At 40.3% G+C, this 115,343-nt stretch carries 94 protein-coding genes and 1 pseudogene (1 of these 95 cut by a window edge); 21 read left to right on the top strand and 74 right to left on the bottom strand.

The genetic code is table 11. The features are described 5' to 3' along the window. The 6 genes from thiE to LC454_RS01610 all read left to right on the top strand — a co-directional run. On the top strand, positions 1-134 hold the 3' end of the coding sequence (thiE, locus tag LC454_RS01635) for a thiamine phosphate synthase (RefSeq protein ID WP_223578524.1). Its footprint begins 499 nt before the window's first position; 134 of the gene's 633 nt are visible here — the last part of the coding sequence; its start codon lies off the left edge, out of view; the stop codon is at positions 132-134. Continuing rightward, positions 131-973: a bifunctional hydroxymethylpyrimidine kinase/phosphomethylpyrimidine kinase gene (gene thiD, locus LC454_RS01630; protein WP_223578521.1), complete on the top strand. Its 843-nt coding sequence runs from the start codon at positions 131-133 to the stop codon at positions 971-973. Before thiE ends, thiD begins: the two co-directional genes overlap by 4 nt. Further along, positions 957-1,610 (top strand): thiaminase II, encoded by a 654-nt coding sequence (gene tenA, locus LC454_RS01625; RefSeq protein ID WP_223578519.1) that lies wholly within the window; start codon positions 957-959, stop codon positions 1,608-1,610. Before thiD ends, tenA begins: the two co-directional genes overlap by 17 nt. A gap of 225 nt (positions 1,611-1,835) precedes the next feature. Next, positions 1,836-2,579 (top strand): GIN domain-containing protein, encoded by a 744-nt coding sequence (locus LC454_RS01620; protein WP_223578517.1) that lies wholly within the window; start codon positions 1,836-1,838, stop codon positions 2,577-2,579. A 235-nt stretch (positions 2,580-2,814) separates the two neighbouring features. After that, positions 2,815-3,345 (top strand): DUF1572 family protein, encoded by a 531-nt coding sequence (locus tag LC454_RS01615; protein ID WP_223578515.1) that lies wholly within the window; start codon positions 2,815-2,817, stop codon positions 3,343-3,345. A 292-nt stretch (positions 3,346-3,637) separates the two neighbouring features. After that, complete coding sequence (locus LC454_RS01610; RefSeq protein WP_108632377.1) at positions 3,638-4,525, top strand: helix-turn-helix domain-containing protein; 888 nt, start codon at positions 3,638-3,640, stop codon at positions 4,523-4,525. Here the strand turns inward: LC454_RS01610 and LC454_RS01605 are convergent. From LC454_RS01605 to LC454_RS01510, 20 genes and pseudogenes are all read right to left on the bottom strand, one after another. Then, positions 4,522-5,286 (bottom strand): DUF2490 domain-containing protein, encoded by a 765-nt coding sequence (locus LC454_RS01605; protein ID WP_223578513.1) that lies wholly within the window; start codon positions 5,284-5,286, stop codon positions 4,522-4,524. The genes LC454_RS01610 and LC454_RS01605 overlap by 4 nt on opposite strands. Before the next feature lie 61 nt (positions 5,287-5,347). Further along, positions 5,348-6,238 (bottom strand): urea transporter, encoded by an 891-nt coding sequence (locus LC454_RS01600; protein ID WP_223578511.1) that lies wholly within the window; start codon positions 6,236-6,238, stop codon positions 5,348-5,350. Positions 6,239-6,281: 43 nt separating this feature from the next. Further along, entirely contained in the window at positions 6,282-7,073 is a 792-nt protein-coding gene (locus tag LC454_RS01595; RefSeq protein ID WP_165306253.1) for an urease accessory protein UreD, read from the bottom strand. 2 nt (positions 7,074-7,075) lie between these two features. After that, complete coding sequence (gene ureG, locus LC454_RS01590; protein WP_077435600.1) at positions 7,076-7,714, bottom strand: urease accessory protein UreG; 639 nt, start codon at positions 7,712-7,714, stop codon at positions 7,076-7,078. Positions 7,715-7,725: 11 nt separating this feature from the next. Continuing rightward, positions 7,726-8,415, bottom strand: coding sequence for an urease accessory protein UreF (locus LC454_RS01585; protein ID WP_223578509.1), 690 nt, complete (start codon positions 8,413-8,415; stop codon positions 7,726-7,728). 13 nt (positions 8,416-8,428) lie between these two features. Further along, a complete protein-coding gene (locus LC454_RS01580; protein WP_223578494.1) occupies positions 8,429-8,974 on the bottom strand; it encodes an urease accessory protein UreE in 546 nt (181 codons plus the stop codon). A 9-nt stretch (positions 8,975-8,983) separates the two neighbouring features. After that, positions 8,984-9,568 (bottom strand): hypothetical protein, encoded by a 585-nt coding sequence (locus tag LC454_RS01575; protein WP_223578492.1) that lies wholly within the window; start codon positions 9,566-9,568, stop codon positions 8,984-8,986. A 156-nt stretch (positions 9,569-9,724) separates the two neighbouring features. Next, complete coding sequence (gene ureC, locus LC454_RS01570) at positions 9,725-11,446, bottom strand: urease subunit alpha (protein ID WP_104382734.1); 1,722 nt, start codon at positions 11,444-11,446, stop codon at positions 9,725-9,727. A gap of 65 nt (positions 11,447-11,511) precedes the next feature. After that, positions 11,512-11,817 (bottom strand): annotated as a pseudogene (ureB, locus tag LC454_RS01565) (urease subunit beta); the annotation flags it as partial. Between the two features lie 18 nt (positions 11,818-11,835). Further along, the gene (gene ureA / locus LC454_RS01560) at positions 11,836-12,138 is read right to left on the bottom strand and encodes an urease subunit gamma (RefSeq protein ID WP_223578488.1); all 303 of its coding nucleotides are present in this window, start codon (positions 12,136-12,138) and stop codon (positions 11,836-11,838) included. Positions 12,139-12,297: 159 nt separating this feature from the next. Beyond that, positions 12,298-12,708: a hypothetical protein gene (locus tag LC454_RS01555; protein ID WP_223578486.1), complete on the bottom strand. Its 411-nt coding sequence runs from the start codon at positions 12,706-12,708 to the stop codon at positions 12,298-12,300. Positions 12,709-12,822: 114 nt separating this feature from the next. Beyond that, a complete protein-coding gene (locus LC454_RS01550) occupies positions 12,823-15,261 on the bottom strand; it encodes a TonB-dependent receptor (RefSeq protein WP_223578484.1) in 2,439 nt (812 codons plus the stop codon). Positions 15,262-15,556: 295 nt separating this feature from the next. Next, positions 15,557-16,195, bottom strand: coding sequence for a GNAT family N-acetyltransferase (locus tag LC454_RS01545; protein ID WP_223578482.1), 639 nt, complete (start codon positions 16,193-16,195; stop codon positions 15,557-15,559). A 12-nt stretch (positions 16,196-16,207) separates the two neighbouring features. Next, entirely contained in the window at positions 16,208-17,035 is an 828-nt protein-coding gene (locus LC454_RS01540) for an ABC transporter ATP-binding protein (protein WP_223578480.1), read from the bottom strand. Next, positions 17,032-18,048, bottom strand: coding sequence for a FecCD family ABC transporter permease (locus tag LC454_RS01535; RefSeq protein ID WP_223578478.1), 1,017 nt, complete (start codon positions 18,046-18,048; stop codon positions 17,032-17,034). Before LC454_RS01535 ends, LC454_RS01540 begins: the two co-directional genes overlap by 4 nt. Continuing rightward, on the bottom strand, positions 18,045-19,046 hold the full coding sequence (locus tag LC454_RS01530) for an ABC transporter substrate-binding protein (RefSeq protein ID WP_223578476.1): 1,002 nt from the start codon (positions 19,044-19,046) through the stop codon (positions 18,045-18,047). The genes LC454_RS01535 and LC454_RS01530 overlap by 4 nt, the downstream gene beginning before the upstream one ends. Then, positions 19,036-19,515 carry a hypothetical protein gene (locus LC454_RS01525; protein WP_223578474.1) on the bottom strand — a complete coding sequence of 160 codons (480 nt, stop codon included), beginning with the start codon at positions 19,513-19,515 and terminating at the stop codon, positions 19,036-19,038. The genes LC454_RS01530 and LC454_RS01525 overlap by 11 nt, the downstream gene beginning before the upstream one ends. An 82-nt stretch (positions 19,516-19,597) precedes the next feature. Continuing rightward, the gene (hypB, locus tag LC454_RS01520; RefSeq protein WP_120258501.1) at positions 19,598-20,326 is read right to left on the bottom strand and encodes a hydrogenase nickel incorporation protein HypB; all 729 of its coding nucleotides are present in this window, start codon (positions 20,324-20,326) and stop codon (positions 19,598-19,600) included. A 13-nt stretch (positions 20,327-20,339) separates the two neighbouring features. Beyond that, positions 20,340-20,684, bottom strand: a complete 345-nt coding sequence (locus LC454_RS01515; protein ID WP_223578472.1) for a hydrogenase maturation nickel metallochaperone HypA — start codon at positions 20,682-20,684, stop codon at positions 20,340-20,342. An 88-nt stretch (positions 20,685-20,772) separates the two neighbouring features. Further along, positions 20,773-21,171 (bottom strand): hypothetical protein, encoded by a 399-nt coding sequence (locus LC454_RS01510; RefSeq protein ID WP_223578470.1) that lies wholly within the window; start codon positions 21,169-21,171, stop codon positions 20,773-20,775. A gap of 204 nt (positions 21,172-21,375) precedes the next feature. Between LC454_RS01510 and LC454_RS01505 the strand changes: the two genes are divergently transcribed. After that, complete coding sequence (locus tag LC454_RS01505) at positions 21,376-22,116, top strand: YqjF family protein (protein ID WP_223578468.1); 741 nt, start codon at positions 21,376-21,378, stop codon at positions 22,114-22,116. 226 nt (positions 22,117-22,342) lie between these two features. On the opposite strand, the gene katG is transcribed toward LC454_RS01505, so the two are convergent. Continuing rightward, on the bottom strand, positions 22,343-24,622 hold the full coding sequence (gene katG, locus LC454_RS01500) for a catalase/peroxidase HPI (RefSeq protein ID WP_223578466.1): 2,280 nt from the start codon (positions 24,620-24,622) through the stop codon (positions 22,343-22,345). Between the two features lie 268 nt (positions 24,623-24,890). Between katG and LC454_RS01495 the strand changes: the two genes are divergently transcribed. After that, positions 24,891-25,472: a DUF4126 domain-containing protein gene (locus LC454_RS01495; RefSeq protein WP_223578464.1), complete on the top strand. Its 582-nt coding sequence runs from the start codon at positions 24,891-24,893 to the stop codon at positions 25,470-25,472. A gap of 75 nt (positions 25,473-25,547) precedes the next feature. Here LC454_RS01495 and LC454_RS01490 read toward each other — a convergent pair whose 3' ends face one another. The 8 genes from LC454_RS01490 to LC454_RS01455 all read right to left on the bottom strand — a co-directional run bounded on the left by LC454_RS01490 (position 25,548) and on the right by LC454_RS01455 (position 32,992). Next, entirely contained in the window at positions 25,548-26,000 is a 453-nt protein-coding gene (locus tag LC454_RS01490) for an Hsp20/alpha crystallin family protein (RefSeq protein ID WP_121125958.1), read from the bottom strand. A 107-nt stretch (positions 26,001-26,107) separates the two neighbouring features. Continuing rightward, positions 26,108-26,401, bottom strand: a complete 294-nt coding sequence (locus LC454_RS01485; RefSeq protein WP_223578462.1) for a hypothetical protein — start codon at positions 26,399-26,401, stop codon at positions 26,108-26,110. A 253-nt stretch (positions 26,402-26,654) separates the two neighbouring features. Then, positions 26,655-26,993, bottom strand: coding sequence for a hypothetical protein (locus LC454_RS01480; protein ID WP_223578460.1), 339 nt, complete (start codon positions 26,991-26,993; stop codon positions 26,655-26,657). Positions 26,994-27,003: 10 nt separating this feature from the next. Then, positions 27,004-27,561, bottom strand: a complete 558-nt coding sequence (locus LC454_RS01475) for an RNA polymerase sigma factor (protein ID WP_223578458.1) — start codon at positions 27,559-27,561, stop codon at positions 27,004-27,006. 193 nt (positions 27,562-27,754) lie between these two features. Beyond that, positions 27,755-28,744 (bottom strand): FAD:protein FMN transferase, encoded by a 990-nt coding sequence (locus LC454_RS01470; RefSeq protein ID WP_223578456.1) that lies wholly within the window; start codon positions 28,742-28,744, stop codon positions 27,755-27,757. 41 nt (positions 28,745-28,785) lie between these two features. Then, complete coding sequence (locus LC454_RS01465) at positions 28,786-30,984, bottom strand: PepSY domain-containing protein (protein ID WP_223578448.1); 2,199 nt, start codon at positions 30,982-30,984, stop codon at positions 28,786-28,788. 6 nt (positions 30,985-30,990) lie between these two features. Further along, positions 30,991-31,476 (bottom strand): DUF2271 domain-containing protein, encoded by a 486-nt coding sequence (locus tag LC454_RS01460; RefSeq protein ID WP_223578446.1) that lies wholly within the window; start codon positions 31,474-31,476, stop codon positions 30,991-30,993. Positions 31,477-31,480: 4 nt separating this feature from the next. After that, positions 31,481-32,992, bottom strand: coding sequence for an ankyrin repeat domain-containing protein (locus tag LC454_RS01455; RefSeq protein WP_223578444.1), 1,512 nt, complete (start codon positions 32,990-32,992; stop codon positions 31,481-31,483). 309 nt (positions 32,993-33,301) lie between these two features. Here LC454_RS01455 and LC454_RS01450 point away from each other — a divergent pair, with 309 nt between their 5' ends. Further along, the gene (locus LC454_RS01450; protein WP_223578441.1) at positions 33,302-34,249 is read left to right on the top strand and encodes an alpha/beta fold hydrolase; all 948 of its coding nucleotides are present in this window, start codon (positions 33,302-33,304) and stop codon (positions 34,247-34,249) included. 185 nt (positions 34,250-34,434) lie between these two features. Here LC454_RS01450 and LC454_RS01445 read toward each other — a convergent pair whose 3' ends face one another. The 4 genes from LC454_RS01445 to LC454_RS01430 form a co-directional block, all read right to left on the bottom strand. Then, positions 34,435-35,526, bottom strand: coding sequence for a family 43 glycosylhydrolase (locus tag LC454_RS01445; protein WP_223578439.1), 1,092 nt, complete (start codon positions 35,524-35,526; stop codon positions 34,435-34,437). A 102-nt stretch (positions 35,527-35,628) separates the two neighbouring features. Beyond that, positions 35,629-37,473 (bottom strand): glycoside hydrolase family 2 protein, encoded by a 1,845-nt coding sequence (locus LC454_RS01440; protein ID WP_223578437.1) that lies wholly within the window; start codon positions 37,471-37,473, stop codon positions 35,629-35,631. Between the two features lie 29 nt (positions 37,474-37,502). Further along, on the bottom strand, positions 37,503-39,548 hold the full coding sequence (locus LC454_RS01435; RefSeq protein ID WP_223578435.1) for a beta-L-arabinofuranosidase domain-containing protein: 2,046 nt from the start codon (positions 39,546-39,548) through the stop codon (positions 37,503-37,505). A 158-nt stretch (positions 39,549-39,706) separates the two neighbouring features. Further along, positions 39,707-40,870, bottom strand: a complete 1,164-nt coding sequence (locus tag LC454_RS01430) for an aldose epimerase family protein (RefSeq protein WP_223578433.1) — start codon at positions 40,868-40,870, stop codon at positions 39,707-39,709. 171 nt (positions 40,871-41,041) lie between these two features. Between LC454_RS01430 and LC454_RS01425 the strand changes: the two genes are divergently transcribed. Beyond that, positions 41,042-44,197, top strand: coding sequence for a two-component regulator propeller domain-containing protein (locus LC454_RS01425; protein WP_223578432.1), 3,156 nt, complete (start codon positions 41,042-41,044; stop codon positions 44,195-44,197). A 2-nt stretch (positions 44,198-44,199) separates the two neighbouring features. Continuing rightward, a complete protein-coding gene (locus tag LC454_RS01420; protein ID WP_223578429.1) occupies positions 44,200-44,967 on the top strand; it encodes a response regulator in 768 nt (255 codons plus the stop codon). 305 nt (positions 44,968-45,272) lie between these two features. Here LC454_RS01420 and LC454_RS01415 read toward each other — a convergent pair whose 3' ends face one another. The 5 genes from LC454_RS01415 to LC454_RS01395 form a co-directional block, all read right to left on the bottom strand. Further along, complete coding sequence (locus LC454_RS01415; RefSeq protein WP_223578427.1) at positions 45,273-47,450, bottom strand: hypothetical protein; 2,178 nt, start codon at positions 47,448-47,450, stop codon at positions 45,273-45,275. A gap of 176 nt (positions 47,451-47,626) precedes the next feature. After that, complete coding sequence (locus LC454_RS01410) at positions 47,627-48,439, bottom strand: DUF3823 domain-containing protein (RefSeq protein WP_223578425.1); 813 nt, start codon at positions 48,437-48,439, stop codon at positions 47,627-47,629. A gap of 125 nt (positions 48,440-48,564) precedes the next feature. After that, entirely contained in the window at positions 48,565-50,625 is a 2,061-nt protein-coding gene (locus tag LC454_RS01405; RefSeq protein ID WP_223578423.1) for a RagB/SusD family nutrient uptake outer membrane protein, read from the bottom strand. Positions 50,626-50,646: 21 nt separating this feature from the next. Further along, entirely contained in the window at positions 50,647-53,826 is a 3,180-nt protein-coding gene (locus LC454_RS01400) for a SusC/RagA family TonB-linked outer membrane protein (protein WP_223578421.1), read from the bottom strand. Between the two features lie 126 nt (positions 53,827-53,952). Beyond that, positions 53,953-55,410 carry a glycoside hydrolase family 76 protein gene (locus LC454_RS01395; protein ID WP_223578419.1) on the bottom strand — a complete coding sequence of 486 codons (1,458 nt, stop codon included), beginning with the start codon at positions 55,408-55,410 and terminating at the stop codon, positions 53,953-53,955. Between the two features lie 391 nt (positions 55,411-55,801). On the opposite strand from LC454_RS01395, the gene LC454_RS01390 reads away from it, so the two are divergent. Further along, positions 55,802-58,288: a kelch repeat-containing protein gene (locus tag LC454_RS01390; protein ID WP_223578417.1), complete on the top strand. Its 2,487-nt coding sequence runs from the start codon at positions 55,802-55,804 to the stop codon at positions 58,286-58,288. Positions 58,289-58,345: 57 nt separating this feature from the next. Here LC454_RS01390 and LC454_RS01385 read toward each other — a convergent pair whose 3' ends face one another. From LC454_RS01385 to LC454_RS01355, 7 genes are all read right to left on the bottom strand, one after another. Then, positions 58,346-59,095: a YoaK family protein gene (locus tag LC454_RS01385; RefSeq protein WP_120258523.1), complete on the bottom strand. Its 750-nt coding sequence runs from the start codon at positions 59,093-59,095 to the stop codon at positions 58,346-58,348. Next, positions 59,079-59,579 (bottom strand): hypothetical protein, encoded by a 501-nt coding sequence (locus LC454_RS01380; RefSeq protein ID WP_223578415.1) that lies wholly within the window; start codon positions 59,577-59,579, stop codon positions 59,079-59,081. The genes LC454_RS01385 and LC454_RS01380 overlap by 17 nt, the downstream gene beginning before the upstream one ends. Continuing rightward, positions 59,566-60,084 carry a hypothetical protein gene (locus tag LC454_RS01375; protein WP_223578412.1) on the bottom strand — a complete coding sequence of 173 codons (519 nt, stop codon included), beginning with the start codon at positions 60,082-60,084 and terminating at the stop codon, positions 59,566-59,568. Before LC454_RS01375 ends, LC454_RS01380 begins: the two co-directional genes overlap by 14 nt. A gap of 129 nt (positions 60,085-60,213) precedes the next feature. Next, positions 60,214-61,572 carry a sensor histidine kinase gene (locus LC454_RS01370; RefSeq protein WP_120258530.1) on the bottom strand — a complete coding sequence of 453 codons (1,359 nt, stop codon included), beginning with the start codon at positions 61,570-61,572 and terminating at the stop codon, positions 60,214-60,216. A 28-nt stretch (positions 61,573-61,600) separates the two neighbouring features. Further along, positions 61,601-62,317 (bottom strand): response regulator transcription factor, encoded by a 717-nt coding sequence (locus LC454_RS01365; protein WP_223578411.1) that lies wholly within the window; start codon positions 62,315-62,317, stop codon positions 61,601-61,603. Between the two features lie 231 nt (positions 62,318-62,548). Further along, positions 62,549-63,373, bottom strand: a complete 825-nt coding sequence (locus tag LC454_RS01360) for a siderophore-interacting protein (protein ID WP_223578409.1) — start codon at positions 63,371-63,373, stop codon at positions 62,549-62,551. Between the two features lie 78 nt (positions 63,374-63,451). Next, complete coding sequence (locus tag LC454_RS01355; protein WP_223578407.1) at positions 63,452-64,441, bottom strand: helix-turn-helix transcriptional regulator; 990 nt, start codon at positions 64,439-64,441, stop codon at positions 63,452-63,454. Positions 64,442-64,586: 145 nt separating this feature from the next. Here LC454_RS01355 and LC454_RS01350 point away from each other — a divergent pair, with 145 nt between their 5' ends. Continuing rightward, entirely contained in the window at positions 64,587-64,904 is a 318-nt protein-coding gene (locus tag LC454_RS01350; RefSeq protein WP_223578405.1) for a hypothetical protein, read from the top strand. Between the two features lie 95 nt (positions 64,905-64,999). On the opposite strand, the gene LC454_RS01345 is transcribed toward LC454_RS01350, so the two are convergent. The 10 genes from LC454_RS01345 to LC454_RS01300 all read right to left on the bottom strand — a co-directional run bounded on the left by LC454_RS01345 (position 65,000) and on the right by LC454_RS01300 (position 81,812). Continuing rightward, entirely contained in the window at positions 65,000-65,836 is an 837-nt protein-coding gene (locus LC454_RS01345) for a glycine betaine ABC transporter substrate-binding protein (RefSeq protein WP_223578403.1), read from the bottom strand. Positions 65,837-65,840: 4 nt separating this feature from the next. Beyond that, positions 65,841-66,665: an ABC transporter permease gene (locus LC454_RS01340; RefSeq protein ID WP_223578401.1), complete on the bottom strand. Its 825-nt coding sequence runs from the start codon at positions 66,663-66,665 to the stop codon at positions 65,841-65,843. A gap of 2 nt (positions 66,666-66,667) precedes the next feature. Next, positions 66,668-67,909, bottom strand: a complete 1,242-nt coding sequence (locus tag LC454_RS01335) for a glycine betaine/L-proline ABC transporter ATP-binding protein (RefSeq protein ID WP_223578400.1) — start codon at positions 67,907-67,909, stop codon at positions 66,668-66,670. A gap of 441 nt (positions 67,910-68,350) precedes the next feature. Then, the gene (locus tag LC454_RS01330; protein WP_223578398.1) at positions 68,351-69,481 is read right to left on the bottom strand and encodes a cytochrome-c peroxidase; all 1,131 of its coding nucleotides are present in this window, start codon (positions 69,479-69,481) and stop codon (positions 68,351-68,353) included. Between the two features lie 37 nt (positions 69,482-69,518). Further along, complete coding sequence (locus LC454_RS01325; protein ID WP_223578396.1) at positions 69,519-71,069, bottom strand: DUF6850 family outer membrane beta-barrel protein; 1,551 nt, start codon at positions 71,067-71,069, stop codon at positions 69,519-69,521. A 7-nt stretch (positions 71,070-71,076) separates the two neighbouring features. Beyond that, on the bottom strand, positions 71,077-72,441 hold the full coding sequence (locus tag LC454_RS01320; RefSeq protein WP_223578394.1) for a DUF4876 domain-containing protein: 1,365 nt from the start codon (positions 72,439-72,441) through the stop codon (positions 71,077-71,079). A 15-nt stretch (positions 72,442-72,456) separates the two neighbouring features. Then, positions 72,457-75,168, bottom strand: coding sequence for a carboxypeptidase-like regulatory domain-containing protein (locus LC454_RS01315; protein WP_223578392.1), 2,712 nt, complete (start codon positions 75,166-75,168; stop codon positions 72,457-72,459). A gap of 383 nt (positions 75,169-75,551) precedes the next feature. After that, complete coding sequence (locus LC454_RS01310; protein WP_223578390.1) at positions 75,552-76,730, bottom strand: FN3 domain-containing metallophosphoesterase family protein; 1,179 nt, start codon at positions 76,728-76,730, stop codon at positions 75,552-75,554. Positions 76,731-76,798: 68 nt separating this feature from the next. Continuing rightward, entirely contained in the window at positions 76,799-78,541 is a 1,743-nt protein-coding gene (locus LC454_RS01305; RefSeq protein ID WP_223578388.1) for a RagB/SusD family nutrient uptake outer membrane protein, read from the bottom strand. 4 nt (positions 78,542-78,545) lie between these two features. Continuing rightward, positions 78,546-81,812 (bottom strand): SusC/RagA family TonB-linked outer membrane protein, encoded by a 3,267-nt coding sequence (locus tag LC454_RS01300; RefSeq protein WP_223578386.1) that lies wholly within the window; start codon positions 81,810-81,812, stop codon positions 78,546-78,548. Positions 81,813-82,325: 513 nt separating this feature from the next. Between LC454_RS01300 and LC454_RS01295 the strand changes: the two genes are divergently transcribed. After that, a complete protein-coding gene (locus tag LC454_RS01295) occupies positions 82,326-82,706 on the top strand; it encodes a TlpA family protein disulfide reductase (RefSeq protein WP_223578384.1) in 381 nt (126 codons plus the stop codon). A 51-nt stretch (positions 82,707-82,757) separates the two neighbouring features. On the opposite strand, the gene LC454_RS01290 is transcribed toward LC454_RS01295, so the two are convergent. Further along, on the bottom strand, positions 82,758-83,645 hold the full coding sequence (locus tag LC454_RS01290; protein ID WP_223578376.1) for an SPL family radical SAM protein: 888 nt from the start codon (positions 83,643-83,645) through the stop codon (positions 82,758-82,760). 15 nt (positions 83,646-83,660) lie between these two features. Next, entirely contained in the window at positions 83,661-84,074 is a 414-nt protein-coding gene (locus LC454_RS01285; RefSeq protein WP_223578374.1) for a GNAT family N-acetyltransferase, read from the bottom strand. A 299-nt stretch (positions 84,075-84,373) separates the two neighbouring features. On the opposite strand from LC454_RS01285, the gene LC454_RS01280 reads away from it, so the two are divergent. Together LC454_RS01280 and LC454_RS01275 are read left to right on the top strand one after the other, a co-directional pair. Next, positions 84,374-85,210, top strand: coding sequence for a cold-shock protein (locus LC454_RS01280; protein WP_223578372.1), 837 nt, complete (start codon positions 84,374-84,376; stop codon positions 85,208-85,210). Between the two features lie 217 nt (positions 85,211-85,427). Further along, a complete protein-coding gene (locus tag LC454_RS01275) occupies positions 85,428-85,898 on the top strand; it encodes a hypothetical protein (protein ID WP_223578371.1) in 471 nt (156 codons plus the stop codon). A 26-nt stretch (positions 85,899-85,924) separates the two neighbouring features. Here the strand turns inward: LC454_RS01275 and LC454_RS01270 are convergent, their stop codons facing one another. From LC454_RS01270 to LC454_RS01260, 3 genes are all read right to left on the bottom strand, one after another. Next, positions 85,925-87,691: an alpha-L-fucosidase gene (locus LC454_RS01270; RefSeq protein WP_223578369.1), complete on the bottom strand. Its 1,767-nt coding sequence runs from the start codon at positions 87,689-87,691 to the stop codon at positions 85,925-85,927. Positions 87,692-87,724: 33 nt separating this feature from the next. Further along, positions 87,725-89,008: a Gfo/Idh/MocA family protein gene (locus LC454_RS01265; protein WP_223578367.1), complete on the bottom strand. Its 1,284-nt coding sequence runs from the start codon at positions 89,006-89,008 to the stop codon at positions 87,725-87,727. Between the two features lie 155 nt (positions 89,009-89,163). After that, positions 89,164-90,858 carry an FAD-binding dehydrogenase gene (locus tag LC454_RS01260; RefSeq protein ID WP_223578365.1) on the bottom strand — a complete coding sequence of 565 codons (1,695 nt, stop codon included), beginning with the start codon at positions 90,856-90,858 and terminating at the stop codon, positions 89,164-89,166. A 298-nt stretch (positions 90,859-91,156) separates the two neighbouring features. Between LC454_RS01260 and LC454_RS01255 the strand changes: the two genes are divergently transcribed. Beyond that, positions 91,157-92,140 carry an aldo/keto reductase gene (locus tag LC454_RS01255; RefSeq protein WP_223578356.1) on the top strand — a complete coding sequence of 328 codons (984 nt, stop codon included), beginning with the start codon at positions 91,157-91,159 and terminating at the stop codon, positions 92,138-92,140. A 196-nt stretch (positions 92,141-92,336) separates the two neighbouring features. Here the strand turns inward: LC454_RS01255 and LC454_RS01250 are convergent, their stop codons facing one another. From LC454_RS01250 to LC454_RS01240, 3 genes are read right to left on the bottom strand one after another with little or no spacing between them, the layout of a single operon-like run. Next, complete coding sequence (locus LC454_RS01250) at positions 92,337-93,320, bottom strand: Gfo/Idh/MocA family protein (protein ID WP_223578354.1); 984 nt, start codon at positions 93,318-93,320, stop codon at positions 92,337-92,339. Positions 93,321-93,360: 40 nt separating this feature from the next. Continuing rightward, positions 93,361-93,843, bottom strand: coding sequence for a YdeI/OmpD-associated family protein (locus tag LC454_RS01245; protein ID WP_223578352.1), 483 nt, complete (start codon positions 93,841-93,843; stop codon positions 93,361-93,363). A gap of 30 nt (positions 93,844-93,873) precedes the next feature. Next, on the bottom strand, positions 93,874-94,833 hold the full coding sequence (locus LC454_RS01240; RefSeq protein WP_223578350.1) for an aldo/keto reductase: 960 nt from the start codon (positions 94,831-94,833) through the stop codon (positions 93,874-93,876). Positions 94,834-95,068: 235 nt separating this feature from the next. Here LC454_RS01240 and LC454_RS01235 point away from each other — a divergent pair, with 235 nt between their 5' ends. From LC454_RS01235 to LC454_RS01225, 3 genes are all read left to right on the top strand, one after another. Further along, a complete protein-coding gene (locus tag LC454_RS01235; RefSeq protein ID WP_223578348.1) occupies positions 95,069-96,109 on the top strand; it encodes a sensor histidine kinase in 1,041 nt (346 codons plus the stop codon). Continuing rightward, on the top strand, positions 96,099-96,824 hold the full coding sequence (locus LC454_RS01230) for a LytR/AlgR family response regulator transcription factor (RefSeq protein ID WP_223578339.1): 726 nt from the start codon (positions 96,099-96,101) through the stop codon (positions 96,822-96,824). Before LC454_RS01235 ends, LC454_RS01230 begins: the two co-directional genes overlap by 11 nt. Before the next feature lie 125 nt (positions 96,825-96,949). Then, positions 96,950-99,475 carry a TonB-dependent receptor domain-containing protein gene (locus LC454_RS01225; protein WP_223578337.1) on the top strand — a complete coding sequence of 842 codons (2,526 nt, stop codon included), beginning with the start codon at positions 96,950-96,952 and terminating at the stop codon, positions 99,473-99,475. Between the two features lie 91 nt (positions 99,476-99,566). On the opposite strand, the gene LC454_RS01220 is transcribed toward LC454_RS01225, so the two are convergent. The 10 genes from LC454_RS01220 to LC454_RS01175 form a co-directional block, all read right to left on the bottom strand. Next, entirely contained in the window at positions 99,567-100,277 is a 711-nt protein-coding gene (locus LC454_RS01220) for an HAD hydrolase-like protein (protein WP_223578335.1), read from the bottom strand. A gap of 101 nt (positions 100,278-100,378) precedes the next feature. Next, the gene (locus LC454_RS01215; RefSeq protein WP_223578333.1) at positions 100,379-100,828 is read right to left on the bottom strand and encodes a hypothetical protein; all 450 of its coding nucleotides are present in this window, start codon (positions 100,826-100,828) and stop codon (positions 100,379-100,381) included. A gap of 54 nt (positions 100,829-100,882) precedes the next feature. Then, the gene (locus LC454_RS01210) at positions 100,883-101,449 is read right to left on the bottom strand and encodes a Crp/Fnr family transcriptional regulator (protein WP_223578331.1); all 567 of its coding nucleotides are present in this window, start codon (positions 101,447-101,449) and stop codon (positions 100,883-100,885) included. Positions 101,450-101,628: 179 nt separating this feature from the next. Continuing rightward, positions 101,629-103,215 carry a glycoside hydrolase family 16 protein gene (locus LC454_RS01205; RefSeq protein ID WP_223578329.1) on the bottom strand — a complete coding sequence of 529 codons (1,587 nt, stop codon included), beginning with the start codon at positions 103,213-103,215 and terminating at the stop codon, positions 101,629-101,631. Positions 103,216-103,775: 560 nt separating this feature from the next. After that, a complete protein-coding gene (locus LC454_RS01200) occupies positions 103,776-105,299 on the bottom strand; it encodes a hypothetical protein (protein ID WP_223578327.1) in 1,524 nt (507 codons plus the stop codon). 60 nt (positions 105,300-105,359) lie between these two features. Beyond that, entirely contained in the window at positions 105,360-106,988 is a 1,629-nt protein-coding gene (locus LC454_RS01195; RefSeq protein ID WP_223578325.1) for a RagB/SusD family nutrient uptake outer membrane protein, read from the bottom strand. Positions 106,989-107,000: 12 nt separating this feature from the next. Beyond that, a complete protein-coding gene (locus LC454_RS01190) occupies positions 107,001-110,336 on the bottom strand; it encodes a SusC/RagA family TonB-linked outer membrane protein (protein WP_223578323.1) in 3,336 nt (1,111 codons plus the stop codon). 109 nt (positions 110,337-110,445) lie between these two features. Further along, complete coding sequence (locus LC454_RS01185; protein WP_223578321.1) at positions 110,446-111,501, bottom strand: FecR family protein; 1,056 nt, start codon at positions 111,499-111,501, stop codon at positions 110,446-110,448. A 60-nt stretch (positions 111,502-111,561) separates the two neighbouring features. Then, positions 111,562-112,110: a sigma-70 family RNA polymerase sigma factor gene (locus tag LC454_RS01180; protein ID WP_223578319.1), complete on the bottom strand. Its 549-nt coding sequence runs from the start codon at positions 112,108-112,110 to the stop codon at positions 111,562-111,564. Positions 112,111-112,338: 228 nt separating this feature from the next. Then, the gene (locus LC454_RS01175; protein WP_223578316.1) at positions 112,339-113,538 is read right to left on the bottom strand and encodes a transglutaminase-like domain-containing protein; all 1,200 of its coding nucleotides are present in this window, start codon (positions 113,536-113,538) and stop codon (positions 112,339-112,341) included. Between the two features lie 115 nt (positions 113,539-113,653). Here LC454_RS01175 and LC454_RS01170 point away from each other — a divergent pair, with 115 nt between their 5' ends. Further along, a complete protein-coding gene (locus LC454_RS01170; protein ID WP_223578314.1) occupies positions 113,654-114,022 on the top strand; it encodes a hypothetical protein in 369 nt (122 codons plus the stop codon). Positions 114,023-114,091: 69 nt separating this feature from the next. Here LC454_RS01170 and LC454_RS01165 read toward each other — a convergent pair whose 3' ends face one another. Further along, positions 114,092-115,090, bottom strand: coding sequence for a hypothetical protein (locus LC454_RS01165; RefSeq protein WP_223578312.1), 999 nt, complete (start codon positions 115,088-115,090; stop codon positions 114,092-114,094). Between the last annotated feature and the right edge of the window lie 253 nt (positions 115,091-115,343).

Here is a 115,343-nt window from a genome sequence, read left to right as displayed (position 1 = left end):
TCGGAGGCATGAACCTAGACACCAGCGCAAGTGCCTGGCTGTCTGGCGCAGATTCCATTGCGGTCGTATCGGCAATTTGCCAAAGTAAAAACCCAAGGGCGCATAGCGCTCAATTAAAGGAATTATTAACATGACCATAACGAAAAAATATACAGTGCCCACTGTACTGAGCATAGCGGGGTTTGATGGCAGTGGCGGAGCTGGTATCCAAGCCGATACGAAAACTATATCAGCCCTTGGATGTTATGCCATGAATGTCTTAACGGCATTACCAGTGCAAAACACGCAAGGGGTGCGGAATATTTACGAGATACCGACCCAAGCAGTACGTGAGCAACTGGATGCGATCTTCGATGATATTTATCCGGATGCGATCAAAATCGGGATGGTTCACACGATTGAACTTGTCGAACTGATCAGCAGCTATTTGAAAGATTACCGTGGAACAATCGTATTTGATCCCGTGATGGTGTCGACAAGTGGTCACAAATTGATCCATGATGACACAATACAGGCATGTATGGACTTGCTTTTTCCACAAGCGACGATTATCACTCCCAACCTGGATGAAGTCAGTGTACTTGTCGGAAGAACCATAGCTGAGGTCCAAGAAATGGAAAAAGCAGGTATTGAACTTCTTGAAAAAGGATGTCAGTCAGTCCTTATTAAAGGCGGACACCTCCAGACAAGCGAGCTCACCTCCCTCCTCTTTCAGCAACATGCATCACCATTGGTATTTAAATCACAAAAAATTGACAGCAAAAATACACATGGATCCGGCTGCTCTCTTTCTTCAGCAATAGCGAGCCAGTTAGCGCAGCAATTCCCCCTTGCTGAGGCTGTCGCTGCCGCTTTAGATTATGTCTACGAGGCAATTAAGGGAAGCAAAGACCTCGTTATTGGCAAAGGAAATGGGCCACTTAATCATTTCCACAACCCTTCTAAACTTATTTTTCATGAAATGGAGCGATAAAGCCTGGGATGCTATAAGACCAATTTATGCTGATATCTTAGCAATGCCTTTTATTTCCGAACTGAGCAATGGCAGTCTACCGCTGGACAAATTTCAATTCTATATGCGCCAGGATGCTTACTATCTGGAGGAATTTGGACGTGTTTTAGCTTTTATCGGTGCAAAGAGTGCCAACAATCAACAAGCTCTGGATTATTTTGAATTTGGACGCAATGCGCTTATCGTCGAAAAAGCGCTCCATGAAAACTATTTTAAAGAATTTGGTCTGGATCCGGAAGACGATAACAAGATAGAACCCGTTTGCCACCATTACGTGCATTTTTTAAAAAGTGTAGCCGCCTTTGAACCTATTGAAGTCGCTATGGCTGCAACTTTACCCTGCTTTTGGATTTATAAAGAAGTTGGCGACCACATCGTTTCGATCGCCAGTGGCGACCAAAATCCCTATTCCAAATGGATCGATACCTATAGTGGTGAGGACTTCGCCGAGGGAGTGAACAAAGCCAAAAAATACGTCGATCAAATTTCTGAACAAACTACTGCAACAAATCGGGAGAAAATGCGACAAGTATTTATAACAGCTTCCCGATTGGAATATCATTTCTGGCAGGCAGCTTACGAAAAGAGAATGTGGTAACCACAAAAACAACAGTTAAATTGTTCGATAGCGAACACCAGTTGTTCAAAAATGGGCAATAGAAAAAAAAGTCCAAAAGCAAAAAGAACTACTTATCAACGATTTACATGGTTTTTAAATTTTGGCACCACTATTATATATGTAAGGAAGGAAATGAGGCTGTTTTTCGAAATTAAAATAAAAATTATAATAGCATAAAATTAAAAACTACTAATAGACAAACCCATGAAAAGAATTTTAACCATCGCCTTTATTTCATTTTTATACGTAGTTCAAGCGCAAGAACGTGAAACCCGTAAGATTTCCGCTCCGGATGGCATTTCGGCAGCTACTTCGCTACGTGTTGACTACGTTCATTCTAATCGCAATGAAGTTGTTGTTGAAGCGGACAATGCGGAGCATCTGTCGCTAATAGAAACAAATGTAAAAAATGGCATATTACATGTGCAATATAAACGAAACTCACAGATCAGAAATGCGAGAAACAACCGTGTAACGGTATATTCGAATAAAATTCCGACAAGTTTTTCTGCCTCTTCGAGTGGATCAATCTACAGCAACGAAACGATAAAAGCCAGCAAAATAGCGGTAAATGTTTCTTCGTCCGCCCGTATTTCACTTAAAAAATTAATTGCCGATGATATTTCACTTTCGACAAGTTCCTCGAGCAGGTTAACGGCTGATGTAAGTGCAAAGAATCTAACGGTGAATTCAACAAGTTCGTCAAGACAGGAAATTGCTGGAAGTGCGACGAATTTGAATTTAAGTACCAACTCTTCCGCATCAGTGGACATGGCTGCCTTTACAACAAGCAATGCAGAGGTCAATGCCAGCACATCGGCCGGTGTTACCTTAAGTGTTAAGGATAATCTGCACGGTAAAGTTTCTACTTCGGCAAAGATCTCCTTAAAAAATCAGCCACGAAATGTCCAGGTTGACAAATCGACAAGTGGCCGAGTCGTTATGTAATTTTAGTTTAGGTCTTTAAAAAAGACTGTTTATTTATGTTTAATGTTTAGTTAGCTAAAGGTGGCGCCCTCCCCAGTGCCACCTTTTTTTACTTCTCCGTCCTCCCCTCATCGGGTCAGAAAATGGACTAGACTCCCCCTTCAACAGCCTGTTATCAGGAGCAAATTCACCGGATATCATCTGATATTTTCGTATCTTGTGCTAAGAAACACAAGCACACATAACACACAATCCAATGGATAATTTTTTAGCAAGTAGCCTCAAGCAATTTCGGGAATTCAAATCTTTGGGAGACAAGACCTTCGCTCAATTGAGTGATGAACAATTGTTCTGGCAATTCAACCCCTCTAGCAACAGTATTGCCCTCATTGTGAAACACCTCCATGGGAACATGCTTTCGCGTTGGACAGACTTTCTACATTCGGATGGTGAAAAAGAGGGTAGAGACCGCGATATGGAATTCGAAAATACCGAGATGAGCAGAGCGCAACTGATCGCACTGTGGAACGAAGGTTGGGATTGTTTATTTCAAGCACTTGAATCTTTAAATGAGCGAGACCTGACGAAAACAATCTTTATCCGGGGAGAGGGACATACCGTATTGGCAGCCATCCACCGCCAACTTGCACACTACCCCTATCACGTCGGCCAGATCGTTTACATTGGAAAAATGTGCCAGGATGAGCAATGGACTTCACTATCCATTCCAAAAGGAAAATCTGCAGATTTTAACCAGGAAAAATTTGGCCAAAGCAAAAAAGTATAACGGCTTATAGCTATCTACTAACGCTGTCCAATCGACAATTGGGCAGCATTTTCACCTAAATTTTTCAATTGCAATCGGATACTACAAATCCGTTTAAAACGTTACATGGAAGGAACTGTTTTAGGTGTTCTTTAGCAAAGAATTGATTATATTTGTGTGATCTACCGTTACTAATTCCTTTACGATTCAATCCCATGGGAATTAGCTTGTTTAGGGTTGCAAAACAAATAGCAAGTGCATGGGGCTCATTGATCTACTTGAGCGTAGACAGGTAATTTATAATTATTTAAAGATGAAAAATTCGATTAAGATCATCAACAATTACGAATATAAAAAGTTATTCTTACCTGATGTTTCTGAACATAATCTATTTAATGAAAGTAAAATCCAGGTTTATCGAATTGAAAATTATCTCCGGAGCATCTTAATGCCGGTCATTCCCTATCGTACTACATTCAATTTTCTAATTTTCGTAACGAAAGGTTCCCTGACACAACATCTGGAATCAGCCTCCTATACGCTGACTGAACATCAGGTCATCAATATCAAGCAAGGGAATATCACCGCAACACTGGCCATATCAGACGATGTTGAAGGTTTTTTTGTGGTGTATGAAAACGAAATTGTTACTGATATCGAACTTGGAATCAATGACATCAAATTTTTTAATTCTCATCCATTTACTACGCTAAAGCCACATGTTGCCAATTGGATTCAGCAAATGCTGATTCTTTTGGAGGAAGAGCTTTTTACTGAAGGTCGCGTGATGGAGGTATGTATCTCGATGATGCAGTGTATCTTATTGAAGGTCATAAAATCGGATATTGAAACCAAGGCACCGATGAGCAGGCAACTTGATATTGCATTTCGCTTTCGGGAATATGTCCAAAAGTTCCATATTGACCATAAAAATGTATTGTTTTACGCCAATCTATTGCATATCTCGGAGAACTACCTGAACAAATGTGTGAAGGAGGCAACCAATAAGCCACCCAAGCAATGGATTACTGAAATCAGCATCTTGCATAGCCAGATCCTCTTGCAGGACGCTACGAGAGATATTGCGGGGATAGCTTTTGAATTGAAGTTCCAATCGCCCTCCTATTTCACCAGGCTATTTAAAAAAATCACCGGGTATTCACCCAGTGATTATCGAAAACATAAGTTTATGGCAGACTAATGTTTATGGTAAGGCAGGTTCCAAATGAGGTCAACCGCCAGATAATGCACACCAAAATCCACTTGATCATAGCCCTTGATCAGATCATTCATGTAGCCTACATCCAGTCGTAAAGGCGTCTTTGGGATATCTGTCATATAGTAAAAACCCAAACGTGTTTCCTTGTAACCAAAGCTCGACCAAGCATCCGGTTCGTTCAGTTTACTGATCGCAAAAAGACCTTCGGCACTCAATGCCAGTTCCTGCTTATTTTTATCGGAGATTTTAAAATTCAACTGCGACTTCAGCCGGGTTCTAAACTGAAAATTCTCTTCCGCTTTGTGAAAGTCTGCGGTAAAAAATTTCCGGAACTCCTGTCGTAGTGTATTTTTCCATTTCCAGCGCTCAGCGAGCTTAAAAGTATAAGCATAACGTCCATACAATCGGAATTCCTGTTCAACTCCTTCATTGTGGTAGGGTGCTTTTTCATCATATACATTTTGACGTCTGTAGCTCAGTGCATAGCTATATTGCTGATTTGGTGCAAATTTGTGGTAGACCTCATGATTCAACACCCAGATAGCCTGCTTATGAAAAGGATTGGAGTCGTCAGGTGTACTTTTGGTTCCCAGGCCGATATAGGTCAGTGCTTCCTTTGTTCCGGAACTGTCTAACTCGCGTCGTAGGCCCAACACCGACCAGGAGGCCGTTTTGGCTTTACCAAGCCCCGGTGGACTTACCTGCCCATATACGGTGTTTACATGAATTCCTAATAAGAGCATTATTGGGAATAGATTTATTAAACGAAATTTCAACATCAGATAAAATTTTAGTAAAAAAAGACTAAGATGTCTCCGCTGTCGCAGAAAATTTAGCCACCAACCAATTGTCCAGTCGTTTGACAGGCTCCATTGCCCACATCGCGACCACAAAAGGAAACGTTAGCGTCGTCCAACCATTGTGGATCAGGAAATGGTCAAAATAGGTTGCTATAATAACCGCAATGAGTACATAAATACCATCTCTGACGCGTTGCCCGCTCAAAGCAATCCCACATAAAACTGCGTTGAAGCTAAAGATCCCATTATTGGTCATATCGGTTGATTCATGTCCATGATGCGATATGTAAACGCTAATAATTACAGCTGCAGAAGCATATAACGCTGCGATTGGTTTACTGATAAAAACACCAATGAAAAAGATCAGTCCCGCAACTAAGCTACCCTGAAAAATAACCTGACCAAAGGCATGTCCTTCAATAAGGAAATCGTCCATTTCCTCAATATCTACAAAGTGCTCTGGAACGGTCCGTAAAGCCAATTCTGGAATACTCAATACATATAGCGCAATCCAGGTGATCATGATAAATGGAAACGTAAATACAGGAATATTTTTCTTGAGCGCCAAGCCCATTAAAATCGTGGTCAGTGCAGAACCGATGATCAAGGCAGCCCATACCCAGATATTAGCCTGAAAATAAAAGACCAACGCAATCCCATATAATGTGGCATTAAATCCAAAGAGCCCATCATTAATATGGTCCTCGTCAAACTTCATCAATTTCGCTGTTATTACCCCGACAAGATTCGCCAGTATCCCAGCAAATCCCATGAGTGCGGAATCATAAATAATAGCCCCAATAAACAAGACGCCAGTCCAGATGTTACCCTGTAACATAATCTGTCCAAATCCCTTAAAAACAGCTTTAACAAAAGCCAGGATGTTATTTTTCATTAGAATAATTTGTTATTTAAAAATTGTATTCAGTCCCCGTTATTTAATTCAGGAATAATTTTTCCCATAAAGCACTTTGCATCTCTTTAAAAAGAAGGTAAAGTTGCTCAGCACCATACCCCAGCACACGCACCATAAAACCATCGTGTTGCAAAGCACTGATACCAAAGGCAACATCCTTGGTTTCCCCATATTTCTCATAGAATGCTTCGATCCATTCATCTGGACTTAACCCGGCACTATTCAGATAGATCAGCGTCCCTTGGTGTGTATATCCTTCCAGAATGCCCAATCCCTGAATGGGCATACGGTCGGGTTGTAACAGCACATTATCTTTTACAACCAGTCGACCATTCACATAACATTCCGTCAGGTTCTGAAAATGATTGTATTGAAATTCCTCCCCCGACATTTTCCTTCCACAGGTCACAATTTCGCTCAGTAGTAGATGGCAATTGGAGGCAAGATGGATAATGTTGTGACTCAAAAAATGAGAGGAATGTTGAGGTACTACGGGGTGAGGAACATAGGAAAACACCGAATCTTCGCCCAAAGTCACCTGCATTGTCTGCGAAGAATGCCCCTTCATATGAAACAGACGCTGATAAGCCTGCGTCTGTAACTGCAACTTTGCTCCTGGCGCAATATCAATTTTGATCTGATGATCATCACCATCCAACAATCCCGGTGAGGAACTCATGATCATCAAATAAGCCGCATTGTCTTTTTGATATTGACCGACAGGGACAATGCGAAAAGGTTGAGTGACATAAGCATCCTTCATAAAGGATTTCCCTTCACGATGTGCTATTTTGACGGCTAAAGAACAAATCATAATTAACGAAGTAAATTAGGTTCTTCAATATCTTGAAGCAATGCATATTTCTTGATCCAGCCCACAATCTCTTCCAGACCATCGCCAGTTTTCAAATTGGAGAACAAAAATGGAGCACCTTTGCGCATCATACGGGCATCATGTTCCATGACCTCCAAGCTCGCGCCCACATAAGGCGCCAAGTCTTTCTTGTTGATCAATAACAGATCCGAACGTGTAATCGCAGGACCACCTTTACGTGGCATTTTTTCACCCTCAGCGACATCAATTACGAAAATGGTGATATCTGCCAGATCTGGGCTATAGGTTGAAGTGAGGTTGTCCCCCCCACTTTCGATCAAAATAAGTTCCAGATCGGGAAAACGGCTAGCCAGTTCGTCTACAGCTTCCAGATTCATACTCGCATCTTCACGTATCGCGGTATGTGGACAACCTCCTGTTTCAACACCGATAATACGTTCGCGGGGTAATAAGCTATTTTTCGCCATATACTCCGCATCTTCTTTGGTGTAGATATCATTTGTAATAACTGCCAGATCTAACTCATTTGCCAGACGTCTGCTCAATCTTTCCAATAACGCTGTTTTGCCGGAACCCACAGGACCGCCGACACCGATCTTAACATATTTTCTATTTTCCATTGTATTTGATTTTAAGAGATATAAACCCTAGAATATAATCGTTCGTGTTGCATGCAGCGGATATCAAATCCGATATTGCACAGCCCCACTAAATTTCGTTCAACTGCTAAAGTCTCGTGACAGAGCCCAAGTATATCATCGTGCAGGTCAAAAAGAACATCCTGACCATCGAGCTGTCCGAGCGGCACGAGTTTCACGGCATTCGTCACCATGGTGATGGCCGCATTGTAATAAAAGCCATGTAATGCTTCTTCCAAAGGAATTTCCAATATCGAAGCTAACATACCATACATCAAGCAATAGTGGCTATCCACTTCCTTTTTCTGAATCAATTTGCCCCAGGCAACAACAAAATCCTGCTGTTGATAACGGCTAAATATTTTGTAAATGCGTACGCCTAGTTTTTTACTGGCTTCCCGGATCTCTTTTGGACTCTTCAATGCTGTACACTCCTGATCCAAAGCGATCAATGCATTTAAATCCGCCGATGAGGTAGCCTCGTAGGCCAATTTCATCAAGGCAGCATCGTTATACTTTAAATTGTACCATAAATTATGGCGCACATATTTGTCAGTAGTTGCTTTATCACAGACTAAGCCTTGCTGCACATAGGTTTCCAGTCCATTTGAATGGGTAAATCCACCGATCGGTAGAGTCGGATCTGCGAGATGGAGCAACTTACCCAGAAAAGTATTTTTCATTGACATAAATTATTTATTCATTATTTGTTGATGCGACCGTCGGCGCTGTACCAGTATCCTCTTGCTCTTTAATGAACAGGGGAATATTTTTTGTCGAAAATTTCAACTTTTGATGATGCTTCGAGTCTACGTTTGCATGCAGTGGATTCAGCAGCTGATGGATACAGCATATAGGGTCAAATCCATTTTTGGTCAACCACTCGTACATGGAGTGTTCGTAAGGCATCAGCAATTCATTTGCCTCTACGAATAGAGGCAAATGTTTGTTTCCGATTTCACTGCTGACAAAAGCAATCTGAAGGAAATCAATTGCCATCACTTTGATAACTTCACAGGGTCTGATGGTAACCACAACTATTTTTTCTTCATCTTCATACAAGATATCGCCGTCCTGCAAGCAGGAAGTATTGCCCAATAATTTTACCGCGATATCCATCCCCTCCGCTGTACGAAGACGTTGAATACGTTTGGTGGATTCATACCATTCAATCGACAGCAGATCATGACGCTTATAGGTCTGCTCGCGATTGATATTCCTTGTGATTTCTGTGATAATCATTTTCGTTCTTTAAAAAAATAGATTTTTTGACAATCCCAATCCCACAGTTGAGCCATTGATTCCTGTAATCACTTCGTGATCATTTGGAATAACAGCATCCTTGCCATGCTTCTTCTTGTAAGAGAGCTCCGCGACTTTTGCTTTCAAAGCCCAGCCTTTTCCAAGGTCAATACCCACCAACGGATACACTCTGAACAGGAAACCATTGTAGCTTCCATCCACCATGCCTCCGGATGCATTAACAACATGCTGATCGCCCCAGATGTAATGTGCTTCCACTTGACCGATCAACATAAAATGTTCTCCTAACGGCCAGGTGTTGCTGTAGAATGGACCAACTTCATGGGAATGATCCGTAAAGTCAAGCGCTTTCGTATAGGCGTTGTTGAACCCATAATTTATCCCCACATTCATGTTGTCATTAAAAAAATAGCCTACGCCCACTGGTGCTGCACTAAATTGGTGTCCAGCGGTGGTTTCATGGTAATTGAGCGAACCATACAGCATGATTCCTCCTTTTTGAGCAGAAGCCGATTGTATCGAAAAGCATGCTATTGCCAGACAACATCCCAAAAATATTTTTAAATTTTTCATTGATATATCGTTGTTTTTAAGGGCAATAAAACGATCATGAGCCTTACTTTGCCCATTGATCATCAGCGCTACTTTTGGCTCATGATCGTTTTATTAATGTGTTTTTCATTTATAATGGCCTGATGCAAGATCAAGCCCTGGTAGTCTCCATTCAGATTAAAACAAGAAATACAACTGTCCTAAAGAAACGGTATCAATCGGCTGTGAACGCAAAATTTCTCCATCCAGACTTACTTCATAGTTCTCCGGATTAACGATAATTTCGGGTGTAGCGTCGTTGTGGATCATATCTTTTTTGGAGATATTTCTACAGTTTTCTACAGGAAGTAAGCCTTTTGCTAAGCCATATTCCTCTTTAATGCCGTTTTCGAATGAAATTTTGGAAACAAAGTTGAAACAGGTGTTATGAACAGCTTTTCCCAATCCGCCGAACATTGTACGTAAGATAATCGGTTGTGGTGTAGGAATGGATGCATTGGCATCCCCCATTTTGGACGCGATGATCATACCACCTTTGATAATCATTTCCGGTTTAGCACCAAACAAAGCTGGGCGCCAGATAACCATATCTGCGATTTTACCCGGTTCGATAGAACCTACGTATTTTGAGATACCATGTGCAATTGCGGGGTTGATTGTATATTTTGCGACATAACGACGTGCACGGAAGTTATCGTTGTTTTTCCCTTCGTCTTCAGGTAGCGGACCCACTTGTTTTCTCATTTTGTCTGCTGTCTGCCAGGTACGTGTGATAACCTCACCTACACGACCCATTGCCTGCGAATCCGAACTCATGATGCTGAAAACACCACGATCTTGCAATACATCCTCAGCAGCGATCGTCTCCGGACGGATACGTGAATCGGCAAAAGCTACATCCTCAGGAATTTCTTTACTCAGGTGATGACAAACCATCAACATATCCAAATGCTCATCAATCGTATTTTTTGTAAATGGGCGTGTCGGATTTGTGGAAGCTGGTAATACATTTGGATACATCGCCGATTTGATGATATCTGGAGCGTGACCGCCACCGGCGCCTTCCGTATGGAAGGTGTGGATTACACGACCGTTGATCGCCTGAATGGTATCTTCTAAGAAACCCGCTTCATTTAATGTATCGGTGTGAATGGCAACCTGCACATCGTATTTATCAGCTACCGTTAATGCTCTATCAATTGTTGCGGGTGTTGCTCCCCAGTCTTCGTGAATTTTAACCCCCAATGCTCCGGCTTCAATCTGCTCAACAATGGGTTGTTCAGTCCCCACATTTCCTTTTCCAAAGAAGCCAAAGTTCATCGGTAGATCTTCCACCGCTTGCATCATACGACGGATATTCCATTTTCCTGGCGTTACGGTGGTTGCGTTTGTTCCGTCCGCTGGACCGGTACCACCGCCGATCATGGTGGTAATACCACTATATAAGGCTGTTTCGACCTGCGTAGGACTGATATAGTGAATATGGGTATCTATACCACCCGGTGTTAGGATATAGCCAGATCCGCCATGCACTTCGGTAGAAGCACCAATAATCATATTTGGCGTAATGTTATCCATTGTGTCCGGATTTCCAGCACGGCCGACACCGACAATCTTACCATCCTTGATACCGATATCACCTTTCACAATTCCCCAGTGGTCAATCACGATAGCATCTGTGATCACCATGTCCAAGGTACCTTCATCACGTGTGTGAACCGAAGATTGACACATACCGTCACGTACGGTCTTACCACCACCAAATTTTGCTTCATCGCCATAATAAGCGTAGTCCTTTTCAACTTCGATAATGATATCGGTATCGCCTAAACGGATTTTATCGCCACTTGTCGGACCAAAGATGGCACTATAATTTACTTTGCTAACTTTTAAACTCATGATACTTTGTTTTTAAAGCCTTGTTCTTTCACTTTTTTCATTGCATTTTCTTTCGCGACTTCGGTTTCGGTATCACCGTTTACCAAGTCGTTGTGCCCGTAGATCCTTCTGGCACCTGCATAGGGAACCAATTCTACATCTTTGGATTCCCCCGGCTCAAAACGCACCGCTGTACTTGCGATAATATTCAATCGCTTGCCAAAAGCTTTTGCACGGTCAAATTCCATCATCTTGTTCACTTCAAAGAAGTGAAAATGTGAACCTACCTGAATTGGTCTGTCTCCTGTGTTTGTTACGGTAATTGTCGTAACTTCTCTACCTTCATTACAGATGACATGGCCATCTGCTATAAAAAATTCTCCTGGAATCATAAATTCTATTTTTAACAATTATCGAATCGGATTATGAACGGTCACCAATTTGGTACCATCCGGAAAAGTCGCCTCAATCTGCACGTCGTGAATCATTTCGGGCACACCTTCCATGACATCTTCACGTGTCAATAATGTCGCGCCATACTGCATTAAATCAGCCACAGTACGGCCATCACGTGCGGCTTCCAGAAGCTCACTGCTGATGAATGCAATAGACTCCGGATAATTTAGTTTAAGTCCTCTAGCTCTACGTTTTTTCGCTAGTTCACCGGCAAGATGAAGCAATAGCTTCTCTGTCTCTCTAGGTAATAAATGCATATAAAATATTATTTAAATTGTTGTTATTTCAGTCGAAAACAAGTCAGTACATGCCCTGACGACTTTAAAAAATCGTTCAAAAAACCTGATAGACGATGCCCATAGCAAATGCTTACGGCATAGCGTTTCAGTTCTCAGCGTTGTAAGAAAAGGAAAGGATTATCCCTGAAATGGGATCTTTAAACTTTGGAAAAGAATGTATTTTGGTGGTAGGACCAATCGATCCATGTAAGGTGTTCTGTTATTCCGCATGTTGAGACATACAGGATAGCAAAATATAAAAAGACAAATATACAATACGGTCCAACCGAGGAGCTTACTCCATTCATCTTTTAAGTCGACCTGTTCACTGACATCATAAAGGTCATGATCGTGTACAGCGGCAACTACATTTTCCCGTTCGGATTGATCGACACTTTTGTCAATTTGTTTATGAGTGCTGGACACACCGAGAGAGGTACCCGAGGAATTATGAATTTTAAGCTGTTCAGAAATAGTCATTCCTTTCAGGAGCAGGACGCTCAAAAGAAAAACTAAAAAAACTAAACTATGCCTAATCATTGTATTCACAATCCTATTATTTGTTGTTCAAATTTACAACCAAAGCAGGCCACTTCACTAGTACAAATCTTGAATTAAATAGTCTAAATTTGTCGAAAAACCTGCTTTGATTGCTTTTTTTAATTAAAATGAATAACCAATTGAAACCATAACGTTTCTTGGTGCCCCTGCGAAGGCACGTGTATAGTCAAATCCCCCTAAAAAATAGTATTTATCAAATACATTGTTTAGGTTAAGCGCCATTTTCATGGCACCGATATGATAATAAGCGGCAGCATTAACTGTCGTATAAGAAGGCCATTGTCCCCAAAGGGCATTTCCTTCACTATCCTTTCCAATATTATTGTCCATGCGTTTGCTATCAACATAATAAACACCAGTACCAAAGCCAAGTCCTTTTAAGGAAGTATTGGAGAATACATATTTTAACCAAGCGCTTGCCATATTTTTAGGTGCTCCCGGTAGCGCCTGCCCGACTTCAGAAGCAACAGAAGAGGCCTTCACTTCGGTATGGTTAAAAGTATAATTTCCCATCACCTGGAATTCTTTGGTCAGCTGCCCGCGGACATCCAGTTCCACTCCCCGTGACAATGCTTTTCCAGATTGTCTATACTCCGGCAATCCCGAGTCATTGATTGTTCCTGTTGCAATAAGCATATTTCTACGCTCGATCTGAAACAAGGAAAGATCCATTTGCAGCTGATCCTTAAAAAAGCCCATTTTCAGCCCTGTTTCAATTTGAAAACTGCGTTCAGCTTCAAAAGCTTTGTCCGCACCATAGTCTTTATAGTTCTGGATAAAATTAGCGCCTACTGGTACAAAACCCTGCGAATAGCTTGCGAAGTAATTAATCTGCTTGTTGATTCCATAAGTCAAACCGAAACGGGGCAACAAGGCATTTTGTGTAGCATGAAAGCGATTCTGTCCATCAATAGTTTCCGAAGAATAATGTTCATGCCTCAACCCCACAATTAATTTCAGACGATCCGCAATGCTGATCTGATCCTGTATGTATTTACCGGTCGTTTTATAGGGACTCAAAAAAGGATATGCGACCTGTGTACGCCAGACGTAGTTGGTCAGATCATGCGTTGTATAGGTCGGGTTGTTCAGGTCAAAAGTCAATGGCACCACTTTGCCATCCACAGTTTGCTGTCTGGCTTCCCGTAACTGATTTTCTTTATCACCACGATACTGTGCAAAGTCGATACCCGCAACGATATGGTGGTCAATTTTATCCCCTAGCAGATCCCATTTGACATATCCAACGACGTTGTCGGTATAATCACGGCCATGACGGTCAAAGAAACGCATATTCATGATGGTGTTATGTGGGGCATCCGCAAAAGTATTTAGCGTCCGGTGTTCGTTGACATCTTCCTGATAGATGGATTTCATATAGCTCAGGTTCAGGCTCACATTTTCTTCCAGCCTTTGCGCCAATCGTCCACTAAATGAAAAAGTCTTGGAATTATAGAAATCAGAAGGCTGACTTAAAGTAAACGAACGTGGCAGGGCATAAAAGTTATTCTCCTTTATCCCCATTCCCCGATCCAGATAACCGTTGAATTGATTGTATACCACATCGATGTCCACGGTTGTCCCTGCAGCGGGCTTAAATGTAAATGAAGGTGCCAGCATCATCCGTTTTTGACGATTCACATCGCGAAAGGTTTTGGTATCTTCATAGCCTGCATTAAAGCGATAGAGAATTCGTTTTGCACTATCCAATGGACCACCCAGATCTACTGTGGTGCGCATCGTTTCAAAACTTCCGGCAGCAAAACTGATATGACCTTTAAAATCTTCCAAAGGCTTTTTCGTCGTCATATTGATGGTACCACCGGGTACAATGTCGCCAAATAGAGAAGCTCCAGGGCCTTTCAGCACCTCAAGGTTTTCGAGATTGATTGTTAGTGGGGAATTATAATAACTATTGCCGTAACCATAGCCCGAACGTAGACCGTTCACCAAACGGACTCCAGTTTCATAACCACTTTTAAAACCACGGATCACCACATCATCATAAGATGAAGCCTCAGTGACGCCTGCCAGGTCCTGCACCAGTGCTCCTGTTGTAAATGCTTGCTTATCTTCAATAAATTCCTTACTCAGTACAGCCACAGATTGTGGTAAGTCTTTCAGCTTTCCAGCGAACTTACCGCCCAACTCCATGTTGTTTGTCAAATAGGAATTATTACGACGGCCGGTAACCAATACCTCATCCAAGGTTCGCTCCCCCTCTTCCATCATGAGTCGAATTCCTTTTTTCGGATTCCAAGTAGTCTCATTAATAAGAATAAGCTGTGATTTATAACCGATCGCTTCGGCACGCAATTGTACCGGAAAGGTTGTCGCTGTAGTAAAAGCAAATTCGCCATTCGCGGTAGTACTTATCTTTTGTCCTTGGTTTTCAAGCATCAAAGTCACTCCTGGAATTGGATTTCCGCTTTCGTCCTGTATCTTCCCAAAAATCATAAAGCTCTTTTGGGCGTAAACAGCCACCGGTGTGACGGCACTTGCCAATAATGCGAAAGCGAGTGCTTTCATTGTGTTTTTCATCTGTATAAATTGTTTTTTCAATTGTGATGAAGCTATCAGATTTATTCATCGAGTGTATGTTTTATGCGGCAGTCATGAGCTCGCTTTGCTCGGTCTGAATAAATCATGATGGTTTCATCCGTATTTTTTCATTAGTCAGATGGCACATACCCTGTTTAAAACCCACCTACGAAGATCTTATTGAAATAAGATTCTAAACAGGGACAGTTCCTCTGGAATTATTTTTTATCTTTTATTGCTGATTTATTTTATTTCTTGCATTCAGCATGAATTCAGTTCACAAAACTGAATAGCCTTATTTTGACAATTCCAGTTCCGCTAAACATTTCCGTTTACCAGGCTGCCCCAGCAGTAGCTCCATGTGAATTGTCGGAAAGCCCAATTCATCGCAGCATTCTTTGAGATAGAAGCCTTGTTTTAACCAGAATTCATGGGCTCCCTCCAAAAAAGGATGGGTGTGTAAGTAAAGTCTTTCGACCGCTTTCTCCTTGGCCACCTTTGTCAATTGGCGGAAAAGTGCTGTTCCAAGTCCAGAACGACGGTAATCGGGGTCGACAAAGAGACGCGCGACCTCCACAGTCTTCCGGGCGTCTAAATCCAGATGCGGAAAACGATAGTCATAAGCGAGCATACCGATCACACCGACCAGTTTTCCGCTGTTGTCCCTTGCCTGTAGAAATGTTCCAGCTTGTTCATCCAGATACAGCTGTTTAAAGTCCAGCAAATCTCTGGGAATCTTTTGCGGGTCAAGCATGGGAAACAGCTGTTTCCGAAATTCAATAACATAAGGTAACACCGTTTCCAGATCCTGAACAGTGGCTGTACTTATCGCAATATTTCTGATTGAATCTGTCTTTTGCATACCTATTTTATTCATACTATTTCGTTTTTTGCGTCCATTGCCGCCACTAGGATCTGTACCTTGTTCGCACATTGTTTACAGCCTTTATAGCTTATTATTTACGCCTTCCAGTTCAAGGGATTTTATCGGAGCCCAGTCATGTGCATGAAGCATGGGTGCAAACATCCATTTCCCTTGGTTTTCCAAACTGATCAATGGCAACTCATAGGTCTGTTCCAATACTTTCCGAACCTGCTCTCTGTTCATCCCCTGTAGATCCACCAGTGTATTGTCCCGCATCAAATAAAAGTGGTCGCCAAAAAGATAGGCCATATTGGGGTCGTGCATAACACAGAGCACAGTTGTACCCTCCTTGACCAGTTCTTTAGCGGTCTGCAAAACGGCAATCTGATAGTTCAGGTCAAGATGGTTTGTCGGTTCATCCAAAAGCAACAGATCAGGCTGTTGCACCAATACCCGACAAAGCAAGACCAGCTGCCGCTCCCCTCCTGACAGGGATGTATATGATTTATGCTTTAAATGTGCGAGATTAAATTTCTCCAGGATTGTATCCACAGCCTCAAAATCTTCACGGCGCGGTGAAAAGTTGGAGAATGATGCACGTCCTGTTAAAATAACATCCGCCACCTTAAAAGGGAAAGTTGTCTGATGAAACTGGTTTAAGAACCCCAGTTTAAGCGCATTTGATTTGCCAACCTTCCAGTTTCTACGTTCCGTTTCACCGATCAATACCGATCCCTGATAGTGTTTCTCCAATCCGGCAATAACATTGAACAGGGTCGACTTACCGCTACCGTTCCGGCCCAGAATAACCGAAAGCTTTCCCTCCGGAAAGGACACATTGACGTCCCGCAAAATAGTATCCTTACCATAGGCAAAGGATAGGTTTTTGATATGGATGGATTTGCTCATGAGTTCCAGTTAATTTCGTTCCGGCGCATCAGGTAGATAAAGAGTGGAGCGCCAATAATCATTGTAAATACCCCTATCGGAATTTCGAAAGGCATGACTGCACGTGAAAAATCGTCAATCAATAACAAGAATGTCCCCCCGATACTGATATTCGCCCAGACGACAATATTATTGTTGGGACCAAAAATCATGCGGCTGATATGTGGAACAATGAGTCCAAATAAGCTAATCACGCCTACTGCAGCAACAGCTGATGCGGTGATCATGGTCGCAACCCCGATCATCACCAATTTCAGGAGTTTTGGATTCACCCCCACAGCAATTGCTTCCTGATCTCCCAATGCCAACAAATTCAATTTCCAACGCAATAAGATCAATATGATCAATCCGATCACTATCGGTAAAAAGGCGTTCTGCACTTTTGACCAGGAGGCAGTATGGAGATTTCCCATCGTCCACTGCACAATAGCCTGTAATTTATAAGGATCACTGATATATTGTAACAGGGTAAGCATCGCCGTAAATACCCCTGAAATAACCATTCCTGCCAAAACCATCCCAATGATGGATGTTTTTAAACCGGCATTGGATACAAAGTAAGTCAAGGCCACAGCACAGACACCAAAAAGAAATGCCGAAACATTGACGGACAAAAGTGGAAACAGCATGGCTAAGGCGGCACCGAAAGCAGCACCGGAAGATATCCCCAACGTGAATGGGTCTACTATAGGGTTTCGAAAAATCGCTTGTAAGGTCCCTCCAGATGAGGCAAGAGCGGCACCGACCATAAAGGTCAATAAAATCCGCGGCAAACGTACTTGCCACAAAATGGTATCCATGCTGCCCATCAATACCGTCGTATCATTTCCTTTATAAAGCCCTAATTCCAATCCGATACGCTGGCAGAGTTCGATAAAACCAATATGCTGACTTGAGCCGATCAATAATGAAAGCAGGAGCAGCACTAATGGCAATATCGCCAGCAATAAAAGCTTTTTTAATTGAAGTATCATTGCAGAAGCCCCGTTTTACCGTATAATTTTTCAAAAGCCATTGTCATATCCTGATCGAGCTGCTCCTTGGTATAACTCGGAAAACACCAATGCCGCACCTGTTTGGCAAAGAGCATAAATTTCACGGTATGTGGATCAAAAGGAAAGGACGGTGACATCACAAATACCTGTTTATTTTTTACGGCGGGCAGTGCGGCCAACTCTTTCAAATTGTAAACATCAGAACTTTTGGAATTCCATAGAATCATGAGATCGGGATTCCACTTATAGATCGTTTCAGCCCCTACATTTGGCGCTTCCATTTCTAAGGGACAGGCATTTGCCGCCCCAGATAGGCGGATGGCCATGTCAATGAGACTACCTCTTCCCGAGGTCGAAAGTACACGTCCTTTTGACCAGGCATAATAGACCTTCTTTTGCGGTTGATCGAGCGGAGCTGCCATCTTTTTGACCTCATCGCCGACAAATTTCACAATTTCCTCAGCCCGTGCTTTCTTGTCCAAAAGCGTTCCCATTCCGATCAATTCGTTAAAGATACTGGTTTCATCTTTCGATGAAAAAGTGAAGACGGGAATACCCAAATTTTCGAGCTGTGTGATATTATCCTGATCGGTATTGAATGTCAGAACAAGATCCGGGTTCAGGCTTACGATGCTTTCTACATTGTTGGCCTGACCGCCAAAAGTTGGTGTGGCGATACTTTTCTGAACGATACGTGGGTCTAATTTCGATAAAAAAGCGTAGGTATCTTCCATTTGATAGACTTGCTCAGGAATGCCGACCAATCGGTCACTGGCCTGTAGCATATAAACCTCATCCACCAGAGAGGGATACAGGACAACAACACGTTGGGCCGGTCGCTCCAATGTGATTTCCTTGCCGCGGCTATCCATGGCCTTCACACCATTTTTACTTGCATTGGACTGTTGGTTTTGGCATGCTTGTAAGCATACAAGCAAAACAAGTGGCAACAGCACTATATATATTCTAATTTTCATGCTTTCTGCTATTCTTTAGCTGCTGGCGAATCCGATTTTCTGAAAGCAATATCGCTTTCTCCAATTGGACAGACGCACCATATTTCGCCGCAATTTGCTCATATAGCCGACCATCATACGGCAAATGGAGAGACTGGAACAGATCGGCCTGGAATATCGGTAAATGCCTATTACCGACGAAATAACCAAAATCTGCCAGTTGGGCAAAATCCGAGGGGTTAAACCTGATCGCCAAGGTCGACTTAACAGCGACGATTGCCTGAAATTCCCCATTGTGATACAGGGCGTCTCCATGATGCCACTCCTGCCCCTGCTCCAATTGCATCAGGATCGTCTTGCCAGACAAGGTATTTCTGGTCAAACGACGTTTATTTATTTCAAACCATTCGATGTATACCCGATCTACCTGATCAATGCTGGCTTGCGACCGGCGCACAATGGTATCTATCGTTATCGGCAATCTATTCATTGTTAAGTAGTGTATGTCTTTCAAACTTTGCGCTGTGATCAAACATCATTCTATCTGATGGTTGATCACCTTCGCGCATTTACTATTTCGCTGCAGCGACTTTCTGTTGTTCTTTTTTCAGTTGGACTTTCTCTTTTAACCAGTCACACCAGCTATCAAGGCCATCTCCATTCAAGGTACTGATCGTAATCACTTCCAGGTTTGGATTGACTTCACGTGCATCTTTTGTCACGGCATCTACAGAGAAAGGCACATAAGGTAACAAGTCTGCTTTTGAAACAAGCATCAATTCGCTGGTCAAAAACATACGTGGGTATTTTTTTGGTTTATCATCACCTTCTGTTGTCGCCAATAAAGTGACCCGATAGTCTTCTCCAAGATCAAAAGCCGAAGGGCAAAGTAAGTTTCCGACATTTTCGATAAATAACAAATCAATGCCTTCGATATCGATGTGATCCAGTGCCTGCAGAATCATTTGTGCTTCGATATGGCACATACCGCCGGTAACGATCTGCAACGCATTGATTCCAACATCACGCATACGGATCGCATCACGTTCCGTTTCAGGATCTCCCACTAATACAGCAATGTTTAGATCTTTTGAAAGACGCTTTCCAGTCTCTTGCATCAACGTTGTTTTACCAGAACCCGGAGAAGAACATACATTAATCACACATACATCTTTCAGTCTGTCGCGGATACTTTTGGCGACAAAATCATTTGCCTTTAATAAATGTAGGGTGGTATTTTCACATTGAACCGAACCGACACGGTTACCTAAGCTTTTAGGATTTTGAGTATTGTCTGACATGATAAATGATTTTTTAATCGTGTTTAAAAATTACTTTGGAAATATAGAGTTCATTTCCTTGAACAATTGTACTCGAAGGCTGTCCACAGTCGCAGACAAATCGGTGAAAATGAACAGGAAAATTCTTCTGACAGTACTCACAATAGGCGATAATATCATTTACCACAACCTCCATTTCCATATCCCGATAATGGGTATTTTCGGTGATAAATGCATCAAAAGCATTTTGGATCAGCACAGGCTGCACATTGGACAATAGTCCGGCTGTCACCTGAATTTTCTGGATATCATCTACTCTGGTCTCGTAATGCGAGGTCAAGGTATCGAAGATATCCTTTACTATACTTAGCTCGTGCATTGGTATATTTTAAGAAATCAATAAAATAAATTAGAAAAGAAATACGATTTTTCGTTCGATTTCCGTTAAGCATAAAAGCTCAAAAACGCTAAAATGGGATTTTTATTTGCTCAAAAAGCAGGAACCGTGCTATGGGAATCGGTTCAATATCCAAAATATGCAGATAACGGTAGTCGTTCTGCAATGCTGAAGGCTGTAATTCGTGCCAGAGCAAATCGACGATAACTACCCAGCGGTCTGTTAACCAATCCAGATTATTCTCGACGTCCAATTCGGCGATAGATTGCACCGATGGATATAAAGGATCTAAATCTGGATTGTCTATTTTTAGCAGGGCGGAAAGTGGAAAATCAGCTTTATTTGGTTCAGTTTTTAGAGAAGATTGCTCGTCGTGAAAACTATCACTTTTCGGTACAATACTGTTTGCATTTAAACTTTTAAATGAAACAAACAGAACTGTAATTAGAAAAATAAAGTGCTTCCACATAGCTGTAAACTAACAAAGTAACAAGTTTCCCTTTGAAAACAACACAAAGTTACTACTGATCAAACAACAAAAAGTAGCACAAATCTTGAATTTTATTTCACAAAATAGGAAAAGCCCAAAGAAAATTCCATAATTCTTCATATATTAAATTAAAATTTGGTTAAAGCGAGATTAAAATGATCTTAGAGGCATAAATTGACGATTTTGGCACAAAAAATTAAAACAATTTTAAGAGACTATAATCATCGTCCATGGCCTCTACCAAACAGCCCCTGGCGATACTATCAGGAATGGCTTGATTTACTCTTTTTACATTTTCAAGTCGATTATGATCTACTCCGGCCATTAGTTCCTGCCGAATTGCAAATCGATCAGCATGAAGGTAGCTGTTATGTATCTTTGGTTGCTTTCAAGATGCAAAATATCCGTCCCAGATATTTACCTGCGTTTCCGCCCATCTCGGACTTTTATGAGATCAATGTACGCACCTATATCGATCAGAATGGTAAAAAGGGTGTTTATTTTATCCATATTGAAGCCAGTAAATACTTATCCGCATTAGTCGCAAAAAAGTTGTCGGGTCTGCCTTACGAAGAGTCCACCATGATGCGGGATGCACAAGGGTATCACAATCTCAATCAAGAAAGGGGCTTTAGCTTGAAAACAATATTTGAGGTGACCGATGAGTTCAAAATAAAATCCAGCCTTGATACCTGGCTTACAGAACGCTATTGCCTTTACTTGGACAAATCCGATGGAATCTATTGTTTCGACATTCATCATCCGGAATGGCCCTTGTTTTCAGTGCAGCTGCAAGAATGCCAGTTGAACTATACAACGGGGGATATTCATCTCCATAACGAAAATATTGCGCTTATGCACTACTCTCCAGGTGTACAAGTGCTGGCCTGGAACGCTGTAATGATCAAGCTCCACCAACGATAACAATAACACCTACATTCACGTTTTCTGAGCCGAATTAATCTGCCGAAATGCAAAATCCCAAGAGAGATTTACATTTCCTATCAAAAGATGTGTTTTCTTTCACATCAAATACCGAATAAAAAAGGGCTTGCATTTATTAAAAAGTACAAGCCCTCCTATTATTATTGGTTTTTAAGCTTCCATTTCTGTTTTTTAAACTTACTTTATGGAGCAAAGACCATACCGACTACCGATGGAGATCAAAACGATCTAATTCCATCACCTTATTCCAGGCAGCGACAAAATCCTTAGCGAATTTTTCTTTCGCATCAGCACTACCATAGACTTCAGCAACAGCTCTTAATTCAGCGTTAGAACCAAATACCAGATCCACGCGTCCAGCAACCCATTTCTTTGCGCCCGTTTTACGATCTGTTCCTTCAAAGAGTTCCCGATCTTGTGAAATTGCTGTCCAAGCTGTCCCCATATCCAATAGGTTCACAAAAAAATCATTGGTCAACTGTCCAGGGCGTTCCGTCAACACACCTGTCTGAGAGCCATCAAAATTAGCTTGTAATACACGCATACCACCGACCAAAACGGTCAATTCCGGAACAGATAAAGTCAGTAATTGTGCTTTATCAATCAATAATGATTCTGTGGAGACTGTGTAGGAACCTTTCCGATAGTTTCTAAAGCCATCAGCAATAGGTTCTAAATATCCCATTGATTCTACATCAGTCTGTTCTTGAGAAGCATCCATACGTCCAGGATTAAACGGAACCTTCAGCGCCTGTCCGCCAGCTCTTGCCCCCTGTTCGATTGCTGCTGCACCGGCAAGGACAATTAAATCAGCCAACGATACTTTTTTACCACCTTGTTGTTTACCATTAAAATCCTGTTGGATCTGCTCCAGCACAGTTAGCACTTTTTGCAATTGCGTCGGGTTATTAACCTGCCAATAACGTTGTGGCGCCAAACGAATGCGGGCTCCATTTGCTCCACCACGCATATCCGACCCTCGGAATGTAGAAGCCGAAGCCCATGCAGTAGTCACCAACTCCGAGATACTAAGACCTGAAGCCAAAATAGCAGATTTTAAGCCTTCAACATCGTGTTCATCCACCAATACATGATCTACGGCTGGAATAGGGTCTTGCCATAACAATTCTTCGCTCGGGACTTCAGCTCCAAGATAACGTTCACGTGGTCCTAGATCACGGTGCGTCAATTTAAACCAGGCGCGTGAGAAAGCATCTGCGAAAGCATCCTGATCTTCATAGAATTTACGGGAAATCTTTTCGTAAACAGGATCAAAACGCAAGGACAGATCCGTTGTCAACATCGTAGGTCTACGTTTTTTATTTGGGTCAAAAGGATCGGGAACACTTGAATCAGCTCCTTTTGCCACCCATTGATGCGCACCTGCGGGACTTTTTGTAAGTTCCCATTCATTTTCAAAAAGATTTTTAAAAAAGAGGTTCGTCCATTCGGTCGGTTTTTGAGTCCAGATAACTTCCAGACCGCTGGTAATGGCATCAGTACCTACCCCCGTACCGTAACTGCTTCTCCATCCGAGCCCTTGTTGTTCAATCCCTGCAGCTTCGGGCTCCTTACCAACATTATCGGCTGGTCCGGCACCATGTGTTTTTCCAAAAGTGTGTCCTCCTGCGATTAGCGCAACAGTTTCCTCATCATCCATCGCCATACGACCAAAAGTATCCCTAATATCCTTTGCCGCTGCAATAGGATCCGGATTTCCATCAGGTCCTTCCGGGTTCACATAGATTAATCCCATCTGTACAGCTGCCAAAGGTTTTTCGAGATTGCGTGAATGTTCTTTACCATCAGCATTATCATCCGCTGATAAAACACCATGCGATTCAACCACACCTTCAGAACCATGTGCATACCGTACATCACCACCTAACCAAGTTTTTTCTGATCCCCAGTATACATCCAATTCCGGTTCAAAAGCATCCACACGTCCTCCTGAAAAGCCAAAAGTTTTAAATCCCATTGATTCCAGTGCCACATTTCCCGTTAGGATCAATAAATCTGCCCACGAAATATTCTTACCATATTTTTGTTTGATCGGCCACAACAGTCGACGTGCCTTATCCAAGCTCACATTGTCAGGCCAACTATTTAAAGGTGCAAAACGCTGCTGTCCAGAACCTGCACCACCGCGACCATCACTTACACGATAGGTTCCTGCACTATGCCAAGCCATCCGAATAAATAAGGGACCATAATGTCCAAAATCTGCCGGCCACCAATCCTGTGAATCTGTCATCAATACATGTAAATCTCTCTTAACGGCTTCCAGATCCAATTGTTTGAAAGCTTCAGCATAATCAAAACCTTCATCCATTGGATTTGATTTCGTCGCATGCTGTCTCAAAAGATCCACACGAAGTCTATTTGGCCACCAATCTTGATTTTGGGTTCCCCCTCCCGCAACGGCGTTGCGCATAGTTCCATTATGAAATGGGCATTTGCTAATGTCTTTTTCGTTGTTGTCCATATGAAAAGAAAGTTTATTTATATAATACCTTAAATGATCAAATTGTTTGACTTTTACTTTCATAAAATTAAACAAATACACGATCGGCTACTCATCGAATGATTCGATACAATATAATCAAAATCTATAAATATAACTAAACATTATAAAAACAAACAGTTACAACGAACAGGAGACGCTATTTGTCCCGACCGTTCACAACAATTTTAAAAACAAAAAACACTCTTTTTTTATTCTACTAATAGATAGAACTAAGCATCCATTTATTATGGGGGAATTATCCACATATCTGGTCAGTGCATTTATTGGTATTAGTCTGGCTGCGGCAACAGGTTTCCGAATTTTTATGCCTCTGTTTTTGCTCAGCTTGGGCTGTCGTCTGGAATTATTTCAGGTGGGTAATGAATGGGCTTGGGCAGGTTCCAACTTGGTACTGATCACCACAAGCATCGCGATGGTTATCGAAGTTGCCGCTTACTACATACCCGTTGTTGACAATATTCTGGATACCATTTCCATTCCTTTGGCAACGATTGCGGGAACATTACTATTTGCGGTACAGTTTACAGATATTTCTCCGTTTTTCCGCTGGTCAGCGGCCATTATCGCCGGAGGGGGAACTGCGGCGACGATCAGTACAGTACTGGCTGGTACAAGAGCCGCTTCTTCCATCGGTACTGCGGGTCTTGGCAATTTTATTATTTCGACCATGGAGACCATTGGTTCCTCCGTCTTAACCATTCTAGCCATATTCGTTCCTTTTATGGCTGTTTTGGTCGTTTTCGCCTTATTCTATTTCTTCGGGAAATTTGGAAAAAAACAATTGCAAAAGAAGCTCAAAAAAACATAAAAAAGAAAAGCCCTCCCCTTAACATTGAAACTATGGGGAGGGCGCGAACTATAACCACACTGCAATCCGTCAAACCTAGTCTATGATAACTTCTTGTGGTCTTTTTACCTTGTCAAGGTCCTTGGGAAGAATGACGGTTAGTACACCATCTTCGAAACTGGCATGTACGTTATCTGTAAGCACTTGTTCATTTAATTGAAATTCACGCTCAAATGCAGTGCCCAAATGCTCCTTATAGATATAAGCTGTCGCATCGTTTGTATTTTCTGTACAGGAAATCGTTAAGATTCCTTCATTTATACTCACCTGAAATTGCTCTTTCTTTCGGCCGGCAGCAAATACCTGCACTTCGTAGAACTCAGAATTTTCAGAAATATTTACAGGAACAAATTGCTGTCCCTCCCCGCGCTGTCCAGCTTCGCCTTCAAAAAAATGCTGTTGAAATTTTTCAAAACGGTCTTTGAAATGTTGACCGCAAAATCTATTTTGATTTGAATATCTGCTGGAATAATGATCTCTTTTAAACATGTCTTTATTTTTTTAGTAATGAATATTGTGTATTGCGCAATGAGCAGTCCAAGGAACTTCACTATTGCCGCTATTTATGTTATTTGGTTTCCTACCAAGTCCTGATATTAATATACCGGAACAATTGTCGCATTCTTAGCCCGTTGTTGTTTGTGTAAAGGAACGATTGCACTATTCGTCCTCGACGCACTGTACATTTCGGGGTGGATCGGAGCCTTGTCCATTTTAAATGAACGCATTTCTCTCCTACGCATTTTGGCCATTGCAAAGCTTCCTATTCCGAATAAGATCGTTGCAACCAACAACAGCTTAAAGATCGCTCCCATAATCAAGCTGGCTAAACCCACTATTACCGTCAATGCGATCAAGCGGGGTAATATAAATCGAATTTTATTTTTCATTTTTTCTTTAATTTAATTGTTCTTTAAACCCAAAATCTGTCAATCCACTTATCGGTAACCCTATTCGTTATCCGATATACTTCTTTCGTTGTCAATTTCTCAACCCGTATAATTGTTGCATATCGTTAGTAACAGATCATCGCGGCCTGTCATTACCTTTACAGTGTTTCTTCAGCTTTTGACATAAAAAAAGGCGCCTTTATAGAAGAAGACGCCTGTATCAGGTTTTTACTTTAAAAAATTTACTTTTTTTTCAGAATCCACATCGTCCATTGAAACGACGTTTCCATTCCTCACGCAAACGCTCCCTTTCCTCTTCTGAAAGATCTTCATGGCGGCCCATATCGGGGGGAAAATTTTTACGGAACCCGCCCCTTCCCGGCTTACCAAATCCACGTCCAAATAGAATCCGTGATAGCACAAACAGGCCAAACGCCTGCCAATACGTGATTGCCTTCAAATTGAAAATATCACACATCAATGTATTCCACAGATATTGCAACAAGGCTACCAGCAAGAAAACTCCAATGATAATGGCAACAAACACAAAAGCAAATTTACCTTTTCCTTGTCTTCTCATTCTTCTATTCATAGCTTTATTTTTAAAATTTTAATTCTTCATACAAGTTCCGCAAACGTAAACGCAGATGTTTTACAGCATAGCCCTTTCTGCTTATTATCGTTTTCAGATTTTCATTTTCCATGTCGGCAATCTCCTGCAAGGTTTTATCTTCAATTTCATTGAGCATAAAAACCCGACGTTGTTTTTCGGGCAATTCTTCGAGGGCTTTCATCAATTCATCCCAAAAAATGTCTTTGAATAATTTAAGTTCAGGATTGTTCGAATCATCGGCCAGCAGAAACTGACGTATCGGAAAGGCCGTATCCACTTCCTCTCCATCCGCCATTAATTCATCAAGTGACTCATCTTTCTTCTTTCGATAACTATCCGTAATCTTGTTTCGCGTTACAGCATACAACCATGCTCCAGCATTTTCCAGTTCGTCCATATTGGTCAAACGACTGAATTGATACCAGACCTCCTGCAAGATATCCTCGGCATCTTCCGTTTTTTTGACCTTTCCTTTTACAAAACGCAGCAATTGACTCCCATAAGTCTTGACGATGTCTGTAAATGATCTGGAGTTTTTTTCTGCCATATGATTTTGGTATCCAATGTCCATAATTACATAGACGAACCAACAAAGCTTTTACTCTAAATTATTTTCAGCTGTGATGCAGTTATCTGATTTATTCATCGACTGTATGTTTTAAGCGGCATTCATGAGTTCAATCGTTCGGTTCACTCGGTGTAAAGAAATCATGATGGTTACATGAACTACAGGTTGTTGTTTAATAGGATGACTTGTATTTATCCCGGACAACCTTTCCTTTGTCTGTAATAAAGATAAAACGATAATTTGGAAAATTACTGATTAATTTCTTTCCTTCTTTTTCACCCAGCACCATAATGGAAGTACTTAGTGCATTGGCTATTTCTGCCGACGGTCCATAGATTGTTACCGAAGTAAGCCCGGTAGCTGGATATCCAGTAATGGGATTAATAATATGGGAATAACGTTTTCCATTGATTTCGGCATATTTTTCATAGCTTCCCGAGGTAGCCACCGCCATTTCATTCAAGCGAAGAACCTGGACCATCTGATGTGATTTGAAGGGGTTATTCACCCCAATCTTCCAGGGTTCACCATTTGGTTGGCTACCCCAGGTAGATAGATCCCCGGAAGCATTGACGATCCCGGCAGTGATTCCACGGGCTTTCATGATCTCCCTTCCCCGATCCGCGGCATAGCCCTTCCCGATCGAGCCAAAACCAATTTTCATGCCCGGAAGTTCCAAGAAAATAGTCGAGGCAGCACTATCCAAAACAATATGTTTATAGCCAACTTTGGCAACCGAATTTCTGATCGCATCCTCAGAAGGCATTGTATCCATACTGCCATCAAACTTCCATATTTTATCTAAAGCGACAATGCTAATATCAAAGGCTCCTTGTGAATTCCGGCTGTATTGAATTGCCCTTTTGGTCAGGTCAAATACTTCGCGGTCAACTTTAACAGGTTTAATCCCTGAATTGCGGTTGACCTCCGAAATCTGCGTATATGGACGCCACTCCGAAATTAGGTTTTCGATACGTTCAATCTCTGCAATGACTTCGACAATATGCTGGTTGGCCTGTACGCTATCCTGATCAACTAGCGTGATCTCAAAAACAGAGCCCATAAGGGTTACCTGTTTTTTAAGCGTTACCTGTGAAAAACCGTTAGCGACGGTTATCAACCAAAATATTGAAATCAGTAGATACTGCTTATAATAATTCATTACCCATTGTCAAAATAAATGATAGCATAAGATTGTCGTGTTTAATAACAATCTGTCAGGATCTGACCATTTTCTTTGTAGATGCTGATCGATTTACCTGTACTTACCAGCAGTATCTCGTTTAAAGTTGCTTCGACATCCTGTTGCATTCGGAGTGAACCACACAATAAGATACAGCCCTGCTGTTCGAGCAATTCAACAAAGTACGTACCATCCTGACGGATCAAATCCATCACATACTGCCCCTGCTGTTCCCGTGAAAAAGCAAGCTGTACATCGTTCAGTTGTCCCAATTTTTTTTGTTCATCGGTAAATTCCAAATATTGTGCCGTCATCTCATTGTTCTTACGGAAGCCTGCATAGAGTTTGACAGGTATTTTATGCTGATTTTCTGCAATCATACCCAAAAATGGTGCAATACCGGTTCCATTTGCAATCAACGCCACAGCAGGTGCTGTCTTGGGAAAATGAAAGCTTGGGTTGTCCATGACACGGGCTTCCAGAACCTGATCCGCTTTTAGTTGGTATAAAAATCCCGAGCCAAAACCATCAGGAAATAGCTTGACGACCAATTGAACCATTCCATCCTTGCATCCAATGGAATAGAAACGTTCCCGTTGATCCTGCGCCGGATAGATGGCCAACAAATCTCCTGACTGTACTTTCATTTTTCCAAGTGGCTTCAATAAAAGTATAAAGGTACTGTTGCTCTCCGAAACAGTTGATCTGGCAATCACTTTAAATTTCTTCAACCCAACAACTTTGGAGCTGTATATCGCTGGAGCAGAAGCTAATGCAATATTGGTATGTTCACTCCAATGATGTACCCATGAAATCAGTTCATCAACACTTTTGTCATTGACCGTATGTGGGTCTATCAGTCGGGAGGCCCATGCTTGCTCACTGAGCAACTTGTCTATCGCATACGCATAAGCACAGAAATCAGGGTATGCTTTCGATCCAAAACCGAGAACAGAGAAATTAATCGATTGTTGTTGTGGATAGGCCAATAGCTTTTTCTCAAACTGAGTCGCATTGGAAGGCGCTGTTCCTAGACCGTAGGTGGACGTAAACAGCAAAAGATGTTTTGCTTTTGGAAAATACTGATAGTGATTCATGCCAAGCAAAAGTGATTTTTTGCCATCAGCCAACAGCTGTTTGTGAATCTGATTGGCAAAAAACAAGGTACTCCCATTTTCAGTACCTACCAGAATAATGATTTCAGCATCGGCCGCCTTATACTTATTCTTGATCTTTGTTCGCGTACGTTTGAAGGTAATGACAAAACCTGTATAAATAAAAAACACAATATTCAATGATGCAAGCCCCAAAATTATGGCCCATATCATATTGGTTTTACCGGTGTGAAGATCGAGCGAAAATTGTTCTGCAAGTGCAGTAAAGGGATACTTGACTTCTTTATGTACAGCACCGTTCAATTGATTTACGGTCAACTCCCGATCTTTCAGTTTGAGAACATAATATTCGTCAGGATCTCCTTCCATAAAAGGAAACTCTACCTTCACGACATCGTTAAGCTTCGTTTTTTTGAAGATCGGAAAATCGGCTATCGCCAGTTCCTCGGTCTCATTTTCCTTCACCGGATATTCAACCGTTTGGTTTGTCTTCTTTAACAGTTCGATTCGGACCATAAATAAATAGGTCCCCGTCAAAGCCAAAATTAAAATGGGTATCAGAAGCAACCGCCCTGAAACAACATGAAAATATTGTGCGAAGAAATCCCGATTGATCTTGGCAAAGAAATGTCGAACGCCCTGTTGACGTTTGATAATCAACACCAAACCTGAGATTGTAATCAAAAATAGTAGAAAAGAAGCGATGCCAATAATGATTCGGCCTGTTACCTTTAAGAATAGGGAACGATGCAGGGCCGTAGTCCATTGAACAAACTGTGTTTTGTTCTTTTGCGCACCTAGATATTTACCGGTTTGCGGATCAATATATCCTTTTAAAGTATTTCCGTCAGTATCTATGGCGTCAATGCTCACAAATTGATTGTGGTCAACCGAAATTTCAATAATTTCAGGATAAACCTTTCGCAGACCAGTAATGGTCTGCGAAAGATCCAAAGAATCTATATTTTCTATTCGATAGGGTGGTATTTTTTCGTTGACGGCGTCAATGGCTAAAATTACTCCCGTGACCGATAATAATAGTAAAAAAACAGAAGAAACAAGAGCTAAGGCTAAATGTGCATACCTCCAGACAGATACCAACATTTTTTCTTATTGTACTTTATTTAATTTGACAAGCTTAATGTATCCCTTACCATTTGCTTTTTCAGTAATAGCCTCTTTCGTTAATGGGATTTCTACATCTGAAGTATGATATTTCTGTTCTTCGACAGCGGATTCAAAGCGAAGTTTATACCCTTTGTTGAATTTAGACTCATCTATTTCCAAGGTACGCATCGCACGGTCACCTCCACCAACAGAAGCACCAGTCACTGCACTCAGCTTTTCTTTGGTTTTAGCCTGAAATTTATACCATTCTTTCAATGTGTTATACCATTGTTTATCTGGCCCCAATACGGCAAGTGTTTTTTCGTATGCTCCCTTCGGGTTTATGAGTGAAATAACAACATAAGCTCCCTCCCCTTGATAAGCGTTCATTTGAATCATACATTTATACTTACCCGTTTGGGCAAATGTGCTGGCAGAAACTGCAGAAAACAAAAGTGTGATTAGCGCGATCTTAATTATAGTATTCATCTTATTATTTTAAAAAGTCCAACTGTACATTTCCTTTTGACAAAAAGTCATTTTCTTTGGCCAAATCGTATGCGGTTTCATCAAATTCGGTTTTCAGTTCTTTTTTTGCTCCCAAAGCGACCAGTGTTTTCAATAATGAATCGTCTTTGGCAATCAAAGCTGCTTTATGTAGTGCAGTTGTTCCTTCTTTATCCTGTGCATTGATGTCTACCCCCAATTCGCTTGCTTTCTGGATCAAGTTTGAATTTTCCTTGGCTACAGCCAAGTGATAGAGTGTACTACCATTTTTCTGTGGTGCTACGACATCCAATCCTCCTGCTTTAAGCACACCTAATTTTTCTTTAAAATCATCTACCTGAGGGCTATTGGATTGCGCAGCCTGTTGTGGGCGTCCACCCTGCGGAGCTTCTTTGAAAGAATTAAACCAATAAACAGCTAAGTTGTTACCATCCTTGTCCAATAATTTGGTATCGGCACCATTTTTAATCAAGAGCGCTGCGACCTCAGCTGTACCATTACCCACCGCCTTGGTCAATGCAGATTCACCTTTCTCATTCACAGCATTCACATTCTTTGCTTTGGAAAGTAGCAGTTCCACTAATTTTGCGTCTTTGCCATTCGCCGCAACCATAAGCGCTGTATTGCCTTCGTTATCCGCTTTTGCAACATCAACTCCCTTATTTAAAAAGTAATTGATCACCGCCATATCTGGGCGGCGTACAAGCGCATGCAATAAAGTCGCACCGTCTTTATTGATGGCCTTAGGATCTAATTTCAGTTTCTCTACCAAATAGGTATAGGTCTCCAGTCCATTTGATGCTTGTCTGGATCCCTGTGTAGCAAAAAACAACGCATTGTTTGTCGGTTTTACACCACGGGCGATAAACTTTTCGACCAATGGCATGTTACCTAATTTCGCTGCATAATCCGTAACGACACGGCCGTATTCATCTTTATCTTGTATAGAAAGTCCCTTCTTGATAAAGTAATCTGTCAATGCAAGATCTTTATCAGCAGAAGCCGCCAGCATCATTAACGTGGCTCCGCCTTCATATTTTTGTTTTGGGTCTACTCCAGCTTTAAATAAAGCATCATAAACAGCGGTATTGGTATTTCCTGTCGACGCAGCGTAGGCAACGATCGGGTAGCCATGGCTATCTTGGTAGTTCACATCGGAACCTTTTGCAATTAGATAATCCACCAACTCAGTATTACCACTTGAAGCCGCCCAATGCAGATAGCTCCGGCTATGGTGTGTTTTCTTCGTTACACTGTTCCCTTCTTGTTCAATCATGAATTTGACAACATCTGTCGGAGCTCCATTTAGGATTGCCATCGTTACGGGATCAAAAGATGCCGAATTAGGTTGTGAAGGGCTATTTCCTTTTGTAATTTCCTCCTTAACTGTAGCCAAAGTAGGTTTACCTTTCCAAAACTCACCATTCATCAATGAGTTTGTTTGTGCTTGGGCATAAGATGCCGCTAAAAGTAAAGCTGCTAAAAGTGTCTTTTTCATTAGAACGTATTTTTTATTGATAATGAAGTCATCATGAACAATCGCTATTCCCGCTAGCTGTTTGTGAATATCGTATGGCTCTTGCTAACCTCAGCTGAATACAAATATTAAACCGAAGAACTAATCGCTTATTTAAATTAATTCTAAATTACTGCAAATCTAAAAAATATTCTGATACTAAAAAATTAATACGGGCTAAATTTGCTCATTATACACCTCTTTGGGATTTTTTTATCCAAACCCGACAAGCCCAGCTTGCAAATCCAACAAAATTATCTTAGTTTACACAAACACTAAGGAAGCGACATAATGAATACGGTATCGTCCAATCTTTTTCCAATAAGTTCTTTTGAAGGTAAACCAAGCCATAAACTCTTCTACAGTATATTTGAACCTGTGAACCAAAAGGTATTAGCGACAATATTGATTGTTCATGGCATGCAGGAACATAGTGGCCGGTATCAAATGCTTGCCAATCATCTGGCTGACCGTGGTTTTGCTGTACTAAGCTATGATCAGTTGGGGCATGGGAAGACGGCCGTTAATACAGATGGATTAGGGTATTTTCAACAATCCGATCCAGCGGAACAATTGGTACAGGATGCGTTAACAATGAGCTCTGTCTTGCAACAAGGCTATCCCAATCAACCGCATTTTATCTTGGGGCATTCAATGGGATCTTTTGTTACCCGCTGTGCTTTACAACAAGCAGGAGATCGTTTTAAAGGGGCAATAATCGTTGGGACGGGCGCGCGACAAAAGGGATCCACCGCTTTTCGTATGCTGTTGGCTGTTCTCAACTCCTTTGCACCTAAAAAACGAAGCCGATTGATTAACAGCATATTTGATCAGCGTAATAATGCCGGATTTAAAAATGAACCCAATCAAAATAATAGCAATTGGCTGAGTGTCAACAAAGCGAATCGCATTGCTTTTATCGAAGATCCTTTATGTGGTGGTTTATTTACGAACAATGGCTTTTATACCGTATTGAGTTTATCGCTACGCGCGACAGATAAAGAACTGACAAAACGCATTCCGAAAGGTTTACCCCTATTATTTATTAGTGGACAGGATGACCCTATTGGTGATTTCGGAAAGGGAGTGGAACAAACCGCCACCCAATTAAGTCTGCAGGGACAGACCGATATTACTGTGAAACTGTACGAAGGCATGCGTCACGAAATACTCAACGAAGATTGCAGGGAAGAAGTCTTTCAGTTCATTGATCAATGGCTGGACCAGCATTTAAGCTAATCGTCTACGGAAGCATCTGCGAATAGGTTTATCGACATATAATAACAGTAAGTACGAAAAAAATAGTCAGGTTAACAATACACTTGCATTTGATTCAGCAGCCATATTTTCTCGTGAAAACTGCAATAGGGATGAAGTATTTGCCCAATTACGGTTATAAGGTTAATCAACTATTACTTTAAGATCTATTTAAATATCGGAGCCTTTTTCGCGATGACACTGCTTGTCTCGCCTTCAATCATCGGCCAATCTTCTTTCCAAATTACCTGATCCAATAATAGCATGCGGCGATTACCACCTGTAGAAACGCGTGGCCTTTTAGGATCCATAGCGTGATAAAGTAACCAGTCATTGCCCTGATCATCGGTTATAATCCGGGAGGTATGCCCTGTCCCGACAAATTTATCATTCCCTTTCAGCAATAAGGTTCCGCTTCCCCTTTGGGTTAGATCACGTCCCTCCCGATCCAAATAAGGTCCCATCATTTTTTTTGACCGGCCAACGAGTACGTGGTAACTACTTTTTTCACCTTCGCAACAGGATCCCTTTGAACCGATAAAGTAATAATAGTCTTTTCTTTTATGGATCACCACTGCTTCAAAATCACCAGCCGCAACTTTAAATTTCTTATTCAAATCTGGTACTTGCGTTCCTTCTTTATCCAGAGGTACTCCATAAGTTCCTTGTGTACTGGCATCGCTAAAACTTCCCCAGAAGAGGTAGTTATGGTTCTTTTCCCTAAAAAAATAGGGATCTATCGAATTAGGCACATCGATTGATTTACTATCGAACAGTTTGCCCCGATCTACAAATGGCCCTTCGGGTTTGTCCGCTACAGCTACTCCAATACCTGGATTAGGATCACCCCAGGTGGAGTACGCATAGTACATCACATATTTTCCGTTCAATAATACCACATCAGGGGCCCAAATCCCACCTTCTGATTTCCAGTTTGGTTTGGCCGAAAATGCTGTCCCGATCCAGGTCCAATGCGCCAAATCTTTTGATTGCAAAATAGAAACTAGACGCTGCCCTTTGCCATCACTCCAGTTGTCCGCCGTTCCATAAGCATAAAATAATTTATTCTGCGGATTGCGTACTACTGTAGGATCCGCAAGTATCGGTTCAAAAACAGGATTTATATAGGTCGTCTTCTTTACGAATGCCCTTGTGGTCTGTACAGTTTGTGCACCTGAACCTGAAGAACTTCTGCAAGAGTTCAACAGGCACAGGCACAAAACTCCACTCCAATATTTTAGCAACATTGACTGTAACATGCTATTATTTTTATTTTATCCCGATATGTCCACACATTGTATCCGAAAAATTATTTCTATCCTACTACAATCTCCATTGATAGAGTACAAACATTGACTGACTTACTTCGTTGGCGCTTGATATAAGGCCTGATGGGCAGTATTTAATTCCGCTTCAGGCATTTTTACCACCTTACGATCGTAGGTCATTAAACCATTGGTTTCCACCTCCACATCTGTCGTCTGTGTATAAACAGCTGCCGACAATCCCATTGGAATTAGTCGTGTCAGATCACGGATCAGTTGCTTATATCGTTCGAGAAGTTCGGTTTTATTTTTAAAGCTCTGGTAGCCCCAGTTATCCTTTTGCTGCCAGGAATGACCATCTATGGGCAGCCCCAGTCCACCAAATTCGCCCAGTGCCAGCACCTGGTTTGCACCAAATAATTTTGGATCCGGCATCGCTGCATCCGGGTAATTGTGTATATCCAGTATATGACCTGTTTCCATAAAATTACCACCACTGGCACTGTTTACCAATCGGGAAGGGTCATTGGCCATTGTCCATTCGGTAATCTCCTTTGTCTTAAACTGGCCCCAAGCTTCGTTAAAAGGTACCCAGATCACAATGCTCGGGTAATTGTGTAGTACGTCCATGATGGTCTTCCATTCTTTTCTGTAGTATCCTTCAGACTCCTGCGAACGCACTTTATCCCGATTTCCACCTGATATTTTTCCAGGTTGCATATCCCAATGATTTCCCCCCAGGTCACCACTTGGCATATCCTGCCACACAAGCATACCGATGCTATCACAATAGCGATACCAGCGTGCGGGTTCAACTTTAATATGCTTACGGATCATATTAAAACCCATTTCTTTTGTCTTGATCACATCAAATTTTAAAGCTTCATCCGTAGGAGCCGTATGCAAGCCATCGGGCCACCAGCCCTGATCAAGTGGTCCGTATTGAAAGGTAAACTTGTTGTTCAACAGCATGCGTTGTATCCCATTTTCGTCCTTTTCCATTGAAATCTTACGCATGGCAAAATAGCTTTTTGCTTGATCAATGACTTTACCCTTGCGAAGTAACTGAATTTCCAGATCATATAGTTTTGGATTACTCGGTGACCAGGCTTCCAAATTTGGGACAGAAAGATCAAAGGCCGTATTTGGTTGCCCCACTTGCTCTTTAATAACTTGTGTTCCATTTAATGCGCGAACTTTGATCTGATCACCCGCTTGACTACCTGCTACTGTGGCCTGAAAGGCAAGTACACCTTCATCTAATCTTGGTGTCTGTTTTGTTTTCACAATGTAAGACTGTGGTACACTTTCTAACCATACCGTTTGCCATATCCCTGTAACCGGTGTATACCAGATACCATTGGGACGGTTAACCTGTTTACCGCGCGGCTGTGGTCCATCATCGGTAGGATCCCATACACGAAGAGCAATTTCCTGCTTGGCTCCTTTTTTGAGATAAGAGGTCACATCCATCGTAAAAGGATCGAAACCACCTTCATGTCTTCCGACCAATTGATTATTTACATATACATCACATTGCCAGTCCACCGCGCCAAAATGGAGCAATACATTGTTTTTATTGACAGACTTGTCCAAAGTAACCGTATTCGTATACCACAAGGCTTTATCCTTGCCAACTTCCTTACCTACCCCAGAAAGTGCCGATTCTATAGCATAAGGAACCAAAATACTTCCATCCCACTGCTGTGGAATTTCTTTTGTATTTACTGGGGTAATGGCATATTTCCATAAGCCGTTTAAATTTTGCCAGTTATTGGTTCTCACCAGTTGCGGTCTTGGGTATTCTGGATGAGGCTTCTGTGCTGTTACTTTTTCACCCCAAGGCGTCAGAATGCGTGAACCAACAGGTTTCCATTCCTGCGCAAAATTCAGTTGAGCAGCCATCATCAGACTGGCAAAAAATAAGGTTTTCTTCATCATAAAAATCGTTATGTCATTTATATCTTTAATTACTTTACTGTTGGAAACGCCGCAATACGTAAACGGGCTGCCCCCATTGGAATCAATTCTACTTCCTGTACCGCAGCTTGACTCGCTACAGGGCTCAATGGCAATACCCCTGTCAATCCATTTTCATCTATTTTCCAACCATCAACTTTTTTTGCTTTGACCATAATGGAAATCGGTACTGCGTCCGCTTCGAATGGGAAGGCATCTTTTGGCCAAGCCCGCTTAACCACCTTCAATTGATCCGGTGCTGTTAACTGATTTTGAACAAGACCATAATTCCAATCACTTGCCGGTAGGATCTCATAGGAGGGCCATTTGGTCGGATCAGCGGTTTCCTGCCATTTTGAATCGCCAATAGCAGAAGCTTTACTATCCTTTTGTACATAATTCTCTTTAATCTTCAAGGCATAGGTCAATGGTCCCCGTTGAATACTCACGGCGTTTTTATTTGCCGTCCAGGTATTCAACTCGATGGACATTGGTAACAAAAGTTCAACCTGATCTCCATCTTTCCATTTTCTATCGATCCGGATATACTTCGCGCCCGATTCTAAGTTCTGTGTCTTTCCATTAATTTTGACCTGTGCCTGTTTTGCCCAAGCCGGAATCCGCAAGTAAAATGGGAAATCAATTGTCTTTCCATTTGTTCCGATGACAAAGCGAATAGCTTCTTCAAATGGATAATTAGAGCTTTGTTGAATTCGGATCTTTTGATTATTTCCGACCTTAACATCCGCATTGGATGCTGCATATAATACCGCGGCAACACCATTATCGTTTGTTGCCATATAGAGATGCTCTGCGTAATACGGCCATCCCTGACTATGGTTGTGCTGGCAACAACGTGAACTAAAGGGATTCATCATCAAAAATGGACCATTGTTATCAATGCCCGGGGCATGATTATGGCTATCGCTAATACTCATATTGGGGCTGGTGATATAACGTAGTGCCTTAAAATCTGCTGTTACAGCTGCGGGATATGTATTGAAGGCCACATCTTCAGCATGATCAGCCCAAAAAGGATCTCCTGTTATCCCTAGCAGGATCTCATTGGAAGCCATTTGTTCAACCATACCACAGGTTTCGACGCCCTGCCGTGGATCGGTATATCCTGGGCGGGCATTTTCATCAGCACCAAACATGCCTCCCGGCACCTGGCCGAATACCTGCCTGACAAAGTGAAAATTAGCGTAGGTCGCCTTCAGGTCGTCGCTTGATTGGCTCTTAAGATAGTAGGTAGCCGGTTCCCTGAAACACTGTGCTATATTGACATTGTGCCAATTGGGTAAATCATTCTTTTGTCGCCAATTTGCTGTATTGCGATGGATTTTATCGGCCAAATCCATAAGCCATTCATTCCCTTGCGTCCTATTATAAAGCCAATAGACTGACAATAAATTGTCTCCACCACGACTGTTCTCCCAATAATCTTTTAGAAAAAAACTATCAGGTAAACTTGCCTGCCACTTAAAATAATTGGTCATTAAGGTCAGAACACGTGGATCAGCGCTATATTCGTAATAGGACTGCAAGCACCAAAGCATAATCATATTGCCCCATAAATCCGGTTTATTATTGCGCAGCATCAGGGGGCCAAAGTATCCATCCGGCCGTTGACTTTTAATCGCTGCTTCCAACCATATTTTTGATTCCGCTATTATTTTAGGATCTTTCAGAATATAGCCCAGATTTGCATAACCTTTCAACCAATAGGGAACTTCCTCCCATCCGTAGTCTCCTTTTCCATCCGAACTCAACCAGGCGTTGTTTTTTTTGGATAACCATGCGCTAATCTCACCCAAATGTCCCGTAAGGCCATTTTTCTGTAATTCCAAATATTTCCCCAACCAACCTTGAGGAACAATGCTACCTACAGGCAGTTTCAGCAGCGCATTCTGTTTTAATGGTAAACGGTTATTAATATAGTTTAAATTCTTCCCTTCAACCGGTAGCTGATCAACAGCGATTACGGCATTGTTTTGCGCTGAACTTAGAAAACAAATTCCAATTAAATAAGATAATAGGCCTATTTTTTTTGTCATTATTGGCTTGATTAGTTTTATAACTGATTACCCAAAATTAAGTTTTAATCAATGAGTTGGATGATTGATTTTTCTCAAAACACTGCCTATTTGTATCAAAAGAAGAAAGCACATCTCTATCGAGATGTACTTCCAAAACCAATCATTATTAATATGTATTATTTTACCGAAAAACGATACAGGGATTTCGTTTGATAGACTTCTCCAGGACTTACAACTGTCGTTGGGAACTTGGGTTGATTTGGTGCATCTGGAAAATGCTGTGGTTCGAGACAGAAAGCTGTTCGGAATGAATCCTTTTTCCCGTTTTTTAACTGCACTTGCTCATTCATAAAATTGCCGCTATAGAATTGGATCCCCGGTTCATTCGTCAAGATATCCATAACAATACCGGATTTATCACCTACAACATGTGCGGCTTTATACCATTCACCCTCTTTGTCTTTGTTCAATACAAAATTATGGTCATAACCTTTCCCATAACTGAGTTGCTGATCATTGGTATTAATATCTTTTCCGATAGTCTTGGGCGCAGTAAAATCGAAAGGAGTTCCTTTCACCGCTATCAATTGGCCAGTAGGTATCAATGTACTGTCAACGGGCGTATATTGATTGGCAAACAATTGAAGTTGATGGTCCAGTATTGTACCACTCCCCTCACCATTCAGATTAAAATAAGCGTGATTTGTTAAGTTAATAACTGTTTTTTTATCGGTCTCGGCACGGTAAGCGATCATCAATTCATTGTTGTCATTCAGCGAATAGGTAACTTCCATCTGAATATTACCCGGAAACCCTTCCTGTCCATCCGGCAATGTATAGGCGAAAGTAAGGGATGACTGATCGGCCTTCTTTAAGATCCAATGCGCAAAATGTACGCCCTTAAAACCGCCATGCAATGTATTCGGCCCATTATTCACCGCCAATGTATAGCCCTTATCATCCAATTTAAATTTCCCTTTTGCGATCCGATTGCCAAAAGGCCCTACAATTGTTCCAAAAAATGGTTCTTTGGGGTTATTGTAATCACTGCCCTTCGCGAATCCCAAAACCACATCACACAATTTCCCCTTGTTATCGGGCACCCAAAGGCCTACCAGGCGTGCGCCATAATTTGTAAAATAGGCCTGTACACCATTCTTATTGGTTAATTCGTATAAATAGACTTTTTTCGTATCAATCGTTGTGCTAAATGATGAAGTGTCCATCAAGGCTGCGACAGTGTCGTTTGGGGTGGTTTTTGAACTATTCGTTTGCTGACAAGACAAGCAACAATAGCTAAGTATACCAGAAATACCCAGCAACATCAATTTTCCTTTCATTTGTTATGATTTAATAGTTTATAATCTTTATTGAATGACAAATGTGTTGTTTTCTATATTTTTTATAATTTTATTGGTTACAATACAAATACTAAAATCCTAATTTTTTTTATTTTTCTGGGATTAAATTGTTTCAATTTTGAGCTATTTTGTATCAATAACCAAATGATCATGATCAACCTAAAGCCGGTCCGTTTTCTATCTCTGTTGTTGCTGTTTCCTTTTCTGATCCAGGCACAACCTTATTACTTCAACCATTATCAGATTAATGAGGGGCTTTCAAACAATGCAGTGATCTGTAGTATGCAAGATAGCTATGGGTTTCTCTGGTTTGGCACGAAGGATGGCTTAAACCGCTTTGATGGAAATAGTTTCAAACATTTTGATGCCTCGGCTTCTGACAAGAATAGTCTAGGAGGCAATAATATCATCTCCTTGAAAGAGGATTTCAAAAAAAGAATCTGGATTGGTACCGATCAGGGGATCTATTGTTACAATCCCATCGACGAACAGTTTAAGTTATTAAGCAAACAGTTTGAGCATGCAGATGTACCCGTTATCATTACGGACCAAAGAAAAAGGATCTGGTTTATATCCAATGGGATGCTCTACTACCACAATCTGATCAACAATGAAATCAAACAGATTACCACATCTGATCTTTATATTACCGCTGTAAGCTGCACAAAAAATGGGACCATCTTCTATGGTACTCCAGAGGGTAAAATATTCCAGATCAATAGTTCGGATAAGCCCTCACTCCTATTGGATTTTCAGGTAAAATATGGTTCAAAAGATTGGTTCAGCATAGAAAAAATCACGGAGAACCGTAAGGGGGAACTCATGATCGGCACCTCTAAATCTGGCGTTTATGTTTACGATTTTAAGGAAAAAACTTTAAAATCTATGCTAGGTCCAGACCAACTCAAGCAATTTCTTTATGTCCGGGATATCCTCCAACCGAATGATACTGAATATTGGTTTGCGACCGAATCAGGGTTATTTATTTATCAAATTGCTGACCAGAGCTTTATCAATATTCAAAAAGAACAGGAAAATCCATGGGGTATTTCCGACAACGCTGTTTACAATATCCTGCAGGACAAAGATCAAGGAATCTGGATCGGTACTTACTTCGGTGGAGTCAACTACTATCACAAGAACAATAGTATTATCGAAAAGTTTTTACCTCAGGACAAACCCGGTAGCTTAAAAGGTTCTGTCGTACGTATCATTACCAAAGACCCGAAAGGCAAGGTCTGGATCGGAACTGAAAATGGTGGTTTATCCAGGCTAGATCCGAGGTCAGGACAGATTCAAAATTTCTCTGATAAAAAGGGAAATCTGGCGAACAATAATATTCATGGAATCCTCCCCTTTGACAATAAATTATTGGTCGGGACTTTCGTCAATGGCTTAGATATTTTCGATCCGATACAAGAAAAAGTTGTTTACCATATCGATCGAAATAGTTTCCCGAATCCCGAGTTACAGAGTAATTTTCTCTTTTACCTGTATAAAACTACGAAGGGAGAAATTTTAGCAGCTTCCACCCGAGGTTTGTATCGTTTTGATTTCGCCAATAAATCCTTTCATTTGATACGCAACGTTCCGGAATATATGTTTTATACGACCGTGCTTGAAGATAAACAGGGAAATATCTGGTTGGGTACCTGGCGAGATGGCTTATATTGTTATAATCCCAATAACGGAGATCTCAAGCATTATACGCATCAAAAGGACAATCCGAGTTCTCTTCCCAACAACCGTATCAATAGTTTATTTGAAGATTCTAAAAAACAGATCTGGATTGCCACAGAAGGTGGTATGGCGAAAAAAATTCCCACAGGTGAAGGTTTTGAAAAGATTGGTATAAAAGAAGGAATGCCCAGTAATGTGATCTTGGCCATTCTCGAAGACCAGCAAAACAATCTTTGGGTAAGCACTTCCAAAGGGCTCGTACGTTATCATTTATCGAATGGAAAAAAAAGGATTTTCAACCTGGAATCTGGCCTACCTTCCATTCAGTTTAATTACAATTCTGCATTTGACGATGGCTATGGTCATTTTTACTTTGGCACTATCAATGGTTTGATCCGTTTCGATCCAAAAAAACTCAATCAGATCAATTACAATACCCGGATCCCGATCTATGTCACCAACCTTTACATCAATAACAAAGCAATCAATCAGTATACAGACCGACATATCCTTTCGAAATCCATTTTATTTACGGATAAGATTCAATTGAAACATGATGAATCATCCTTTAGTCTCGATGTGGCGGCACTTCATTATCAGGCCCCCCATTCTATTCATTACAGCTATAAGATGGAAGGTCTTGATAACAATTGGGTTGATATCACCGGCAATCAACGGGTGTATTTCACTAAACTCGCACCGGGAAGTTATGTTTTTACCGTCAAAGCTGAAGATCCCAATGGAAATATCATCCCCACTGCTGCAAATCTTAAAATTGTTATTCTGCCACCTATTTGGGCAAGCATACCAGCCTATATCTGCTATGCGCTCATTCTCATTGGCCTGATTATATTTATTATTTATCATTTTAATGAAAAGATAAAACAACGTAACCGCCAACATTTGCTGACGGTGCAGAATCTTCGGGAACAGGAGCTCTATCGGGCGAAAATCAATTTTTATACGGATGTAGTCCATGAGATACGTACACCATTAACATTGATTAAGGCGCCTTTGGAAAAACTCATGGACAAAGTCGAACACAATCCGGTAACAGATAAGCTGCTTTTGACCATGCAGAACAATACGGAAAAACTAATTGCACTCAGTAATGAGTTACTGGATTTTAGACAGGTCGAAACCGAGGGTTTTAAATTACATTTTGAGCTGGCAAATATTAGCCAGACGGTGCAAAAAATCAGCAACGATTTTGGTGTCACTATCCAAGCGCAAGGGAAGAGTATGCAGGTTTTCATCAGGCCTGACATCATTGGTTCGGTTGCGATAGATGCTTTTGAAAAGATCTGTTATAACTTGTTCAATAATGCCCTAAAATACTCATCAAAGGTCATTGAAGTGAATTTAGAGCTGGATAAACAGAAAAATATTGCTATATTGACGGTGAAAAACGACGGTGCATTAATTCCTTCGGAGGAAAGGGAAAGAATTTTCGAACCATTCAATCGCTTAAAACAAAACAAGAACATTCCAGGCAGTGGTTTAGGCCTGGCGTTAACCAGATCCCTGGTTTTAAAACATCAGGGCAGTTTAGTGTATGATGTTGAAAATTTTCAATGGAATGTATTCCGCTTAACTTTACCACTAAACCACAACTCAAACCAATAATTATGAATGCAAAAGCCAATTTATTAGTGGTAGATGACCATGCTGAATTACTTGAATTTATTGCAGATGACCTCAATGAGGATTACCATATCACCACAAGTACAAATGGAAATGAGGCCTTGGATCTACTTGAATCTGAATACTTTGATTTGATCATCAGCGACGTGATGATGCCCGAAATGGATGGCTATGAACTCTGCCAAAAAATTAAAGAAAACATCGCTTACGCACATATTCCTGTTATTCTATTAACAGCAAAAAACAGTATAGAATCAAAGATTCAAGGCCTGGAATATGGTGCTGATGCATATATCGAAAAACCTTTTTCGCCCGCATTTTTACGGGCACAAATTGCCAGCTTGCTAAAAAACAGGATTAAAGTCAAGGAATTTTTCATCAAGAATCCGATGTCTCAAATCCAGCAAATCGGACAGAACCAAAACGATCAGGATTTCCTGCTCAGGATAGAGGAAATCATTATGCAACATTTGGATGACCCGCAATTTAATGTCGATAGAATGGCGGATATACTCTGCATGAGTAGACCAACACTGTATCGAAAAATCAATATGGTGTCGAGCCTCTCTCCAAATGAACTAATCAATCTGACCAGGCTTCGGAAAGCGGCGGAACTGCTTAGTTTACGACAATATAAAGTCTACGAAATTTCCAATTTATTAGGCTATAGCTCGGCAACACATTTTTCCCGAAATTTCCAAAAACAATTTGGACTCAGCCCGACGGAATTCCAGGAATCGCAATCGAAGTAATATTCTTTTCGGATGGTAGCTTCGGTTAGAATCGCGATTTCCATTAAAGATGTACTCATCTTCGAACTGAAAATTTAACCGCGGATCATTGTAGCTATCTGATTGAAACGATCGCAAAGAACCTGACTTGAAACAGCTTCATACTGGTATTCTGAATTCAGTTATCCACAAAAAAACCAGATTCGAGAGAATCTGGTTTTTTGCTATCTGATACGGCAACTAAGGCTTATTTCGTCCCAAGTTTGATATTTTATATGGCCAGCACACGCTCTTTCATCATACTAAAATTCAAGCGATCTAACATGCTACCATTTGATATCCACGTATACACCCTCGGGGCTATTTTCAAATTCCAGCAGATAGGTTTTTGTTTTCGTATCCCAATTTGCTTCTGCAAAAACTTCCTTTTTATCCACGACAAGGCTCTTTGGTTTGGCGGGTAATAATATCCGTGAAATGTTTGTGGTATTGATCGGGCTTTTAGCCGTAAATGAGTATTGATGGCCCGTCGATTTTTCATCGTAAATACGACTTGCCGATGCCAATACCTGCGGCTTTTGTTTATTTACAACATGATCTATATTGACAAACAGGCACTGTTCATTAGGTTGGATATTTTTGGAGGTAACAATTGGTAGAGTCGGATCAAAAAGATCGATTAAATTCCCCTTAACCTGATAAGGCTGATTGCTCACACTCTCATCCAATACAGCGATCAGGTCATAGATACCCCTTGTCAATGTAAAATAGTTTTTAAATTGAAGTTTCCCAGATTTACTCCTTGCATCGTAAAGACTTTTAGTCAGGTCCAACAGTTTGTGACTGTTGTTCGGCTTGACAACAAATTCTTTGGGATCTGAACGCAAAACATAGAAAGTACCTTTTCCGTAGCTATATTGCCCCTCCTTAGCCATTCCGTCCCGCAAGCCCATTTTTTCAAATAAATGATCTGATGGTCTTTGATATTGGTTGCCATTTGTATTCCACCATTCCTGGACGGATTGAAAGGGATCGAGATCCGTCGCACAATATATAAGTACGCCCCCATTTTTTACCCAGTCCGCAAGATATTGATGGGCCTCGGGAGCCAAGGGCTTCATGTTGGAATACGACATCAACAGCACCTTTGTCTCAGCTAAGGCATTCTTGACCGCTAAATTCTCCAAGTGAACTGTTTTAACTGGAACACCACGTTTTAAGAAAGGAAGAGCGAGTCCGTAAAAATTGGCCAATTGTGGATCGTCGTATCCGGCATGTGTCGGAAAACGTTGAAACATCAGTGAATTTGCCAACAGAATGCTGATCCCTGTCGATCCGGACACTTTACTGGTCGTTTTGGACATGCTATTCAGGCTATTGATCATCACCTGCATCTGGGTCGAATAATGCCGTGGTATTTTTTCCTTTTGGTCACTCTTGGCGCTTGTTTTATACAATCCTTCATAGATTCGTTCGGGCCAGGGCATGACTTCATAATCGGCAATATTCGGATATAAAAGTTGCGCGGTAAAAGTCGCTTGATAATTTTTCTTGTAATCTGCCCAGTCACGAGGCCAATCTTCGATCGGGTCCGTCAGAAAAAACATCTTTCTTCCGGTCGGTGCAGTCATGGATTCCATTGCGCCGTACTCTAAAAATGCCGTTTCGAAAACACGTTCTTTCACCACACCATTAAAATAATTGGGTTCACGTGAAGTCCCCGTCCATACCTGTGCGATATACCCATCAACACAGGGTAGCGAGGCCAAGCTTGCCTCAGGACTGACAATCATCCATTGTGAATAATTGATCAACGAGTGTGTGGGCACATAACATTTTACATCCATCCCTTTGGTTTTCCCATAGGCTTTGGCGTAAGTAAAGACTTCATTCAGTGCATTGAGGTACAAAGCGTACTTTAATTTATTGGATAAGTAGGTATTCTCAGGCGATTCGTGCTGTGGGCGCCAATCAAAACCGTAATACTTTTTCCATTCCTTCTTAAATGATTCGCTATAACCTGCCCTTGCCCAGAATTCGGGTTCCTCCATAAAAATGGCATCAATCCCCGCATCAATAACACGTTTGACATGCATCTCCTTGATGTATTTCAAATAATTTTCAGTCGGGACAATATAAGGCACCATGTGACCATGCCAGATGGTATCACCTTTTACATCAACTTGTCCCTCATCCAGGTGCATTTTCCCATCCCATTTTCCCGTAAAATAATCCTGATACTCCCCCCAGGCAATACCCGTCATAAAATGCGTAATATATCCCCTATCACGCCAGGATTTTACCCGTTCTTCAAATGGAATTTTTCGGGATTTGTCGGAAGGATTTCCCCCGGTTCCATATATCATGACAGCATCTGCACGGTTGTCAATTGTCGGACGCCATTCTCGGGAGCTCTGAAAGGTCGTCTTTACAGGATCTCCTTTTTGGGCGGTCGCTGTGAACGTTGCTAACAACAATAAAGCGAGTATATTCGTTTTTATCATAATCTATTGTTTATTTTTCACCTAGAAATAATTATTGATTGAGCATCTGTAATTGTTATTTTAAATAAGCGGGTTGGTTCCCTTTATAATTTGCTCAAATGGAACCGCCCTTATTTAAGATTCATTTTCATCCATGAGACCTTAAACAGGACGGTTCAACATGTGTATTGATTCTCTTATGGGATATCTACTCGTTTGGCTTCATTGTAGTTCCACCTACGATTGCCCGTTCCACGCGGAGTATCATAGTTGATACGGGAGGCTGCACGAACAAAGACCGTACGTCCTTTCGGAATTTCGCCAGTAGACACTATATCAATAACCTGCCCTAACTTTGTCTTGAAGCTGTCGCCATTGTATTCGATTTTACTCGACCAGCGTTCATCTCGTGCACGATATCCAACCGTGGCGGAATAGCTAACAAAGAGCTGTATATCTGTAACATTTAAAAAATCTGGATTGTAATTTCCTAGTGGCTCGATCTTATCACGAAAAAACTGCTCAGTTACAGCACGGGTGATCTTGACTTTCGCTTTTATCTTTCCATTTTCAACAACTGGATCGCCAACCCATTCCACTTTAAGAAAGGGGTGAACTTCCATTTTTATTTCATGTGAACCATTCAGCTCCATATTTTTGCTATCGTCTGACAGTACCTTACCGTCTCCGTCTGTGCGTACCAAAGGGATAAATGGACCATCAACGGTGATATTATAATTTCCCTTAAACAGTTTAGTATTTTGAAATGTTCCGTTAGGCATGCAATAGAAGTCAGGATTGTGTTCCACATTATCTCCCCAACTAAGCTCGGTCAATCGAACGCGGATGCCTTCACTACCCTGATCGGTCAATACCGGTGCACCCGTTTGTGCGTCGACGACTATGCCCTTCAATTCCACGGCGGGGGCCTCGTAGTTATCTGCCTCAAAAAGACTACACGAACTCAACATACATAGTATACCCAGTGCGCTTAAAATGCTATTTTTCATTTTTTATACGTTTAGTGGTGGCTTGGACTTTTAGAATTTAGTTCCACCAGTTATTGCTTTATTAAATTTCACTCCTTCCCGACAAGTTGTGCTGGAACATGAACATGCTCAGCACAATTTCTTGTCTATCGATTAGGCTGTTGATCTATTTTTGGACTTTTAGCCACCTCGTCACCTGGTATTTCAAAATAATAGTCTACAGGTGTGTACCGAAACGTTTTGGTACTTACCCATTGAAACCGTGCATCAAAGAAATATTTCCCTGTTGCTGTGGAAAAAAAAGGATACAATCCTCTGAACCTAAAATTCTCGTTGTTACTGTATAGATTTTTATCCTTTTGTGTTCCCCAGAAACCGTCCCGACCTTCAAAATGCAGCACGCGCCAGCGACGTAAATCCCATTTCGCCTTATGTTCAAATGCTAGTTCTTTGCGACGTTCTCTTCGAACAATATCTCGGCCTGTATTATCTCCTGAAATCGTGCCTGCTAAAAGATCTGCTCCCGCACGAGTACGAATTTCATTGACCGCAGTCGTCGCTGTTTGCAGCAGGTCACTTCCATCTGCCGGACTAGCGCCCAACATTTTGAGTTCAACGGCTGCTTCGGCGGCATTCAATAATACCTCAGCGTAACGCATCAAAATAAAAGGTTGGTCAGATTTTCCTTCTCCAACTTCTTTTGCTGGATTTGTATTGAGCCATTTACGTACATAAAAGCCTGTTAAGGTTGCTTCACCATTATCAAAGAATGGTCCTTCGTTGCCAGCGGCATTCATTTTTTGTCCATTGTAATCCACTGTTTGTTGTCCGCTACCATCTCTTGGGCTCAGATATAAGGTTTTTGGTGATCCTGTGTAGACACCCAACTGTTGATAGCGCGTGTCAGCTGTTGCATAGGAATAATCTGTAAACAGAGGCTTTACAGGAGTTTGACCAGTATAAACCCCTGCTCGTATATCCATTTTTCTTTGCTTGAATATATCATCCGGAAAAATAACATAGGCACGTAATCGAGGCTCCGCATTTTTAAAGAAATCCATTGGTTTGTCGTACAGCTCATATTCCCCTTCCCTGTTGCTTTGTCCAGTGGTCACTTTGACTGTTCCATCGGGATACTTGTCAAATCCATCAAACAATTCCATAAAATCTACTGTAGGACAGGTACCTGCCGAAAGTGGAGATCTAACTGTGAAAGGCGAGCTAAAGGCATCAAAACTATGTGTTAACGTTGGATAGACATATTCTTTGACATAGATATTTTCAGGACTACTGAGGTCACTAAACATATCCACCATATTTTGATATTGTGCCTCCTTATCGTTCGCTGCCCATTTCTTTTTATAAAGTGAATAGCCCCCTGCAGTCATCACCTGACGTGCAGCCGAATAAGCTTCTGCAAAATACTTCTGTGATGCTGCCTTTGCGGTGCTGGCATCAAATCCGATGACGCGGACACCAGTTTTACGGCCTAGTCCTGTCAGTCGACCAGAAACCGTTTCGTTGTACTTGGCCACACTACCCGCATAGAGCATCGCCTCTGATTTAAAAGAAAGCGCAACATATTTATTGGAATAGCCAGATTTAGGGCCTTTTGGAAGCATTAATTTGATTGCTTCATCATAATCTTTCAAGATCTGGTTCCAGGTATCTTCTTCACTCGAACGGGGTATCTCCAAGTTCTCCAATGTATTCGGGTATTGTAGTTCCTTGGTCACCAAAGGAATTCCCCCAAAACGTCTAGCCATCGCATAAAATACGGTCGCCCGGACATAATATCCTTCTCCCAAGTAATGATTATAAAGTTCTTCTGAGAATTTGTCCCGGTAATTGGGCAAGGTTTCAATCAGATGGTTTGCATCACGGAGCAATTCAAATGCTCTTCCCCAATAAGCGGTCCTTTCACCGGTAAAAGAGGTGCTGATACCATCCCGGGTCACAGCCTCACCGGTTCCTTCAATGCCTATGGCTGCCAACCAGCCATTGAATTCAATCCCCCATTGTGCCATGTATTTGAAATCTTCAAAAGGCATTAAGCTGTACATCCTGGCCATATAAATATCCATACCAGCTGGTGTATTCAATAGGTCTTGATCCGTTACAATATTTTTAGGTGTAATATCTAGATCAGCGCAACCTGTAAGTCCGATTGAGCTAACTAGTGATAGTATAATGAGTATTTTTTTCATTGCAATATTTTTTAGTGAATGCTAAAAAGTAAGTGATAAACCCAGTGAATAAGTCTTGTTCAATGGATACATACGACCTAGGTTATCATCAGGATGCTCAGGGTCTACAAATCGTACACCTGTAATCGTGAATAAATTATAGGCATTGGCATAAACTCGGAGACGCATGGATGACGAAGGTTTTAAATTTGAAAAGGTATAGCCCAATTCGATACTTTTTAAGCGTAAATAGGATGTACTCACCCGATTGAATTCAGAATTTGATTTCGGGTATCTACCTGTAAAACCATAGTAGCCTTTCACCCATTCTGTCGCCGGATCGTAGGGATCAGCGGAAGGATTTACAGGATGCCAGCGATCAAGATACTGCTCCAACGTTCCGCCACCATTCGATCCCCAGATCGCATAAAGTGGTTCTTTGTACTCCATAGAGCCCAAAGCCGATCCCTGAAACAATATATTCATATCGAAATTCTTGTAAGCTGTTTCGAGATTCATGCTATAGTTAAGCCACGGAGTCTGGTCGAATGCAAAAGGATGTTCGTCCTGACCGTTAATTTCGCCATCTCCATTCCAGTCTAGGTATTTATAGTCTCCAGGTAAGACATCACGTTCCTTATAAATCGGGTAAGTCCAAATATCTTCCCAATTCTCAAATCTTCCAGCCGATTCATAACCAAATTGAATCCCTTGATATCTATTGTTGAAGTTGTCATTGCGCCAACGGTCATACGAGTTTTTATAGGGGCCATTTTGGACGGCGGTCAGGTACTTATTTCTGGTCACAGTCGCTATTGCTCGAACATTGTATGAGAAATCGTTGATTTTATTGCGATGCTTCAGTTCCAATTCTAATCCCATATGGCGATCGCTATTGGCATTTTCCATCGGAGCCGTTGCACCGATCACGGTTGGAAATTCACTCGTGCGACGTTGAAATAGCCCCGATCGTGTGCGTTCAAAATAGTCCAATGTAAAACCAAACAGCCCATTCCATCCCTCGAAATCTAACCCAACATTGAATGTTTTTGCTTTATACCAAGTAATTGATTCGTTGGCGATAGCCTTCCGACTTACGCCCGTGATATATTTATCACCAAAAATATATCCTGGTGCATATTGATTATTGTAGCCATTTTCAGCATTTCCGCTCGTCGCAGGATAAACATACCCGGGTACCCAACCAAAATCCCAAGAAGAGGATAAGTCATCCCCTAGCACGCCATAGCTACCCCGGAATTTTAGTTGATTGACAAAGGAAAGCGCGTCAATAGATTTGAAAAATGGTTCTTCGGATATCCGCCATCCCAAAGAAGCCGAGGGGAAAAATCCCCATTGATGTCCTTTGGCAAAACGGGAGGATCCGTCGTATCTAAATTGGAATTCGGCAATATATCTACCCGCAAAATCATAATTAACCCGTCCAAACAGGGCCGACTTTGCTTCATTATAATAATCACTGATACCACCATACATGGAGGTCATTTGACCATCTTCTACACCTGCGAGCAATTGGTCGGAACCAAAAGCAAGATTTTTCAGTCCATAGAAGTTATCGCCATCGTTCTTTTGTGATTCCCATCCCACAAGTCCCGATACTTTATGCTGATCACCAAACGTACGATCGTAATTCAATATCAATTGACCTAAGACCTGTTGTTTATCAAAAAACTCCCGTTTCATTTGATTTGGGCTACTCAAGTTATAGAGTTTCTGATCATATTTATTGGTCGTTTTATTCAAAGCATATTGATAATATTCCTTTCTGAACATGGAATTGTTATCTGCACGATAATCATAACCAATCAATGCCTTTGCGGAAAACCCTTGAAGAATCGGAGATAAATTACTCAGGTCATAATTCAATGCAGCTGAGGACTGAAAGGTTTTCTTTTTGAATTTGCGATAACCAGAAATATCCGCATCCATCATCGCCACGGTATTTTGCTCCAAATCTAGACCTTCATAATTTAACAAGGTATTTTCGGGATCTGCATACGCGGCAAACAACATGCCCTGTTTCCAATAGTTTCGAATAATGTCAACCGAACTTGTGTAGGGACTATTTTGTTGATCGGCCATCCCACTGATGTTCAAATCCAATTTCAATCCCTTGGCCAGTTCTGCGGAGATATTCGAACGCAAATTGTATTTATTGTAGTTGAGATCGCCTGATTTAAAGAAGCCTTGTTGATAGGAATAGCCACCACCAATATAGTACTGCACTTTATTGCTTCCACCTGAAAAACTAATATCATGTTGTGTCTGTGGTGCATATTTTGAAAAGATTAATGAAGTCCAATCCGACGAGCGTCTTGTTCCATTTCTAAAATCCTCAAAGTCTTTTTCGGTATACACTGGACTTCCACCATTGATGTTGTTCATGGATTTCTCATTGTAGATCGTCATTGCACTGATCGCATCGGCCAATACAGGCATGCCAGAAGGCTTTTGAAAAGTATAGGAGCCATTATAACTGACTGCGGTCTTCCCTTCTTTTCCCTTTTTTGTCGTGACCAACACGACACCATTTGCAGACCGCACCCCATAAATAGCCGCGGATGCATCTTTTAGAACCGAAACCTCTTCAATATCGCTCGGGTTTAGGCGCTGAAAATCTTCGCTTGTACGTGGCACCCCATCAATCACAACTAATGGAGCTCCGAGACCACGGATATCGAAATTGGCACTATATGCTCCCGGTTCGGCGCTTTTCTGCCATACGCGAACACCGGGGATACGTCCCGCCAACATATTTTGTGGGTTTTCATTCTTCGTCTGCCTCATTTCCGTCCCCTTCACGGAAGCAATAGCGCCAGTCAGCGATTGCTTCCGCTGGGTACCGTAACCGACAACAACAACTGTTTCCAACTGTGTGTCATCGTTTTCAAGGACAACATTAATTGTAGTTTTCCCATCTGTAATCTCTTCCTTCGCACTAAAACCTAGCGATTTAAATAAAAGCTTCTTTCCTTCCGGAACTACGATTGTATAACTACCATCTGCGTTGGTAGTGGTTTCCACACGTGTACCCGCATTCTGAACAGAAACCGTTACCCCAGCGATAGGCTTATTATTACTATCAAGCACTTTTCCGCTGACATTTTTCTGCTGCGCCCAACTCATGGACGGAATACCCAGCGCCATCAGCACAAGCAGTGTGCTAAGTCGCCGCCTTGATTTCCCTAAATCCTTTTTCATATTTATAATTTGGTTTTAAATAGTGATTAAGCTATCTGATGTATTTTTTAGGCTCACAAGCCTGGTTTTATTGGTATTCGTTTTTAGTATCACAATTGTTTACGTCGATCTTTTTACTTCATCTTGCTATTTTTCGATTTGGTATTGGGACAACATTGCATACTGTGCCGCATAAGTGAACATGAACATTCCCTCCAGGTTATTTTTGTCTTTGTCTATATGCCATCCACCAAGAAGATCTGGTGGCAATAAACCGGAACGTAAAAAATGAGCATATCCATAGTCCAAATTCTGCTGGAAGGAGTCCATATAACGTCCAGCTTTGTCGAAGACAGGAGAAATCTGAAAAAATCCCCTTAATAATACGCCGTTAAACCAATTGTTGAACCCATCGGAAGCATAAGTATAATGCGCTGGCACCTGTGAACCTAGTTTGGCAAAGTATTGAAAACTGGCATCGCTCAGCTTCTTTCCATCCTCCAAATAGACCTTAGATCGGGTCGCACGGTACAGATCAGCGGCGCCAGAAATCATGGTTCCACTGTTATAGGAAAATGAGGTTCCAACAGCTTTCCTTAATTGGGTATTTTTGCGATACTTTATACCATCGACGATTTCGTAGATAATACTGCAATCGGGATAGCAGTCTCCCATCATATCATCGTAAACACCTTTACTGTTCAATAAATGATCTTTTTGCCAAGCATAAATCCTTTTAGCAAAATCCAAATAAAAACCAGCTTTTCGCAGCATTTTAGAACGACGCGACTGCCTATCTCCGGCATCGATATAGTTGTATGTGATCTGATCGTTCTTTTTCTTATAGATTTCATGTAGCCACACCAATGGACTGATTATGGGTGCATTGCTACAGGCATGTTTGGTCACGTAGCCCGGTCCCCAGGAAATTCCACCATTTTCATTACCTTTATCATCTAGGGTGCAGTCCCACCCATCCAATACATAGGTAGTTAGGTATTCCGCCTCCTTTAAATAGCGCTCTTTTCCTGTTAGGTGATAGGCTTCAATCAGTTCCCGAATTAGCCACATTTGATCATCATAGACATTTAATACCCCAGTTACATTTGCTGCACCCTTTGCCTTTGCACGATCCACAGCATAAACCGTCCAGTCTTTGCTCTGTGTAAAAGAAATAAGATTAAATGTTCCTAAATAATAAGCGGCATTTTCGTGAAGCTGGACCAATAAATCCGCGTAACGCTTGTAATGTTTGTCAAATAGGTTATGATTTCCTCTTTCCTTTTGAGCTTTAAGTCCATGTAAGATTGCATTGACAGCCTCTATCGAAGCCGAGTACATCCACACACTTGCCTTTTCCTCCGAGCGCACCTTTGTATCGGGATTATAGAAACGATGCATAGACTTTCCGTCTGCGGAGAAATAAACTTCCATTGACCGGTCCAAGAGCGCCATCGCACGTACTAGGTTTTGATCCTGGCGAGCCTGATCGCTTTTGATATTGTCAACGGAAAAAGAAATTTGAGTTTCAGCTTGAACTTGCTGCACCATCAGCATGGATACGGAAGCAACAAAAATAAATTGCAGCTTTTTAAAGACTTTCATAAGTAAGATTCCGATTTATAATTAGTTCGAATTTCTACCGAAAATATCGGCAGGAATTCTAACGCAAGGTAAAGTCGGTTGATTAATTTTTGGGTTAAAATTGGGTTAAAATGCAAAAATAAAACGATAACCCTCTATTTTATTTCCCTACCTACCATCATTTGAGAGGCCAATACAAACAGCAATTGTAACACAGCTTTTATTTTATTGAGCGCATTTTTTTGCATACTTTTAAGTCCTGTAAGATATTGATAAGGGATATACTAACCGTTACTATATTTCATAAAAAGCCGGCAGCGGACAAATTATTGTGAATAGGTCTTTGTCGATAACTATTGGTTTAAGTTTTTTTGATTGCGCTATGCGACCCTGTATATTATATATTATTTTTTTGCTTTTAATTCCCCGACTTTCCCAATCCCAGGGTCTCAAATTTAGAGGTGGACATGAGCCTATAGACAAACGCAGCTCCTACGAGTTATTTGACAAAAGGGCAATTTCGTTTGAACAGGAGTTTACGCTAAAATTTCAACTATCCATTTATTCATCAAATTCTTTGGGCAATATTTTCCGTGTTAAGAATAAAGACAATAACACGGTTTACAATTTGTTTTATGATGAGGAGGCCGGTAATTGTATTTTCCGTCTGAACGAAGAAGGTAAAAGCAGTCTAATCATCGCAAAAATAAATCAGCAACAATTATTCAAGGAGGAATGGATCACGATTCAGTTGACTTTTGACCTGCAAAAGCAATTATTTAAGCTTCAGATACAAAATCAGATTTTTCAATCATCAAAAGTGAAATTGCCATCTCAGTATAGTCCTCAAGTGATTTTTGGAAAAAGTGACTATCTGATCGATGTTCCGGCCATGTCTATCAAAAATGTGCAGATTGGAAATACAGCTAAAAGCTATCTATTCCCATTAAAAGAAAGCACAGGTACTGTCGTACATGATGAAAATGGGATTGCTTATGGCTCCGCTACAAACCCAACCTGGCTCATTGTGGATTCTTACAAATGGAAAAATCTCTTTGCAAGCGGTTCCTTTTCACAAGCTGGTTCCAACTACAATCAACGAACCAAAGAGATTTATTATTTCAATCAGGATTCTATAACCATATACAACATAAAGACCAATCAGACAAAAAAACGGGTCTTTCAGAAACCATGTCCCGTAAAATTGGTTTTAGCAAACAATTTTATAGACGCTACGACAAATAAACTGTATGTCTATGAACTTTTCTATACCCAGCCCTATCAAGGCCCTACGGTAGCCAGCCTTGATCTGGAAACTTTCGAATGGAAGGTCGAAAGTGAAGACCTAATGAAGAAAGAATTAAATCATCATGGTTCTTTTTATGATGAACAACAGCGACAATTCTACATTTTCGGTGGCTATGGAAACATGGCCTATAGCGGGCAATTTGACCGATATGATTTAGATTCCGGCAAATGGCAAACTGTTGACGGATGGACAGGCGATAAAATTTTCCCACGCTATTTTCTTTCGGCTGGCCAAGGGAGCAATAATCGAATCGCTTATATCTTTGGGGGTATGGGGAATGAATCCGGCGAGCATATTGTGGGCCGAAAATACCTCTATGATTTCTATCAGATAAATTTGGACACCAAAGAAATTACAAAAAAATGGGATGTCCTTTGGAAGGATAAGCATATCGTACCCGCTCGTGGTTTGGTGTTCCCCGATAGCAACCACTTTTACGCCTTATGTTATCCAGAATATCTGACGAAGTCCAATATCCAATTGTATCGCTTTTCTATCAAAGATGGAAGTTTTGATATCCTAGGGGACTCTGTTCCGATCTATTCAGACAAAATAAGTACACATGCCCAGCTTTATTATGATCAACAATTGGGTAGGCTTTTGGTACTGGTCCAAGAATCAAAAGATGATATACAGTCAACATTAAAAGTCTATTCGTTGAATATGACGCCAATAACCCCCAACGAATTAAATGGCTTTTCCTCATCTGGATCCAACCGCAAGGTATTCTTACTATTGTTGTTATCTACGGCCTGTGGAGTTGGCCTCTTTTTCCTTTGGCAACGAGGCCGACAAAAGCGAAAAATAGCAAACGTAACTAAAAATACAGTCCTCCAGGTTCCGCCAATAGCAGATACTGGAATCATACAAACAATTCAAAAAGACGAGTTTGTACGGGCAAATGCAATATTTCTATTTGGTGAGTTCCGTGCTTTTGACCGCAACAAACGTGATATCTCCTATTTGTTCAGTACAAAGCTGAAACAGGCTTTTTGTCTTATCCTGTCTAACAGCACTGGCATTAGTTCACCATATTTCAGTCAGATCATGTGGCCCGACAAATCAGAAGATAAGGTAAAGAACTCAAGAGGAGTCACGATCAATCATTTACGAAAAGTGCTAAATGAGTTTGCAGGAATTGAACTTGTATACAAGCAGGGAAGATTCCTTATTGAACAGCGCGCTGAGTTTTATTGTGATTACGTAGATTACATCCAATTGCTGGCAAACCCTTCGGCTGCTTACGAAAGTAGATTAATTCAGATCATTCAAAGGGGAAAATTCTTACAGGGGTTGGATATGCCTGTGTTTGATACATTGAAGACCGAGGTTGAACAAAATTTATTACCCATTTTACTGGCAGAACTTCATAAAGCTGACATTGCTCATCTGCATAAAAAAAGCATTGAGATCGCGCATACGATATTCTTATTGGATCCGCTAAATGAACAAGCATTATTTTCCGAAATGAAAGCGATGTTTGCTTTAAATCAGCACAATGAAGCCCGCATTAAATTTCAACAGTTTTGTCTCAACTATAGACAGCTGATGAACGAGGACTTCCCCTACAACCTGGATAAAATGATATAAATAAGCCCCACCATACGCTGCTGTATGGTGGGGCTTATATAATTATCGTCAAGAGATTTAGGCAACCAATTCCTCGCGATGACGTTTTACAAATTGTTTTTTAAGCAGATATAGTTTATAATGATCATATAAACCTATGATAAGCAAAACAAAACAAACCACATAAAATGTTTTATTAGACAAGTAATTAAAAGAGATTCCACTGAGTAGTCCTCCCATTACATAACTTGTGACAATGGTCAGTAACAGATGAAACTTATCCACCAAATCTTTATTGCTTCTATTGGCTTCTTTGGTGAACATGGATATTAGTATCGCTAGATCGGTTGTTAATCCGGTCAAATGTGTTGTTTTCACAACAGAATTGGATATACTCGCAGTAAGTCCATTTTGCAGGCCCATCGCAAATAACAAGGCTCCAACCAATATTTCGGTTTCCTTAAGTGAATCTTCGTAGAAAACATCGAGATATATCCCGACAAACAAAATACTTAATATCTCCAGCACCAAGGGTATCGAATGAGTCAAGTATGCGCTAAACTTTCCCTTACCATGGATGATAATCAGATTGGAAAACATGCTTCCAATTAAAAACAACAGTATCCAAAACAAAACGACAGCACCTTGATACCAATTTCCTTTCGCAATCTCCTGTGCAAAAACGGCATAATATCCTGTTACATTAGATGTAAAGGAAAAAAATACAATAACTGAAGCGACGTTGACCATACCGGCAGAAAATGCAGTTAGTCCTCCCAGTTTTATATTATCTTGAATTGTCCTATGATTGCTATATTTTCTTAGCATATTTTTCCTTTCCTCCTTTTTTCAGCACGATACGTGCTATTCCCTTGGTCTGCATATCCAGATTGAGATGCAGGACCAGCTGATTTTTGTTCAGTTTCTGTATGACAAAACTTTCCACGAGTTCGTTATTTTTTCGTAGCTCAAGGATATGTCCCCTTCCTTTCAAAAACCAGTTATACTGCTTATCCTTGTGGTGGGCCACAAAATTCTTTTGGCCCATTTTTTCAAAATGCCATAGGCCATCCTGTAATGGCGGCAAATGAGCGATGGCGGCATCTTTGATCCCTTCATGGATAATCGCCTGCTTTTTGAAGGTTGGCGATTTCTCCACCTTTTCAAAGTACCAGCCCTGTTCTTCCCACTCTCCTTCTAAAAGTCGTTCAGGGTTTTCATAAAGCATGACCATCGCTGATGCCCCAAAAAGCAACAATGCCAAAAAGACAAAGTTGAATCTTGCAAGTATTTTTCTTTTAATAGTTAACATCCCATTGTTTGTTAAAAAATAAATCCGCTAAGACATTTCCTCCTGTTTTGTGCGTTGCCGGTTTTTCAACAATGGCTACATGCCTACGCTTACTTTCGTTGAGGTCCAACAAAGCCTGTCCAACATCAAAGAAATGTCTTGTTCTTTTTTCAAATTGATAATCTGTTGGAATCTTGACCTCGTCAATTCTAGCTCCACTCAGATAATGATGTAAATAATTGGGATTATCGGTACCGATAATATCTGCATAGATATTCAGTTTACGATTTTCGTATCGGTGGCAAATCATTTGGCAAGCTTTCAAAAAATCCTCTGACTGAAGGTCGTGGAGTTGATCCTCTAGTGTGATTCCCAATAGTTCGCTGATTGAGGTGCTACTTTTATTTCCGTAAACCAAAATAACATCAAGCTGCTCAGCCTTCGACTGCTCAATACTATGGATTACAAAAAAAAGTGAATCGATTGTAAAATCACTTGGAATCAATATTCGTGTCGCTTTTGCCATACCCAATTATTTTTTAACAAAGTTAATGGGAGCACATGGCAACGGAATGAAGCTAGAATTAGCTTTTCATTAGAATTTTAAAAGACTTATTAAAATCAGATTAAAAATAATAAGGAAATTAAAATGGGATTAAAACCGAATGTAAGTTGGCAATTCAATCTCTACAGTCGTGCCTTCCCCAACGACGGAATTGACCTTTAATGTCCCACCGTGGAGCTTTATTATATTTCTTGCTAAGGGCAGGCCAATGCCGTATCCATCTATTCCATTGGTATTGGATGCTCGAAAATAAGGATCATAAATATATCCCAATTCTTTTGACGGGATCCCGATACCTTTATCTTTTATCAGGATAAACACTTTATTGTTTAATGCGCCCAAGGCGATATAAGCAGTCCTATTGGAAGAGTACTTACAGGCATTGCTAATGATATTGGATAATGCTAGCTGGAGTAAAATGGCATTTCCATTGACTTTGAGTCGCATACTGTCATCGGGTAGCAAGCTAAAATCTGTTGTAATTTTAAATTTATCATTAATAGCTTTAACGGTCAGTTCAGCATCCATAACAATCTGGTCTATACGAACAGGATTAAATGTTGTCGAATTGCTCACAAAACCAGTTCGTGCCAACATCAAAAGCGCCTTGGTTTTCTTTTCTAAATGCTCCGCAGATTCAATAATTTTACATAAGGTGCGTTGGTATTCTTCTACTGTTCTTTCTTTGGACAGCGCTAAGTCAGCCTGCCCTATAATCGAGGTCAGGGGTGTATTCAATTCGTGTGAAGCATTGCTGATAAAATTTTTCTGGGTTTCAAAAGAGGTTTCCAAACGTGTCAGCATGCTGTTAAATGTAAACGCAAGATCATGGAGTTCCCCTTTATATTTTTCTTCATCCAGGCGCTTGTCCAGATTTTCAGAGCCAATCTGTTGGACTTCCTTCATCATGGTCAGGATAGGTTTTAGAAATGAACGTTTCATGAAGACAGAAACCACCAAAATAAAAAGAATACCCAAAATCAGACTAATAATAAGTAGATTACGCAGATAGGCCAGGTGATGCGTATAGAAGTAATTTTCCGCTGATGCACCGACGATATAATGCTTATTGTTTTTTGAAAAGTACTTTGTCGAATAGAATTGATGCCCTGCTTTAAAATTTGATGTTCCGGTCTTGTTGATTTTATCCCACAATTCAGAATAGAATCCCTGGCTTTGAACAATTTTTCCATTCTTATCAAATTCAACCAAAAATTCATGCTGATTGTTCAGACTTTCTATAAAGTCCAGGCTCCATTGATCTGTTTGCGAAGCGGATTTACTATTGAGGAACTTTTCTGCTGCAATATTTCTTCGCAGATCCAGACGCTTATAAAAATCGGTGAAAGCAAAGTTTGTGATAGAGTAAAAGATAAAGCCAACGAAACAGCTGACATATATGACTAATATTGCTATGAGGTAGATGAGTTTCCTATTGTAATTATTCATTTTAACCTATTCAGTATTCTTAATCTATTCAGTCTTCGACTTTTAACACATAGCCCATTCCGATAACGGTATGAATGGCCTTCTTGCTCGTTACCTTCTCAATCTTCTTTCGCAGGTAATTAACATATACATCAACGACATTTGATCCGATATCAAAATTAATTCCCCATATTTTATCCAACAACTCACTGCGCTCAAATACTTTCTTGGGGTTTTGGATAAATAATAAAAGTAAACGATACTCTGTACTGGTCAGGTTAAGTTCTTGACCTTCACAATAGGCAACTTTCTTATAATCATCAATCGTTAGAAATCCATAACTGAATGTATCTTTTGGAGGCTGTGCTTCGCGTTGGGTCGCCTGAACAATGGATTGCTGTCTACGGATCAATGAACGTATTCGGGCTTTAAGTTCGATTAACTTAAATGGTTTAGAAAGATAGTCATCAGCGCCATTATCAAGACCAAGGACAACGTTTTCAGGGGTTCCGAGTGCCGTAAGCATCATAACAGGCAGATCGGTATAGCCCCAATGCCTAATCTGTTTGCAAATATCAAGTCCATTGGTGCCAGGCAAAAGAATATCCAAAAGAACAAGTGCTACATCTTGTTTGGCTAATAGTGGCTCAAGCCCTTCGGCACGCCCCAGATGAATGACTTTATAACCTTCTTCGCCCAATCCCTGTATGATCAAATCCGCAACGTCTTGCTCATCTTCAACCAGAATAATTTTTTGCTCCTCCATATGCATCATAATGTATCTTTCCCGTTATCGCTCATCGCCAAACCATAAAAATACTGTTTTGATCCTACAGACACAAATCTCTTGCCTAAGATATACTCGGAGGTTACAATAGATACGTCAAAAAAATGATTCTTTTCACCTTTATCTCATGATAAACAGAAGTAAAAAATTGAAAAAACTAGATCATATAAAGCAATGAGGCGATAGCAGTGGTCTCGTGGTTTGTCTTATTTATGAATTGACCTCCTCATTCTCGTTGTGTCGTTCACCGTCAGATTTATCTTCTGAAACACCGCTTTTCCAATAAGAATAGGCATAGAGTTCCTCCCTCTTCCATCCAAGATCCTTGCGCAAGTAATTGCGTATCTCCCGAACGGTAGAATACTCTGCAGCAATATAAACAAAGCGATCCGTCTGAGGAAGAGACTTTATCTTCACCAGATCCGCCAGCAGACTACCTTCCTGTGGAGTATCATTATGCAACCAGATAAATTCTATATTCGCTTTTGTATATAATTTTTGTACATCCTCCCGGCCATGCACCTCGATGATACAGGTTCCTTTTGCTGATACCGGTAAATTTTCCAATATTGCACCTAAAACCGGAAGTGCCGTTGCATCCCCCGCTAATAGATAGTTCTCTGTCAGTGGAAATAGTTCTGTCTTACCAGCTCTCATAAGGACACCCAATACATCTCCCGGCTTTGATCCTATTGCCCAGGCAGATGCGGGGCCTTCATCCCCATGCGCAACGAAATCTATCCAAATTTCGTTACGTCGAAGATCTATCCCCCGATGCGTATATGTACGCACCGTTGGCCGAATATTGTCGTCCATGGTTTTCCATTGCCCTTTTTCAAAATCAAATTCCGGAAAATAGACTTTATTCAATCCCATAGGGGGAATCAGAATCTTATTGTTAACACCGATGGTTGTGTCCGCGATTTCTGGGACAGCTTCTCCTGTCAGATAAATCCGGATGTAATGTGGGGTCACATATTCTTTTCGACTAACAGTCAATTCCGCTTGTATAATTTTCGCTTCAGCTCTACCCATGGTTTTATAAAATTTAAGGATAAATGATCTATCAATTTTTTAATAGCTATTTTTAGCCCGCATTGTAGGTCGGGTAAACTATCTGTGTGTCTTTTTTAATTTACTTGGTGGAAAACCAAATTTCCGTCTAAAAGCATCTGAAAAATGACGCTGATTTTTATACCCAATGGCATCAGAGACTTCACCAATGGTCATGTTTTTGTCTAAAATGAGCTTTTTGGCATGTTCCATTTTTGCATCATTCCAAAAACCAAAAACTGTCGTACCAAACAACTCCTTAAACCCCTTCTTTAATGTAAACTCATTTGTCCCGACCAGATGGGCCAGGTTGACAAGCGTATTGTTTGAATCCATATTATCCAGTAAAAATTCTCGGACCGCATAGATTTTATCAACATCAGGCTTTCTGAGGGTCGTGTTGGAGATGCTGTTGTCGGCTAACTGCTCCAACTGAAGCAGCAATAACTCCATGATCTTGGCTTCGAGAAATATTTTTTTAAACACACCCTTACGTTCACAATTTATGATACTATCAATAAGAGCATGCATTTCATGGGTAATTCTTCTATTAATATCTGTCAATAAGCCAGATTTCCCCTTTTCAATAATATTTCTGAAGTCATTAAATAAGATGGAATTATCGGGTAGAAATTTCTTAAAAAAATCTGGAGACAAATTTATCTCACATAATTGGAATTCTTCACGTTCCCATTGCATATGGCCACAGATCGAATTGCCGTAGAGGATATTGTGCTGACAAGTTTCAAAATCTATGGCAGCGGCTAATGTCTCCCCAGCTGCCCGACTTCTACCCTTTAATGCAAAATGCATTTCAACCGTCTCAAAGTCACTTTCAAAACGAAACAGTATCCGTTCATACAGATTTGCATGACCAAAGCCAATATGAATTCCATCAAAAAAGATCTCTTTGTAATAGCCATCGCCAAATGGAGCGTCCAGCTGTGTGACGCATTCTTGAATACCGGCATCCATTGAAAAGAAAGTCTGTGGATAGTTTCTTTCCAACAATAAACTAGCCGAATCAATATCATAAAGTTTTAATCCCATTCCATATTTCTTTAAGTTTCAACTATTCCTTTTCACGGACTTTTTACTCCTCATTACATACCCAACAATGGCACTATACCTATTATCTTTGGCTAAATTACAATTTATTTAGAATGATTCTTAATTATCTAATACAAATAAGCACATGGAAAAGAAAAAAATTGAAACTAAGCTGTCATTAATTCAGGATATAGACAGCCAGCTGCTCCCTGATAGCATTTATAATAATATCAAAATGGGCAATCCCCTAGCTAGTAAGTTGGACGTAATTCTTGCAGCAGAGAAAGCCATGGTACTGGACTTTGCCTGGGAGTTTCCGAATGGTCTGGACACTTTTGTCGATGATGAATGCTACCCACTTTCGGCCGATCAAAAGCAACGTATCAATTTGGCCCGCATATTTTTAAAAAATGTACGAAATACGACATCTGAGCCTAATATTTCGAGTTCTGATGTATTTTAATGATCTATCTGCTAGGAGTAGAAAAGGATGATAAGCAAAATTTAACCCCATTTGACTCTTCAAATGGGGTTAAGCAAAGCATGTAAACTTAGGGTCTATTCGGAGATTTTTAACAGAGAACGGTGCACTGTCAACCAATTTTTGGCTGTAGCTGCTTTATCTCGCGTTCCTTCCATTTGTGCCAAGAGATCTGCCATTGTTGCATCATCAAAATGGATCTGTGAAAAGAGGCTTGCCAATTCTGGTTGATCCTTGCTAAAGTCTCTGCGTGCAAAGATTTTAATCTCTTCAGCGCTACCCAATGTTTTTTTGGGATCATTTAAAAATTTCAATTTCATCTTAGCAAACATCCAATGGGGCTGCCAACCCGCCACGACAATCCATCTATGGTCTTTAATTGCATTCTGCAGCTCAGTAATCATCGCTACCGTGGAAGAATTTATGTGTTTATAATTCAGGTTATAGTCTTTGATAACCTGATCCACAGCCCTTGTGATCCCCGCACCCTTTTCGATCCCAATAATTCTATTATTGAACTGCGCTTGGTGCGCTTTCAATTGCCCAATATCATCAATGGATACATAATCCGGTACAACAAGACCATTGCGGGCGGAAGCATAACTGGTACCAATTTCCTGTAGATTTGGGAACTTCGCTATCTTAGCGCCATGTGTTAATGGCAACCAGACATCCATATACAGATCTGTATCGCCATTATTCATAGAAGCCAATATCATATCTGGGGTAGCACGTTGTATCACAACATGGTAACCTTTCTCCTCCATGATGGCTTTGGCAATATAGGTCATTGCGACACCCTCTGCCCAACCGTCAACCATACCGATATGAATGATATTCTTATTGCTGCTACTGTTACAAGCCGAAAACAAAAATACCAGTATCCAGATTCCTATTAACTTAATTTTCATCATTATCTTATTTCTTGTTTACAAAACCTTGTGTTATCCGGTCTAGTATAATTGCCAAAATCACGACAGACAGACCACTTTCAAATCCAAGGCCAATATCCAGGTTGTTTATTCCTTCGAGAACCCTTTCACCTAAGCCACCGGCAGCAATCATCCCAGCGATAACAACCATTGACAACGATAACAATATGGTTTGATTGATGCCCGCAAGAATTGTTTTGGTCGCCAAAGGTAACTCCACTTTAAATAAAATCTGTCGATTGGTTGCTCCAAATGAACGGGCAGCCTCAACAATATCCTTTGATACCCCATCAATACCCAGGGTGGTCAAGCGAACTGCTGGGGGCATGGCAAAAATGATGGTAGCAAAGGCACCGGGTACTTTTCCGATACTAAAAAACAATACTGCTGGTATCAAATAGACAAAAGCAGGCATCGTCTGCATTAAATCCAATAAAGGCCGGATGATCTTTGCTGCAAATTTATTTTTGGCCGCCCATATCCCAAGCGGCACCGAAATAAGTAATGCGGTCACCGTCGCGACCAGCACCAAAGCCAATGTTTCCATTGTTTCCGTCCAAAATCCCATCAGATAGATCAATGTCAATCCCAGAAATGTGGTCAGTGCAACGCCTTTACCAGATTTCCACCAGGCCAATGCTGTAAAAAGTGCGATCATCACGAAAAACGGAGTCGCGATCAATAACCATTCAAGACCAAGAATAGAGGTGTTTCCTGTATTTTTGATCAGGTCAAAAAATGGTTTCAGATTGTCTGTCAACCAATTGACAGCTATGGCTATATATTGTCCTATGTCGATTACTTTATTCATATCTATTGATTATTTGCTTGCTCTTTTAATTCTATGATTTCCTCTTCGTTGTATTTGGTCGCCTCAATGATTAATGAAGTCTGGGTTACGATCCCCAATAAACGGTTGTGTTCATTGACCACAGCGATGGGCGATCGCACTTCTGAAATCAGAGGTAACATTTCCTCCACAGTTACTTCTTTTGATACGGTGGGAACATTTGCGTGAATGATGGCCTCGACGGTCGCTTCTTTACGTTTGGCTGACTGGATCACTTCATTGATATGGACAAAACCAAAAAAATGATCATGCACGTCCACTACAGGTAATATATCTATACCAGAAGCGCGCATTTTGCGCAGAGCACCTTCGGGACCGTCTTTTTTGAATCGTACAACTGTTGGTTTTTCAAACATCAGGGAGCCTGCGGTAATAATTGCTTTCCGATCCACTTTTTCGACAAAAGCTTTTACATAATCACTTGCAGGGTTTGTCAGGATATCCTCTGCGGTACCAATCTGTTCAATTACCCCGTCCTTCATAATGACGATACGATCGCCCAATTTGATGGCTTCGTCAAGATCATGTGTAATAAAGACAATTGTTTTCTGTAGCGTGTCCTGCAGTTCAAGCAGCTGATCTTGCATTTCGGCTTTGATCAGAGGGTCCAGTGCTGAAAACGCTTCATCCATCAGTAACACTTCGGGATCATTGGCCAAAGCTCGAGCCAATCCAACACGTTGCTGCATCCCGCCGGAAAGTTGAGCCGGTAGCTGCTGTTCAAAGCCATTCAATCCAACAATATCAAGAGCCTTTTGGGCTTTTGCCTCACGTGATTCTTTGTCCTCACCTCTTATTTCCAGTCCAAATGCAGCATTACTCAGCACAGTATGGTGTGGCAGCAAGCCGAATTTTTGAAAGACCATACTCATTTCGGTCCTGCGCACTTCCAAAAGCTCTTTATTATTTTTCCCGGTAATATCTTCGTCATTGACAAATACCTTTCCTGAGGTAGGCTCATTCAATCTGTTTAAACAACGAAGTAAGGTCGATTTACCACTTCCTGAAAGCCCCATGATCACAAAAAACTCACCTTCATAGATTTCGAAATTTGCTTTGTTAATTCCTATTGTACAAGCAGTTTTTTCTAATATTTCTTTCTTCGAAAACCCCTCGTCCAATAATTTCAAAGCTTGTTTTTTCTGTTTACCAAAAACAATGGTCAAATCTTCAACTTTTACCTTTACCTTTCTAGTTTTATCCATTCTTTAATTTTTTTAAACATAAATAAAACAAAAGAGCATGAGTAAGCCACTAAGGCTGCACACCTACGTAGTTTTCATTCACATAAAATATCCCTACAGTTGAATTCGTTTGATCGAAATTTTAAACTTCAGTTCAATCTACTTATTAACTAACACGCTTTACTCTCGGTTCGATAAGAGCAACGATGAAAAAGAAACTAATCTTTTAAAGATGAGCTATGCTAAACACAGCTCCAAAATATACTTCAACAAGTACAACGAACAACTTCGACTGTGCCTCAAAAAGGCTCCAGTCCTAGCGGAATAAACTCACGCCATTCTGTCTTTTGACAGCACAAAGGTACGAAAAATAAATTAAACGCCTTTTTAACCACATATACAACTCACTGTAAGTATGTTACAAAAAACACCAAACAAAGTAAAAATAGGCATTTGTAGACACTACCGCGGCAAGCTTTCAGGACGTCGCATCCGATAGGAAGTTGCTGTGATGGCATGTAAAAATGCTTCGATATCTTTTATTTCCTCTTTACTAAGGTTCAAAGGTTGCATTAAAGGATCTGTAACTGGATAAAGTGGATCTTTGGCCTTCTGTTCTGGCTTCGCAGAGTTCATTTGCATCCCACTGTTATACATGTTCAGCAATCCGGTCATATTCCAGAATAATCCATTGTGCATCCATGGATCGGTATTCATCACGTCCCGCAGCGAAGGGGTCCTAAAACGCCCTACGTCAGCTGGATCTTTGGTAATTTCATACCGGCCCAAGTCTTGATATTTACGTTTGTAATAAGTCAATCCTATATTATGATAAGTGTCGTCCGTTAAAAACTGACCATTGTGACAATTCATACATCTTGCTTTTGTGCGGAAGAGATGCAGTCCACGTACCTCTTGCTCGGACAACACCTTATAATTACCATCCAAAAACTCGTCAAAGCGACTACGTCTACTTGTTAAAGTCCGTTGAAAAGCACCTAAAGCCTTTAAAACCTCTGGCATGGAATAATCTTCCTCTCCAAAGGCTGCTAGAAACAGCTTGTTATAGGCCGGGATAGCTTTCAATTTTGGAATCAATTTGGTCAATTCCATGTCCATTTCATGATGTGCTTCAATAGGCCCCAAAGCCTGCTCTTCCAGCGACTTGGATCTTCCATCCCAGAACAATTCTTTCCGCGCATACACATTCAGTAGTGATGGTGTATTACGTGTCCCCTCCAAATGATCATTGCCAACCGGAACCATCAATTTATCAGCCCATGATGTCTGGGGATTGTGACAGCTGCTACAGGAGATCTGATTGCTGCCAGACAGAATCGGATCAAAGAAAAGATATTTTCCCAACTTGACATCCGGCTTTTCCATCAAAGAAAAATAACTTGTATCAACCTTGGGCAGTGACGTAAATTCCTTCCAGCTGACACCAGCATCAATCGTCGGTTTAGGCCACTCGCTTATCGGTCTTCGATAAAGCAACTGCAGTTCTTCATACAATGCTTTTTGTTGATCTTTCATAGATAGTAAACCAACAAGTCCAAAGATACTGACCAATACTGCAAAATGTTTTTTCATTACCTGTTTTTTTATTACGATTATTATCAAAAATAATTTATAAAGAAAGCCGAATTCCAATTTCCATATTCGTTCTACTTCCAGTTGAAAGAAATTTAGGTTTTATATCATCTTTTAATTCGACAGTACCTGAAGATTTTCGGAGATCTAACTTTGCATAAAATGCAAGGTCGTTTCCCCAAAAGCGATCCTTATATTCTACACCAAATTTCGCACCTAAGTATTGGGTCTTATAATAGTAATAGTCCCAAAAAACAACGTTTTGAATAAAGGTGTTTATGGATAAAGGACTATATTCCAATGTGGTTTCTGTCGGAATAGTCGCATAAGGTGCAAATGCAAATTGTATAAGTTTCGTGCTGCTTTTTTGCAAATATAATCTTAGAGATGGCTCAACACGCATTTGTCCCACTTCAAAGTCGATCGCCTGCAAGAGATCTTTTCTATTTTCCGTATAGTAGGTAACAACAAAACCTAATTCCTTGGCTAGCTGATGATGTCTATGCCAAAGCTTAACATATTGTCCTGTAAGGGAAAGAGTGCTAACTTTATAATTGACTTTATTTAGGCTACCCGTAGTCAATTTGTTGCCATCAACACCTTTATTATATTCGCCATCGAAAATCAATAATTGCTGCCCCTGATCACCATTATATTTGACTGCATCTACGAAAAATTTAATGGTATTTTGATCATAAATAGCCAAAGGGCCACTATAAAGAACAGACTTCCTAGAATAATTTTGGTTTGTATTGTGATATTGTTGATATTCAATTTCTGTTTTGGTATGCCAGCTATAAAGCTTTTTTAGGTACTGAATCCCTACCCCTTTATAGTTATCGTATTTAAAATTAACTCTTGTCGTATCTTTTTGACGTGCCGTCCCGTATCCATAATTCATATAATACATTCGATCTGGATACAGATTTGAAGATTGAAAATCCATGTTTTTGTATAACAAAGAAACATTTTCATCTGCACGCCCAATTATTCCATATAGCCCCAATGTACTTTTCGAAAAATTTAAGGAAACACCAGGTTTGACTTTCAAAGTAAATCTATTAGATTTTAAGCGCGGATCCACTGTACCTGCACTCCAATGCCGATGGTAATCCACTTGGAGAAATGGCTGTACTGAATGAGCTAATTCATATCCGAGTGAAGCATTTAGCTGATAATTTTGACGCTGATAGTCACCACTTTTATTTGCGTAAGGATAATAAGGGCTTAAATCTTCTAATCCAGAACGAAGGCTATTTGCCAAACTATCTTCACGAATGGAGTTGAACGTAAATTTTGCTCCCAATAAGAACTTTCCCAAACGATTGAATCCATTGGCTTGAAAACTTGTTGTCCCACCGTTGTAGGCTTGTTGGGCCTTTCGAAATCCTCCCTTATTCATTTGATAAGCAACTCGAACATCACCATAAGACATCAATGAGTCTCTTTGAAGAAAAGCGGGTCTCAAAAGACTGCGTTCAACTAAATGATGATCAATGGTATAACTATAAACAGAATCCTTTTTACTTTGAGCTCTGCTCAAAGTAAAAAGGGAAACCAAAAATATCGTAGCAAAAATGTTCCGCATATGGACTCTAATCTATAAATGATGCGTCTGTTTTGGTTGGATTGGCACGTTGTAGCACACCAAAATCATTTGACGAATTGTTTGTATCTTTAAGAATACGTCTATTCCCAATTTTCCTTTCGGTCCTACGGACGACGGACTGGCTAGAGTAAGCTCCCCCAGGTACAGATATTGCTCCTGCATCAAATTTTTGTGGTAAACGACGTGGAATTTGATCAGCTACAACGGCGTCCTGAATTTCAACAGCATCTAAGATAAACCTTGCCGGCATTTGAGCATAACGCACAGTACTCGTTGTAACAGATTTTACAGTTGGAATAGCAAATGACGGAATATTATTTAAATCAAAGGTTCCATCGACTTTCATCAATACAAAAGATTCTCTAGCCTGTGGCGGAAAATACATATCACGCATACTTAGGGCAATAAAAACCTCTAAGTTTGTAACGGATGGATTATCTACGTCATTCGCGAATATCGTTCGCCCAGGCTGAATTTTCTGTTCGTAAGGATACAACCAGACTTCAAAATCAGCTTTACTCAAATCCACTGTAAGTTCAGGCCTCTGAGCACCGATTATTTTCCCGTTGTTGTCGGTATATGAACCCGCGTGATTTAAGGCCGAACCAGCGATAATTATACTTTTCCCCGATTCGACAGGATATTTTTTACCCGTCCCATCACTTGGAATCATGAATATTCCTTTGGCATAGACATAATCTTCATTTACATTATTAGACACTGTCATATTGATAGATTTGCTCCAATCATACTGATTGTTGCTTAGGGAATATTCGTCTGTTTTATTATTCGGTTTTCCATATGCTAATACCACAAGTAAGCTATCCGCATACAACATTTCATCCGAGTTATTATAAATCTCAATAAAATTATCCCGGTTAAGAGCTGCATCCTTGGTATCTGATCCAGCATAATAGATCTGTTTAATAACAAAACCGCCAATAGGTTCACTGGTAACTAAGCGAATATTAAAGTCCTCATTAGCAAACAATGCTTTATCAGCCAAAGCATAGTTCAGATAAAAAATAGATGTGCGATTTACACCCGTCAATTTAGTATATTCTTCTGCTGAGATTGCCAACGAGACATTGATACTATAATTACCTGGAGCAATATTATTCAATGCAATTTTACCTTTTGCATCTGCTTGAATTTTGTAAGAACTGCTATTACCTTTATTTATCAACGTAATTTCGGCCTTGTCGTAAGGTACCTCAAACCAAACCTCCTCAGGGTTTACCGTTAGCTGTACGTTCACGTTTATTGGCTGTACTTCGTCAATGTCTTTTTTACAGCCTCCAAATAAGGCTAGTATTAAGGAGAAAAATAGTAGAATATAATTCTGTTTCATAGTATATAGTATTTGTTAAAGTTTAATTGATATTCCGCCTGTAATGCTTAAAGGACTATTGTAAGTGACAATTACGTCCTGATTTGTATTGGGATCCCGATACGAACTAGTGGGTTGCACATTAAAGGTATTGTAGGCTGTCACAGCAATGCGGATCTTTTTGCTGATTTCCTTGGCGACTGACATTGAGAAATTCATATAAATAATACGTTGCTGGCCATCGAACAATTCTAGCCCACGAATAGGAAGAGAGGACGCCAAATCGTTGTTTATTAACACTTGTTTCATATTAGCATCCAAATAACCTACCGGTTTTTGAAAATTGTCATTATAGTTCCGTTTATAACGATTCTCCCAAAAAATATCTGTATTGGTCATGATGACAAATCCGATAGTGGGAATGTGCGTGGTAGTGTTTAACTTACTTGTCAGTACATATCGTTTCCCTTGGTTGCTGAGTTGATACAACAGATAAGAAATTGGCTGCCCATTGATTTGAACTGGAGAGGATAAATCTATTGCTTCCAGTATCTTATCGTTTTGTTCAGATAAAATATACGAAGTGCTGGTGGAAAAGCTCGTACGGATAAATTTGATTTCCTTAAAGGCTAAGGACCAATCAAAACCGTAGGTATAGGAGTTTTTAAAATTTTCAATCTTATTGTATGACTTGTCATAATAATCAATGTATCTTCCAGTCTCCTGATATACGATTTGATTTAGGCTCTCATTATAATGGTAATCAAATACAGGCAAATGAAATGGTTTGTAGACCTTGACGGAATTGAAACCATTGCTGTTATTTTTATAATAAGAATTGATGCGGGATGTAATCCAGTGATTTTTGAATTCTATATTAAATTCAGCGCTCTCAGACTTACTAGATTTTAAGTTTTCATTCTTAGTAATAAATTTCTCTGTATACACTAAATATAAGGAACTCTGGGAGTTCTGTGCAATAATCAGTGGAACATCTATCCAGGAAGGTGATGGATAGCGATGCGCTAAAGTTGGAGATTTGGTTGCAACTCCAAAGGCAGCACTTAAAGCCCACCTCTTATCTAAAACAATCCTTGTATTTAATCGTGGCTGAAAACTGGTGCTTCCATTTTGATTATCAAAACGAACACCAAAATTGCTGTTAATTTTTTTACCAAACAGCTTATAATGAAAGTTATCTGTAATGTATATACCCGTATTGATTAAAGCAGGATTAAGCTCAAAAGAATAAGGTCTAATATTTTGGTTGTTAAAATTGATAAAACGCGGTCTATCCGGGTCAGAAATAATCCCTCGCCCACCGTTGTTTGCATAACTCCCATTAAACCCATACAATACACTGTGAAAAGTCTTACCTATTTGAAACCTTTTTGTAAATTTTAAACTTGTGCTTGCTGTTATAGGTTTTCCGATAATCTCTTCCTCAGCGAGATATTGCGAATTAAGCAATATTCCCTCGTATATGCCTGTGGTATCTTTTGCAGTATAAGGTTTGTTGCCTTGATTTAATAGCCATTGAGCAAAGCTCTCTTGCTTGCGGATAGAATAAGAAAGCATGAAATTGATTTCGTCAAAAAATCGTGTACTATAGTTCAATTGGGTTGTGTTTGAAAAGCGGAAACCGATTTCTTTTGAATAATATTTTCTTCTTGAATTATCATCCGGATCCTGTTTTGCATCATCTATTCTCATGTTAAAATCTAAGCTTAACTTATTGCGAAGCTTACGTGACGCCACCGTATTCCAACGCAATGAACCACCATAGCGTTTATATTCCTGCACCTTATCTTGGGGGTTAGAGTTCGAAATAGCGTAGTTTAGGTCTGTAGCTATCCCCCCCCAATTTTTAGGAAGACCAAACCCTTTATTGAGTGAATAATTACGAGAGCCATCATTTATATTTGTTGAAAAGTGCAGTGGCGAATTTCCTGTTTTTCGTTCGATTAAAATTGCACCATCAGTCAATTCGCCATGTTCTGCAGAAGCTACACCTTGAATTACCTCAATTTTCTCAATAGACTCTACAGGTATTTCTCTTAAATCCACTCCCCTAAATGGTACATCTGCAGCGTTTCCACTGGTTACAGCAGGAAGCACAGACCCCGCCATTCCCCGTTGTCCTACGGGCCGCGATTGCATATTAGCATCATTTGAAAGCCGCACCCCATCTATTATTATAGGTATCCCTAGTGAATTATTAAGACTATTGCTCTCATCAAGGGTGTTTCTCAGATTCAAAGTCTGCGGTGCATTGATATTAGGAGCTGTCATTTGCTTGCCTGGCAATGTGTTCAACACATCCATCAGACTAAACGCCTGAACCCTTTCTATAGCCTCCTCATCAAACACAATGGAAGAAATGGAATTTTTATTTTGTTTAAATATCTGGTTTACATTAATCTCATCTAAGGTTAAACTATTGTCCCGAAGTATAAAATCCAAATTCTCTTTTCTTTTTCTTACATCAACCCACAACTCAATCATTTTTTTCCCTACATAACTTACGGATAATAAAACACTATCACTATAGTTTTTGACTGGAATAATCAAATTAAAATCGCCTTTTGCATCCGTCTCACTAGTGAGATCAAATGAATTAATGGAGACAGTTGCGCCACTTAGAGGCCTTCTCTTTTCATCTAACACTTTTCCCTCAATAGCTGTATGCTGAGCATGAACTATAATGCTACAGAAAACAAGAATTAATATAAAGAAAGTCTTTTTCATAAGTACGAACAAAAACGCACCCAGAAGTGCTTTTATTTAAAATCGTTCTAAACAAATGCAAATATAGATTATTAAAAAGCATTTATTCAAATTATTTTTAATAAATCTAAATTATATAGCGCAATATAACTCAATAAATAAATAAAAAAACGCACAAAAACGAATACAAATATTACCTCCATAACTTAATAATAGGTTATAAATGGGGTAATCTAGATCAATTAGAAAAGAGGGGAAAACGCTGTATCAATAACTGACTTTCTGTCAATGAAAAACAAGACAAGAACGGTTGGAAAAGAAAAAAAATTACCATTAAAACCTGGGGTTCATCGGTAAAAAAAGGTCTGCCTTAGGAGTAAGAACAGACCTCGAATGCACGACAATTAGCGTAGGGGTGTTATAGTTACTTCATCAATAAGTTTCCCCTGTTGGTCAATAATTTTAAAAGACCCTTTAGCAGCTAAATCTACTTTAAGCAAATTATTATTGGAGTTCACGATAACAGGAAAATTGACCTTCTCAGACACCTGTTTAATAATATGTCTATGCAAATGTCCACACAACATAATTTGCGCACCGGATCTATTTAGAATAGGAACAAATTTATCCAGAATCTCCTGTTCGCCATGCCAACCGCCAAATGGTGGCATATGACATATGATTATCTTATATTTTGCATCTTTATAATCCGGTTTTTCCATGGCTTCCTCCAACCATTTTGCTTGTTCTGTACGATAATTATCCATCTCCACGATGCCACTGTATTCCATATCAGAATCTGGGTTATCCTCACCACAATCCAACACGATAAAAGCAGTTTCACCGTGCTTAAATTGATAATAGAGCTTTCCTGTCGGTGTCGGGAAGTATTGCGGATAGGTAATGGCAAATGGTCCTCGGGTTTCATGGTTCCCTCTTGAGTAGAACATAGGTTTCTCACTTGCAAATCGTTTGATTGCCGTATCCATAAAACCGTCAAACATCTGTTGTTCACTCAATAAATTATCGACCATATCACCATTAAAAACAATAAAATCCTGTTTAGGGAGATCAGAGAGATCAAGTAATTTATTCAACACATCATTACGACCATGAATATCATTAACCACAGCGAAGCGGGTTACTTTAGCCGGTCCGAGCGTAGTAAATGCCAACGGTTCCTGTCGATATACATTGGTTGCTACAATTTTTCCGTATTCCACATTGACACCAACGTGTTTAGTTACCTCTTGGCTATATACTCGATAACGGTATTTTGTTCCTGGTTTTAATCCATTTAAATTCACTTGGTGAACAGTCCCGACTTTTTTAAAACCATAAGCTGCAGCATAATATTTGGATCGTTCAATATGATAAAAATGACTCGAATCATCTGGCGCCAATTCTACCCAACCTGTTGCTGGGCGATTAGTCGTCCATATAATGGACACCGAATGATCTGTCAAGCCTTGGATATAAGGTAAATGTGTCAAGCTAACTTTTTCATCCTGTTGTGCATTACAGTGCAAGGCTACAAACTGTAGTGAGAAGATCACTGCAATACATTGGAAGTACTTATACATAAGATTTAAATTAGTTTTAAAAACTAAGGTCACTCATCAGTGACGAGTGACCTAAAATACGAAAATTCTTAATTTCCCCAACCGGGGTTTTGTTTTAAGTTCTTATTTAACTGCAGTTCTTGCACTGGTATCGGGTATAAATAATCTTTATTTTCATCGAATGCTTTTTTAATATGCGAATTGATAATCACATTTCCTTTATTTCCATTTTCTAGGGTAATTTCTGACCCGAGTTTCAGTAACTGTATTCCCGGGGCAGTAGGCTTGTCTCCCTCATAGATCCAGATGTCATCTTTACCATCATTGTCCAGATCAAATTTGCCTGTACCTGGAAAATACATCCCTTTAAATTGCCTTGTCACCAAATTTCCACTTTTCCATCGTAGAATATCATCCCACCGAAAAGATTCCATCACCAGTTCAATACGACGTTCTCTTCGTATTTCAAGTACCCCCCCTTTCATATCACCATTGACATTTGTATAATCTTTTGTAAGAAATGCATCTGGATTGGATTTAACCTGTTCCAAATTTAAATTAGGCATCCCCACGCGATCGCGAAGTAATTTGATCGATTTATCTATATCAGCTTGACTTAATATTCCCAATTCCGCTTTGGCTTCAGCATAGTTTAGCAGTACTTCTGCATATCTAAATATTGGCATATCGTTTTCAGACCGGTTGAAATTATCATATTTTACATCGCCTACAAATTTAATCAATTGATAGCCAGTCACTGAATTCCCAAAATTGGGCGGAATAGTTGCAGCGCCACCGATACGTTTATATCCCGGTGTCCGTATAGTCTGGCTCAAACGAGGATCACGATTTAGTATTTCTTCCTTAAACGTCATTGTTTGATAGTTTGCTTTATCCGTAAATCTGGTTCCATCTTTCATCAAATAAGAATCCACCAAATTTTTATCCAGACCCGGCTTACCATAGGAAGCTGTAATCGTATAATAATTAACATTATGCCAGATCTGCAGTGCATCCGAGAATTTTCGAGCTAATATAACCTCTTGAGGTAGACTATTGACACTATAGAACAGTGCAGCATATGAATTTACACCTGCGGCATTATATATACTATACTGTCCTCCTTCAATAACCTTATTGGCAGCATCCGCAGCTTTCTCCAGTAACTCATTCGCCCCTGACAAATTAAATTCAGTATGATATTTTCTAAAGGTTCCCTCAAAAAGAGCCACTCGGGATTTTAACGCCAAAGCAGTCCATTTAGTCACTTTTTCATCACTTTTTACTGAAGAGAGATGTTCAATTGCATAATCCAAATCAGCCAGGATGTTCGTTACAACAAGCGTCCGAGGGTCACGGGGCTTTGTTAATTGTTCCTCATTATTTTGGTCTATAACCTTATCATACCAAGGCACATCGCCAAAACGCTTTAATTTATCGAAGTAAAAATAAGCACGAAAGAATCTAGCCTCCGCTGCATAGGGTGCAGCAGCTGCCTCCGGAACAGTATTAAAACAGTTTTCCAAAAAATAATTAATGTTCCGTAGATTAGCCCAGCTCCATCCGCCTCCGCTGATAGGCACCTGTCTTTTCCCAGTCAGTTCATCATCTAATGTTGTTTTAACAATATTATCAACCGACTCATTATAGACACCTTCGGCCGAAGGCAAGGCCGCATCGTAAAATGATTTTGTAAATAATCCAAGATCTTTTTCTGTTTTAAACGAATCTTCAGGTCTAACGGCAGACTCAGGGAAACGTTCCAAGTAATCTTTCTTACAGGCTGTTAAACCTGTACTCAACAAGATGTATATAAAAAATATTTTTTTCATGATATTAAAAAGTTAAATCTAGACCAAAAGAAAATGTTTTAGAGACAGGATAGGATCTTCCATTTGCTTCCTGCGCAGATTGTTCAGGATCTATGTATTTGGAGCGAAGCTTTGTTGCAGTCCAGATATTTTCCCCTGAGACATAGATTCGTGCATTGGCCAATTTCACACGTTTCAACCAAGCCTGAGGCATCGTATACCCTACCGTTAAATTTTTTAGGCGTATATAAGCTAAATCCTGCAAATAACGATCTGATTTTACATTTAGAGACCCGCGATCATTCAAAGCGATATAACCCCTCAGCAATGGGAAGTAAGCATCCGTGTTCTCAGGTGTCCATACATCATTTTCAAAGTCTTTAGGTACAAAAGAGTAATATGGTCTGGAATAAGGCCCCCAGAATTTGTCCGCATTCGCGCCGGGCCACCAATGCTGCCTGCCAATCCCCTGAAAGAATGCCGACACATCAAAACCCTGCCAATTTGCACCCAGATTAAAACCAAAATTATAACGCGCTCTACTATTCCCTATAACCACCTGATCTCCAGGATTCATCAGGGTATTATCGCCCGCATCAACTTTTCCATCCGGAACACCGTCTTTACCTCCAATATCAACGAACCTTAGATCTCCAGGATGTAATTTTGACCAGTCTCCAGGAGCTGCTAGCCTTTGTTTATCAACATAATCCTGATTAACCTTCCAATTATCAATTTCTGATTGAGACTGGAAGAAGCCATCTGTTTGATACCCCCAAATTTCACCCAATGTCTGACCTACATAATAATTGCTCAACAGCATTTCCTTGTTATCAAAACGCGTGATCTTTGCTTTGGAATCTGACAGACCAATCCCGATATTATATCCAAAAGGCTTTCCGTTCAATTCAAGCTGATCTCGCCAAGCCATGGCAAGTTCCCAGCCCTTATTCCTTAAGTCTCCCGCATTGGTCTTTGGTGAAGCTGAACCATATACAGCTGGCAATGTTTTGCCTGGAATTAACATGTCCAATGTATTTCGGATAAAATAATCCGCGGAGACCGTTAATTTACTTCTAAAAAACTCCAGATCCGTTCCGAAATTCAATGTATTTGTTCGCTCCCATGTCAAATCTGACGAAATCGGAGTAGGCGCACTCAAATACTGACTCTTTGCACCATTGGTTATATAGTTGGACAATCCTGCATTTAGCAATTGGATATAACCATATTCCGTTGCTTCCTGCGCATTTCCAAGCGCGCCATAAGACACCCTAAATTTTGCTTCGTTCAAAACCGGCTTCAAACTCTCCATAAACGTCTCTTCTGACAAACGCCAACCGCCGGAAAAAGATGGAAAAAATCCGTAACGCTGATTCGAGGGAAATTTAGAGGTTCCATCGTAGCGACCATTAACTTCCAGTAGATACTTCCCTTTATAATTATAATTCAACCTTCCGAAAAAGCCGCGCAATGCCCAAGTATTTGCATTTCCAAGCAATTGCATTTGCCCTGTTCCTAAAGCAAAATCATTCAGATCTTCTGACAATAAGTTGTTGTGTGTCCCGCCAATACGTTTATAACCGGTAGTTTCCTGGTTAAAGCCTACTGTAGCACCAATCTGATGATCCCCCAATTGCTTATTATAATTTGCAAAAAGATTCAGCGAATGCTTTGGCTTGTTGATAATGGTTTCGGTATAGGTATCGTTGCCCAAATAATTGATTACACCAGGAAAAACCGACCAGGGAGCTGTAGTTCTTCTATTCCAATTATGAATCGGATTATACGTGAAGGTATAGTTCCCCGTAACTGTTAAATCCTTTGTCAACTGAAATATAGCTTCAAACATATTGATAAATTCATATTTATCCTCCCCTCCTTTTGACTTCCCATGCAATAAGTCTGCGTATATTCCATCGCCAATGTTGTAATTATTAAGTTCGGTTCTATACGTTGCAGTACCATCTGGGTTCATTGGCACGTAAGACGGTAATGCATGTACGGTGGTCGAAATAAAGTTATTATTATTGTCGGGATTGGTAGCCCAACCTGGATAGGTATAGTTTTGATAATTAAGCTGTGTATTAGCTCCAACTTTTAACCAGGGCGTAACCTGTGCATTTATCCTTGACCTTACATTGTAGCCATCAAATTTATCCTGATTGATTTTCATCAATCCACCTTTCTCGTAAAGACGCCCCGAGATATAGTAATCAATTTTTTCGGTCCCTCCAGAAAAGTTTAAAGAATGTTCCATCGACGCCTGCGTCTTACGGTACATCTCGTTCCACCAGTCTGTATTTCCATAGTACACATATTGATCCTTTCCATTTCTATTTTGGATCACGACGGAAGGTAAGGAATGGTCTGTTTTTCTTTTCAATAATTCCGCATAATCCTCTTCGGTATAGCCGGTATAACTATTACCGGTAGCCCGGATAAAAGCCTCATCATTCAATCTAGCGGCATCGTATCCACTTGTCATAAAATCAGTTCTGACCGTAAGTCCAGACCAACCGAAATTATTACTATAATTGATATTCATTTTACCGGCCTTCCCTCTTTTGGTTGTCACCAACATTACACCAAATGCCCCTCTTGCACCATAAATAGCTGCTGCGGACGCATCTTTTAGGACAGAAATTGATTCGATGTCTCTGGGATTGATGGTATTAATACTACCTGGTACCCCATCAATAAGAATAAGTGGCTGTGCATTCGCAGAATTGATCGAAGCGAAACCACGGATATTTACATTTCCTTCACCACCGGGTCTTCCATTCGTAAATGTAATGTTTAAATTAGGGATTGCTCCCTGCAAGGCTTGCGTAGCATTGGCAACAGGTCGATTTTCAAGTACCTTTGAGTCAATTTGTGTTACCGCTCCGGTCAGATTAACTTTCTTTTGTTTACCATAGCCTACAACAATAACTTCGTCAAGTGATTGATCCGTAGATACCATTTTAATCGTCAATGCCGTTGATTCGATTTTTAGTTGCTGCGTTTCAAATCCAACTATTGATATTTTCAACAGTTGTCCAATTTTCCCTTGAATAATAAAAGCACCACTGGCGTCTGTTTGGGTAGATTTTCCTGTGGATGTGTTTAATATTGAAGCTCCAGCAATCGGTTCGCCGGCAACATTTTTCACAAGACCACTGATAGATTCTTGAAATTTGGAGGGAATTTCAACATTTGGGATAGCTGTCAGAAAGAGGGGCCTGCTCTTCGCCCAGCCGCTCAAAGACATCCCGATCATTACAGGAAGTAATACGTGTTTCGTTTTCATGATTTTGGTTTTGTTTTTCTTCGGTTACAAAGAAAGGTTATTTAATATTTGTAAATTATTAATAAAGTATTACTAAACAATTAAACTACAACTGGTTAAGTCAATATTAAGATAACGTATTTTTAACACAAAATAAGCCCTATATTTTAATTTATACAGATAAAATTTACCTAAAAACATCAATAAAAAACACAAACTACTGAAAAACAGACATATATAAACAACCATGATATTAACACGATAGCTTATTAGCCTAAAAACGAAATGTAACATATTTGACACAAAAAAGAAGCTAATACAAATAAAAAACAAATAAATACGAAATTATTAAAAAGATTAACAGAGGTAGTTAATCTAATATTTTTATTAATTTAGAATAAACATTTAATTATAAACAGGCCTGCTTTCGTGTTCATCCTCACCTTTTGGGCAATCAGCAATAATTATAGCCAAAACATCCGGTTAAAATTTAAAGTCTATGCTTATACCTTACCAGTATATAGCTACATATTGATGAATAAAGATGTCTTCAAAATGGAGATTAAAAACAGCACCGACTACCCAATCATTGATTTTTGGGGCGCATGGCACGACCCCTGTATAGCGCAGCACCCTGAGCTACAGCACATCGTTAATAAGTATAAGGATAATGGAAAATTTAAATTTGTAGGTAGAGCTGTTAATGACAAATTTGCAACCTGGAAGCAGTATTTGGAAAAACATGTGTATACCTATGAAAACTACATATGTGAGAACAGGGATTACCCTAACCTTCGAATTGAATTGGGCATATATTCATTTCCACGCTATGTTATCGTCAATACAAAGAAAAACAAGGTTGTCCGATCCAATTTTCAGATCGATCAACTTCGTGATATATTAAATACGTTGTAGCTATAGCTATGGGAAACACAGCAAAATGGGAATCAAACTATGATAAAGAGATCAACACAAAAGACTATCCCGCAATCCATATTGTGAACACAACGATTTAGCTTTATCTGCAAAAGCTTGACGATAGTAGCTTGGTAATTGACCATCTGCGCCAAATAAACGCTGATACTTTTGTATTAGATGCGGATAATGCTTTTCAATAGCGCGCATGATCAGCGCCCTATTGTCCGCCGGATCATTCCCATATAAGGCAAGTGTGGCTGGAAAAATATAACTGGCGCCAATAGTCTGAAAAGTCTGAAATAGCAGTTCCAGACTCGCTCCGGTATCCGATATATAGGGCAACAGTGGCATCAGACTGACCCCACTATGGAGCCCGTGTTCACGCGCTTGCCTTAATGCTTCCAATCGTAGCGAGGGTGAAGGGGCTCCGGGCTCAAAAACCCGGGCGACACGATCATCTATAGTCGAAAATGAAAAGGTAACAAAAGCCTTATGTCCTAATCTCGACTGAAGATCTTCAGGAAGTATTGCTTCTGCATCAATTCGTTTCAACAAATCAAAATCTCGGGCAACTAAGTTCGACTTCGTAATAATATGCACAGGAAAACGATAGTGTAAAATTACCTCCAATAATTGTCTGGTAAGCAATTCGGTCTGCTCCATTTGCAGATAAGGATCTGTTACCGAAGAAAGGACAATAATTCCATATTGTTTTTTACGCGCACATAATTCCAGCTGCTTTTCTAGCAATTCGACAGCATTGCTCTTCATACTCAGCTTTTCAGCCATGTTGATCCCGTACTTACTTCCCCGGATATAACAATACAAACAATTAAAAGAGCAACCACTATAGGGATTCAACGTATAATCATCGAGAAACCAAGGATCTCTTCGTTTTGTCTTATTGAGGATGGATTTCACAATTATACGATGCATAATAGCCTATTCATTTTAAAACTTTCTTCCCATACCTCTCGATGCAGGCCACACTTCCTTAAAACCATATTGCGCATAGAGCTGGAAAGCCGGACCATCAGCTATCAAACTGACATAGCAGCTATCTGGCAGATTCGAATTCATGTATTCATCAAGTTTCTGCATAATCAGTTTTCCAAGTCCTTTTTTCTGATGTTCGGGGAGCACACAGATATCAACGACCTGACAATGGCAAGCGCCATCGCCAACGATCCTGCCCATACCTACTATTTCATTATCGTTGTCCCCATCCAAAATAGCCACACAGCATAAGGAATTTTCCATTCCCAGACGTGCAGCTTCGTCAGTTTTTGGTGATAACCCGGACTGTTGTCTTAAAAATTGATAGCGTTTATAATCTATCTTCTGATATACGGCTTGATAGTGCATAGTAAAATGATGAGTTTATTCGTTATGAAATTATTCATAATAATACATTTTTCAAAACCGCATTGATTATACACTAACAAAAGACACATACATAGTTATTGTAAAACTCGAATTCCAGTCAGGGATCAACAAGCTATTTATCCGTAGACCACCTCAACTGACTTATTTTCGTTGTATCTTGACAACCAGAAAATCATTTCAGAAGAGCTAATGCATTAAAAAAATCTCTTTATTCATCGAATAATCGCAAATATTTAATTTTCAATGCATAATAAATATTTTTCATTACCTTTATAGCATTGAAACAAAACTCAACACCAGCCATGTTTATCGGCGCTGTCAAATGGTTCGACAATAACAAAGGATTTGGTACCCTTGCGTTACCTTCCGGAGAAGAACTCTTTGTGCATATACGCAGGTTTAAAATCCCTCCAGAGCATATTATCCAGCCTGGTGAGGTAATAGTCGGAGACAAGAAATCGGATCCCAAGCGGAACGGTTACTTAGCCCACAACTGTAAAATCCTCAAAAGGCCTGAAGATTGGAAATTCGTTATCTCCCTTCTGGACAAGGACCATATCGTACTCATCCCCGATAACCACGGCCACGAGCAAAAGCACAACCTCACCTCATTAGCAGCAAGACAATTACTACGAACCCAGGGCAAAGACAATGTAGTTTCTATGTTGACTTCTCACTTTGATTTCCGGTTCAACTGTTCCATTTTCATGGATTATGCCGAATTACTTGATAAAAGCATTTCGGGCACCTTCGAAAAAGAAACAGCAGCCGTACTTCTTTCTCAGGTATTTAAATACTTCGGAAACCACGTCTCACATCAGATTCTATTTCGGGTATGGAAAGAAAAAATGTTCAGATATATCGGCTATCCAGCTGATGGTGATTATGAGATTCCTGAAGAGGTGCTGAACCTGAACGCAACGGAGATCAATTATGATGATTTAACAAGAATCAGAGACTACAGTTTTGGTAAATCCTTCTGTAACGAATTTGTAGAGGCTTTATTTGATGATTTAGAAACAATGGACAAGCAGGATATTGAGCCCCTGATCCCTTATATTGATTTCCTTGAAAACGAAGATTCTATTGAGAGAATTAATCTAATCATGCAGTAAAATCAGCACCATTTTACTGCTCTTCTTCCTACTTGCTTATCTATTTATCAGCGGATTCGACAGTGGGAGAACACCGAAAAAAACAGCAGAAGAATTAAATCAAGAATAAAACAAATAAAACAACAACCTTTCAAATATTAAGATAAACAAGTAATTTAGTTAGCACAAAGCAATCATTAAAACAAGATAAAGCTGTAAGATTAACTAAATTAAAATAATGCAAGAATTATTATATACATTACTATTTCGACAGCTATCCGATCATTTTTATCTAATAGATTCTTTCCGGAACGATGATAATTTTATAGCGACCTTGCTCCTGATGGGCTCACTTGTTTTTCTGGTACTCGCGGTAATAAGCATCCTTCTTGGCTTACTTTTTATCGTAACAATCATCCTACTCATTAGTGCGGGCATTATTTCAACATCTGTTATCGTCGGATTACAACAGCGGTCCATAACCAAAGGTTTCAAAACCTTATTTCTTTCCTCAGCCATATTGGGCAGTAGCATTGTTTCCGTTATATTTTGCATTTTCCTAAATGCAGTTTATGACTGGAGCAGCAACAACATGTCCATTCTAATCGGCCTCGTCCTAGGGATTATTTTGGGTACAGTCCTAGGCTTACTTGCCTTTAAAGCGATGGCCGGACTAATCCGGTTTTTGATGAGTAAGTATCGAAAGTAATACCCATCTTCGCAAATCCCCCCTTCCTATTCCACATATTTAAACCGAAGCGCAGTCAGACTCGCCTTATCACCATTGCCTTCGATCAACGAAACAGTTATTTTATATCGTCCGGCATTTTCAAATTTCATCCAGCCCCAAGGATACCAGTTATAGACATGGGCCGACTCTTGTTGGTTTTGAACAACCTCGCCCGCTGAATTTTCAATACGCCATACCACCCTTCCTTCGCCTGCATAATTCATATCCACCTGATAATAACCCGGTTTTTTAACAGCTATTTCATAGGAGAACTTACTTTTTTCTGTCCATTTACTGACCTGAACAACATGTTTCCATTCACCAAATTTTTCCATCCACGATTTCCCTTCTTTATTACAACCCTCCACTTCTCCAAAATCAACTGGGATAATCGTTTCCAGAACCGGATCAACCCCCAGCATTTTTTCGACCTGAGGTGTACCACTTAACTTAATCTCGATGACAGATACCATCTTTTCGGGAGCAACTTTCGGAATGTCAATTTTAAGCCAGTCCTTTTCAAGTGTATAATTCAATTTTCCTTGATCTTTCGAACCCAGGAGTTCAATGGACTGAATCCCTGTGGTCAACCCCGGAACATATAAGGCTCCATCAGTAGGCCAATCATAAACCAGTAAGGAAATGCGATCCCCTTGTACGGTAGCATCTCCCCAAGACAAAGCATGCTTCCAGGGTGATGCTTGCGCACCATAAACCGTCTCGGGATAACGCTTGATCCAAGCACCGGCATTGCGCAGAGCCAAACCCGCCTGATCCGGAATAGAACCATCCGGTTTCGGGCCTACATTCAGCATGTATGTTCCCCCCCGTGCGACAGTTGATAGTGTTCGTTGTAATATCTCCTGGCTACTCTTCCAATTATTGTCATACCAAGCATAGCCCCAGGAATCATTAGTCACATCAACCGTTTCCCAAATGCCATCCACATTCTCCCGAGGCACTTCCATGTCACCAAGAGTAGAATAATCTCCAAGCCCATGCCCTACCCTTCCTGACACATAGGCTCCCGGTTGATTCTTGTGTACCAGTTCAACAAGCTTCTGTGCATATTTTTTATCCATTCCACCCGGCGTATCAAACCATACCAGTTCTATAGGACCATAGCCTGTTGTAATTTGCTGCACCTCAGGATAGCATTTCTCCCAAAAGTAATCGTCAAAAGATTTCGCTTTCCCCTGTGCATCAACCTTTGGTCCACCGTTTCCACCGGGATAAGTCCAATCCTGATTTTGAGAATAATAAAATCCAAAACCGATGCTGCCTTCTTTACAAGCTTGTGCCAATTCGATCATTGGATCACGTTTAAAATCCGTCGCATCGACAATATTGAATGGGTTTACTTTCGAATGAAACATCGAAAATCCGTCATGGTGTTTACTGGTAATAACGATATAACGCATTCCAGCATCTTTTGCCAACTTTACGATCGCTTTGGCATCAAAGTGATCCGGATGAAAGGAAGATGCTGCCAACTTATATTCTGCAGGCGAAATATTCGCCATACTCTTGTTCATAAGCCATTCTCCTATTCCATAAAAGGTTTTTCCCTGCCATTTATTTGCTAATTGGGAATAGATACCCCAATGAATAAATAGGGCATATTTCCCCTCTCGAAACAACTTTCCCCTATTTTGTGAAACAGCACCTTTCCCGCCAGCACCATCCCACATCTCTTCCATTCGTTGCGCAAGGACATCCTGCGTGCATATCGCACTGATTACTGTCCCCAATACAATCTTTTTAAAACTCATCTATAAAAACTTTTGATACATCTGGGCACAACATTATACCTTAGGCATACTATACCCATTTTGATAACTTTTAGCCAAGTAACGATCTGCCTCCCTATCATTGAAAGTTCGCTTATTTTTATCCCAAAACAATTTTTTCTTGCTACGATAAGCAATATTTCCCATTTGAGAGAAAATGGCAATATGGGCACCCGCTTCGATCGGCGCATGAAGTCCTTCACTGGATTTATTTCGAACTGCCGTTATAAAATTGACCATATGTTTATCGAGCCCATTATCTTTTGAAGGTTGAAAAGCAACAGCTTCCATACGTCCTTTTTCAGGAATAACCTCCCAGCCTTCACGATTAACGACCAACGTACCGTTGTTACCGATAAAAGCGACACCATGTGTTTTTTGATAGGGACCAAGATCTATTCCTGTTGCCTGTTCCCATTGGACATTGAATCCATCAAACTCATACACTGTTGTTAAACTATCCGGTGTTTCGGCTGCATCATCGGGATAAGCAAACTTCCCTCCGGCAGCCATAATGGATACCGGATCAGAAACCTTCATCCCGATCAAGGCATAATCCAACATATGGACTCCCCAATCTGTCATCAAGCCACCAGCGTAGTCCCAATACCACCTAAAATTGAAATGAAAACGATTGGGATTGAAAGCCCGTTTTGGAGCTGGTCCCAGCCACTTGTCATAATGAACACCCGCAGGAACGGCGGCATCTGCCAACACAGGAATACTCTTCATCCAACCTTGATAAGCCCAAGCTTTGACCAAACGGATTTTACCCAGTTTTCCACCATGTACAAATGCCATTGCATCTCTGAAATGCTGTTGACTACGTTGCCATTGCCCCACCTGTACAACACGGTTATATTTTTTCGCAGCAGCAACCATGACTTCACATTCCCGAATGGAGTTTCCAATAGGTTTTTCAACATATACGTCCTTGCCTGCTGCAACAGCATCTACCATCTGCAAGCAATGCCAATGGTCGGGTGTGGCTATGATAACAACATCCACATCAGTTGCTTTAAGCAAATCTTTATAATCAATATAGGTTTTGACTGTAATATTTCGTTTTTTTAATTCCTCCACTCGGTTGCTGAGTATATTTTCATCTACGTCACAAAGTGCTGTACATTGGACACCGGGGACTTTCAATATCGCATTTAGATTGGACCAGCCCATACCGTTTACACCAATCAGTCCAACACGAATAAGTTCAGATTGAAAACCGAAAACACGTGTATTCGCAAATAATGTTGAGGCAGTAAGAATCCCTGCATTACGGATAAAATCTTTTCTTTTCATTGCTTAGTTTGGTTTATTTTGATTTTGCTCTACTATCTTTTTAGTAAAGACGATTCATGCAGCACTTTCCCTAGAAATAACTAATATAAGATTTAATCTTGAAGATTAGGCAAAATAACGACAATCCATGTGTCATCGTTAAGGTTTTGAAGGCATTAACGAGAAACTACTGGGTTTTGGCGATGGGCTTTACCAGCAATATGTTTTCCCGCTTTCATCCCAGAAAAAATACAACCACCCAAAAATGTCCCTTCCAGTGCTCTGTACCCGTGCATACCACCGCCTCCAAAACCTGCCACCTCACCAACTGCATACAATCCTTCAATAGTATCATCATCCATCGTCAAAACCTGCGCATCAAGATTGGTTTTAAGCCCGCCCAACGTCTTACGCGTCAGCACATGGAGCCGTACGGCAATCAATGGTCCATTCTTTGGGTCCAATATCTTATGCGGAGCCGAAACCCGGCCTAATCTATCACCAAGATATTTCCGCGTACTACGGATATAATTGACCTGCGTGTCTTTAGAGAATTTGTTATCCAATTGCCGATCTCTTGCTACGATCTGTGATTTAATAGATTCATAATTTAACAGATCATCGCCAGACAGGAGGTTCATTTTGCGTACCAATTCCGACAATGTATCTGATACGATAAAATCGACTCCATTCTCCTTAAACGCTTCAACTGGACCTGGGGCCTTTTTACCAAAAATTCGTTTGAGGAAAAGTTTATAGTCCCTATTGGTGATATCTGGGTTTTGTTCGGAACCGGAAAGTGCAAATTCTTTTTTGATGATTTTTTGTGTCAGAATAAACCATGAATATGAATACCCACTATCTTGGATATGCTTTAGGGTACCTAAGGTGTCAAACCCTGGTAAGAATGGTGCTGGAAGTCTATTTCCTTTTGCGTCAAACCAAAGTGAGGAGGGGCCGGGCAGGATACGGATACCATGATTGGGCCAAATCGGATTCCAGTTCTGGATACCTTCTGTATAATGCCACATACGGTCTTTATTGATCGTGTGTGCCCCGACTTCTTCGGCTATACCGATCATCTTTCCATCCACATAGGCTGGAACTCCTGAGATCATCTGTGCTGGTGCTTTTCCCAATCGTTCAGGCCAATTCTTCCGGACCAGCTCATGGTTGGCTCCAAGTCCACCCGAAGCTATGATAACATCTGGGGCACGGTACTCAAATGTGTCGATGACATTTCTATTGGTCGCTGCCCCCCTTTGCTGAGCATCAGCTTCTAAAATATCGCCGAACACTCCTGTTACAGTGTTATTTTCCGTTATTAGCTTCGTCACGCGATGCCTAAATTTAAATTGTAATAGCCCGCTTTTTTCGGCAGCATAAGCTTTTTCTATAAATGGCCTGACCACCCCTGTTCCGGTTCCCCAACTCACATGGAACCTGGGAACCGAATTGCCATGACCAGAAGCACTGCCATCTCCGCGTTCAGCCCAGCCTACCATAAACATAAATTTAACACCTAGCTTGGTCACATACGCGTATTTCTCGCCAGCAGCAAATTTTAGGTAGGCTTCCGCCCATTGACGGGGCCAATAATCTTCGGTTCGATCAAATCCTGCGGTCCCCAACCAGTCTTGCTGCGCCAGCTCCAGGGAGTCTTTGATTCCCATGCGGCGTTGCTGTGGTGAATTGATAAGAAATAGACCTCCAAATGACCAAAAAGCCTGTCCTCCAATATTTTCTTCAGTTTCCTGATCCAGTAAAAGCACCTTCTTTCCAGCATTGGTAATTTCCATTGCCGCAGTTAATCCCGCCAGACCAGTCCCTATAATGATGGCATCAGGTTTAAATTGTTGTTCTATCCGCATATGTTTATATCAATGGATTCGATTTTCTTTACGGCTTCTTGTACGTAAGTTCATTTTTGGTTCCCTTAAATTTACCTTTTCTCTTCTGATGTACAAAGAGAAATAAAATTCAACCTGTGAAAAAGGAATACAAACTATAATTAAAATTATACACAAATACAATTTAACTTATTTTAATGATAGAAAATACTATTCTACCTTTGCTGCATCACAAACTCAAATAATAATATTGAGTAAGTCACTCCTTTTTGATTTGATGAAAATATTCAGAGGGTAACAAAAGTTAAAATAACAAAATATGGAATACAGAAAATTAGGAAAAACAGATTTAGAACTTTCAGCAATTACCTATGGTGCTTTCGCCATTGGTGGAAATATGTGGGGTGGTAATGAGAAAAAAGACTCTATCGAGTCTGTTAAGGCTTCCATCGATCATGGAGTTACCACCTTAGATACAGCTCCTTTCTACGGCTTCGGTTTAAGTGAGGAGATGATAGGCGAAGCGATAAAGGGTTACGATAGGTCTAAAATTCAGTTGTTGACCAAATTTGGGTTGGTATGGGACGGAAGTAATCAAGGTAAAGGTGAATCTTTCTTTGATGCTGAGGAAAAGGGCAAAACTATCCCTGTTTACAGGTATGCCTCCAAAGCTAGTGTGATCAAAGAAGTCGAAGACAGCCTAAAACGCCTGCAAACGGACTATATAGACTTATTGCAAATCCATTGGCCAGACAGTACCACAGCCATTGCTGAAACAATGGAAGCCTTAGATCTGCTTTTACAGCAGGGAAAAATTCGTGCAGCGGGTGTAAGCAACTATAGTGTCGAACAAGTTTCTGAAGCTCAGAATTCGATCCAAATCGCGAGCAATCAGGTCGGTTACAGCATGTTAAACCGAGGTATTGAGCAAGATCTTGTACCTTATGCGCAACAGCATGATTTGGGCATTATTGTTTACAGCCCGATGGAACGTGGCCTGCTTACAGGCAAATATTTTAATGAAGGTAAATTGAAAGAAAATGATCACCGCAACGGCTACTTTCAGCAATTTGATCTCAAAAAGGTAAAAACTTTCTTAGATACCATTAGTCCGGTGGCATCTGATAAGGGCGTCAGTCTTTCACAACTTGTGTTACGCTGGACCAGTCTACAACCGGCAGTCACTGTTGTATTGGCAGGTGCCAGAAATGCTGAACAGGCTATAGCAAATGCAGAAGCTACAGCAATCGACCTCACAATAGACGAGCTATCATTTATCAATACTGCCTTGTCTAAGATTTAGATATAGACATAAAAAAATTACTCCTATAACAGTACTCTCCTTCAGGATTGTTCTGTTATAAGAGTTGAAAATTCAATATTGTAACTGTCCTTTGGCTAAATACTGACCACCATTAGGCTTCATTTTCGACCCACCATAGCATAGGAATCGACACTTAATAAACATTGAAATCTATCGCTAGCCTACCACTAGTCACTTATTTTATTTCAGCAAAACAATCAATGATTTTCATAAGAGTCAGCGCTTCCTCCATCGAAGCAGGGTTTGGCCCATTACCTTCAAAAAAGGCAACTGTACTCGCGATCATTGGATATTGTATATGCTCAGGATGATCAAATACGAATTCTTTTTCTCCCTGATCGGATCTTAATAGGATGGAATTGCCAAATATCGAAAAGGTGATTTTTCCCTGGCTACCTACAATTTCACAGCAATCTATGTTATCTTCTGATCGGACATTAAAACACCAGCTCCCGTTAAAGATGATCTGATTCTCAAACACTATGGTTCCAGTTGTTTGATCAGCAACATCACTTGCAGCATCCTGAATTTGGCTAAATCCATTATAGGAAATAGGTGCACCAAAGAAATACAGCATTAGATCCAATTGATGTGGTGCAAGATCAAAAAAATATCCACCACCCGATATCGCTGGGTCTGTACGCCAGTCTGCTGCACCTTTAGTCACCAATTCCGGTGCCCGGCTCTGCCATAATCGAAGTTGAACGGTTCGGATAGCACCTATCTGTCCTGCCTCTAGCAATTCTTTAACTTTGAGAAACAAGGGTAATTGTCTTCGGTAATGCGCAACGACGAGCTTGCCACTTGTTTTTCTAACAGCCTCTAACAATAATGCGGCTTCATCCGCATTTAATGTAACAGGTTTCTCCACATAAACATTCTTTCCGGCTTCTAGCGCCTTCAATACATAGTCATAATGCGAAGACGGTGGAGTCGCAATATAAATCGCATTCAATGCCGGATTGTCCAACAAGTCCTCGACCTTCGAATACCAATGGGCAACTTGGTGTCTCCGAGCATAATCGGCGGCTTTTGTGGCGTCTCTGCGCATGACAGCAAGTAATTGACTATCTTTAACCTTATTGAATGCCGGTCCGCTCTTTTTCTCTGTCACATCACCGCAGCCAATGATCCCCCATCTTACCTTTGTATTTTCCATTCTATTTTTTATGATCTAATCTTCCAATAAATCTTTTTTATCATGGTTTTTCGCGCCCAATAAATCGATTGTTACCAAGCAAAAATCCAATTGCTTTTTCAATATTTTTACGCCGGCTGTCGTCGGTCTTTAAAAAAGAAATATAGCGGATAATCTCTTTTCTTTTTGATGGTGCTAAACGGTCAAAGACAGTTTTGGCTGCTTCATTTTCTGCCAATGCCTGCTCAAGTTCGGGGTGCGGAACCAAGCTTCGCTCCGTCGGATCAAAAACAACGGATAATTCCAAGATTTCACCAATTCGTTTAGGTGAATTAGGCAAGATCTCCGTATTGATATACAGTCGCCACGCTCCCTGATAACGCAACAAAGTCTTTTTGTAATCTTTCCCATTTACCGTTCCTTTAATAGGTATATATCCCTTGTTGACCCCAGCTTCTTCAAAGAGTAGATGCAATACATCATCTGGGACAAAAACAAAGGGATTGATTCCAATTAGTTCAAGTTTAGCTTTAAAAACCGACATAGGCGTTGAAATTTAACATCCAGCAAAAAATTAAGTTGTAGCAAGAATATGTGCTATCTGATTGAGTTCCGAAGTACTAAAGCTCAAATTGTCGAGCGATTTTAACGAATCAGTTAATTGTTCACTGTTTCGTGCTCCGACCAAAACCGAAGTCAGGCGTTCGTCTTTCAATAACCATGCAATTGCCATTTGAGCCAGCGATTGTCCGCGTTGCAATGCAATTTCGTTCAAAGCAGACAATTTTGTTATCAGTTCGGGTGTAATTGCAGTACTCTTTAAAAAATGTTCTTTTGAGGCCCGAGACTCGGTTGGAATATTACCTTTTAAATATTTATTGGTCAGTAATCCCTGTGCCAAGGGAGAGAAAGCAATCATACCCACCCCCTCTTCATCCAACACGTCCAACAGCCCATCCTCTGGGTTACGCACCAACATCGAGTACTTCGGTTGATGGATCAGACAAGGGCATCTAAGATCCTGTAATATAGCAATTGCTTTCTTTGCTAAATCCGCAGGGTAGTTTGATAAACCGACATAGAGGGCTTTCCCCTGTCTTACAATATCACTTAATGCACCCATCGTTTCTTCGAGTGGTGTGTGCGGGTCAGGTCTGTGATGATAGAAAATATCAATATAGTCTAGTTTTAGACGTTTTAAGCTCTGATGAAGGCTTGCCATCAAATATTTACGGCTTCCCCAATCGCCATAAGGGCCATTCCACATGGTGTATCCCGCTTTGGTCGACAACAAAAGTTCGTCCCGATGTCCTACAAAATCTGAGCTCAGTATAGCGCCAAAATTTTGCTCCGCACTACCGGGAGGTGGGCCATAATTATTGGCGAGGTCAAAATGTGTGATACCGTTGTCAAAAGCCGTACGTAGGGTCTGCCTAAACACTTCTTTCTGATCGATATCACCAAAATTTTGCCACAGACCAAGGGAAATAGCTGGAAGCTGGATCCCACTTTTTCCACATCGCCTGTAAGGCATTATATTATATCGGTTTGGATTGAATGTCACGTTATCAAGTTTAGGTATGCAAAATACAAAACTATTTTGAAGAGTCTATGCAATTGCAACGGTCAATCTAATCGAAATATTTCGATACGAAACAATTTGAATTAAAATTTATACCAGTCCACTCAACAGATACCATGCTAGTATCACAAATATTTTTATATTTTTGACTATAGTCCAATAATAGCACAACTTTAAGAACGTCCCCATGATCAGTAGATTCTTTAGAAAATTCTATTTACATATTGCGATATGGATCATTCTGCTCTTACTCCCTTTTATTACTTATCTCTATCAACCTGATAAAATCGCTGATTTTAAAATCTATTCGGCACTATCCCATCTGGCCAATATCATCTTTCTGGCAAGCAATTTTTATCTGCATTGTTACGTTGTCGCACCGCGGTATTTCTTTAGCCGTCGAAAGTTTTTTGTCGTCTTCATCGCGCTAGGCTTTGTAGCCTATGTCCTGCTCAATTATGCAATCGTCTATTTCAATCCCAATGGAGAATTAGCTCATTTCAAAAAGGAGAACATACTATTTGTGCGACTCGTTGTAGGCCCGGGGATTATCTACTCACTTTGTATAATCACCTCGTCCATGATCTTTCTTTATAATGAACAGGCGAGACAAAAAGAACTTAATAAACAAATTGCCTTAGAAAAGACAACTGCCGAACTGACTATATTGAAACTTCAGATCAGTCCACATTTTTTATTCAATACGCTCAACAATATTCGTTGGCTGATCCGCAAACAGTCACCCGACTCCGAGGGGACAATAGTCAAGCTCTCCGAAATGCTGCGCTACATCCTTTATGAAGTGGATGGACCGAAGGTCGAACTTTTCAAAGAAATTGATCATATGCGTAATTTCATTGCTTTACAGACATTAAGGCTTCCCATTGCGGGTGAAGTTGATCTAAAAATAGAAAGCACCCTCAAGAATAGAATGATCCCACCGTTATTATTTATTCATTTTGTAGAAAATGCTTTCAAATATGGAGTAGATAGTAAAAATAACCCTTACATACAGTTTCAATTCGTAGATATTCCTGGTGGGCTTATTTTTAAATCGGTCAATAAAATATTACAATATACCGAGCACCGGCCAAATGAAGGCATCGGATTGACGAATGTGAAACGACGATTACAGTTGCTTTATCCCAATCGCCATGAGCTCAAAATCAAAAGGACAGCAGACGACTATTTTGAAGTTGCACTCAGATTAATGACAGATGAAGATTAAATGTATACTCATTGACGACGAACCATTCGCGCTTAATTTGCTGGAGGACGATCTGTTGAGTTTTGACCAAATTGAAATTCTACAGAAATTTCATGCCCCTGTAGATGTTGTTGACTACCTGAAGAACCATTCGGTAGATCTCATTTTTCTAGACATCCAGATGCCGGAACAACTAGGAACACAATTTGTCAGGGATCTGGAAGATCCACCGTTAATCATATTCACAACAGCCTATCATCAATATGCTGTTGAGGGATTTGAATTAAATGCAGTAGACTATCTTTTGAAGCCTATTTCAAAAGAACGGCTCACGGCTGCGATTCGAAAAGTAGCAGATATTATGACACTACGCAATAAACACGTTGTTGAAAAAGACCATATTGTCGTGCATGTGGAATATAAAAAAACCAAAATCTTTCTCCAGGAAATCAGTTATATTGAAGGTTTAAAAGATTATGTAAAAATCTATTTGGTTGACCGGCCAGTTCCACTGCTAACCCGAAGTAATTTACGTGGTATGGAAAAATTGTTGCCAACAGGCAACTTCCTCCGAATACACAATTCCTTTATCGTCAACAAAAATAGGATCGAACATTGCACAGTTGCAAAACTTGCATTACCTGAAGTGGAACTGCCGATTGGCAAAAAATATGTCAAAAATATGGAGCAGTTTCAGACAAAAGGGCCAGCGAGCAAAGATAACGGCATTCGATAACGGCCATTCGTCTACACATTAGGCCCGTCGGTCTACAGATAATTGTGTAGAATAAAAATCATTTACAAATTTGCTTGGGGTCAATTTGTCCAACACCGGCTATTGATCCGTATAGCAAAGAAAAAATGAAAAAAATTATAGCAGCACTCTTATTGGCAACCGCTGTTGCCTCATCACATGCCCAAACAGCTCCCAGTGGCCGTCCCAGCAATTTCGCTGTCGCTGAAGGCAAACTTTCCGGTCAACTGATAGACCTTCAGGGCAAACCAATCGCACAGGCTTCTGTCAATCTGCTACGGGTGATCCATGATCAGTCTACGGGCAAAGAGCGGGAAATCTTATTCAAAAGCACGAGTTCGCTTGAAAATGGAAAATTTAGTTTTACAGCACTATCCACCAAAGACAAATGGAAGTTAAAAATAAGCTCAGTAGGTTACACCGCTAAAGATATTGCAGTCGAGTATGGATCTGACAGCAAAGTTTTGGATAAAGATCTCGGTGCTATTACATTGGAAAATGATAATCGAAAGCTAGACGAAGTAACGGTCACTGGTCGTAAAGCTTTACTTGAAATGGATATCGACAAAAAGGTATATAATGTAGAAAAGAATATTGTAGCAGCAGGTGGTACAGCTATTGATGTCATGCGCAATATGCCTTCTGTGCAAGTTGATATTGATGGGAATGTCAAACTACGAAATGCCGCTCCGACAATTTTTGTAGATGGCAAACCGACAACACTAACGCCAGACCAAATACCTGCTGACGTCATCGAAAAGATTGAAATCATCACCAACCCCTCTGCCAAATACGATGCCTCGGGAAGTATGGCCGGAATTTTAAATATTATCCTCAAAAAGAATAAAAAAACAGGTTACAATGGTATGGTTACCCTTGGAGCAGATCGCTTCGGTGGAACCAATTTTATGGGAAGTCTCAATTTGCGTCAAAACAAATTCAATATATCCCTTACGGGAATGAATATGCGTATGCGGACAAATACCGAAGGTGATAGCTATCGGTCCAGTACAATTGATGGTGTTAGCTCTATCGTTAACCAGGATATCGAAGGCAAAACCAAGGGAATGATCAGCTTTGGAAGACTCGGGTTAGACTATGACCTTAGTCCGCGCACGACCGTATCTGTTGCTGGAATCTTTGTCGAAGGTAAATTTCGTCCCAATGAAAACACAATGATAACGACGGAATCGCAAGGCAACAGCAATAGAATTTCAGAATCCGAACGTAGTTTCAAACCAAGGGGTTTACAGGCAGGCCTTGTTCAGAAATTCAAAACCGAAGGGGAAGAATTGACCGCTGACTTCAATTATTTCGGTGGAACAAACAAATCTAATGGCACTTACACCACCAATTATTTAGATAACAGTGGAATTATTGGTTCACAGATCCAAAAGAACATTGGATCTGGCGACAATAAATTTATGACCGTACAAGCAGATTATGTTAAACCATTCAAAAATGGGATGAAACTTGAGACGGGAGTTCGCGCGCAAATCAACAAGCTCAAAAACCTGAATAGCAACACCCTTAAAGCCCGCGATGAAGATGAATATAAAGATATCAGTGCTGCGTCAGCCAATTACGACAATAAGAATACAGTCTATGCGGCTTATGCTTCACTTGGTGGCAACCTTAAAGATTGGGTATCTTATAAAATTGGTTTACGTGTCGAGAATTCCACCTATGACGGTGAACTAATCAATACAAACCAAAAATTCCACAACAACTATCCGGTCAGTCTCTTTCCTTCACTTTTCCTGAGCAAGAAACTGACGGAGAAAGATCAGCTACAGATGAGTGTCACCCGTCGTGTGAATCGCCCCAACTTCTTTCAGTTAATTCCATTTGTTGACTATACAGACAGCTTAAATATTACACGTGGTAATCCGGACCTCGTCCCAGAGTTTACAACGTCAGGCGAATTGTCTTATAGCCGGACACATGGTAAAGGGACCTTCCTGGCTTCGGTTTATTACAAATATACCACGAACCTGATCACCAGATACCTCACACAGGAACTCAATCCCATTACGAACAAAATGGATTTCATCAACACTTACATTAATGCGAATTCCAGCAAGAACTATGGGGCAGAGTTCACCTACACCAATAATTTAAAAAAATGGTGGGATCTGACAGCAGACCTCAATTTCTACAATTCAAAAATTGAAATAGATGACAAGACACCATCGGAAGGTATGTGGACCGTGTTTGGAAAATTGAATAATACGTTCAATTTGAAAAAGAACTGGAACCTTCAGCTCGCATTTGAATATCAAGGAAAAACAAATATGCCGGTTACACAAAATCAAACCTTTGGCCCACCGATGAATCAGGCTCAAAGTTCCTCTCAAGGGTACATTAAGCCTTTTTATGGAATCGATTTTGCCATCAAGAAGAGTTTCTTGAAAAACCAGGCTGCTTCCGTGACACTGGCGGTAAACGATATCTTCAGAACCCGCGGAAATACCATAGTATCTTCGGGTGATGGTTTCTACCAAGAGTATTATCGTCTCTCCAATCCGCAGCTTGTCAAATTGAACCTATCTTATCGTTTTGGCAAAATGGACATGAACATGTTCAAGAAAAACAAAAATCAAAATTCCATGGAAGGTATGCAGATGCAATAGACACTTGCATTTAAACGATATATTAAAGCAGAAAGAGACCGATTGGATGGTCTCTTTCTGCTTTATTTCATTTTATACGATCTTAATTTCATTAAACCACCTGACTTGGGATATTGTATTTTTCTATAATAGGTACAATTTCAAGTAGATCATCAATCACGTAATCCGGATTAGCTGATTTTAGCTGATTAGCATGATGGGCTCCTGTCGTAATGCCAATGATTAAAGCACAACCAGCATTCTGACCCTCCTTTATATCAATAATCGAGTCCCCTATTTTCACCACACCTGTGGGATCCGTTATTGCAAAATTTGCTCTTGCAAGATCGATCATATCCGGATAAGGTCTATTCTTAGGCACATCGGATGCAGTAATCAATGCATCAATATCTTGGCCTACAACCCAATTAAGCTTTTTCAAAAGGGATTCCGCCGTTTTGCGATCATATCCCGTATTTAATACCCGAAGTATATTCATCTCTTTCAAAATCGCAAAAAGTTCATTGGCATTTGAATTCGGATAAATGTCTGCTACTTCATAGGCGTTTTCAAGTGCTTGCAAAAATGATTGGAACATCTGCTCAGCCAATTGATCGTCAACTATATTGAGGCAATTTTTTAGTACAGTCTTAATGGCCTGTAACTTTTCTTTGCCTGCTCCGTGCTCCAACACTTCTGTCAACGTAAGTTGATAACCACCAATGTGATTTATCACCTGTTGAAGTGTCTTGTAAACTATATTATCCTCATTTACAGTAGTACCTGCCATATCAAATACCACCATCTTGATCGCTTCTCTCATTTATTCGCTATTAAATGTTTAGCAAAAATAAAATATTGTTAAATAAAACTAAACTTTTCAATATTAACTTATTGCTATCTTTAAGTTAAGAGGAGCGCAAATTAACGTAGCGCAAAATAATAAGTCCAGCCGATCAGCAACAGTTGAAATGGAATTCTAAACCACAGATAGCCTGGGCCTTTTCCATCAAAAGTCGCAGTTTCATAGTTCAGATGCCTCATACTCGCATATATATTTGTCGGTAGTATCAGTATAAAAAAGACAATTAAAAGCATCCCTGTAAGACGACTTAAAGATGGTATAAATAAACCGAAGGCCCCCATGACCTCCAATAGTCCGGTCATATAAATCATTTCTTTTTTTAATGGGATAAAATCAGGAAGCATCAACACCATGCCTTTTGTGTAGATGAGGTGCCCAAGGGAGGTAAACAATAATGTGGCAGCAAGGGCTATTTTTCCAGCCAAATGGTAATCCATATCGCCCTTATACTGTCGTATAACTAAATTGCTGATGAGAAATACTGTAATTAAAACAAAAAGTGGTTTCATAATCTTTTTTATTCAAAGTTATGGGCCTTTCTATTCCCTATCAATGAACAATTGTTAATAAATTTCCTTCCGGATTCTGCTTAGCGATTGTGGTCTAATCCCAATATAAGATGCCAAGTATTTAAGGGGGATATTTTTAATTAACTCAGGCTGTTCCCGCACGAGATTGACATACCTCGTTTTAGCTGAATCTTCGAGTAAGGTAAATTCACGTTTCATTTTCTTCAAAAAGATATCTTCGATAGCCTTTCGTCCGATAAAATTCCCCACCTCTGTCGTTTTATACACGGTATTCAGATCATCATAAGATATCCGCCATAAGACACAATCTGTAATCGCTTCAAGATTATAGGACGATGCAGTTTGGGTCAGGAATGAATCATAGGCACTCACAAAGGAGTTTTCAAAGGCAAAACCAAATGTAAAATCGTAATCTAATTTTGGAATATTGAACCGAACAATTCCTTTTTCAATAAAAGATAGATAGCGCTCCGTTTTGCCCATTTCCAGAATCAGTGATCTTTTCGGAAAAACTGCCTTGGTAAGCATTGAAGAAAAAATATCCCAGTCCTCTGCCTCCATAGTAATGAGCGAGTCAAAGTAATTCTTGATTTTATCCATTCTATCCATATTTTAAAACAAGATAAAAACTTCTGGTCAAACAAGAGAAACCACGATCTTATTATCTAAAAAGCCAATGTTTGAAACAGGCATAATCAAAAAAGTGGAGATCTAAAAAAAGATATTCATCTACATGGAGCCATATTTCCATAATTATGGTAGGATAAGTTTCAGTTATTCTATTTCTTCTTTACTGTGATATTATCTAAATATATGGTCTCTTTACCAGTGTTCGTAAAAGCTATTCGCACTATTTTTTTATTTGGCTTGATTTCCTGACCAGTCACAAAATTAATTTCTTGTTTTTTACCTTTCTTACCCAACTCCAGTGTCTGTTGCTTTAGATTCGACAGTTCTCCGGTCACAACCTTCACATCGTCTACTGCTACGGCTATACCGCCACCCCTGCCCCAATACCTAAGGTTAAATTGTTGCGCTGGGTCCAGATAAATGTATTGTTCTATCTTTTTTCCTTGAGCAAGTACAAGAGCCTTACTTCCCTTTTCACCTATGCCCTCCTCAATCGTACCTTCTCCTTCCCAGGGTTTGAGACCAGCTTTTCCCTCAAAATCGGGATTAGGGAGCTCATTTCCATCACGCAAAGGCCAGTTATAGGCACGGATATAATCGACCTCCATATTTACCCCACCTTCGGAACCGTATGCGCCTAAAAACACATTCATAAAATGGTTGGGTGAGTAGATTTGATTCTTATTGTTGTATTCTTTAATTAAATCACCATTGATATAGTGCTTAATACTCGTTGGAGTCCACAACACACCATGGGTAACCCACTGGCCTACATGCTCATAGCCTTCGGCAATATGTGTGGCAAGATTACGTTGAAATACCCCTTTCGCATCGACATGTCCGTGGATGACAAATTGAGCCGTGATATATTCAAACACATCTATTTCAAACAATTGGCCTTTTGGACGTATTCCTTTTATTCCATCAACCTCGGCTCCCTCTTGAAGATAGTAACGAATATCTGGTCCTGGTGAATCAAACCAAAATGCAGTATTTGTTCCTTTCGGGTTACCTTGACGATTGCGGCGTACTTTTACCTCAAAATAACCACCTTTACTATTGTCCAACAGGTTTTCATTCGTTTTCCAGTCATAGGTCTGAATGGACGAAATCTTTTGGTTTCCACCTTCTGTAAAGATTCGCTTTGGGATGGTATCGTTCACATAGAGGTTAATTGCGGATCCGTCAAGCGTATAGGCCGGCTGGGGTAATTGATCCTGCAACATTTCCTGCTTTGACTTTTCATTTAGATAATTCAATGAGGAGAAATAATTGGTGGTCCATTTATTCCGGTTTAAAAGTCGATCATTAAACTCGTCCTGCCAAAAAATTTCCATACCGACAGGAACAACAGCTGAACTTGGATTTCTTTTCTCTTCCTCGAGCTCGGTGTCATCCAAAGTCCAACTTTTAGAGGTATAGGACTTCCCTTGCGCCAAAGGCTTGCCAGCTGCAGATTCCACCCAAACATAATAGGTTGTCTCGGGATCAACCTGCTGGATATAATAGCGTTTGGTACGCTCCGCCAGTACCGCATTGGCAACAGCAGGCTTCCTATGCGTCTTTGACCAGAACAGCCTGGCACCCGAAAGATCGTTCCTTCCATCTTTCATATCAAGTCGTATCCAACTTCTTGTTCCCAACAATCGTAATGGTGCATCGGACTTGGCCGTTTGCGCTGACAATAATAGAACCGACAACATTTGAGCTGCCGCCAGTGATATATATTTTTTCACTTTATCTTATTTAAGTACTCATTTACTATAGCAATACGATAATAATGAGAATTATTAGCATTGGCAACTCCGATCAAAACGCAACCGTTTGTTTAATTTAGCAACACAAAGACGTAAATTCCATAGTACATTTCTACAAAAATGTCAGTGGCTCGCTATCCGCGTAGTACATGGAACTAGACGGACATGGAAAGATATGCAAGATTTCTGCCCATTATAAGGGCATGTAATTAAAAATAAATCGCTACAGGACGGCCTGTAGCGATTTATTCGCTTAGTTTAACGTGATACTGATAGCTTGCTTCTTTAAAATCGTTTTTTGAATTGTCGTTCCACCTTGTTGTTTCAAAACAAGGAACTCTTGTTTGCCTCTCCGAACTACTTCAATATCAAACACACGGTCAAAGGCTCTTATGCGCGTAAATCGCATATACTTCCATTCAATCCTATTTCCTTTCAATAACGTCTATTTTTTTGAATTTTGAGCTAACGATGAACTCCCCTGCAGTAGGCTAATTGCAACAACACCCCAATAGTATAATTTAGTTTTCATGATTTATCTATAATTGAGTCGTTACACTGTATTGCCTATCTCCTATAATCTTCACTACGATATAGCTGTAGGTAATGCCATTTTTCTGGCCGATGCTACTTTTAGTCTTCTTACCATTACAATAGAGATAAGGATGACTTCCCGGAAAACCAGCCTGCCAATACTGTACCGCTTCTCCTCCTGTGTAAGACAAGATCGTTTCCGATACAGCACGTTGCTCCACAGTATACATTCCCCGGCCAATCTTGACATTCGACACCTTCACTCGGCCAAGTTCTTTTGGAAGATGGGAGCAGGTTTCTATAGCGTAACCTTTTTTCCCGGGATTAACGCCCATCATATCCTGTACAACATTACTGATCAGCACAAAAGAAACCTCTGGGTAATCGCCATTGTTACCAGTCAATGTTGCCATGGCATGCACTGTATTAATTTTTGAAATAATGTATTTCAACCATTTCCAGCCACGCTCATTCTGCCCATATTTAAAAAATAACTCCGGCACATAGGTAATTGCTTCTATATTTTCGGGCAATCCTTCTTTGGAGCCAAGCTGCTCATCGATATAATTCAAATACTTTAGATGTCTGTCCGATCGTGGGTCTGTAATTTCTTTCAAGGGAAGAAACCAAGAATTCTCCTTTCCCCAACCAGCAACAGGGAGGTTATTCTTATCGTAGCCCCGATTATACAATTCTTTATTATCGACTATCCCCCATTCCTTATTAAAATAGTTCCACAATGCTTTGGCCTTTTCGTTATAGATCCTGGCCTGGGCGTTCTCGCCACTTAATTCTGACAGCTTAGCGAAAGCCATATAAGCCTGATATTGACTCCCGATACCATCGCCTGCTTCAATCAAAGTCTGGTCACGATGTTCATTATAGGTGGCGGTACCTTTGAAGATATTGCCCGAGCCATCACTCTCAGCAACACCGTTCGGGTTTTTAAGATCATGCGCTAGCACGAAGTCACTGACAGCTTTGGCATTGAATTGTCTTAATGCGGAGTCAGTCAGATAACGTTGATCTTTGGTCCAGTCATAGAGCTGAGCATTCTTTTCAACGAGTTCAAAAACAGCTGGAATTTCTCGCACAAAGTTATCGTCATTTTTATAATCTAAGGTGTAAGGTGTCCCATCAAAATTAATAGCCCATAAAGGGAACCATTTTCGGCTAGGGGTAGCACTCGCGGCAAAAGCACGGAGCATAGTGAAATTTTCAGCTTCCAGTCCTAATAAATGAGCTCCAATCGCTTGATGACAAAAATCACGTGAATAGAACGCAGTACGCAAAGGATAGCCTGCCCAGTAGCTAGGTAAATAAGAAACGGTTGCTGACTCTTGGTTTTTCTGATGGATATTGACTGGGCCTCTTTTTCCTGTAACAACAAAAGACCGCGCTTTCTGCTTTGCCCACACAAAGATTTCGTTTAGCTCTTTATGATCTGTATCAATGGAAATATCATTTTTTTGCGCGAATAAACTTACAAAAAATAGGGTCTGCAGCGCGAGTAATAGGATCGCTTTCATAAGGATTAGCTTTTAATGAACCCAAGATCTGTACATGACAGACCCTGGGCGGTAGGTTGATTAGTCGTAACTTGGATTCTGTTTCAACAGTGCATTTCGTTGAATCTCACTTCGCGGAATCGGAAGCAGATAATGCTGTGGAAAGAACTTCCGCTCCTGCAACACCTCGATTTTATAACTTTTCTTTTTCGTTTGGTCATCCCGCACAATCGTGATTTTCCGTGCTGGTTTGTTTTCGGTCTGTTCAGCGATTTTCCAACGTCTTACATCAAAAAAACGATGATCTTCAAAAGCAAGTTCTATGCGGCGTTCCTGTTGTATTTTCCCAAAAAGTGCTGCCCCGGTGCTTGTAATAGCAGGAAGTATACCAGCCTTCCCTCCACGTGCCCGCTCTCTAATCTTATTGATGTAAGTACGGGCGGCCTCCTCGTTCCCCAACTGATATTGGCTTTCCGCATAATTTAGGTAAATCTCACCCAGACGCATGTAAATCCAGGGTTGTGCGCTTTTATCGTTCCAAGGATTGCGCAAACTTTCGTCCATAAACTTGCGGATCGTGTAATGGGTCTTCGAAGCATTCCAATCATCAATACCGAATTCGCTGTCTTTACCACTATTGGCTCTGTTTCCGGTAGAAGATACATAGAACTCAATCTCTCTTCCTCTAAATTGCTGGCCATCGCAGACAACAGAAGCATAGAATCGAGGCTCACGCCCTTCCCAGGGTTTACCATCCACGTACTGTTGTGCTGAAGGTATTGAACCGTCCTCCATCTCATAAGCATCCACCATGTCTTGGAGTACACAGGTTCTTGACCAGCCTGTAAAACCGTTCGGAGAATCAGTCCAGTCGAAGGAGTGCCCAAATTCCGTATTGAACTGCTTCATGAAAATAATCTCTTTACTCTTGTTGCTCGTAAAAAGCTGTTTGTAATTCGGATCGAGCTGGTATTGATTGAGATCCAGCACAGCCTTTGCTGCATCCGCAGCTTTTTGCCATTTGGACTTATCATTAGATGGGTTCCAGTAAGCGCTAGCGGCATATAATGTTACCCGTGACTTCAGTGCCAATGCAGCTCCCTTAGTCGCGCGGCCAAAATCCTTTCCTTCATAACTGAGGGGAAGTAAGTTTGCTGCTATATCTAATTCTTTTACAATAAAATCGATACATTCGTCATAGGTATTCCGGGGCACCATCATATCACTGTTCAGATCGAAGGTTTTTGTAATCAGAGGGACACCGCCAAATCGTGCAACGAGGTCCGTATAAAAAAATGCTCTCAGAAAAGTCATTTCCCCAATCAACCGATCTACCTTCCCTTTGTCCGCTTTGAGCTGAGCAATATTATCAAAGAAAATATTACAGTTCTTGATTCCTTCATAATACGCATTCCAGGTCGAGTAGTCACCAAATTGATCTGCTGTTACCTCGCCCCGATTATATAAGTAAGGATTACCCGAGTTGAAGTTGTGATATGCCTCATCGGAAATGTAGCGTAAGCCGAAATTTCCAAACCCATCCCGTAGTTCCGTATATCGCTTGTTCACATAAGCTTCCGTTAAACTGACATCCGAAAATATAGACTCTCCGGTAAAAGAGTCCAAAGGCTTGACATCTAAATAATCAGCGCATGATGTAAAACAAGCTGTAAAAAAAATTGCTATATATAGTTTTATCGTTGTTTTCATGTAATCTATCAATTAAAAACTTAAATTCATACCCACACTATAAATCCGCTGCTGTGGATAATACATGCCACCAGCTTGTATCCCTTCAGGATCCTGGATTTTGATCTGGTCGATGGAAAAGAGATTGAAACCGCTAATAAAGATGCGCAGATTTTTCATCTTGATCTTTTCAAGCATAGCTGGTGATAGTGAGTAAGCCAGTTCTACATTTTTCAGTCTTAAGAAGGAGGCATTTTTCAACCAGAATGTCGAGTTCATGGAATTAAACGTATCATCGCGATCAAAAGCTCTGGGATATAGCGCATTCGGTGTTTCCGCTTCTGAGGTCCATCTATTTTCAAAATATGTCACATCTCTATTATAGCTTCCCGGTTTGATAATCTGTTTCGCGCGGCCCTGTCCCGACCATAGGATATTTAAATCGAAATTTTTCCATTTTGTCCCCATGGTAATACCATAGGTAATTTCGGGTATCGGACTTTCGTAAATCCGGACCATATCATTACTTGTAATCTTTTTATCATCGTCAACATCAATATACTTGATATCGCCGGGTTTGGTATTCAATAAATGTGGAGAAGCATCTATTTCAGCCTGATTTTGGTAGATACCATCGGTTTTGTACACCAACCAGGAGTCTATGCTGTGATTTGTTCTACGCTGCCATTCCGGCGTATTTTGTGCCTCATCAAAGAAATGAATCTTATTGCGTACAAAAGTAAAATTTCCGCCAATGGAATAACTAAAATCATTAACCTTATTACGGTATAGAAGGCTACTCTCAATACCTCTGTTTGAAATCTCGCCGATATTCTGATCCGGCAAAGTCAATCCTGTATATTTGGGTACTGAGGCTTGCTTTGGTGTTAAAATATCAGTCCGCATCGAATAGAAATACTGTAGGTCAAAAGTCAACGTGTTTTTGAAGAAAACAGACTCGAAACCTATATTTTTAGTATCCACTTTTTCCCAGGTAATATTGGGGTTAGCCAATCTTCCTACCGTAAAACCTTTCCCTCTCTTAGGGTCAACACCAAACATTGCTCCATCTCCAAGTACATAGGTACTGATATATTGAAAAGGACTTACGCGATCATTTCCCAATTTACCCCAGGAAGCTTTAATCTTCAATTCATTGATGAACGGAACATTTTCTTTAAAAAAATTCTCCTGGGAAATACGCCAACCTGCTGAGACACCGGGAAACCAACCCCAACGGGCATTGCTACTGAAGTTTTGCGAACCATCTCTCCTCAATGTGAAATCGACTAGATACTTATCTTTAAATCCATAACTTACCCGTCCGAAATAATTCTGGCGTGCAGAGATTGTTGCTTTCCCATCGTTATTTTTTTGATTGTCACTTCCTGCGAAAAGATAATCTACAGCATCACTTAAGAAATCGCGGCGATAAGCAGAAAACCAATCTCCTCTGTTCTTGCTCTGCTCATAAGCAATAAAGGCATTAATACTATGCGCATCGAACTTCTTATCATAGCCAATTTTAAAATTCCAGGTTTCGATGCGATCGTTATCATTTCTCTCCGAAAGGTTTATATTAACATCACCTGTTGTTTCCCGAATATTATCATATTCTTTGGTTGCAGGATTATAACGATAAGCGTCCCACATATTGTTGAGCTTCTTTTCATGCCGATATCTCGAATCAAATGCGGCATATCCTGAAAAACTCAATCCATCCAACAACCAAGGGGTTTTGAGGTCAAAGCCCGCTTTCGTATTTATAAAATTGTCTTTTATATGCTGATAACCTGTTTTCCCTGCAGCAAGGATTGTCAGGTTATTACCCCAGGAAAGTCCCGGACCTGGTAATCCGTTTGGATAGTAATCCGGTAAGAATGGATAAGCATGGAACGCTTCCCAAAAGAAGGTTCCCATATCATAATTGGAATTGTTTCGATTTTCCTGTCTTGTAGCGACTTCAATCAATACCGACAGATCTTTGGTGATCTTTGCATCGAGGTTGGAGCGGAACTGCACCGTTCTGAAATTCAGGTCAGTATTTTTGAAACCAGGTTTTTGATATAGGTAGCCACCAGAGACATAGTAGCGTACTTTTTCATCACCACCACGCAACGAAAGCGAATGCTGTGTTTGCGGAGCTGATTTAAATACTGCTTTCATCCAGTCTGTATTTGCATATAGCAGCGGATCGATACTTCCATCCAAATACTTTCCTTTAATATCCTTATACTTTTCAACTCGACCAAAATGAGCATTGATTTCATCATCATATACCATAAACTGATAAGAATCCATCAACTTAGGTGTACGTGTATGCTCGGAGAGCCCATAACTTCCATCGTAAGAAATTGTTGGTTTATCGCCGTTTCCACGTTTGGTTGTCACCAAAATCACGCCATTAGCAGCCTGTGCGCCATAGATTGCAGCGGAAGCATCCTTTAATATTGAAATAGTTTCGATATCGCTCGGATTCAATCGCTCGATGCCACCACGGTTGGCAACCCCATCAATCACATACAATGGACTATTGTCTCCCAAGGAGCCTTTACCGCGAATAAATATTTCAGAATTATCGCTCCCGGGCTGACCTGAACGATTGTTGGCCACTACACCCGGCATTCTCCCGGCAAGGGAATTGGACAAGTTAGGTGCTGGCGAACGCTGTAGCTCGCTCCCGGAAACCTGGCTGACCGAACCCGTCAATGTTGCTTTCTTCTGGGTTCCGTATCCAATGACAACAACTTCTTCCAATTGGGCGAGATCTTCCTGTAACACCACTGACATCCCTTGTCTTTGATAAGGAAGCTCCTGTGTGAGATAACCCAGGTAAGAAAACAACAATATGTTGTTTTCGTTATCGACCACAAGTGAGAATTGTCCATCACTATTGGACTGTGTCATCTTGTCTGTTCCTTTTACTTTCACAGATACCCCCGCCAATGGTTTTCCACGGCTATCTTTGATTGTACCCGATGCTATTTTATCCTGCGATCTGGTCATCGAGCGGATGATAATACGATTTTCACTTACTATATCCATCTCCAAAGATTCCTTCGCTAAGATTGGCAACAACAGATCAGTCCACTTTTTATTGCGTACATCAACACGCTTTACTTTAATATCATGAATACTATTATCGTTATAGATGAAATTAACCTTGGTTTGCTCCTCGATTGAAGTCAAGAGATTTTTGAGCCGAACCTCTTCAAATCGTAAAGAAACCGTTTTCTGCGCTTTAGATTCTTTCGCTAGACTAGTTGCAACACATGCGAATAAGAAAATGATTAAAAATTTGGCCATTAACAACCATTTTAGGTAATACGAGATAGGCACATGATAAAGTACATGTGATTTTTTTTTCATAATTTTGGTATTTAATAATAATCGATTGGCATCCTACTTTCCTAGGGTCCGATGCCATTGGTTAAAACGTATGGGTATTGCTCACTATGAGGGATACCCTTTTTTAATTTTACTTTACATAAAGTGTATCATTTAGGGTATAGTAATTTAGTTTTATGCCAGTTCGCTTGATCATATCCAAGAACTCCTCACTGGTTGTTTCTTCAAATATGCCGGTGACATGCTGTTCCGCCAATCGCTCTGTTTTGATAACAACGGGTTTTCCATACCAACGTTCCATCTTTCGGGCAACAGTATTGAAATCATCACCTTTAAGCACCAGACGGTTCTTCATCCAAAGTGTTTCCGTAGCTTCAGTCTCGACTATATCAAGTTTTTCAAAAGCTACCTGCTGCTGTATAACAGCATTCTTGCTTTTATTATGGCTTGGCTCCAGCACCGAATTAACCACAGAGATTTTGTTTCCCGGCAGGAGCTCATAGATTTTTGTATGTTTATTCTCCACGACTTTCAGTTGTACCTTACCTTCAATTAGCGAAGTCGTTGTTATATTTTCATCTGGAATCGCGCGGAGATTAAATTTAGTACCCAGTACCAGCACCTCTGCATGCGCCGTCTTAATGGTCAAAGGCAAATTTGGATTCTTGGCAATCGAGAAGTAGCCCTCCCCTATTAATTGCAATACCCGGTCAGTTTTTCCAAATCCATCTTTCAGTCGGAGAATACTTTCATTATTAAGCCAGACCTCAGATCCATCACTTAATTTGATCGATTTACGTTCTCCCTTTCCTGTAACAATTGTTTGCCATTCTGAATCAATATCTCCCTCTTTACCTCTTTTGATAGACCAAAAAGTCAACAATCCAAATACCATCAAAACACTGGCTGCAATGGATATTATTTTTATTTTTTTGTGATTTAAAAATGGGCGGACATTGGAGTCCCTATCGGCAACCAATTCTATAGGTTTTGATTTTTCATAGATTATCTCGGCCTCGACATCTTGCCTTTCTTCCTGCTCACTTTCCAAGAAGGCAATGAATTGTCTTTTATTTTCATCTGCTCGCAGTAAATCATCCAAAACGCTCCTTTCCTCTGCTGTGAGCGTTCCTTCAAGCAATCGATTGGTTAAAAATAAAAAGTATTCTTCTTCAGATGAAAACATGCGCATTCGGTGTATTTGTGATAGAGACACCGAAGCAATACAAAATCCCCAATAAAAAAATTATTTTTTTTCTTTCATGCAGGCCCATAGTTTTCCAAGGGCTATTTGAATATGTCTATCTACAGTTTTTTTAGATATTCCCATCGTTTCCGCAGTCTCCAAATACGTCTTCTTTTCTTCCTTCACCAATTTAAACGCTTCTTTTGTTTTTGGCGGCAAGCATTCTACAGCCCGTTGTATCCGTTGGATACTTTCAGTAGATATCAATATATCTTCAGGTGTATTTCGATCGATTAATGTATCTTGATATTCAATGCCGTCTGTTAGCACGAGCTGACGAACCCGAAGTAGGTTCAGGCATTTATTTTTGATCGCTCGAAGGAGGTAGCTTTCGAGACTCACGATATTCATAAGATCCGGTCCTAAATACCAGATTTTCCAAAGTACTTCAGAAACTACATCTTCAGCCAATTGTTTATCTTTTATAAAAGAAAATGCATTACTTTTTAGCACCCCATAATTAGCCAAAAAATAGGCCTTAAAAGAGTTTTCATCTCGATGAATAGCAATATTCCTCTTATTTTCTTCGGATAAAGGTTTCAAATACATTGGTTGTGTCACAATTCGATTGGCAATTTAAACAAATTCAGTTTAAGATTGCAAGAAAAAAGTTACATAACCTGGTTTTCTTAGCCTTAATCGCAATTAAATGGCTGTTTTTCTCCGACAGGAAATACCAATAAAAAATCTTAGATAAAAAAACTCGCTCTCTTATCAGATGACCCTTTGGAATCTGATAAGAGAGCGAGTACAATCTATAATTAAAAAGATTTTGTCTTATTCAAGAAAAATAGTTACTGTCAAGGGATCATTCTCTATTTTCACCTGCTTTTCCACTGCCCCATGTTTATTATTATACTTAAGCGTATATGTTTTGTTTTTTTCTACTGCAAACTGCAATCTGTCGTTTGCATCTTGTCTTGCATCTTTGGTTGACCCTCCCCCTACTTGATCCTTTCCTTGAAAGATATCGATATTACACTTTTTACGATCTTCCGGTGTGTTCTTGTCCTTACTTTCATAAGCAATAACATAAATTGCCGTATGCTTATTGTCTATGTTAATTTGTTGCTGTTGCTCGTTATATAAAGCTTTATAAGTAGGCGTTACATTCACCCCATTTACATATTTCAAGTTTGTATCCCAAGCTAAAGGAAAGTATGTTTCTGCCGCTTTGAAAGAAGAAGCATATATGGCATGCTGCCGGTTATTTGCATCCGCTTTGCCAGCATCCGCTAAGAACCAAGAACGATTCAACTCTTTATCAGGGTAATATTCTGTAAAATACCATTTCCCATCTATCCAGACCTCACACCAGTTGTGATTTCCACGATTGTCAAACCAGTTTAAGGTTCCCGCTACCCTGGATGGAATGCCCACAGCGCGAAATGCATCAGTCAACAGAATTGACAGCCCACTACAAGAAGCCATCCCTTGATCAATGGATTCTGAAGGAGATTGATCAGGTCGTTTTCTTTTTGTGTTATAATCAACCATAACTTCGTCCCGAATATTTTTATTGACAGCGGCGATGGCCTCACGGAGTGTCTTACAGGACTCCACATACTTTGAAAACCTGTTAAAGAGTTCTTCACGCCATTCGTCCCGATTTTCATTGAGCACGGCGTAAGGCAATACCTCATTTAAAAAAATAGAATCCGGTAGTTGTTTCGTCCAAGGGAACTTTTCTTTTGCCCGATAGGCCAATTCGATATTACGCAATAAAAAATCACTGCTTAAAGATTCCAGATCGCGTTGGGGCATATAGGAAATTAAGAAGACTGCCCCTTCCTTCATATTGTCAGGCACATCTTTGAGCACTTTTTCCAATGAAGCCCTATTTTTTCCGGCTTTAGTAAAGGCTATTTCAAGGGTTTTGTCATCCTGTTTCGCAGTCACGCGAGCATCAGTAGACTGCGCTAAACATAAGTTAAAAAGTGATAGCGATAGGGCAAAAAATAAAGAACGTAGTTTCATAGTAATTCAAAAAAAATAAAGCTACTAATTTTTGCTGAGCTATTGCAAGCCATCGCCGCAATAAAAATGACATGAAATTCGATAGAAAAAGCAATAATTAACTGTATAAATAAAAATGAAAAGAATCAAAATTACTTTCTTAGCCTTGGTAACGAGTACGCTGTTGATTACATCATGCGGCAATAGTACGGTATACCCACAAAATGAATATGGCGGTAAAGCTGTCAAACAAATTATTGAAAAAAACTTCTATCCAGAAAAGCAGGTAGAAGAACTACAAATCAAGTCAAAAGAAGAACTTTATGGAGAACTTGGACAAGTAAAAGTTGTATACTGGGATGGAGATAAACAAATGGAAGATATTTATAGTCCTGCCGATGGCATGCAGAAATCCAAAGAATCCTTTGCCTCAGAGAAAAAAATGCCTTTTCTAAAAAAAACCAAAACAGTCGTCCACTTCTATATCTCGCGGTCTTGGCATTAGCTTTATCTCGTTAATGTTACGCAAACGAAATAATGAGATTTTCTATCTATCGCTCAGTGTAAAAAAACTTTAATTACCTTTTTCCTCACGAACAAGAAAGTCATAGGAATACCAAAACTTCAAAGGTGAAAAATTATCTAAACTTCTGAGCGAATAGCTGATAGGGAAATCAAATGAGTTACTTTGTCTTTCAAACTCTTTTTTAAATTCCTTTATCAACTTAGTTATTTCTTGCAGACCGCTTTCGCGCCTGATAAAGCTTTCTCTTTTACCTCCACGTAGATAGATTAGTAGATCCGAAGCGTTCAAGATCGTTTTCTCCTTCTCTGTCAATGGCCGACCTTCCAATAATTTATCAAGTACATTTTTGAAATCAATCCGAGGATAATCGCTCTCTCCCATCATAATCAAATGCGTACCGTAATTTACAATATTTGTATAATAGGGATTAAAACCAGCTTGTTTTAGCTGCGCAACATCCTTACGGCCAAAAGCTGAAGAAAACTCATTGAATTGTGCCATCAATGAAAATGCAATATTTTCACTACGCATCAAACAGCTATATGCTCTTTTGATTGTTGTTGAATCATGGTGTTCGACAAGCTTTAAAACACTATCTACGTCAGGGCTATTATTGAGATGGTAACGGATTGATTCATAATCAAAGAAATCTGTTATGGAAAAACCTGACATTGTCAGCTCAGTGCTTTTATTTTTACGGGCATAGGAACGAATCCCGTCGAAAGTTGGAATGATCTTCGCATTTGAAATAGCAGAAGTCGTAGGCACAATTGTAATTTTAAACGGCTTATAACGACTACGAAGGGAAGTTAGCTTCACAGTGGGTATAGTATCTTTCAATCCCCATACTGTTCCCAGATAGAAATTTTTGTCTATGGTTTGATCTACATAAATCTGGTTTACTGAAAAACCAACAGAACGACCTATAAATTGAAATTTTTTGGCTAATGCAGCACCGTCGATCTCCATGGAGTCTGGATCACCATCTTCCTTGTCACAACTGGACAATAGGAATAAACCGAGCAATAGTACAAAAAGATATTTCATAATTCAAAAATTACTCGTTCCCCAAAAGTCGAAATATCTCCATGTTAACAGCGGAAAGGCTAAAGGCTTTTGGTTCTTTATCAAAGATATATAAAAATACCTATCCAACCTATATAAAAATCAGAATAACAAAGGAATAAGAAAAAACGATCTTTATTGTAGGATAACAATACTGTCATGAACAGCCTGTTCAGTGATGGAGAGAATTATGATGATACAAATTTATAAAAAATAAAAGCCGCTGGAATGGGGA

Origin of the sequence: Sphingobacterium sp. GVS05A, assembly GCF_019969845.1 — a bacterium.
GTDB lineage: Bacteria > Bacteroidota > Bacteroidia > Sphingobacteriales > Sphingobacteriaceae > Sphingobacterium.
This window is presented reverse-complemented; position numbering and strand designations above follow the sequence as displayed.

Bases quoted from the DNA above. Each gene is read 5' to 3' on its own strand.
- thiD (WP_223578521.1), top strand. From the start codon at position 131: ATGACCATAACGAAAAAATATACAGTGCCCACTGTACTGAGCATAGCG.
- tenA (WP_223578519.1), top strand. From the start codon at position 957: ATGAAATGGAGCGATAAAGCCTGGGATGCTATAAGACCAATTTATGCT.
- LC454_RS01620 (WP_223578517.1), top strand. From the start codon at position 1,836: ATGAAAAGAATTTTAACCATCGCCTTTATTTCATTTTTATACGTAGTT.
- LC454_RS01615 (WP_223578515.1), top strand. From the start codon at position 2,815: ATGGATAATTTTTTAGCAAGTAGCCTCAAGCAATTTCGGGAATTCAAA.
- LC454_RS01610 (WP_108632377.1), top strand. From the start codon at position 3,638: ATGAAAAATTCGATTAAGATCATCAACAATTACGAATATAAAAAGTTA.
- LC454_RS01605 (WP_223578513.1), bottom strand. From the start codon at position 5,286: ATGCTCTTATTAGGAATTCATGTAAACACCGTATATGGGCAGGTAAGT.
- LC454_RS01600 (WP_223578511.1), bottom strand. From the start codon at position 6,238: ATGAAAAATAACATCCTGGCTTTTGTTAAAGCTGTTTTTAAGGGATTT.
- LC454_RS01595 (WP_165306253.1), bottom strand. From the start codon at position 7,073: ATGATTTGTTCTTTAGCCGTCAAAATAGCACATCGTGAAGGGAAATCC.
- ureG (WP_077435600.1), bottom strand. From the start codon at position 7,714: ATGGAAAATAGAAAATATGTTAAGATCGGTGTCGGCGGTCCTGTGGGT.
- LC454_RS01585 (WP_223578509.1), bottom strand. From the start codon at position 8,415: ATGAAAAATACTTTTCTGGGTAAGTTGCTCCATCTCGCAGATCCGACT.
- LC454_RS01580 (WP_223578494.1), bottom strand. From the start codon at position 8,974: ATGATTATCACAGAAATCACAAGGAATATCAATCGCGAGCAGACCTAT.
- LC454_RS01575 (WP_223578492.1), bottom strand. From the start codon at position 9,568: ATGAAAAATTTAAAAATATTTTTGGGATGTTGTCTGGCAATAGCATGC.
- ureC (WP_104382734.1), bottom strand. From the start codon at position 11,446: ATGAGTTTAAAAGTTAGCAAAGTAAATTATAGTGCCATCTTTGGTCCG.
- ureA (WP_223578488.1), bottom strand. From the start codon at position 12,138: ATGCATTTATTACCTAGAGAGACAGAGAAGCTATTGCTTCATCTTGCC.
- LC454_RS01550 (WP_223578484.1), bottom strand. From the start codon at position 15,261: ATGAAAAACACAATGAAAGCACTCGCTTTCGCATTATTGGCAAGTGCC.
- LC454_RS01545 (WP_223578482.1), bottom strand. From the start codon at position 16,195: ATGTGCGAACAAGGTACAGATCCTAGTGGCGGCAATGGACGCAAAAAA.
- LC454_RS01540 (WP_223578480.1), bottom strand. From the start codon at position 17,035: ATGAGCAAATCCATCCATATCAAAAACCTATCCTTTGCCTATGGTAAG.
- LC454_RS01535 (WP_223578478.1), bottom strand. From the start codon at position 18,048: ATGATACTTCAATTAAAAAAGCTTTTATTGCTGGCGATATTGCCATTA.
- LC454_RS01530 (WP_223578476.1), bottom strand. From the start codon at position 19,046: ATGAAAATTAGAATATATATAGTGCTGTTGCCACTTGTTTTGCTTGTA.
- LC454_RS01525 (WP_223578474.1), bottom strand. From the start codon at position 19,515: ATGAATAGATTGCCGATAACGATAGATACCATTGTGCGCCGGTCGCAA.
- hypB (WP_120258501.1), bottom strand. From the start codon at position 20,326: ATGTCAGACAATACTCAAAATCCTAAAAGCTTAGGTAACCGTGTCGGT.
- LC454_RS01515 (WP_223578472.1), bottom strand. From the start codon at position 20,684: ATGCACGAGCTAAGTATAGTAAAGGATATCTTCGATACCTTGACCTCG.
- LC454_RS01510 (WP_223578470.1), bottom strand. From the start codon at position 21,171: ATGTGGAAGCACTTTATTTTTCTAATTACAGTTCTGTTTGTTTCATTT.
- katG (WP_223578466.1), bottom strand. From the start codon at position 24,622: ATGGACAACAACGAAAAAGACATTAGCAAATGCCCATTTCATAATGGA.
- LC454_RS01495 (WP_223578464.1), top strand. From the start codon at position 24,891: ATGGGGGAATTATCCACATATCTGGTCAGTGCATTTATTGGTATTAGT.
- LC454_RS01490 (WP_121125958.1), bottom strand. From the start codon at position 26,000: ATGTTTAAAAGAGATCATTATTCCAGCAGATATTCAAATCAAAATAGA.
- LC454_RS01485 (WP_223578462.1), bottom strand. From the start codon at position 26,401: ATGAAAAATAAAATTCGATTTATATTACCCCGCTTGATCGCATTGACG.
- LC454_RS01480 (WP_223578460.1), bottom strand. From the start codon at position 26,993: ATGAATAGAAGAATGAGAAGACAAGGAAAAGGTAAATTTGCTTTTGTG.
- LC454_RS01475 (WP_223578458.1), bottom strand. From the start codon at position 27,561: ATGGCAGAAAAAAACTCCAGATCATTTACAGACATCGTCAAGACTTAT.
- LC454_RS01470 (WP_223578456.1), bottom strand. From the start codon at position 28,744: ATGAATTATTATAAGCAGTATCTACTGATTTCAATATTTTGGTTGATA.
- LC454_RS01465 (WP_223578448.1), bottom strand. From the start codon at position 30,984: ATGTTGGTATCTGTCTGGAGGTATGCACATTTAGCCTTAGCTCTTGTT.
- LC454_RS01460 (WP_223578446.1), bottom strand. From the start codon at position 31,476: ATGAATACTATAATTAAGATCGCGCTAATCACACTTTTGTTTTCTGCA.
- LC454_RS01455 (WP_223578444.1), bottom strand. From the start codon at position 32,992: ATGAAAAAGACACTTTTAGCAGCTTTACTTTTAGCGGCATCTTATGCC.
- LC454_RS01450 (WP_223578441.1), top strand. From the start codon at position 33,302: ATGAATACGGTATCGTCCAATCTTTTTCCAATAAGTTCTTTTGAAGGT.
- LC454_RS01445 (WP_223578439.1), bottom strand. From the start codon at position 35,526: ATGTTACAGTCAATGTTGCTAAAATATTGGAGTGGAGTTTTGTGCCTG.
- LC454_RS01440 (WP_223578437.1), bottom strand. From the start codon at position 37,473: ATGATGAAGAAAACCTTATTTTTTGCCAGTCTGATGATGGCTGCTCAA.
- LC454_RS01435 (WP_223578435.1), bottom strand. From the start codon at position 39,548: ATGACAAAAAAAATAGGCCTATTATCTTATTTAATTGGAATTTGTTTT.
- LC454_RS01430 (WP_223578433.1), bottom strand. From the start codon at position 40,870: ATGAAAGGAAAATTGATGTTGCTGGGTATTTCTGGTATACTTAGCTAT.
- LC454_RS01425 (WP_223578432.1), top strand. From the start codon at position 41,042: ATGATCAACCTAAAGCCGGTCCGTTTTCTATCTCTGTTGTTGCTGTTT.
- LC454_RS01420 (WP_223578429.1), top strand. From the start codon at position 44,200: ATGAATGCAAAAGCCAATTTATTAGTGGTAGATGACCATGCTGAATTA.
- LC454_RS01415 (WP_223578427.1), bottom strand. From the start codon at position 47,450: ATGATAAAAACGAATATACTCGCTTTATTGTTGTTAGCAACGTTCACA.
- LC454_RS01410 (WP_223578425.1), bottom strand. From the start codon at position 48,439: ATGAAAAATAGCATTTTAAGCGCACTGGGTATACTATGTATGTTGAGT.
- LC454_RS01405 (WP_223578423.1), bottom strand. From the start codon at position 50,625: ATGAAAAAAATACTCATTATACTATCACTAGTTAGCTCAATCGGACTT.
- LC454_RS01400 (WP_223578421.1), bottom strand. From the start codon at position 53,826: ATGAAAAAGGATTTAGGGAAATCAAGGCGGCGACTTAGCACACTGCTT.
- LC454_RS01395 (WP_223578419.1), bottom strand. From the start codon at position 55,410: ATGAAAGTCTTTAAAAAGCTGCAATTTATTTTTGTTGCTTCCGTATCC.
- LC454_RS01385 (WP_120258523.1), bottom strand. From the start codon at position 59,095: ATGCTAAGAAAATATAGCAATCATAGGACAATTCAAGATAATATAAAA.
- LC454_RS01380 (WP_223578415.1), bottom strand. From the start codon at position 59,579: ATGTTAACTATTAAAAGAAAAATACTTGCAAGATTCAACTTTGTCTTT.
- LC454_RS01375 (WP_223578412.1), bottom strand. From the start codon at position 60,084: ATGGCAAAAGCGACACGAATATTGATTCCAAGTGATTTTACAATCGAT.
- LC454_RS01370 (WP_120258530.1), bottom strand. From the start codon at position 61,572: ATGAATAATTACAATAGGAAACTCATCTACCTCATAGCAATATTAGTC.
- LC454_RS01365 (WP_223578411.1), bottom strand. From the start codon at position 62,317: ATGGAGGAGCAAAAAATTATTCTGGTTGAAGATGAGCAAGACGTTGCG.
- LC454_RS01360 (WP_223578409.1), bottom strand. From the start codon at position 63,373: ATGGGTAGAGCTGAAGCGAAAATTATACAAGCGGAATTGACTGTTAGT.
- LC454_RS01355 (WP_223578407.1), bottom strand. From the start codon at position 64,441: ATGGGATTAAAACTTTATGATATTGATTCGGCTAGTTTATTGTTGGAA.
- LC454_RS01350 (WP_223578405.1), top strand. From the start codon at position 64,587: ATGGAAAAGAAAAAAATTGAAACTAAGCTGTCATTAATTCAGGATATA.
- LC454_RS01345 (WP_223578403.1), bottom strand. From the start codon at position 65,836: ATGATGAAAATTAAGTTAATAGGAATCTGGATACTGGTATTTTTGTTT.
- LC454_RS01340 (WP_223578401.1), bottom strand. From the start codon at position 66,665: ATGAATAAAGTAATCGACATAGGACAATATATAGCCATAGCTGTCAAT.
- LC454_RS01335 (WP_223578400.1), bottom strand. From the start codon at position 67,909: ATGGATAAAACTAGAAAGGTAAAGGTAAAAGTTGAAGATTTGACCATT.
- LC454_RS01330 (WP_223578398.1), bottom strand. From the start codon at position 69,481: ATGAAAAAACATTTTGCAGTATTGGTCAGTATCTTTGGACTTGTTGGT.
- LC454_RS01325 (WP_223578396.1), bottom strand. From the start codon at position 71,069: ATGCGGAACATTTTTGCTACGATATTTTTGGTTTCCCTTTTTACTTTG.
- LC454_RS01320 (WP_223578394.1), bottom strand. From the start codon at position 72,441: ATGAAACAGAATTATATTCTACTATTTTTCTCCTTAATACTAGCCTTA.
- LC454_RS01315 (WP_223578392.1), bottom strand. From the start codon at position 75,168: ATGAAAAAGACTTTCTTTATATTAATTCTTGTTTTCTGTAGCATTATA.
- LC454_RS01310 (WP_223578390.1), bottom strand. From the start codon at position 76,730: ATGTATAAGTACTTCCAATGTATTGCAGTGATCTTCTCACTACAGTTT.
- LC454_RS01305 (WP_223578388.1), bottom strand. From the start codon at position 78,541: ATGAAAAAAATATTTTTTATATACATCTTGTTGAGTACAGGTTTAACA.
- LC454_RS01300 (WP_223578386.1), bottom strand. From the start codon at position 81,812: ATGAAAACGAAACACGTATTACTTCCTGTAATGATCGGGATGTCTTTG.
- LC454_RS01295 (WP_223578384.1), top strand. From the start codon at position 82,326: ATGAATAAAGATGTCTTCAAAATGGAGATTAAAAACAGCACCGACTAC.
- LC454_RS01290 (WP_223578376.1), bottom strand. From the start codon at position 83,645: ATGCATCGTATAATTGTGAAATCCATCCTCAATAAGACAAAACGAAGA.
- LC454_RS01285 (WP_223578374.1), bottom strand. From the start codon at position 84,074: ATGCACTATCAAGCCGTATATCAGAAGATAGATTATAAACGCTATCAA.
- LC454_RS01275 (WP_223578371.1), top strand. From the start codon at position 85,428: ATGCAAGAATTATTATATACATTACTATTTCGACAGCTATCCGATCAT.
- LC454_RS01270 (WP_223578369.1), bottom strand. From the start codon at position 87,691: ATGAGTTTTAAAAAGATTGTATTGGGGACAGTAATCAGTGCGATATGC.
- LC454_RS01265 (WP_223578367.1), bottom strand. From the start codon at position 89,008: ATGAAAAGAAAAGATTTTATCCGTAATGCAGGGATTCTTACTGCCTCA.
- LC454_RS01260 (WP_223578365.1), bottom strand. From the start codon at position 90,858: ATGCGGATAGAACAACAATTTAAACCTGATGCCATCATTATAGGGACT.
- LC454_RS01255 (WP_223578356.1), top strand. From the start codon at position 91,157: ATGGAATACAGAAAATTAGGAAAAACAGATTTAGAACTTTCAGCAATT.
- LC454_RS01250 (WP_223578354.1), bottom strand. From the start codon at position 93,320: ATGGAAAATACAAAGGTAAGATGGGGGATCATTGGCTGCGGTGATGTG.
- LC454_RS01245 (WP_223578352.1), bottom strand. From the start codon at position 93,843: ATGTCGGTTTTTAAAGCTAAACTTGAACTAATTGGAATCAATCCCTTT.
- LC454_RS01240 (WP_223578350.1), bottom strand. From the start codon at position 94,833: ATGCCTTACAGGCGATGTGGAAAAAGTGGGATCCAGCTTCCAGCTATT.
- LC454_RS01235 (WP_223578348.1), top strand. From the start codon at position 95,069: ATGATCAGTAGATTCTTTAGAAAATTCTATTTACATATTGCGATATGG.
- LC454_RS01230 (WP_223578339.1), top strand. From the start codon at position 96,099: ATGAAGATTAAATGTATACTCATTGACGACGAACCATTCGCGCTTAAT.
- LC454_RS01225 (WP_223578337.1), top strand. From the start codon at position 96,950: ATGAAAAAAATTATAGCAGCACTCTTATTGGCAACCGCTGTTGCCTCA.
- LC454_RS01220 (WP_223578335.1), bottom strand. From the start codon at position 100,277: ATGAGAGAAGCGATCAAGATGGTGGTATTTGATATGGCAGGTACTACT.
- LC454_RS01215 (WP_223578333.1), bottom strand. From the start codon at position 100,828: ATGAAACCACTTTTTGTTTTAATTACAGTATTTCTCATCAGCAATTTA.
- LC454_RS01210 (WP_223578331.1), bottom strand. From the start codon at position 101,449: ATGGATAAAATCAAGAATTACTTTGACTCGCTCATTACTATGGAGGCA.
- LC454_RS01200 (WP_223578327.1), bottom strand. From the start codon at position 105,299: ATGAAAGCGATCCTATTACTCGCGCTGCAGACCCTATTTTTTGTAAGT.
- LC454_RS01195 (WP_223578325.1), bottom strand. From the start codon at position 106,988: ATGAAAACAACGATAAAACTATATATAGCAATTTTTTTTACAGCTTGT.
- LC454_RS01190 (WP_223578323.1), bottom strand. From the start codon at position 110,336: ATGAAAAAAAAATCACATGTACTTTATCATGTGCCTATCTCGTATTAC.
- LC454_RS01185 (WP_223578321.1), bottom strand. From the start codon at position 111,501: ATGTTTTCATCTGAAGAAGAATACTTTTTATTTTTAACCAATCGATTG.
- LC454_RS01180 (WP_223578319.1), bottom strand. From the start codon at position 112,110: ATGTATTTGAAACCTTTATCCGAAGAAAATAAGAGGAATATTGCTATT.
- LC454_RS01175 (WP_223578316.1), bottom strand. From the start codon at position 113,538: ATGAAACTACGTTCTTTATTTTTTGCCCTATCGCTATCACTTTTTAAC.
- LC454_RS01170 (WP_223578314.1), top strand. From the start codon at position 113,654: ATGAAAAGAATCAAAATTACTTTCTTAGCCTTGGTAACGAGTACGCTG.
- LC454_RS01165 (WP_223578312.1), bottom strand. From the start codon at position 115,090: ATGAAATATCTTTTTGTACTATTGCTCGGTTTATTCCTATTGTCCAGT.